This window comes from Candidatus Nitrospira neuquenensis (assembly GCF_979578155.1).
The window spans coordinates 111,926-222,249 of record NZ_CEFZDU010000033.1 but is presented as its reverse complement, the minus strand read 5'-3'; the positions used below and the strand labels follow the sequence as shown (position 1 = coordinate 222,249).

114 protein-coding genes, 2 tRNA genes and 2 pseudogenes (1 of these 118 cut by a window edge) are annotated in these 110,324 nt (G+C 69.6%); 46 read left to right on the top strand and 72 right to left on the bottom strand.

Annotated features, from left to right (window positions below; translation table 11 throughout):
* Nucleotides 1-113 carry the start of a vWA domain-containing protein gene (locus AC1U7O_RS11970; protein WP_479895007.1) on the bottom strand. The gene continues 502 nt to the left of window position 1, outside the view, so only the first 113 of its 615 coding nucleotides appear in the window; it begins with the start codon at nt 111-113; its stop codon lies beyond the left edge, outside the window.
* A 31-nt stretch (nt 114-144) separates the two neighbouring features.
* Entirely contained in the window at nt 145-1,476 is a 1,332-nt protein-coding gene (locus tag AC1U7O_RS11965) for a hypothetical protein (protein WP_479895006.1), read from the bottom strand.
* A 233-nt stretch (nt 1,477-1,709) separates the two neighbouring features.
* Between AC1U7O_RS11965 and AC1U7O_RS11960 the strand changes: the two genes are divergently transcribed.
* The 4 genes from AC1U7O_RS11960 to AC1U7O_RS11945 all read left to right on the top strand — a co-directional run bounded on the left by AC1U7O_RS11960 (nt 1,710) and on the right by AC1U7O_RS11945 (nt 4,769).
* Nucleotides 1,710-2,201, top strand: a complete 492-nt coding sequence (locus AC1U7O_RS11960; RefSeq protein WP_479895005.1) for a thermonuclease family protein — start codon at nt 1,710-1,712, stop codon at nt 2,199-2,201.
* Between the two features lie 5 nt (nt 2,202-2,206).
* Nucleotides 2,207-2,551 (top strand): hypothetical protein, encoded by a 345-nt coding sequence (locus tag AC1U7O_RS11955; RefSeq protein ID WP_479895004.1) that lies wholly within the window; start codon nt 2,207-2,209, stop codon nt 2,549-2,551.
* 81 nt (nt 2,552-2,632) lie between these two features.
* Nucleotides 2,633-3,790, top strand: a complete 1,158-nt coding sequence (locus AC1U7O_RS11950) for a S1C family serine protease (protein WP_479895003.1) — start codon at nt 2,633-2,635, stop codon at nt 3,788-3,790.
* A gap of 304 nt (nt 3,791-4,094) precedes the next feature.
* Nucleotides 4,095-4,769, top strand: coding sequence for a hypothetical protein (locus AC1U7O_RS11945; protein ID WP_479895002.1), 675 nt, complete (start codon nt 4,095-4,097; stop codon nt 4,767-4,769).
* A gap of 30 nt (nt 4,770-4,799) precedes the next feature.
* On the opposite strand, the gene AC1U7O_RS11940 is transcribed toward AC1U7O_RS11945, so the two are convergent.
* From AC1U7O_RS11940 to AC1U7O_RS11910, 7 genes are all read right to left on the bottom strand, one after another.
* Nucleotides 4,800-6,338, bottom strand: a complete 1,539-nt coding sequence (locus AC1U7O_RS11940; RefSeq protein WP_479895001.1) for a cyclic nucleotide-binding domain-containing protein — start codon at nt 6,336-6,338, stop codon at nt 4,800-4,802.
* Nucleotides 6,339-6,365: 27 nt separating this feature from the next.
* Nucleotides 6,366-6,442, bottom strand: a tRNA-Arg gene (locus AC1U7O_RS11935).
* A 62-nt stretch (nt 6,443-6,504) separates the two neighbouring features.
* Nucleotides 6,505-6,825: a hypothetical protein gene (locus tag AC1U7O_RS11930; RefSeq protein ID WP_479895000.1), complete on the bottom strand. Its 321-nt coding sequence runs from the start codon at nt 6,823-6,825 to the stop codon at nt 6,505-6,507.
* 217 nt (nt 6,826-7,042) lie between these two features.
* Nucleotides 7,043-7,119, bottom strand: a tRNA-Pro gene (locus tag AC1U7O_RS11925).
* A 104-nt stretch (nt 7,120-7,223) separates the two neighbouring features.
* Nucleotides 7,224-7,832, bottom strand: a complete 609-nt coding sequence (locus AC1U7O_RS11920) for an XTP/dITP diphosphatase (RefSeq protein ID WP_479894999.1) — start codon at nt 7,830-7,832, stop codon at nt 7,224-7,226.
* Nucleotides 7,829-8,572, bottom strand: coding sequence for a ribonuclease PH (gene rph, locus AC1U7O_RS11915; protein ID WP_479894998.1), 744 nt, complete (start codon nt 8,570-8,572; stop codon nt 7,829-7,831). Before rph ends, AC1U7O_RS11920 begins: the two co-directional genes overlap by 4 nt.
* Nucleotides 8,573-8,652: 80 nt before the next feature.
* On the bottom strand, nt 8,653-8,784 hold the full coding sequence (locus tag AC1U7O_RS11910; RefSeq protein WP_479894997.1) for a hypothetical protein: 132 nt from the start codon (nt 8,782-8,784) through the stop codon (nt 8,653-8,655).
* A 142-nt stretch (nt 8,785-8,926) separates the two neighbouring features.
* Between AC1U7O_RS11910 and AC1U7O_RS11905 the strand changes: the two genes are divergently transcribed.
* Together AC1U7O_RS11905 and AC1U7O_RS11900 are read left to right on the top strand one after the other, a co-directional pair.
* Entirely contained in the window at nt 8,927-10,012 is a 1,086-nt protein-coding gene (locus tag AC1U7O_RS11905) for a response regulator (RefSeq protein ID WP_479894996.1), read from the top strand.
* 178 nt (nt 10,013-10,190) lie between these two features.
* Nucleotides 10,191-10,682, top strand: a complete 492-nt coding sequence (locus AC1U7O_RS11900) for a hypothetical protein (RefSeq protein WP_479894995.1) — start codon at nt 10,191-10,193, stop codon at nt 10,680-10,682.
* Nucleotides 10,683-10,751: 69 nt separating this feature from the next.
* Here AC1U7O_RS11900 and metH read toward each other — a convergent pair whose 3' ends face one another.
* The gene (gene metH / locus AC1U7O_RS11895) at nt 10,752-14,444 is read right to left on the bottom strand and encodes a methionine synthase (RefSeq protein WP_479894994.1); all 3,693 of its coding nucleotides are present in this window, start codon (nt 14,442-14,444) and stop codon (nt 10,752-10,754) included.
* Between the two features lie 146 nt (nt 14,445-14,590).
* Here metH and AC1U7O_RS11890 point away from each other — a divergent pair, with 146 nt between their 5' ends.
* Nucleotides 14,591-15,391, top strand: a complete 801-nt coding sequence (locus AC1U7O_RS11890; protein WP_479894993.1) for a hypothetical protein — start codon at nt 14,591-14,593, stop codon at nt 15,389-15,391.
* Between the two features lie 6 nt (nt 15,392-15,397).
* Here the strand turns inward: AC1U7O_RS11890 and AC1U7O_RS11885 are convergent, their stop codons facing one another.
* Nucleotides 15,398-15,757, bottom strand: a complete 360-nt coding sequence (locus AC1U7O_RS11885; RefSeq protein WP_479894992.1) for a hypothetical protein — start codon at nt 15,755-15,757, stop codon at nt 15,398-15,400.
* 113 nt (nt 15,758-15,870) lie between these two features.
* Here AC1U7O_RS11885 and AC1U7O_RS11880 point away from each other — a divergent pair, with 113 nt between their 5' ends.
* Entirely contained in the window at nt 15,871-16,299 is a 429-nt protein-coding gene (locus tag AC1U7O_RS11880; RefSeq protein WP_479894991.1) for a hypothetical protein, read from the top strand.
* Nucleotides 16,300-16,304: 5 nt separating this feature from the next.
* Here the strand turns inward: AC1U7O_RS11880 and AC1U7O_RS11875 are convergent, their stop codons facing one another.
* Nucleotides 16,305-16,538, bottom strand: coding sequence for a putative signal transducing protein (locus AC1U7O_RS11875; RefSeq protein ID WP_479894990.1), 234 nt, complete (start codon nt 16,536-16,538; stop codon nt 16,305-16,307).
* Nucleotides 16,539-16,709: 171 nt separating this feature from the next.
* On the bottom strand, nt 16,710-16,994 hold the full coding sequence (locus tag AC1U7O_RS11870; protein WP_479894989.1) for a hypothetical protein: 285 nt from the start codon (nt 16,992-16,994) through the stop codon (nt 16,710-16,712).
* A gap of 96 nt (nt 16,995-17,090) precedes the next feature.
* On the opposite strand from AC1U7O_RS11870, the gene AC1U7O_RS11865 reads away from it, so the two are divergent.
* The gene (locus AC1U7O_RS11865) at nt 17,091-17,837 is read left to right on the top strand and encodes an iron-containing redox enzyme family protein (RefSeq protein WP_479894988.1); all 747 of its coding nucleotides are present in this window, start codon (nt 17,091-17,093) and stop codon (nt 17,835-17,837) included.
* A complete protein-coding gene (locus tag AC1U7O_RS11860; protein WP_479894987.1) occupies nt 17,834-18,730 on the top strand; it encodes a formylglycine-generating enzyme family protein in 897 nt (298 codons plus the stop codon). The genes AC1U7O_RS11865 and AC1U7O_RS11860 overlap by 4 nt, the downstream gene beginning before the upstream one ends.
* Here AC1U7O_RS11860 and AC1U7O_RS11855 read toward each other — a convergent pair.
* The 3 genes from AC1U7O_RS11855 to AC1U7O_RS11845 all read right to left on the bottom strand — a co-directional run bounded on the left by AC1U7O_RS11855 (nt 18,724) and on the right by AC1U7O_RS11845 (nt 20,072).
* Complete coding sequence (locus AC1U7O_RS11855; protein WP_479894986.1) at nt 18,724-19,383, bottom strand: hypothetical protein; 660 nt, start codon at nt 19,381-19,383, stop codon at nt 18,724-18,726. The two genes, AC1U7O_RS11860 and AC1U7O_RS11855, sit on opposite strands and share 7 nt — an antisense overlap.
* Entirely contained in the window at nt 19,380-19,718 is a 339-nt protein-coding gene (locus AC1U7O_RS11850) for a hypothetical protein (RefSeq protein WP_479894985.1), read from the bottom strand. The genes AC1U7O_RS11855 and AC1U7O_RS11850 overlap by 4 nt, the downstream gene beginning before the upstream one ends.
* Nucleotides 19,719-19,847: 129 nt before the next feature.
* Nucleotides 19,848-20,072, bottom strand: coding sequence for an FmdB family zinc ribbon protein (locus tag AC1U7O_RS11845; RefSeq protein ID WP_479894984.1), 225 nt, complete (start codon nt 20,070-20,072; stop codon nt 19,848-19,850).
* An 87-nt stretch (nt 20,073-20,159) separates the two neighbouring features.
* Between AC1U7O_RS11845 and AC1U7O_RS11840 the strand changes: the two genes are divergently transcribed.
* Both AC1U7O_RS11840 and hemW read left to right on the top strand, forming a co-directional pair.
* Nucleotides 20,160-20,426 carry a hypothetical protein gene (locus AC1U7O_RS11840; RefSeq protein WP_479894983.1) on the top strand — a complete coding sequence of 89 codons (267 nt, stop codon included), beginning with the start codon at nt 20,160-20,162 and terminating at the stop codon, nt 20,424-20,426.
* Between the two features lie 33 nt (nt 20,427-20,459).
* Entirely contained in the window at nt 20,460-21,572 is a 1,113-nt protein-coding gene (gene hemW, locus AC1U7O_RS11835; RefSeq protein ID WP_479894982.1) for a radical SAM family heme chaperone HemW, read from the top strand.
* A gap of 13 nt (nt 21,573-21,585) precedes the next feature.
* Here the strand turns inward: hemW and AC1U7O_RS11830 are convergent, their stop codons facing one another.
* Nucleotides 21,586-21,942: a hypothetical protein gene (locus AC1U7O_RS11830; protein WP_479894981.1), complete on the bottom strand. Its 357-nt coding sequence runs from the start codon at nt 21,940-21,942 to the stop codon at nt 21,586-21,588.
* Between the two features lie 172 nt (nt 21,943-22,114).
* Between AC1U7O_RS11830 and AC1U7O_RS11825 the strand changes: the two genes are divergently transcribed.
* Nucleotides 22,115-22,324, top strand: coding sequence for a hypothetical protein (locus AC1U7O_RS11825; RefSeq protein ID WP_479894980.1), 210 nt, complete (start codon nt 22,115-22,117; stop codon nt 22,322-22,324).
* Between the two features lie 25 nt (nt 22,325-22,349).
* On the opposite strand, the gene cax is transcribed toward AC1U7O_RS11825, so the two are convergent.
* A complete protein-coding gene (cax, locus tag AC1U7O_RS11820) occupies nt 22,350-23,441 on the bottom strand; it encodes a calcium/proton exchanger (RefSeq protein WP_479894979.1) in 1,092 nt (363 codons plus the stop codon).
* Nucleotides 23,442-23,497: 56 nt separating this feature from the next.
* On the opposite strand from cax, the gene AC1U7O_RS11815 reads away from it, so the two are divergent.
* Both AC1U7O_RS11815 and AC1U7O_RS11810 read left to right on the top strand, forming a co-directional pair.
* Entirely contained in the window at nt 23,498-24,181 is a 684-nt protein-coding gene (locus AC1U7O_RS11815; RefSeq protein ID WP_479894978.1) for a hypothetical protein, read from the top strand.
* 76 nt (nt 24,182-24,257) lie between these two features.
* A complete protein-coding gene (locus AC1U7O_RS11810; protein ID WP_479894977.1) occupies nt 24,258-24,554 on the top strand; it encodes an ATP-dependent Clp protease adaptor ClpS in 297 nt (98 codons plus the stop codon).
* A gap of 11 nt (nt 24,555-24,565) precedes the next feature.
* Here the strand turns inward: AC1U7O_RS11810 and AC1U7O_RS11805 are convergent, their stop codons facing one another.
* A complete protein-coding gene (locus tag AC1U7O_RS11805; RefSeq protein WP_479894976.1) occupies nt 24,566-24,874 on the bottom strand; it encodes a hypothetical protein in 309 nt (102 codons plus the stop codon).
* A gap of 265 nt (nt 24,875-25,139) precedes the next feature.
* Between AC1U7O_RS11805 and amrS the strand changes: the two genes are divergently transcribed.
* From amrS to AC1U7O_RS11785, 4 genes are all read left to right on the top strand, one after another.
* Entirely contained in the window at nt 25,140-26,216 is a 1,077-nt protein-coding gene (amrS, locus tag AC1U7O_RS11800) for an AmmeMemoRadiSam system radical SAM enzyme (RefSeq protein ID WP_479894975.1), read from the top strand.
* 53 nt (nt 26,217-26,269) lie between these two features.
* Nucleotides 26,270-26,950, top strand: coding sequence for a DUF3386 family protein (locus AC1U7O_RS11795; RefSeq protein ID WP_479894974.1), 681 nt, complete (start codon nt 26,270-26,272; stop codon nt 26,948-26,950).
* 38 nt (nt 26,951-26,988) lie between these two features.
* Entirely contained in the window at nt 26,989-27,516 is a 528-nt protein-coding gene (locus AC1U7O_RS11790; protein ID WP_479894973.1) for a GlcG/HbpS family heme-binding protein, read from the top strand.
* Nucleotides 27,517-27,639: 123 nt separating this feature from the next.
* Nucleotides 27,640-27,858 carry a DNA-binding protein gene (locus tag AC1U7O_RS11785; protein WP_479894972.1) on the top strand — a complete coding sequence of 73 codons (219 nt, stop codon included), beginning with the start codon at nt 27,640-27,642 and terminating at the stop codon, nt 27,856-27,858.
* 166 nt (nt 27,859-28,024) lie between these two features.
* On the opposite strand, the gene AC1U7O_RS11780 is transcribed toward AC1U7O_RS11785, so the two are convergent.
* The 9 genes and pseudogenes from AC1U7O_RS11780 to AC1U7O_RS11740 all read right to left on the bottom strand — a co-directional run bounded on the left by AC1U7O_RS11780 (nt 28,025) and on the right by AC1U7O_RS11740 (nt 41,614).
* Entirely contained in the window at nt 28,025-28,516 is a 492-nt protein-coding gene (locus AC1U7O_RS11780) for a VOC family protein (RefSeq protein WP_479894971.1), read from the bottom strand.
* An 84-nt stretch (nt 28,517-28,600) separates the two neighbouring features.
* A complete protein-coding gene (locus AC1U7O_RS11775; RefSeq protein WP_479894970.1) occupies nt 28,601-31,756 on the bottom strand; it encodes a type I restriction endonuclease subunit R in 3,156 nt (1,051 codons plus the stop codon).
* Nucleotides 31,741-32,988, bottom strand: coding sequence for an ATP-binding protein (locus AC1U7O_RS11770; RefSeq protein WP_479894969.1), 1,248 nt, complete (start codon nt 32,986-32,988; stop codon nt 31,741-31,743). Before AC1U7O_RS11770 ends, AC1U7O_RS11775 begins: the two co-directional genes overlap by 16 nt.
* 159 nt (nt 32,989-33,147) lie before the next feature.
* Nucleotides 33,148-35,370 carry an ATP-binding protein gene (locus AC1U7O_RS11765; protein ID WP_479894968.1) on the bottom strand — a complete coding sequence of 741 codons (2,223 nt, stop codon included), beginning with the start codon at nt 35,368-35,370 and terminating at the stop codon, nt 33,148-33,150.
* Nucleotides 35,360-36,763 (bottom strand): SIR2 family protein, encoded by a 1,404-nt coding sequence (locus AC1U7O_RS11760; RefSeq protein ID WP_479894967.1) that lies wholly within the window; start codon nt 36,761-36,763, stop codon nt 35,360-35,362. The genes AC1U7O_RS11765 and AC1U7O_RS11760 overlap by 11 nt, the downstream gene beginning before the upstream one ends.
* Nucleotides 36,760-37,743: a GIY-YIG nuclease family protein gene (locus AC1U7O_RS11755; protein WP_479895040.1), complete on the bottom strand. Its 984-nt coding sequence runs from the start codon at nt 37,741-37,743 to the stop codon at nt 36,760-36,762. The genes AC1U7O_RS11760 and AC1U7O_RS11755 overlap by 4 nt, the downstream gene beginning before the upstream one ends.
* 84 nt (nt 37,744-37,827) lie before the next feature.
* A pseudogene (locus tag AC1U7O_RS11750) lies at nt 37,828-38,610 on the bottom strand (GIY-YIG nuclease family protein); the annotation flags it as partial.
* A gap of 149 nt (nt 38,611-38,759) precedes the next feature.
* Nucleotides 38,760-39,914, bottom strand: a complete 1,155-nt coding sequence (locus AC1U7O_RS11745; protein ID WP_479894966.1) for a Fic family protein — start codon at nt 39,912-39,914, stop codon at nt 38,760-38,762.
* Between the two features lie 101 nt (nt 39,915-40,015).
* Entirely contained in the window at nt 40,016-41,614 is a 1,599-nt protein-coding gene (locus AC1U7O_RS11740) for a class I SAM-dependent DNA methyltransferase (RefSeq protein ID WP_479894965.1), read from the bottom strand.
* Nucleotides 41,615-42,075: 461 nt separating this feature from the next.
* On the opposite strand from AC1U7O_RS11740, the gene AC1U7O_RS11735 reads away from it, so the two are divergent.
* Both AC1U7O_RS11735 and AC1U7O_RS11730 read left to right on the top strand, forming a co-directional pair.
* The gene (locus AC1U7O_RS11735) at nt 42,076-42,267 is read left to right on the top strand and encodes a toxin-antitoxin system, antitoxin component, Xre family protein (RefSeq protein WP_479894964.1); all 192 of its coding nucleotides are present in this window, start codon (nt 42,076-42,078) and stop codon (nt 42,265-42,267) included.
* Nucleotides 42,268-42,561, top strand: a pseudogene (locus AC1U7O_RS11730) (type II toxin-antitoxin system PemK/MazF family toxin); the annotation flags it as partial.
* A gap of 24 nt (nt 42,562-42,585) precedes the next feature.
* Here the strand turns inward: AC1U7O_RS11730 and AC1U7O_RS11725 are convergent.
* Genes AC1U7O_RS11725 through AC1U7O_RS11705 form a run of 5 tightly spaced genes read right to left on the bottom strand, consistent with a single transcriptional unit; the run spans nt 42,586 to nt 46,423 of the window.
* On the bottom strand, nt 42,586-43,314 hold the full coding sequence (locus AC1U7O_RS11725) for a TPM domain-containing protein (protein WP_479894963.1): 729 nt from the start codon (nt 43,312-43,314) through the stop codon (nt 42,586-42,588).
* A complete protein-coding gene (locus tag AC1U7O_RS11720; protein WP_479894962.1) occupies nt 43,314-44,117 on the bottom strand; it encodes a nucleotidyltransferase domain-containing protein in 804 nt (267 codons plus the stop codon). The genes AC1U7O_RS11725 and AC1U7O_RS11720 overlap by 1 nt, the downstream gene beginning before the upstream one ends.
* 17 nt (nt 44,118-44,134) lie before the next feature.
* The gene (locus AC1U7O_RS11715) at nt 44,135-45,409 is read right to left on the bottom strand and encodes an FAD-dependent monooxygenase (RefSeq protein ID WP_479894961.1); all 1,275 of its coding nucleotides are present in this window, start codon (nt 45,407-45,409) and stop codon (nt 44,135-44,137) included.
* A 29-nt stretch (nt 45,410-45,438) separates the two neighbouring features.
* The gene (locus tag AC1U7O_RS11710; RefSeq protein ID WP_479894960.1) at nt 45,439-46,020 is read right to left on the bottom strand and encodes a phospholipase D-like domain-containing protein; all 582 of its coding nucleotides are present in this window, start codon (nt 46,018-46,020) and stop codon (nt 45,439-45,441) included.
* Between the two features lie 25 nt (nt 46,021-46,045).
* On the bottom strand, nt 46,046-46,423 hold the full coding sequence (locus AC1U7O_RS11705) for a hypothetical protein (protein ID WP_479894959.1): 378 nt from the start codon (nt 46,421-46,423) through the stop codon (nt 46,046-46,048).
* A gap of 211 nt (nt 46,424-46,634) precedes the next feature.
* Between AC1U7O_RS11705 and thiS the strand changes: the two genes are divergently transcribed.
* From thiS to AC1U7O_RS11660, 9 genes are all read left to right on the top strand, one after another.
* The gene (gene thiS / locus AC1U7O_RS11700; RefSeq protein ID WP_479894958.1) at nt 46,635-46,835 is read left to right on the top strand and encodes a sulfur carrier protein ThiS; all 201 of its coding nucleotides are present in this window, start codon (nt 46,635-46,637) and stop codon (nt 46,833-46,835) included.
* Nucleotides 46,832-47,761, top strand: a complete 930-nt coding sequence (gene cysK / locus AC1U7O_RS11695) for a cysteine synthase A (RefSeq protein ID WP_479894957.1) — start codon at nt 46,832-46,834, stop codon at nt 47,759-47,761. Before thiS ends, cysK begins: the two co-directional genes overlap by 4 nt.
* A gap of 74 nt (nt 47,762-47,835) precedes the next feature.
* A complete protein-coding gene (locus AC1U7O_RS11690; protein ID WP_479894956.1) occupies nt 47,836-48,699 on the top strand; it encodes a HesA/MoeB/ThiF family protein in 864 nt (287 codons plus the stop codon).
* 29 nt (nt 48,700-48,728) lie between these two features.
* Entirely contained in the window at nt 48,729-49,979 is a 1,251-nt protein-coding gene (gene thrC, locus AC1U7O_RS11685; protein WP_479894955.1) for a threonine synthase, read from the top strand.
* Nucleotides 49,976-50,254 carry a MoaD/ThiS family protein gene (locus tag AC1U7O_RS11680; protein ID WP_479894954.1) on the top strand — a complete coding sequence of 93 codons (279 nt, stop codon included), beginning with the start codon at nt 49,976-49,978 and terminating at the stop codon, nt 50,252-50,254. Before thrC ends, AC1U7O_RS11680 begins: the two co-directional genes overlap by 4 nt.
* Nucleotides 50,251-50,490, top strand: coding sequence for an NIL domain-containing protein (locus AC1U7O_RS11675; protein WP_479894953.1), 240 nt, complete (start codon nt 50,251-50,253; stop codon nt 50,488-50,490). Before AC1U7O_RS11680 ends, AC1U7O_RS11675 begins: the two co-directional genes overlap by 4 nt.
* A gap of 103 nt (nt 50,491-50,593) precedes the next feature.
* Nucleotides 50,594-51,397, top strand: coding sequence for a molybdopterin-synthase adenylyltransferase MoeB (moeB, locus tag AC1U7O_RS11670; RefSeq protein ID WP_479895039.1), 804 nt, complete (start codon nt 50,594-50,596; stop codon nt 51,395-51,397).
* Between the two features lie 7 nt (nt 51,398-51,404).
* Nucleotides 51,405-51,902, top strand: a complete 498-nt coding sequence (locus AC1U7O_RS11665) for a M67 family metallopeptidase (RefSeq protein ID WP_479894952.1) — start codon at nt 51,405-51,407, stop codon at nt 51,900-51,902.
* Between the two features lie 61 nt (nt 51,903-51,963).
* Nucleotides 51,964-52,305 carry a hypothetical protein gene (locus tag AC1U7O_RS11660; RefSeq protein WP_479894951.1) on the top strand — a complete coding sequence of 114 codons (342 nt, stop codon included), beginning with the start codon at nt 51,964-51,966 and terminating at the stop codon, nt 52,303-52,305.
* A 19-nt stretch (nt 52,306-52,324) separates the two neighbouring features.
* On the opposite strand, the gene AC1U7O_RS11655 is transcribed toward AC1U7O_RS11660, so the two are convergent.
* The 13 genes from AC1U7O_RS11655 to AC1U7O_RS11595 all read right to left on the bottom strand — a co-directional run bounded on the left by AC1U7O_RS11655 (nt 52,325) and on the right by AC1U7O_RS11595 (nt 65,954).
* Nucleotides 52,325-52,534 (bottom strand): hypothetical protein, encoded by a 210-nt coding sequence (locus AC1U7O_RS11655; RefSeq protein ID WP_479894950.1) that lies wholly within the window; start codon nt 52,532-52,534, stop codon nt 52,325-52,327.
* Nucleotides 52,535-52,542: 8 nt separating this feature from the next.
* Entirely contained in the window at nt 52,543-52,737 is a 195-nt protein-coding gene (locus tag AC1U7O_RS11650) for a hypothetical protein (protein ID WP_479894949.1), read from the bottom strand.
* A 14-nt stretch (nt 52,738-52,751) separates the two neighbouring features.
* Complete coding sequence (locus AC1U7O_RS11645; RefSeq protein ID WP_479894948.1) at nt 52,752-54,476, bottom strand: ABC transporter ATP-binding protein; 1,725 nt, start codon at nt 54,474-54,476, stop codon at nt 52,752-52,754.
* 7 nt (nt 54,477-54,483) lie between these two features.
* On the bottom strand, nt 54,484-55,014 hold the full coding sequence (gene def, locus AC1U7O_RS11640) for a peptide deformylase (protein ID WP_479894947.1): 531 nt from the start codon (nt 55,012-55,014) through the stop codon (nt 54,484-54,486).
* 94 nt (nt 55,015-55,108) lie between these two features.
* Nucleotides 55,109-55,903, bottom strand: a complete 795-nt coding sequence (locus AC1U7O_RS11635; RefSeq protein ID WP_479894946.1) for a HEAT repeat domain-containing protein — start codon at nt 55,901-55,903, stop codon at nt 55,109-55,111.
* Between the two features lie 100 nt (nt 55,904-56,003).
* The gene (locus tag AC1U7O_RS11630) at nt 56,004-59,102 is read right to left on the bottom strand and encodes an efflux RND transporter permease subunit (RefSeq protein WP_479894945.1); all 3,099 of its coding nucleotides are present in this window, start codon (nt 59,100-59,102) and stop codon (nt 56,004-56,006) included.
* Nucleotides 59,103-59,118: 16 nt separating this feature from the next.
* The gene (locus AC1U7O_RS11625; protein WP_479894944.1) at nt 59,119-60,267 is read right to left on the bottom strand and encodes an efflux RND transporter periplasmic adaptor subunit; all 1,149 of its coding nucleotides are present in this window, start codon (nt 60,265-60,267) and stop codon (nt 59,119-59,121) included.
* Entirely contained in the window at nt 60,264-61,691 is a 1,428-nt protein-coding gene (locus AC1U7O_RS11620; RefSeq protein WP_479894943.1) for a TolC family protein, read from the bottom strand. Before AC1U7O_RS11620 ends, AC1U7O_RS11625 begins: the two co-directional genes overlap by 4 nt.
* 99 nt (nt 61,692-61,790) lie before the next feature.
* Complete coding sequence (locus AC1U7O_RS11615) at nt 61,791-62,846, bottom strand: polyamine ABC transporter substrate-binding protein (protein WP_479894942.1); 1,056 nt, start codon at nt 62,844-62,846, stop codon at nt 61,791-61,793.
* Entirely contained in the window at nt 62,843-63,610 is a 768-nt protein-coding gene (locus AC1U7O_RS11610; RefSeq protein ID WP_479894941.1) for an ABC transporter permease, read from the bottom strand. The genes AC1U7O_RS11615 and AC1U7O_RS11610 overlap by 4 nt, the downstream gene beginning before the upstream one ends.
* A gap of 22 nt (nt 63,611-63,632) precedes the next feature.
* Nucleotides 63,633-64,493, bottom strand: coding sequence for an ABC transporter permease (locus AC1U7O_RS11605; protein ID WP_479894940.1), 861 nt, complete (start codon nt 64,491-64,493; stop codon nt 63,633-63,635).
* Between the two features lie 23 nt (nt 64,494-64,516).
* Nucleotides 64,517-65,614 (bottom strand): ABC transporter ATP-binding protein, encoded by a 1,098-nt coding sequence (locus AC1U7O_RS11600; protein WP_479894939.1) that lies wholly within the window; start codon nt 65,612-65,614, stop codon nt 64,517-64,519.
* A gap of 55 nt (nt 65,615-65,669) precedes the next feature.
* Nucleotides 65,670-65,954 (bottom strand): hypothetical protein, encoded by a 285-nt coding sequence (locus tag AC1U7O_RS11595; protein ID WP_479894938.1) that lies wholly within the window; start codon nt 65,952-65,954, stop codon nt 65,670-65,672.
* 125 nt (nt 65,955-66,079) lie between these two features.
* Between AC1U7O_RS11595 and glgC the strand changes: the two genes are divergently transcribed.
* From glgC to AC1U7O_RS11575, 4 genes are all read left to right on the top strand, one after another.
* Nucleotides 66,080-67,318 (top strand): glucose-1-phosphate adenylyltransferase, encoded by a 1,239-nt coding sequence (gene glgC, locus AC1U7O_RS11590; RefSeq protein WP_479894937.1) that lies wholly within the window; start codon nt 66,080-66,082, stop codon nt 67,316-67,318.
* Complete coding sequence (locus AC1U7O_RS11585; RefSeq protein WP_479894936.1) at nt 67,293-69,146, top strand: helicase-related protein; 1,854 nt, start codon at nt 67,293-67,295, stop codon at nt 69,144-69,146. The genes glgC and AC1U7O_RS11585 overlap by 26 nt, the downstream gene beginning before the upstream one ends.
* Nucleotides 69,143-70,204 carry a DEAD/DEAH box helicase gene (locus tag AC1U7O_RS11580; RefSeq protein ID WP_479894935.1) on the top strand — a complete coding sequence of 354 codons (1,062 nt, stop codon included), beginning with the start codon at nt 69,143-69,145 and terminating at the stop codon, nt 70,202-70,204. Before AC1U7O_RS11585 ends, AC1U7O_RS11580 begins: the two co-directional genes overlap by 4 nt.
* A gap of 170 nt (nt 70,205-70,374) precedes the next feature.
* A complete protein-coding gene (locus AC1U7O_RS11575; RefSeq protein ID WP_479894934.1) occupies nt 70,375-70,872 on the top strand; it encodes a hypothetical protein in 498 nt (165 codons plus the stop codon).
* Nucleotides 70,873-70,911: 39 nt separating this feature from the next.
* Here AC1U7O_RS11575 and glgA read toward each other — a convergent pair whose 3' ends face one another.
* The 17 genes from glgA to AC1U7O_RS11490 all read right to left on the bottom strand — a co-directional run bounded on the left by glgA (nt 70,912) and on the right by AC1U7O_RS11490 (nt 86,940).
* Nucleotides 70,912-72,381, bottom strand: coding sequence for a glycogen synthase GlgA (gene glgA, locus AC1U7O_RS11570; protein WP_479894933.1), 1,470 nt, complete (start codon nt 72,379-72,381; stop codon nt 70,912-70,914).
* Nucleotides 72,382-72,430: 49 nt separating this feature from the next.
* The gene (locus AC1U7O_RS11565; RefSeq protein ID WP_479894932.1) at nt 72,431-72,901 is read right to left on the bottom strand and encodes a hypothetical protein; all 471 of its coding nucleotides are present in this window, start codon (nt 72,899-72,901) and stop codon (nt 72,431-72,433) included.
* An 8-nt stretch (nt 72,902-72,909) separates the two neighbouring features.
* Entirely contained in the window at nt 72,910-73,236 is a 327-nt protein-coding gene (locus AC1U7O_RS11560; protein ID WP_479894931.1) for a gamma-butyrobetaine hydroxylase-like domain-containing protein, read from the bottom strand.
* A gap of 86 nt (nt 73,237-73,322) precedes the next feature.
* Entirely contained in the window at nt 73,323-74,117 is a 795-nt protein-coding gene (recO, locus tag AC1U7O_RS11555; RefSeq protein WP_479894930.1) for a DNA repair protein RecO, read from the bottom strand.
* Between the two features lie 13 nt (nt 74,118-74,130).
* The gene (gene mgtE, locus AC1U7O_RS11550) at nt 74,131-75,558 is read right to left on the bottom strand and encodes a magnesium transporter (protein WP_479894929.1); all 1,428 of its coding nucleotides are present in this window, start codon (nt 75,556-75,558) and stop codon (nt 74,131-74,133) included.
* Nucleotides 75,559-75,566: 8 nt separating this feature from the next.
* On the bottom strand, nt 75,567-76,451 hold the full coding sequence (gene era / locus AC1U7O_RS11545) for a GTPase Era (RefSeq protein ID WP_479894928.1): 885 nt from the start codon (nt 76,449-76,451) through the stop codon (nt 75,567-75,569).
* A 6-nt stretch (nt 76,452-76,457) separates the two neighbouring features.
* Nucleotides 76,458-76,793, bottom strand: a complete 336-nt coding sequence (locus AC1U7O_RS11540) for an FtsB family cell division protein (RefSeq protein ID WP_479894927.1) — start codon at nt 76,791-76,793, stop codon at nt 76,458-76,460.
* Between the two features lie 12 nt (nt 76,794-76,805).
* The gene (eno, locus tag AC1U7O_RS11535) at nt 76,806-78,092 is read right to left on the bottom strand and encodes a phosphopyruvate hydratase (RefSeq protein WP_479894926.1); all 1,287 of its coding nucleotides are present in this window, start codon (nt 78,090-78,092) and stop codon (nt 76,806-76,808) included.
* Nucleotides 78,093-78,124: 32 nt separating this feature from the next.
* A complete protein-coding gene (gene gatB / locus AC1U7O_RS11530; protein WP_479895038.1) occupies nt 78,125-79,555 on the bottom strand; it encodes an Asp-tRNA(Asn)/Glu-tRNA(Gln) amidotransferase subunit GatB in 1,431 nt (476 codons plus the stop codon).
* Nucleotides 79,556-79,557: 2 nt separating this feature from the next.
* Nucleotides 79,558-79,881 carry a YtxH domain-containing protein gene (locus AC1U7O_RS11525; RefSeq protein ID WP_479894925.1) on the bottom strand — a complete coding sequence of 108 codons (324 nt, stop codon included), beginning with the start codon at nt 79,879-79,881 and terminating at the stop codon, nt 79,558-79,560.
* Complete coding sequence (locus AC1U7O_RS11520; protein WP_479894924.1) at nt 79,868-80,272, bottom strand: DUF948 domain-containing protein; 405 nt, start codon at nt 80,270-80,272, stop codon at nt 79,868-79,870. Before AC1U7O_RS11520 ends, AC1U7O_RS11525 begins: the two co-directional genes overlap by 14 nt.
* Nucleotides 80,273-80,355: 83 nt before the next feature.
* A complete protein-coding gene (gene gatA, locus AC1U7O_RS11515; protein WP_479894923.1) occupies nt 80,356-81,822 on the bottom strand; it encodes an Asp-tRNA(Asn)/Glu-tRNA(Gln) amidotransferase subunit GatA in 1,467 nt (488 codons plus the stop codon).
* Between the two features lie 100 nt (nt 81,823-81,922).
* Nucleotides 81,923-82,279 carry an aspartate 1-decarboxylase gene (gene panD, locus AC1U7O_RS11510; RefSeq protein WP_479894922.1) on the bottom strand — a complete coding sequence of 119 codons (357 nt, stop codon included), beginning with the start codon at nt 82,277-82,279 and terminating at the stop codon, nt 81,923-81,925.
* A gap of 70 nt (nt 82,280-82,349) precedes the next feature.
* Complete coding sequence (gatC, locus tag AC1U7O_RS11505) at nt 82,350-82,643, bottom strand: Asp-tRNA(Asn)/Glu-tRNA(Gln) amidotransferase subunit GatC (protein WP_479894921.1); 294 nt, start codon at nt 82,641-82,643, stop codon at nt 82,350-82,352.
* A gap of 113 nt (nt 82,644-82,756) precedes the next feature.
* Entirely contained in the window at nt 82,757-84,586 is a 1,830-nt protein-coding gene (gene glmS / locus AC1U7O_RS11500) for a glutamine--fructose-6-phosphate transaminase (isomerizing) (RefSeq protein ID WP_479894920.1), read from the bottom strand.
* A 6-nt stretch (nt 84,587-84,592) separates the two neighbouring features.
* Entirely contained in the window at nt 84,593-86,206 is a 1,614-nt protein-coding gene (gene glmU, locus AC1U7O_RS11495) for a bifunctional UDP-N-acetylglucosamine diphosphorylase/glucosamine-1-phosphate N-acetyltransferase GlmU (RefSeq protein WP_479895037.1), read from the bottom strand.
* Nucleotides 86,207-86,289: 83 nt separating this feature from the next.
* A complete protein-coding gene (locus AC1U7O_RS11490) occupies nt 86,290-86,940 on the bottom strand; it encodes a DUF502 domain-containing protein (RefSeq protein ID WP_479894919.1) in 651 nt (216 codons plus the stop codon).
* A gap of 163 nt (nt 86,941-87,103) precedes the next feature.
* Between AC1U7O_RS11490 and AC1U7O_RS11485 the strand changes: the two genes are divergently transcribed.
* On the top strand, nt 87,104-87,754 hold the full coding sequence (locus AC1U7O_RS11485; protein ID WP_479894918.1) for an AAA family ATPase: 651 nt from the start codon (nt 87,104-87,106) through the stop codon (nt 87,752-87,754).
* Here the strand turns inward: AC1U7O_RS11485 and AC1U7O_RS11480 are convergent.
* The 3 genes from AC1U7O_RS11480 to AC1U7O_RS11470 are packed head-to-tail and all read right to left on the bottom strand — an operon-like array spanning nt 87,736 to nt 93,099.
* Complete coding sequence (locus AC1U7O_RS11480) at nt 87,736-88,071, bottom strand: P-II family nitrogen regulator (RefSeq protein WP_479894917.1); 336 nt, start codon at nt 88,069-88,071, stop codon at nt 87,736-87,738. The two genes, AC1U7O_RS11485 and AC1U7O_RS11480, sit on opposite strands and share 19 nt — an antisense overlap.
* The gene (locus AC1U7O_RS11475; RefSeq protein ID WP_479894916.1) at nt 88,068-91,388 is read right to left on the bottom strand and encodes a DUF2309 domain-containing protein; all 3,321 of its coding nucleotides are present in this window, start codon (nt 91,386-91,388) and stop codon (nt 88,068-88,070) included. The genes AC1U7O_RS11480 and AC1U7O_RS11475 overlap by 4 nt, the downstream gene beginning before the upstream one ends.
* Before the next feature lie 10 nt (nt 91,389-91,398).
* Entirely contained in the window at nt 91,399-93,099 is a 1,701-nt protein-coding gene (locus AC1U7O_RS11470; protein ID WP_479895036.1) for an NADH-quinone oxidoreductase subunit 5 family protein, read from the bottom strand.
* Nucleotides 93,100-93,310: 211 nt separating this feature from the next.
* Here AC1U7O_RS11470 and holB point away from each other — a divergent pair, with 211 nt between their 5' ends.
* The 7 genes from holB to AC1U7O_RS11435 are packed head-to-tail and all read left to right on the top strand — an operon-like array spanning nt 93,311 to nt 101,579.
* Nucleotides 93,311-94,351 (top strand): DNA polymerase III subunit delta', encoded by a 1,041-nt coding sequence (gene holB, locus AC1U7O_RS11465; RefSeq protein ID WP_479894915.1) that lies wholly within the window; start codon nt 93,311-93,313, stop codon nt 94,349-94,351.
* Between the two features lie 34 nt (nt 94,352-94,385).
* On the top strand, nt 94,386-96,353 hold the full coding sequence (gene metG / locus AC1U7O_RS11460; protein ID WP_479894914.1) for a methionine--tRNA ligase: 1,968 nt from the start codon (nt 94,386-94,388) through the stop codon (nt 96,351-96,353).
* Between the two features lie 7 nt (nt 96,354-96,360).
* Nucleotides 96,361-97,263 (top strand): hypothetical protein, encoded by a 903-nt coding sequence (locus AC1U7O_RS11455; protein ID WP_479894913.1) that lies wholly within the window; start codon nt 96,361-96,363, stop codon nt 97,261-97,263.
* A 52-nt stretch (nt 97,264-97,315) separates the two neighbouring features.
* The gene (gene ftsH, locus AC1U7O_RS11450; protein WP_479894912.1) at nt 97,316-99,142 is read left to right on the top strand and encodes an ATP-dependent zinc metalloprotease FtsH; all 1,827 of its coding nucleotides are present in this window, start codon (nt 97,316-97,318) and stop codon (nt 99,140-99,142) included.
* Nucleotides 99,139-99,852, top strand: coding sequence for an HAD family hydrolase (locus AC1U7O_RS11445; RefSeq protein ID WP_479894911.1), 714 nt, complete (start codon nt 99,139-99,141; stop codon nt 99,850-99,852). Before ftsH ends, AC1U7O_RS11445 begins: the two co-directional genes overlap by 4 nt.
* Nucleotides 99,849-100,586 (top strand): class I SAM-dependent methyltransferase, encoded by a 738-nt coding sequence (locus AC1U7O_RS11440; RefSeq protein ID WP_479894910.1) that lies wholly within the window; start codon nt 99,849-99,851, stop codon nt 100,584-100,586. The genes AC1U7O_RS11445 and AC1U7O_RS11440 overlap by 4 nt, the downstream gene beginning before the upstream one ends.
* A gap of 54 nt (nt 100,587-100,640) precedes the next feature.
* Entirely contained in the window at nt 100,641-101,579 is a 939-nt protein-coding gene (locus tag AC1U7O_RS11435; protein ID WP_479894909.1) for a cation diffusion facilitator family transporter, read from the top strand.
* Between the two features lie 73 nt (nt 101,580-101,652).
* On the opposite strand, the gene AC1U7O_RS11430 is transcribed toward AC1U7O_RS11435, so the two are convergent.
* From AC1U7O_RS11430 to AC1U7O_RS11410, 5 genes are all read right to left on the bottom strand, one after another.
* Complete coding sequence (locus AC1U7O_RS11430; RefSeq protein WP_479894908.1) at nt 101,653-102,225, bottom strand: phosphatase PAP2 family protein; 573 nt, start codon at nt 102,223-102,225, stop codon at nt 101,653-101,655.
* Between the two features lie 27 nt (nt 102,226-102,252).
* Entirely contained in the window at nt 102,253-102,738 is a 486-nt protein-coding gene (locus AC1U7O_RS11425) for an energy transducer TonB (protein ID WP_479894907.1), read from the bottom strand.
* Between the two features lie 16 nt (nt 102,739-102,754).
* Nucleotides 102,755-105,190, bottom strand: a complete 2,436-nt coding sequence (locus tag AC1U7O_RS11420; RefSeq protein ID WP_479894906.1) for a TonB-dependent receptor — start codon at nt 105,188-105,190, stop codon at nt 102,755-102,757.
* A 141-nt stretch (nt 105,191-105,331) separates the two neighbouring features.
* Nucleotides 105,332-105,646 (bottom strand): hypothetical protein, encoded by a 315-nt coding sequence (locus AC1U7O_RS11415; protein ID WP_479894905.1) that lies wholly within the window; start codon nt 105,644-105,646, stop codon nt 105,332-105,334.
* Nucleotides 105,643-106,059, bottom strand: a complete 417-nt coding sequence (locus tag AC1U7O_RS11410; RefSeq protein ID WP_479894904.1) for a Fur family transcriptional regulator — start codon at nt 106,057-106,059, stop codon at nt 105,643-105,645. The genes AC1U7O_RS11415 and AC1U7O_RS11410 overlap by 4 nt, the downstream gene beginning before the upstream one ends.
* Nucleotides 106,060-106,230: 171 nt before the next feature.
* Here AC1U7O_RS11410 and AC1U7O_RS11405 point away from each other — a divergent pair, with 171 nt between their 5' ends.
* Both AC1U7O_RS11405 and AC1U7O_RS11400 read left to right on the top strand, forming a co-directional pair.
* A complete protein-coding gene (locus AC1U7O_RS11405; RefSeq protein WP_479894903.1) occupies nt 106,231-107,037 on the top strand; it encodes a TatD family hydrolase in 807 nt (268 codons plus the stop codon).
* Nucleotides 107,038-107,057: 20 nt separating this feature from the next.
* Entirely contained in the window at nt 107,058-107,279 is a 222-nt protein-coding gene (locus AC1U7O_RS11400; protein ID WP_479894902.1) for a hypothetical protein, read from the top strand.
* Between the two features lie 9 nt (nt 107,280-107,288).
* Here AC1U7O_RS11400 and AC1U7O_RS11395 read toward each other — a convergent pair whose 3' ends face one another.
* Nucleotides 107,289-107,819, bottom strand: coding sequence for an NYN domain-containing protein (locus AC1U7O_RS11395; RefSeq protein ID WP_479894901.1), 531 nt, complete (start codon nt 107,817-107,819; stop codon nt 107,289-107,291).
* 156 nt (nt 107,820-107,975) lie between these two features.
* Here AC1U7O_RS11395 and AC1U7O_RS11390 point away from each other — a divergent pair, with 156 nt between their 5' ends.
* Complete coding sequence (locus tag AC1U7O_RS11390; protein WP_479894900.1) at nt 107,976-109,382, top strand: N-acetylmuramoyl-L-alanine amidase; 1,407 nt, start codon at nt 107,976-107,978, stop codon at nt 109,380-109,382.
* Nucleotides 109,383-109,410: 28 nt separating this feature from the next.
* Complete coding sequence (gene truA, locus AC1U7O_RS11385) at nt 109,411-110,181, top strand: tRNA pseudouridine(38-40) synthase TruA (RefSeq protein ID WP_479894899.1); 771 nt, start codon at nt 109,411-109,413, stop codon at nt 110,179-110,181.
* Nucleotides 110,182-110,324: the final 143 nt, after the last annotated feature.

Here is a 110,324-nt window from a genome sequence, read left to right as displayed (position 1 = left end):
CGCTGCTGATCGCGCAGGAACCGGTTGAACCCGCCGATCACGTCGCCCTGCTTCACCCCCATGGACCCGCTCTCGTCCAGCACCACCAGGATCAGGGTCTGCTTGTCGGCCATCGAACACCTCCCATGGCTACAGGCCGGCTCGTCATGACGGCGCGAAGCGCGCCGGACAGGGCACGGCGGGGTTCCCCGTACACGGACTCTTCCCATCCACATCCAACAGCTCGATCCCGCTCCGGTCGGCGGTCCAGCGCATCGGCTGGCCGTCGAGCACGCTGACGGGCCAGGCCTTGAGGTAGGCCGGCACCAGGTCGGTCTCCTGTCCCGGCCAGCTCCCCCGGTCCCGGTGGTACCGCCGGGCGGCGAGCGCCACGCGGGTCGCCGCCACGGCATCCACGGTGGCGCCGTACAGGGCCGTGAACCTGGCCCAGTCGGCCCCGCAGAAGGCGTTCCGGCCCAGGCGGTTCGGCAGCGTCCGCAGCTTCGCGGCCAGGTCCTCCGGCTCGGGGGCGCAGGCCCGCGGGTCGGCGGGGACGTAAAAGGCGGTCCCCAAAGCCTTGCCCTCCAGATGCGCGACCAGGGCGCGGTGCTCGGCCCGGAAGCGCCGCCAGGTCACCTCGCCGCTGTAGACGCCCAGGCCCTTCGCCAGCCAGACCTGATAGCCTTCCGCCAGTCCGGTCACCGCGGCGTCGTCGAAGCTGTTGGAGGCCACGACCTGCTCGACCTGATAGCTCCGGCGCAGCGCCGCCACGCCGCCCGTCGGGTCCGGCAGCGCCGCGTCGAGGTCTTCCAGGGGGGCGCGGGGACCGGCCGCGCGCAGGATCGCCCCCAGCCCGATCCGCTCTACCGCATAGCCCACCATCTGGGAGATCAGGATCGGGTTCTGCGTCAGGAAGTCGGCCAGGGCGAAGAGGGTGCGCAGGGCCTTGAGCGCCGTCGCGCCATCGCCGGCGTCCATGGCCGTCATGGCGCGCACCGCGAGCAGCCTTGCCAGCGTCTGAAAGGCGATGAAGTTCGGGACCGGGGCGTCCGCCGTGAAGCGCTCGACCAGCAAGCGCCCTCGCGGACCGAGGTCGGCGGGCCGCGCGAGCTTGTAGGGCGAGGGGCCGGCCAGCCACTCGTCCAGCGCCTTCAACGTCCCGGCCTGTGACGCGAGCCAGTCCACGCAGGGGGGCGGGATCGGATGCGCCGCGTAGCAGCCCGATTTCAGGATGCCTTGCTCGCCGGCGGCCTTGTGCAGCGGCTCGGCGATGGCCAGGAGCGTTGGGAAGGCCTCATCCCCCGGCAGCGGCGGCTGGGGGAGCACCTCGGCCGACGGCGCGGCCGGGGCCTCCAGGCTCAGGCGATCGGCCAGGTTGCTCCCGTGGGTCCACAGCAGCAGGAGCAGGAGGCCGACCAGTGCCAGCCCCACCGGCACCCCCACCAGGACCGTCACCAGGAGGATCAGGACGCGCCGCGCGCTGACGTTGGGCTCCATCGCGGACCTCCCGGGGCTCGGGTTGTGGGACGCGGGCGGCACGAGGTCGCCCGCCGCCCCGAAGGAGCCTACGCCCGGTGTCGGAGGAAGGCAAGGGCCTCTCCGGGATGCGGCCTACGCCGAATGGCGTACGTACGGCCACCGATCTCCAGCGGGTCGCCGCGCCCCCGAAGAACGGCTTGGCCCGCACGGTCCCTTCCTGGTAAGCTGGCCCGTCGGACGGGAGGTCGGCGATGGAGCGGATCGGACTGTGCCTCGGACTGGCCTGCGTGACCGCCTGGCTCGTCTCGACGGCGCCCGCCGGCGCGGAGGAATTCGCCGGCCGGGTCGTCGCCGTGGCGAAAGGCGACAGCCTGACGGTGCTCCGGGACGGGCAGGAGACGCCGGTCCGCCTGAACGGGGTCGACTGCCCGGAGCTGGACCAGCCCTTCGGCCGGGAGGCGCGGGAGTTCACGAGCGCCCAGGCCCTGGGCAAGGACGTGACGGTCAAGACGGTGAAGCGCGACTTCTCCGGCCGCCGGCTCGTCGAGGTGAAGCTCCCGGACGGACAGAACCTCAATTACGCGCTCCTGCGCGCGGGGCTGGCCTGGTGGTACCGGAAACAGTCCGCGGACCCGATCCTCTCGGGCCTGGAAGCGGAGGCCAGGGCCGCCAAGCGCGGCCTCTGGACCGGCGATCCCATTCCGCCGGACCAGTGGCGCCGCGGCCTGCGGGAGCTACGGTAGCCGCCGTGCCGGTCGCCACGGTCACGTTCACGCGCTGCGTCCTCAACGCCCCGGAGTGCGCCGCCGGCGAGGGCCTGATCGGCTCGCGGCTCTACTTCGACCTGGATCTTGAGGGAGCCGGCCGGCCCGGCCTCTTCGTGGACCTCATCCATCAGGCCGAATGGGAGGGGGCCGACCCGCCGATCGAGGTCAGGGGGCCGGAGGAGGGCGCCCGCCTCGTCGCCGCGCCGGTCTTCCGCTCCTGCCTGCTGTTCTACTACCGCCAGGCGGCCGCCGCCTGGGGAAGCGGCCTGTCGTTCCTGCGGGGCTGCACGGTGACCGCCGAGATGCGGGTCCAGCTCGAGCTGTGACCGCGCCCGACATCCCCCTGCCCCGAACCCGCCCGTTGTGGTAGAAGAGTCCACCCGATTCCAAGCAAGGAGGCTGCATCCATGTCCCTGTCCCGAACGCTCCGAGGCCTGCTGCTCCTGCTTCCGTTGTTCGCCGCCGCCTGTCCGGACCTCGAGCTGCAGGCCGCGCCGCCTCCTCCGAAGAAGGAGGTCAAGATCCAGGAGTCCGTCGCCCAGACCTACAAGAAGGTGGCGGGGGCGACCGTGTTCATCACGTCGGCCTACGTCACCAAGCCGCACCATCCGGCCGGGGTGTACGGCGGCATCGGCTCCGGCGTGATCCTGGACCAGGAGGGCACCATCCTCACCAACGCCCACGTCGTGGCCGGGGCGGCCAAGGTCACCGTCATGCTCCACGACAACACGCGCCTGCCGGCCGCCTTGATCGGCATGGACGCCGAGACCGACCTGGCCCTGCTCCGCGTCGTCCTGCCGAAGGGCTTCCACGCGACCGTCTCGCTGGGCGACTCGGACCGGGTGGACATCGGCCAGGAGGTCATGGCCATCGGCCATCCCTTCGGGCTCGGCTATGCGCTGACGACGGGCGTGATCAGCGGCTTCGGCCGGATGCCGGAGGCGGGCCGCGCGTTCCAGGAGCGGATCATCCAGACCAGCGCACCGATCAACCCCGGCAACAGCGGCGGCCCGCTCGTGGACCTGGACGGGCGGGTGATCGGGATCAACACCGCCATGCTGATGGGGGCCCAGAACATCGGCTTCGCCATCCCCATCAACGTCGCCAAGGAGGTGGCCGGGGAGCTGCGCGCCAACGGGCGCGTCATCCGCCCCTGGCTGGGCTTCCGCGGCAAGCTCTTGTCCGACGAGATCGTCACGCTCTTCGCCCTGCCCCTGACGAAGGGGCTGATCGTCGAGGAGGTGGAGGCCGGGAGCCCGGCCGACAAGGCCGGGCTGCGCGGCGGCGACTTGAACGTCACCGTGGAGGGCGAGCCCTGGGTGCTCGGCGGCGACATCGTCCGCTCCGTCAACGGGGTGGAGATGCAGACGCCGGAACAGTACCTGACCGCATTCAAAAGCCTGAAGGTCGGCCAGGCCGTGGAGCTGGTCATCATCCGGAACGGCTCCCGCCAGACCCTGCGCGCCACGCCCGAGGAACGTCCCCAGCCCGCTCTCCTGCCCGAGACTCCTTCGGCCGAACCGAAAGAAGATAAGTCGGGCCACTCCGGACTGCGGCCGCTGTGACGGGACGGCCGTGCCGGCGGCGGGCGGCTCTGCGCCGGCCGGCTCGGTCGGACCGACGCCCTGATGGAGCGCAGGTCCTTGGTCTTGCCTGGTCCCGGTTCCCGAGAAAAGGTGGCCCACACACTAGGGGAAGACCCGTGTCTCCCCCTTCAACACGAGCAACGCCCGTGCTATAGTGCGCCCCCGTAACGGTCTCGCTCCGGGGCAAAGCAGCGGGCAAGCCATGCCGTCGTCAAGTCGGACACCTTGGTATCTTCCCGATACTCCTCTCGGACGCGGCGCCGCCGCCGGCGCGGCCATCGGCTTGGCCATCGGCCTCGCGCTCCTGCTCCACGCCGCACCGCCCGGCCAAGCCGCCCGGTGGATGGGCGACCCGGTAGCCCGCGCGGTCGTGCGCCGGGCGGCGGTCCTCGTGTTGGCCCTCACCGCCCTGGGCGCCGCGGTGACGGCCGCGCTGTTCCTTTTGGTCGAGCAGGTCCGCGACCAGCTGGCGCCGCACCGCCCGTCGGCCGCGTCGAAGGCGTCGCCCAAGGTGTCCCCTCGCCGCCCCCAGGGGGTAGGCCCGACCGCCCTCCGTCACGCCCCGTCTCCCTCCCCGCCTCCCTCCTCTCTTCCCCCGTCCCCTCCACCGCCCTCCGCACAGCCACCGACCGCGCCCCCGCCTCCCGCGCCGCTTGAGCCGGCCGCCCAGCCGGCACCGCCCGCCGCGCACCCGCCCGTCCAGCGCTCCGGCCAGCGCAGTCTCCGGTCCCTCATCCGCACCACCGAGGACGTCCTTGCCGAGGTGGACCAGCAGGCCGGCCCGCCGACGAGCCGTCCCGATCGGGCGCAGGCCGAGGGCACGGGGCCCCCCGGCGGAGGCGGAAGCCCGGCCCGCTTCTTGCGGCTGGCCGCCGCGTCGGCGGATCTGGAGCGGCTCGCGGACACCATCGCCGCGGAGCAGGCAGAAGGCGGGATGCAGTCGGACTCGACGGGGTAACCGAACCGCCCAAAGACGACGGTCGGCGGGTTAGGGGTCGCCCGGCCGGGCGGGGGCAGGCTTGCCGCGGAAAAACCGCTGGATGCGAGCGACGAGGGAGCGGGTTTCCTTCTCCATCGTCTGCTTCGCATGTTCCTGGGTCATCTGCTGACGCAGCGCCGCACTCTGCACCCGACGGGCCGCCACCAACTCGCCGATCTTCTCGATCAGGTCCGGCTGATCGAGGATGATCTCGCTCAGTGTCTGCTTTCCCAGCACCATCACCCGCAGGGGCGTCTTGGCGACCACGGTGGCCGAGCGCGGCTCGCCCGTCAGGAGCGAAATCTCCCCGAAGAACTGCCCGTCCTGCAGGGTGGTCAGGACCTTCTCCTCGCCCTCGTGTTCCAGCACGACATCCGCGCTGCCCTCCAGGATGACGAACAGTTCCTCGCCGGGGTCTCCCTGGCGGACGATCTTCTCGCCCGGCAAATACTCCTGCGCCCGGGCTCCGCGCGCCAGTATCTGGACCTGCTCGGGCGAGAGGGCACGGACGAAGTCGAGGCCGACGAGGAAGGACGCGAACCGATCGGCCTCGTCCACCTTCCCGGCGACCTTGGCCGGCTCCTCCATCAGCACCGCCATGCGGGGCGAAACGAGCCGTAGGCCCAGACGGCGGAGCGCGTGCCAGACGTAGGTCCGCACCTCGCCCTCGATGTGGGGCGCGCGCCCGTAGTCCCGGACCGCGAACCTCAGCCGGTACTCCACGCCCAACGCGGTGAAGGCGTTGAGGATCGCTTCCGGCTTGGGCTCCCTGCGCACCCCCTCCACGGCCGCGGCCGCCTCCGTGAGCAGGCCACAGACCACCGCGGGCGGAGCGCCGTCCGCGACCTCGACCGAGATCTCGCTGAGATGGGCGGGCGCGCGGCTGTAGTTGATGACCGAGGAGCGGACGACGGTGTCGTTCGGCATGATGACCAGATCCTGCTGCCGCGTCATGATCGTGACGTGGCTGAAGCTGATCTCGGTCACGACCCCCTCGCGGTCCAGGACGGACACCCAGTCGCCCACGCGGATCATCTTCCCCAGGGAAATGCCGGAGAAGAATCGGACCAGCGTGTCGCGCAGCGCCACGCCCACCACGGCGGTCGCGACCGTGGGCACGGCCACCAGCGCGACCGGGTTGATGTGCAGCACGACCTCCAGGATCACGAGGCCGGCCGCCACCAGGCCGGCCCCCAGGATCAGGGTCCGGACCACCTGCGGCACGTGCGCGCCCCGCCGCTCGACGAGGTATTCGCCGATCAGGACGAGGTCGAGGACTTTGAGGAGGAAGAACGAAGCGGACAGCCAGGCGGCCACCCGCAGACCGTTCATCGCCTTCGCCGACGGAGCGGGCAGCACGTCCCCGTTGATCAGCATGAGGAGGGACGCCAGGCCGACGGTCACGACCGCGCTGACGGCGATCGAGGCAGGAAGCCGCTTCCCGCGCCGGCGGGCGAGGATCACGAGCCAGGCGACGACCGCCGCGAGCAGGAGGGCGAGGGCGACGAGCTTTCCGAGGAGCACGCCGAGGTCGCTGACCGGGTCCATGGGGACAGCCTCGCGAGGCCGGGGAAATGGCGCGCCCGGCTGGAATCGAACCAGCGACAACCAGCTTAGAAGGCTGGTGCTCTATCCAACTGAGCTACGGGCGCGTCCGCCGGACGGAGGGTCCGGGCCTGCGCCAGTGTAGACGAGCCGAGGCGACGAGGCAAGGTCACTCTTCCTCAAGGCGGACCTTGCAGGCGCCGCACCGCTTAGGGTTGAGGCTGACCCCGCCGCGGCCCCAGGGCAGCTTCTGGCAGTTGGGACAACGGAAGGTCGTGAAGGCGACGAAGGCCGCGGCCACCAAGAAGAAGATGACGATCTCGAAGTGGACCGAGGTCCACTTGGCCTCGGGGTCGTAGTGGGCCTCGGGTCGAATCAGCCAGGCGAGGAGCAGGCCGCCCACCAGCCCGACGACGACCGCGCCGATGGCCAGCAGCCGGCGGCGGCGGAACCGCCTGATGATGATCCGTCTGGTGAGGTCGGCCTTCACGGAAGAGGAACGTCCCCGCCGTGCTCACTCGACGGTACGGCGGCCCAGCCTGGTGAACTCAACGGCACGGCTGCGACGGCACAACCAAAGCTGCGCGCAAAGCTGCGCACAAAGCTGCGCGCCGCCGCATGGCAAGCATTGCTACAGACGCAATCGTCTCGCGAGTACTGATCCGGCCCGCTCGCTTAGAAGCGGGCCGGTCCAGGCTAGCGTGGAGTGGTCGGGGCGAGAGGATTTGAACCTCCGACACCCTGCTCCCAAAGCAGGTGCGCTACCGGGCTGCGCCACGCCCCGACGTCCCTCGCTCGTTCACGGGCAGTGATCACCTTGCGACAGACGCTCGCGAACCCATCGCACGGGCCGACGTCCATCCCGGGCGATAGAAGGTTGACGCCCACCTATTTCGAATTCAAGAGCTCCTTAAGCTTCGCGAAGGCCCTGGCCCTATGGCTGACCCGGTTCTTTTCCGTCGGATCCAGCTCGGCCAGGGTCCGGCCCAGCTCCGGGACCCAGAACACCGGATCGTACCCGAACCCGCCGGCGCCGGCCGGCGCCTCGGCGATCAGACCGGCCAGGACGCCCTCCATGACCTCGACGCGCTCGCCCGGCCGGGCCAGGGCGGCGATGGTGACGAACCGCGCGGTCCGTTTCTCCCTGGGCACGCCCTCCAGTTCCCGGAGCAGCTTCCGCCAGTTGTCCTCGTAGGTCGCGCCCGCGCCGGCATAGCGGGCGGCGTGGACGCCGGGGCGGCCGCCCAGGGCGTCCACCATCAGACCCGTGTCGTCGGCCACCGCGGGCAGGCCGGTGAACCGCAGGGCAGACAGCGCCTTCTTGATCGCGTTGGCCTCGCAGGTCTCCCCGTCCTCGACGACCTCCGGCGCGCCCGGAAATTCGTCCAGCGTGCGGATGCGGACGCCGGCGCCCGCGAGAATCGCGGCCAGCTCGCGCCCCTTGTCCCGATTCCGCGTGGCCAGCACCACCTCCGTGCCGACGGCTTCCGCCTTCACGCCAGGTCCCCGATGAGCTCCTTCTGGAGCGCGACGAGCCGCTGGATCGCCTGCCAGCCGGAGGCCAGGAAGGCGTCCAGGTCCGCCTTGGCGAAGGCCCGGCGCTCGGCCGTGCCCTGCACCTCGACGAACCGGCCCCCCCCGGTCATAACCAAGTTCATGTCCACCTCGGCCATGGAGTCCTCCTCGTAGGCCAGGTCCACGAGCACCTCGCCGCCGACCTTGCCGACGCTGACGGCGGCCAGGTAATCCGTGAGCGGGCGTTTCTTGATCAGGTCCCGCTTCTTGAGCGTCGCGAAGGCGTCGGCCAGGGCGATGAAGGCTCCGGTGATGGAGGCGGTCCGGGTGCCGCCGTCGGCCTGGATCACGTCGCAGTCGATCCAGATGGTGCGCTCGCCCATCTCCGCCTGGTCGGTCACCGCCCGGAGCGCGCGCCCGACCAGCCGCTGGATCTCCAGCGTCCGGCCGCCTTGCTTGCCCCGCACGGCCTCTCGCGGGGTCCGCTCGTGAGTGGCGCGGGGGATCATGGCGTATTCCGCCGTCACCCAGCCCAGCCGCTTCTCCTTGAGAAAGGGCGGCACCTTCTCCTCCACCGAGGCCGTGCAGATCACCCGGGTCCCGCCCATCTCGATCAGGACCGATCCCTCGGCATGTTTGATGAAGTTCCTCGTGATCGTGACGGGACGGACCTGGTCGTTTCGCCGCCCGTCCTTGCGCAGGAGGCTCGTGCCGCGTTCCATCGGTAGGACTCCTTCCCGGACTCGACGAGGGCCGAATTATAGGAAAGGGACGGACAAAGATCAAACCGCGCGGAGCCGCCTCACGGCTCCGTGCCGCCCGCCGGCGGCCGTCCGCGGCGCCGTGCGACGGCCGCGCGCACGGCCAGCAGCGCGACGATCAGCGCGGCGACCCCGGCGGCGAAAAGGTCCTCGTGGGGCAAGAGGTACGGCACGACGCCAGCCTACGCTCCCGCCGGGAAAGAAGCAACCGCGTCCCGCGCGCAACGGCCCCCGCACTTTCAATCCCCGGGGCTTTCTGCTACAACCGAGCGCGGCGTGCCCGGGCCCAGCCCGGCGGCGCCGCTGGCTGGGACGATGGAAGCACCGCGGATCCTCATCGTCGACGACGAGGCCCCGATCCGGACCATGCTGGGCCGGCTGTTGGAAGGCTACGGCTACGCCTGCACGCTGGCCGCCGACGCCGTCGAGGCGCGCACCCGCCTGCGGGAGCGCCCCTTCGCCCTCATCCTCTGCGACGTGAACATGCCGGGGGAGTCCGGCCTGGACCTCGTGACCCACGTCCTGGCCTCCTACCAGGACACCGCGGCGGTGATGGTGACCGGCCTGGACAACCCGCAGCTCGCCACCACCGCGCTGGAACTCGGCGCCTACGGCTACATCATCAAGCCCTTCGAGTCTAACGAGGTGCTCATCAACGTCGTCAACGCGCTGCGGCGGCGCCGGCTGGAAATCGAGACCCGCGCCCATCGGGCGCAGCTCGAACAGACCGTCTCCGCGCGCACGGCGGAGCTCCGCGCCGCCATCGCCCGGCTGGAGCGCGCCGAGCGGGATGTCCGGCAGTCGCGGGAGGAGACGGTCAAGCGGCTGGCCATCGCGGCCGAGTTCCGGGACAACCTGACCGCCAAGCACATCCAGCGCATGAGCCAGTACTGCGCCGTCCTGGCCCGCCGCTACGGGCTCGACGCCGACCGCTGCGAGCTGATCCGGATCGCGAGCCCCATGCACGACATCGGCAAGCTCGGCACGCCCGACCACATCCTGCTCAAGCCCGGCAAGATCACCGACGAGGAGTTCAAGATCATGGCCCAGCACTCCGAGATCGGCTACCGCATCCTGGCGGACTCCGAGGCCGACCTGCTGAAGCTGGCGGCCACGATCGCATGGACCCACCACGAGAAGTTCGACGGCACGGGCTATCCCCGCGGCCTGGAGGGCACGGCGATCCCGCTGGAGGGGCGCATCGCGGCCATCGCCGACGCATTCGACGCCCTCAGCAGCCGCCGCACCTACAAGCCCGCCTACCCCCTCGACCGGACCGTGGACCTGATGAAGGCGCGCCGCGGCAGCCACTTCGACCCGGAGCTGCTCGACCTCTTCCTGACGGACCTGGAGGAGATCGTCGCCATCCGGCAGCGGTACCCCGATGAGCCGCCCGCCTGAGCCACGCCGCCCCCGCCGGGCGGGCGTGGATTTCGATTGACAGCGCGCCCCCCTCCCTGGTACAGTCCCGCCGCGACTCACGCCGGTCGGTCCTCTGGGCTCTCCTGCCAGACCCTGAATCCGGTTCGACACCAGACGGTTTGACGGTCAACCCCTCGACATGGAGGAGGACTGCGCGATGAAGACGTGTGTGTCCCGCAACTGGCTCGGCTACCTCTGCGAGGCCCTGGTGGCGTCGGGCGCGATGCCGACCTGGGAAGCCGCCGACTATTTCACCGAGCACCTGTTCGGCGACTCCCCGAACCCGCGGCTGCATCAGGCCAAGGCCCCCTACGAGGCGATCTCCCGGTTCCTGCAGCGCGTGTACCACCCGATCGTGGAGGCCGCGACGCGGGCCGCGACCCTCCCGGCCGCGTCCATGATCCACATCTTCACGGACATCAGCCTGATCGGCAACTCGGCGGTGCTGGTGGTCTATTTTCCCGGCGGGAACCGCCCGCACCAGCTCCTGCTACTGGACGCGGTGCGGGCCTGGGAGCTGGTGTTTCCCGACGCCGAGGCCTTCAACGCCTGGGCCGAGGAACGGTACGGCTGGATCGAGGCGGCCCTTCAGACCGCGGTGGCCGGCGCGCCTGCCGAGGAGCCGGCGCTGGAAGCCGCCTGCCGGTAAGGCCAGCGTGGAGTCGAGCGTGTTGAGTTGCGCGTTCCGGACTCTGCCGGCTCGCCACTCAACACTCCCTCACGGCTCGTAGTTCAGGTTCGGCCCGAGCCACCGCTCGACGGCGGCCACGTCCATCCCCTTGCGCTTCGCGTAGTCCTCGACCTGGTCGCGGCCGATCTTGCCGACGGCGAAGTAGCGCGCCTCCGGATGGGCGAAGTACAGCCCGCTCACCGAGGAGGCCGGCCACATCGCGTAGCTCTCCGTCAGCCGGATGCCGACGCGCCGCTCCGCCTCCAGTAACTCGAAGAGCAGCCGCTTCTCCGTGTGGTCCGGACAGGCGGGGTAGCCGTGGGCGGGCCGGATACCGCGGTAGCGCTCGCGGATCAGGTCTTCCTGGGTCAAGTGCTCGCCGGCGCCGTAGCCCCAATCCAGCCGGGCCTGCCGGTGCAGGCATTCCGCAAACCCCTCTGCCAGCCGGTCCGCCAGCGCCTTGGCCATGATCGAGCCGTAGTCGTCGTGGTCCGCCTCGAACCGCGCGCAGAGGTCCTCCAGTCCGATCCCGCTCGTCACCGCGAAGGCCCCCAGGTAGTCCGCGAGCCCCGTCTCGCGGGGCGCCAGGTAGTCGGCCAGCGCCAAGTTCGGCTGCCCTTCCGGCTTCTCGCTCTGCTGTCGCAGCGTGTGGAGCGTCGTCAGCACCGCCATGCGCGACTCGTCCCGGTACAGCTCGATATCGTCCCCGACGCTGTTGGCGGGGAAGAAGCCGTACACGCCGCGCGCCGTCAGCCGACGCTCCTTGACGATCTCCGCCAGCAGCCGCTGCGCGTCGGCGAACAGCTCCTTCGCCCTCGCCCCGACCGTGGGGTCCTCCAGAATCTGCGGGTAGCGCCCCCGCAGCTCCCAGGCGTGGAAGAAGGGCGACCAGTCGATGAACGGGAGGATGTCCTCCAGCGGAAAGGGGTCCAGGACCCGTAGGCCGAGGAAGGCGGGCCTGGGCCGGTCCACCGCCCCCCAGTCGAAGACGGCCCGGCGCGCCCGGGCCTCCGCCAGCGTGAGCAGCCGCCGCGTCGTGCGCCCCGCCTCGTGGGCGCGCCGCATCTCCTCCTGCTCCCGCCGCGTGTCCGCGACGAAGCGCGCCCGCTCGTCGGCGCTCAGGAGCCGGCCGACGACCCCGACCGCCCGCGAGGCGTCGAGCACGTGGAGGACGCCCGGCTCGTAGGCCGGGGCGATCTTCACCGCCGTGTGGGCCTTGCTGGTCGTGGCGCCGCCGATGAGCAGCGGCACGTGGAACCCCTCGCGCGCCATCTCGCGCGCGACGTGCACCATCTCGTCGAGCGAGGGCGTGATGAGGCCGCTCAGGCCGATGATGTCCGCCTTGCGCTCCCGCGCGGTCTGGAGGATCTTCTCGCAGGGCACCATCACGCCGAGGTCGATCACCTCGTAGTTGTTGCAGCCCAGGACCACGCCGACGATGTTCTTGCCGATGTCGTGGACATCGCCCTTGACCGTGGCGAGCAGGACCCGGCCCTGCGCCTGCCCCCCGCCCGTGGCGAGCTTCTCCTCCTCCAGGAAGGGCAGGAGGTAGGCCACGGCCTTCTTCATCACGCGGGCGCTCTTGACCACCTGCGGGAGGAACATCTTGCCCGCGCCGAACAGGTCGCCCACGATGTTCATGCCCGCCATGAGCGGCCCCTCGATCACCGCGAGGGGCTTGCCGTACTTGCGCCGCGCCTCCTCCACGTCCGTCTCGATGTGGTCCACGATCCCCTTGACCAGCGCGTGCGAGAGCCGCTCCTCGACCGTCCCCAGCCGCCAGGCCTCGTCCTTGACCGCCGCCTTGTCCTGCTGCTTGACGGTCTCGGCGAAGGCGACGAGGCGCTCGGTGGCGTCCGGCCGGCGGTTGAGCAGGACGTCCTCGACCAGCGTCAGCAGGTCCTTCGGGATCTCCTCGTACACCGCGAGCTGGCCGGCGTTGACGATCCCCATGTCCAGCCCGGCCCGGATCGCATGGTACAGGAAGACCGAGTGCATCGCCTCGCGCACGACGTTGTTGCCGCGGAACGAGAAGGAGATGTTGCTGATGCCGCCGCTGACCTTGCAGAGCGGCAGGGTCGCCTTGATCCGGCGCGTCGCCCCGATGAAGGCGAGGGCGTAGTCGTTGTGCTCCTCGATCCCCGTCGCGACGGTCAGGACGTTCGGGTCGAAGATGATGTCCTGCGGCGGCACGCCCACGACCTCGGTGAGCAGCCGGTAGGCCCGCGTGCAGATCGCGACCTTGCGGTCCTCCCGATCCGCCTGGCCCTGCTCGTCGAAGGCCATCACGACGACCGCGGCCCCGTAGCGGCGCGCGAGCCGCGCGTGGCGCAGGAAGGTCGCCTCGCCCTCCTTCAGGCTGATCGAGTTGACGATCGGCTTGCCCTGGACGCACTGGAGCCCCGCCTCGATCACGTCCCAGTTCGAGCTGTCGATCATGACCGGGACGCGCGCGATGTCCGGCTCCGAGGCGATCAGGTGCAGGAACTGCTGCATCGCCGCCCGGGAGTCCAACAGGCCTTCGTCCATGTTCACGTCGATGATCTGGGCGCCGCCCTCGACCTGCTGGCGCGCGACCGCCAGGGCTTCCTCGTACTCGCCGTTGAGGATGAGCCTGGCGAACTTCGGGGAGCCCGTGACGTTCGTCCGCTCGCCGATGTTGACGAAGTTCATCCCCGGCCGGATCGTGAGCGGCTCCAGGCCGGAGAGGCGCAGCCAGGGCTCGGGCGTCGGGGGCGTGCGCGGCGGACAATCCCGCACCGCCTCGGCGATCGCGCGGATGTGCGCCGGGGTGGTCCCGCAGCAGCCGCCCGCGAGGTTGAGCCATCCGCTCTGCGCGAAGTCGCGGAGATCGGCGGCCATGATCTCCGGCGTCTCATCGAACCCGCCGAAGGCGTTGGGCAGGCCGGCGTTGGGATAGCAGCTCAGCAGGACCGGCGCGATTTCCGCCAGCTCCGCCACGTAGGGGCGCATCTGCTTGGCGCCGAGGGCGCAGTTGATGCCCACGCTGAGCAGCGGCATGTGGGCGATCGAGTTCCAGAAGGCCTCGACGGTCTGCCCGGAGAGCGTCCGGCCGCTGCGGTCCGTGATCGTCACCGACACCATCACGGGCACGCGCCGACCGGTCTCCTCGAAGTGCCGGTCGATCGCGAAGAGGCAGGCCTTGAGGTTCAGCGTGTCGAACACGGTCTCGCACAGCAGCACGTCGGCGCCGCCGTCGAGCAGACCGCGGACCTGTTCCGTGTAGGCCTCGACCAGCTCGGTGAACGTGACGGCGCGGAAGGCGGGGTTGTTCACGTCCGGCGACATGGAGGCCGTCCGGTTGGTCGGTCCGATCGCACCGGCGACGAAGCGCGGCCGCGAGGGATCCTGGGCCGTGACCGCGTCGGCCGCCCGGCGCGCGAGCCGCGCGCCGGCCGCGTTCAGCTCGTAGACCAGCGGCTCCAGGCCGTAGTCCGCCATCGAGATGCGGGTCGAGTTGAAGGTGTTCGTCTCGATGATGTCGGCGCCGGCGTCCAGATAGGCCCGATGCACCTCCTCGACGATCTGCGGCTGGGTGAGGCAGAGGAGGTCGTTACAGCCCTTCAGGTCGCGCGGGTGGTCGGCGAAGCGGTTCCCGCGGAACGCCGCCTCGTCGAGGCGATAGGTCTGGATCATCGTCCCCATCGCCCCGTCCAGCACGGCGATCCGCCGCCGCAGAACCTCCCGCAACTGCTCGGCTCTCGTCGCTTCACGTTTCATCGCTGCGCCCGTCACCTCCCCCGCGTCACGGCCCGAAGATCGGTCACTATACTGGATCGGTCCGCGTCGGGCAAGGCGACAGCCGCCGACTCCGTCGCCTTGACAACGTCCCGACCCGCCGTTACGATGGCCCTGGTCGGTTCAGGATGACACCCGCACCCGCCATGCCGTCGCCGGTCCCGCGCATCGTCCTCGCCCTGTGCCTGACGCTGGCCTGCGCGTCGGCGCTTCGCCCCGCGCCGGTCACGGCCTCCCCCTATTTCGAAGACGGGTACCTCGGTCTGACCCAGGCGGAGCTGCGGGAGAAGCTCGGCCCGCCCCACGCCGTGCGGGACCGCAAGGCGGCGCTGCGCGTGTTCAACTACTACAGCTTCGCCGACTGGGAGAAGTTCTACAAGAAGCTGATCTCCCCGCAGAACGGCGAAGACGTCTACAACTACAAGCGGGACGGCGTGGACATCCGCTATTCCTTCAGCTACGTGCGGGACCTGACCGACCATTCCGATTTCCCGACGCTCTCCGTGAGCCTGGTGGACATCGAGTTCTCGCCGCCGGTCCCGATCGAGCGCATCCCGAAGCTCGTGCCGGAGTTCCGGCCTTCCGAGGACCCTGCGGCGCCGGCCTTCCGCTCGAACCTCTGGGTGCTGCTCTTCAAGGGCCCCCCGTCGCCGGAGGCCCGGGCCCTGGTCCGCGAGCGCAACAAGGACCGGCTGGACTGGTCGTTGGCCTACCAGCTCTTCTCGCTGCAGGGGCTGCCGGACTTCCTGACGACCCAGGCCCTGATCGACCGGATGGAGATCAGCGTCCAGAGTCTGGAGATGGCCAAGCGGCGCGCGAAGCTGACCCACGAGCCGATCATGAACCCCTACTCCAAGGAGTTCGCCGACCGTCCCGCCCCGCCGCCGCCGCCCATGAAGAAGATTCCCGTCCCCAAGTACGCCGAGTAGCCGGACTCACTCCTCCGCAAACTTCAGGTCGGAGGCGTCCGCCAGCGAGAGGTAAGGCTCGCCCCACTGGTTTCGGCTGTCGAGGTCCCACGCCTCGTCCTGCGCGACGGGCTTGAGCCGGAGGCCCCAGTTCCCGCCGTACACCAGGTAGGCCAGGCCGGCGCCGGAATCCTCGACGACCCGCGCGTAGGCCGGGCAGGTCGGCTCGTCCGGGTCGTCGCGCCAGCCCGTGACCCAGCACCATTCGCCGCGGCTGTCCCGGTCGAAGCAGCGCACCTGCACGACCCGCCGCGCCGGGCCGATCGCCTTGAACCGCGCGAACACCGGCCGCTCGCAGTTGGGGTTGCCGTCCACCTCGACGAACATTCTTCCTCCCTTATCTCCCAACCCGCGGAGCGGGAGGCGCGGACGCGACGGACCGCCTCCCGCTCCGTCACACGCCTTGACGCTCCGAGTCGCCGTCCGATAGACTGCCGCCCATGTCGCTCCGCACCGAAACCCGCGACGCGCCGCTGGCCGCCGACCTCACACCGGCCGCGCCGGCTCCCGACGCCCAGCCGCAGGCCCCTTCGCCCCCCAAGCCGTTCCTCTGCCGTCCGCGCGTCCGCCTGACCCTCTACGCCATCTTCGCCCTGCTGTTCGCGGCGATGCTCGCCTGGCGGTACGCCCCGATCCTCCTGGACCCGACCTTCGAGAAGCATATCCGGGACAAGCGGGTCGTGGTCGGCATGACCAGGGAGCAGGTGCTCCAGGCCTGGGGGGGCCCCTATACGATCAACGTGAGCTACACCAAGGACGGGCTGAGACGCGAGGAGTGGATCTACGAGGATTGGCGGAGCCCCTCAGACGTCAGCCACCGCTATCTCTACTTCGAGGAGGGGGTCCTCATCGCCGGCTGGTACAAGTAGGGCCGTCAGCCGGCCTCGTCCGCCCGGTCGGAGGCCGCCAGCCCGGCCAGCAGAGTGCCCGCCCGGTCCAGGTCCCAGTCCTCGACCATGACCACGCAGGCCGCGAAGGGAACGCCGGGGAGCAGACTGCCGAGGTGCTCGTTCTGCACGAAGTAGCCGATGCCGTTCCCATCGAGCAGGCTTTTGATCAGCGCCAGCTCGCCCACGTCCTGCGGCTCGATGAGCTTGACCTTGGCCATGGACGCTCTCCCGGACGGTCGGCCCGGCCACACCCATTCTACGAGGGGCCGGCCCCCCTCGCAAGCGATGATCTTCGTTGATTTTTCCGGGGACGGCTCGTAGACTAGCGCCTTTGGGGGCGGGGCACCAGGCCCGTGCCGGGCGGCGCGGGGCGCGGACCGGGGGACCGGTCAGGGGGTTTCGGTGATCTGGACGCGACGCTCCTTGCCCGGCCCGCCCGAGACGGTCAACACCCGCTTCCACTCCCGCACCTGGTAGAGGGCCCAGGCGTTGGCCCGGCCCTTGTAGAAGGCGTCGGGGTCCTCGCCGCTGGCGTTGAGGTAGATGGGTTCGGTGAATCCCTCGTCCAGCGCATAGTCCAGCAGGCAGTCCGTGGTGAAACCCTTCCCCCGCAGCGACACATCCGCGAGGAAGTCGAGGATGGCCTCGGGGTTCTGAAGCGTGATCGGTTCCATGGGAGGATCGTCGCCGGGTCGCGCGCATTCTAGCGGCCGAGCGTGTACAATGCAAGCAGATGCGCCGCCGGCGCGCCCGTCACACGAGGTGGCCTGGTGAAAAAGCTCTCGCCCGAACAGTTCCGCGACCGCCTGCTCTCCGTCATGGACCGCAAGAACCACTGGGCGTGGCCCTACTTCAGCAGCAACAAGATCACGCGCGACCAGCTCAAGATCCACTTCCGCCAGGAGTACGCGGTGTACGTGCGGGACTTCCCCGTCCTCCTGGCGCGGACCTACGGCAAGAACCCGCCCCGCGAGGTCCGCAGCCTGCTGGCCAAGAACATCTACGAGGAGGACACGGGCGGACTGTCGCTCGGCCGGCCCCATCCCGAGCTGTTCCTGACCATGATGATGGGGCTGGGCTTCGCCCGGAGCGAGTTCCGGGACGTGGAGCTGCTCTCCGCGAGCCGTGTCTACCGCGAATGGCTGGACTGCGTCACCATGGAGCGCGACTGGGTGACGGGCGTCGCGGTCCTGACGATCTTCGTTGAGGGCAGCGTCAACGACCGTCAGGAGATCCTGCACGGCTCGAAGCCGAAGACGCCCGCCGAGATCGAAGACCTGGTGATGAAGCATCCCCTCGTTCAGTACCAGGGGCTCGCCCCGGAGTACATGGACCTCGTCCGTGCCCACCACATGGTCGAGCCGGGGCACCGGCAGGCCGCCTACCAGATCATCCTGGCCCACGCCGTCGAGGCCGAGCAGCAACAGGCGGTCCTCGACGCCCTCAACGAAGCCCTCACGCACTGGCTCTACTTCCGCGACGGCATCGCACGCTGCTGCGGACTCCGGGAAGCGTGACGCCGCGCCGCCTCCTGGCGGCCCTCGTCATGGCGGTCCAGCTCACGGCTGCCGCGGGCTCGACGCCGGCCTCGTCGTCCGCCACTTCCCCCGACATGGTCCTGATCCCCGCGGGCGACTTCCTCATGGGCAGCCCCGCGGGGGCCGGCGGGTTCGACGACGAGTCGCCGCAGCGGCTGGTCTACCTGAGCCCCTTCTGGATCGACCGCCGCGAGGTCACCAACGGGGCCTACGAGCGCTTCGTCCGCGCGACCGGCCACCGTCCCCCTGCCAACCCGAACCCCGCCGCCACGCTCTGGGAGCACGGCGCCCCGCTGGCGGGGATAGCCGACCATCCGGTCGTCAACGTGAGCTGGGACGACGCCCTGGCCTACTGCCGCTGGGCGGGCAAGCGCCTGCCGACGGAGGCGGAGTGGGAGAAGGCGGCGCGCGGCACGGACGGCCGCCGCTATCCCTGGGGCGACGCATGGGACCCGAGCCGCGCCAACAGCGCGAGCTACTGGGTCGGCCGGACCGTCGAGTTCAAGGACCGCGAGGACTGGCTGGACTTCTGGGTCAGGGGAGAGGGCGCGCGGATCGCCAAGGAGCGGGGCGTCAAGGGCGAGGTGCTGACCTTGCCCGTCGGGTCGCTGCCGGCCGGGGCGAGCCCCTACGGGCCGCTCGACATGGCGGGGAACGCCTCGGAGTGGGTAGCGGACTGGTACGAGCCCTACGCCTATCTCAAGGCCCCGCCCGCCGATCCCCAGGGCCCCGACGGCGTCCTGCTGAAGGTCGTCCGGGGCGGCTCCTGGCTCAAGCCGGCGAAGAGCATGCGGACGACGGACCGGGACTACGGCTTTCCCGCCGACCGGGCCAGCGGGACCGGGTTCCGCTGCGCCCGGGACGACTACTGATCCTGGAAATAGAGGTAATCCAGCCGCTCGACCAGCACCACCGGCATGATGAGCCCGCGGCCCGTCTCGCCGTGCGCCATGTCGTAGACGATGGACTCCTCCGGCACGAGCCGGCCCGTCATGGCGACCGCGATCGTGACCGTCCCGCCGGCCGCCTGCTTCGTTTTCAGGAATTCCTTCAGCGCCGGCGGCGGGCCCGCCACCAGGGTCGCGGGCAGCCCCTCGGGTTTGAAGCGGACCAGCCCCCAGGCGGTGGGGATCATCCGCGGGCCGATCGCCACCCGGTAGCCGCCGAGCGCGGCCTCGTAGCCCGACAGTTCGCCGTCCCAGAGGAAGGTCACGCGCCGGCCGAGGCCGGCCTTGCCCGCCCGCGCGGCGTCCCGCTCGCGGTTCAGGGCAAACAGCCGCGCGTCGTGGCTTCCCTCGTGGTGACCGAGCACAGTCCCCCAGTCCGGCGGCTGGCCGTCCAGCTCCGCCAGGAACCGCTCGATCGCCTGCGGCTCCTCCAACAGGGTCGTCTCCGGCGGGATGGCCCGCTCGGTCTCGTGCTTGGCGAGCCCGATCAGGGGGCGCGTACCGGACGGCTCCGCCCCGGAGAAGGCCGGGACGATCAGGAAGAGGACCGCGGCGAGCAGGGTGCGAGCGCCGGTCATGGAGTGGGAGCCTCCTTCAGAAGCGCGGCGAAGGTCTCCGCCAGGGCCGCAGCGGCCGGATGGTCCGAGCCGATCACCCCGGCCTCGACCAGGACCGCGACCCGCGGCGCCGGGTCCAGCCGCCGGAGCGAAGCCCGGTCCAGGGCCCGGCTCGATTCCAGCACTTGGCGGTAGGTCGCGAGCCAGGACTCGGTGACGGCCTGGAGCCCCCGATCGCTCGGCTGCATCTTTCCGAGCCGGACCTGGGGGACCAGTTTGACGAGGGGATCGGTCCGCGAGAGCGTCTGGATCGCCCGCTGCAGGATCTGGTCGGCAGTCTCCGTCATCTCGGTCATGGGGCCTCCGCCGCCTCGCGAGGGGGCATCCTCGCCGAGCCGATCCGCCGATCGCCAGGAGGCGCTGCGGAAGGCCTTCGCGCCCACCTGCCGGTCCGACGGCCGACCCGCCCCGCCGGCGCGGCGGCCTCAGTTCATCGAGCAGGCGCCGGGCCCGCGCGGGTCGCCGCAGCTTCCGCAGGCCCCGCCGCCCGACGCCAGGGGAGGCGCGCCCGTCGCGCCGACCGCGAAGGCGGAGATCTGCTTCTCCAGCCTGGTGGCGCGACAGGCCGGACAGGCGGGGACGGTCGCGCCGTTGACGATCAGCTCGAACCGGTGGTTGCATTCCCGACACAGGTATTCGAAGATGGGCATGGATTCCCTCTCAGTGATCGTGACGGGGCCATTATAGAGAGCGGCCCGCCCGGCTTCAACGGGCGGCCGGCTCGGCGCGGAGGGTGCATGTTTCAGGAAGAGCGGGAGTTCCGGCTGCGATTCAGCCTGGAGGCGGCGTTCCCGGAGGACTACGAGGGCGAGGAGGACAACTACGCCTGGCTCCGCGACTGGGATCAGCGGATCAAGCCCGAACTGCTGAAGCTCATCTTCGAGACCCTGCGACGCCACCCCTCCTGGACGGCGCGCGTCCGCAACCGCGGCGCCGCCCCGACGGACGAGGTCGAGATCGTGCTGACGAAGGACGTGGCGGGCCCCCTCCCGAAGCTGAACTGACCGGCGGCGGGCTCGCCCGGACCGGAACACCCCATGGCGCTCGGCCTCTACCTCCATGTCCCCTTCTGCGTCGCCCGGTGCCACTTCTGCGCCTTTTCCTTGGAGATCCACCGCGAGGACCGCGTCCTGGTCTACCTGGCGGCCCTGGATCGGGAGATCGCCCGGCACGCGGCGCATGGAACCCTCGCCGGGCGGGTCCTGGAGACGATCTACGTCGGCGGGGGCACGCCGACGACGCTCGCCCCCGACCAGCTCGCCGACATCCTGGACCGGCTCCACGAGCGGTTCGACGTCGCCCCCGATGCCGAGATCACCGTCGAGGCCCACCCCGACTCCGTCACGCCGGAGGGGCTCGGCCGGCTCGTCGCGGCCGGGTTCAACCGGATCAGCCTCGGCGTCCAATCCATGGACGCCGACGCCCTGGTCCGGGTCGGCCGCCGGACCGCGCCGGACCGGACGCGGGTCGCCGTCGCGGCGGCGCGGGCGGCCGGGTTCGCCAACCTCAACTTGGACCTGATCTACGGGCTGCCCGGGCAGGGCCCGGCGGACTGGCGCGCGACGCTGGAGGCGGCGCTGGCCCTTCAGCCAGACCATCTGGCCGCCTACGCGCTCACGATCGAGGAGCGGACGCGGCTCGCGGTGGACGCGCGGCGCGGTGAGGCCGTGGAGCCGGACCCGGAGGCGCAGCTCGCGATGGAGGAGGAGACCGCGTCGCGGCTGGCCCACGCCGGCTTCGAGCGGTACGAGATCTCGAACTGGTGCCGGCCCGGCTTCGCCTGCCGCCACAACCTGCTCTACTGGCGGGACGGCGAGTACCTGGGCCTGGGGCCGAGCGCCCAGTCCTATCTGGACGGCCGCCGGTTCGGAAACCAGGAGTCGCTCGCGGACTGGCGGCGGGCGCTGGACGCCGGGGCCTCGCCCGTCGCGGAGTCGGAACGGCTGGACGCCGCGCGGCGACGTCGCGAGGCGCTCGTCTTCGGCCTGCGCCTGACGGAGGGCCGGGCGGCGAGCGAGGTGCCGCCGGAGGCGGGCGAAGCGGTGGACCGGCTCGTCGCGGCCGGCCTCCTGGAGGAGCGGGCGGGCCGTATCCGGCTCACGGACCGTGGGCGGCGCTACGCCGACTCGGTGGCGGTGGAGCTGCTGTGACCGCGGGGCGGCGCTATCGGGCGAGCAGGTAGTGTAAGGCCGTGTCGGCCAGGATCGCCGCCCAGGCCGAGGCGTTCAGCGCGACGAGCGAGCGGTCCCGGCTCCAGACGTGGAAGAGGGCCAGGGCGAGGGCGAGCTGGGTGAGCAGCGAGAACGGCCGGTGAAGATGGGCGGACACGACGCCACGCTCGCTCGCGAGGGCCGCCACCGCCGCGAGCAGGTAACAGCCGAGCGCCGCGGCCTGGAGCCAGACGGTCTTCCGATCGTCCGCCCGGCGGACGACCCGGACCATGGCCCAGGTGAGGCAGACGACCACGACCAGCAGGAGCAGCGGGAAGAGCGGCCAGAGCACCTTGGCGCTGAGCACCATCCGGGCCTCCGCGGGATCGGGACGCGGCCGACTCTAGCAGCCGCCCCCGGCCGAGTCAACGCTGAACGACCACGGGGGCGCGCTCCCCGTCCCGCCGCCCGCCCCTTGACAGGGGCACGGGAAGGGCGGTAGGAAACCCTCTAGACACCAGGGCCCGTCCCACGAGGTCGCCATGCCGGTCAACATGGATCCATCCAAGAAGCGCGTCCGGCCGCCGTCCCCCGAGGCCGAGCCGGCCTCCCCTGCGGCCGCTCCGCCGTCCGAGGCCCAGGCGAAGCCCCGCCCCAAGAACCCCGACGAGCCGGATGAGGTAGACCTGGCCGAGAAGGAGTGGAAGCACCTCTGGGAGGCCACCGAGGTGATCGACATGGACAAGTGGTGAGCCGGCCCCCGCGCCCGAGGGCGCGTCAGGCCGGGAGGAAGTAGAACGCGATTGCGAGCATGAGATAGACCCCCACCAGCATCATCCCCTCCATCCAGTGGGACTCCCCGTCCATCGCCACGAACCCCACCACCAGCACGGAGATCGTCACCGCCGCCACCTCGAAGGGCGTGAAGATCAGGTCCAGCGGCATGCCGGTCAGGTAGCTCGCGAAGACCAGGACCGGCGCGACGAACAGCGCGATCTGCAGGCTGGAGCCCATGGCGATGCCCAGCGCCAAGTCCATCTTGTTCTTCATGGCGACCAGCACGGCCGTCGAATGCTCGGCCGCGTTACCGACGAGCGCCACCAGGATGACGCCGACAAAGACCTGGGTGAGCCCCAGCGCCTCGGCGGCCGGCTCGATGGCGCCGACGAGCAGCTCGCTCATCACGGCCACGGCCAGGGTCGTCCCGGCCAGGACCCAGAGGGCCTTGGCCTTGCTCCACGGGCGGTCGCCGGACTGCTCCGCCCCCTCGCCCTCCTCCCCCGCGAAGAGGTGCTGGTGGGTCCGGAGGGAGAAGACCAGGTTGAGCAGGTAGATCGCGAAGAGGACGAGGGCGATCTCCAGGCTCACCTCGCGCTCCACCTCGATTCCCTGCTGCGGGGCCGTCCAGTGGAAGAGGGCGGGAATCACCAGGCCGATGGCCGAGAGCAGGAGCAGGCTGGCGCCGGTGCCCGCCGCCGTCCGGTTGAACCGCTGGCGCTCGTACCGGACCCCGCCCACCGCCATGGACAGGCCGAGCACGAGCAGCGCGTTGCCGATGATGGAGCCGGTGAGGGAGGCCTTGACGACGTCGTGCAGGCCGTCCTTGAGCGCGACGAGCGCGATGATCAGCTCCGCCGCGTTGCCCAGCGAAGCGTTCAGCAGCCCGCCGAGCCCCGCTCCGACGTGGGTCGCCAGGTGCTCGGTCGCCCGGCCCATGAGGCCCGCCAGCGGCACGATCGCCAGGGCGGAGGTCAGGAAGACGGCGGTGGGATCGGCGTGGCCCAGCTCGAGCGCGACTGCGGCCGGGATGAAGAGGGAGAGGGCGCGCCAGACCCAGGCCGTCCAGGAGGGGGATCCGTGTTTCGTCATGGGTGGAGCCGCATGCGCCTCACGAGGGGCGTCACGGTACCACAGAGGCGGCCGCCTTGTCACTGAACCCGCCTGGCCGCCGGGCCCTCTACTATCCCTTCCACCTCTGCCACGAGCGGACGCTCGCGCGCCTGCTGGAAGACTACGCGTCGGTCCACTTTCGCGACTTCATGGCCCTCCAGGTCACGCCGTTGACCGGAACCACGGCCCATGCGGACCGGATGGGCGATGCCCACCCGGCGCTCGTCGCCGCCGGCCGTCTCGTCCAGGGCCACGCGGTCAGCGGTCCGCCGGACGCGGCCCTGATCGCCGCGATCGACCGCGACCTGGCCGACCCGACATGGCGGGGCCTGTTCCACCGGGCCTTGCTCGACGACCGCCGGTTCCAGCGGGGGCTCTTCGAGCTGACCCACAGCATGAGGATCGGCTCGACGCTCGTCCCGGGCCCTGCGGCGCTGTTGCGGCTCACCGAGTCGGCGCGGCGGGATGCGCCCTGCTCCTGGCGACGGCTGACGGAGCTGAGCGGCAGGCGCCTGGACCTCGAAGCCGGCTACGAGCATGAGTACGCGCTGGCCCTGGTGAAGACCTCCGCATCTCTGGCCTGGACCGTCCGGCTCTGCCTCGCACAGGAACTGGAGGCCGTGACCGATTCGCGGCCGCACTTCGACCTGTTGACGCGCAGTCTGGATCGAGACGGGACCGCCCTGGCCAATCGTTGGATCGCGCGCGAGGGCTATTGAGGCCGCTTGGCAGAGGATCGCGGCGCGGGACCGGCTCGCTTGGCAAGCCGGGAGCGGGGTTGATAGAATACGGCCCATGGCCGACGGCGGCATGACCGTTGTCCTTCCGGACACTCGCGAAGAGCAGGGCACGGGGGCGGGCGACAACCTCGAGGCGCGGGTCGTCGTCTACAACTGCAACTGCCACACCTATCAGCAGGTGATCCAGCTCTTCTGCGAGGCGATTCCGGGAATGAACCCGGCCCGCGCCTTCGAGCTGGCCTGGAAGATCGACCACGAAGGCAGCGCGACCGTCTACGAAGGACCCTGGGGCACGGCCGAGGGCATCGCACGGTACCTCGCGGGCGGCGGCCTGCGGGTGGCCGTCCAGTAGCCCTCGACCGGTCAGCGGTGGGAGCGCTTCCGCCCCGCCTTGCCGGAGGCGGGAAGGCGGCGGGACGGGCGGGCGGCGGACCTGGCACGCTTGCGGGCGATGCGCTTGAGCGCAACGGCGGCTTCCGGTTTCGGATGCGGCGAGGGCCAGGCGGGCAGACGCCCCCGCTTCTTCAGGGTCGCGCCGCTGTAGACCCGGACTTGATAGAGTTCGAAGAGGCGCTCGATGGCCTTCGGGTCGCCCTTTCGGGCCAGGTTCAGCAGCCGACGCCGCTGATTCATCTCTTCCTCTTCCGTATGGGAAGCCGCCCGTCGTTCCATCCCGCCCGTCCTTTCTCAGTCAGGTTGGCATCATCCCTCGGAAAGCGGGCTTCCGCTCCCAGGGAAACGGAGGCGTATTATACCCCTCAAATGGCCGATTGTCAGCAGGAAAACGCGGCAACCCCATGAAATAGTGAGGGTTTGCGGCGAGACCATGGCAACACATTGATAATGCTTGACTTTTGTGCCACAACCTGAAGGGGATGGACCGGCCGCCCCGCCCAGATTTGCGCGACCATCGGCCGCCGCCTATAATTTTGCCGCCATGCCCCTTCCGACGACAGCCGCCGCCACCTTCCTCAACCGGCTCAAGCCCTACACCAGGGACGCCGATCCCGAGCTCTATGAGTCTCGACCGGACAGGGGGGAAGTCGTTTGTCTGGCCTGCGGCCACCGGTGCGTGATCCGGGACGGCCGCGCCGGCATCTGCAAGGTGCGGGTCAACGAGGGGAACCGCCTGCTCGTCCCCTGGGGCTACGTCGGCGCGCTGCAGTGCGACCCGATTGAAAAGAAGCCGTTTTTCCACGTGCTCCCCGGCGCCGCCGCCCTCAGCTTCGGCATGCTGGGCTGCGATTATCACTGCGGGTACTGCCAGAACTGGCTCACCTCGCAGGCGGGCCGGGACCCGGACGCCATCGGGTCCATCACGCCCCTCGCTCCGGAGCGGCTGGTCGCCCTGGCAGTGGAGGCAGGCGCACCGGTCATCGCCAGCACTTACAACGAGCCCCTCATCACGACGGAGTGGGCGCTGGACATCTTTCGGCTCGCCAAGGCGCGTGGCCTCCGCACCGCCTACGTCTCCAACGGCAACGGGACACCCGAGGTCCTCGCCCACATCCGGCCCTGGGTGGACTGCTACAAGGTGGACCTCAAGGGCTTCTCCCAGGAGGAGTACCGCAAGCTCGGAGGGCAGCTCGCCGGCGTCCTGGACACGATCCGACGACTGGTCGCCCTGGGCTTCTGGGTGGAGGTCGTGACGTTGATCGTCCCCGGCTTCAACGACAGCGAGCAGGAACTCTCGGCCATGACGGAATTCCTCACCTCGGTCTCCCCGGACCTGCCCTGGCACGTCACGGCCTTCCACAAGGACTACAAGATGCTGGAGCCCGACAACACCAGCGCGCGGGCGCTCATCCGGGCGGCCGACATCGGCCGGCGGAGCGGGCTCCGGTTTGTCTATGCCGGCAACCTGCCGGGACGCGTCGGCCCCTACGAGCATACGTGGTGCCCGGGCTGCAGCATGGCCGTCATCGAGCGGTCCGGGTATCGGATCCTGCGCACCGCGCTCACGGACGGGGCCTGCTCCCGCTGCGGGACGACGATTCCCGGGTTGTGGAGCTAGGCGGCGCCACCCTATAATGCCCACTCACCGCCCCAACGGAAGGAGCACCGACCATGGCACATGACGCCCCCAAGACCGACGTGAAAGACGATCCGGCCGCCCGCGAACTGCTGCGCCGGGCCTTCGAGAACACCGCCCGCTGGCAGGCGGGCTTCAAGGGCTTCACGGCCGACCTGACGGTCAACGTCAACGGCAAGGAAGTGAAGGGCGGCGTGACGGTGAAGGGCCCGCGCGACCTGTCCGTGTCCCTGCCGGACGCGGATATTCAGAAATGGGCCGAGAACCAGATCGGGATGATCGCCGTCCATCGCGGGCCGCGGAGCTTCGAGGAGTCGGACGGCAAGTACGCGCTCACGCTGGGCGACGACGGCGGCCACCCCCTCGGCCGGCGCCTCGACATCCACGGCGACGGCATGCACTCCTTCTACCGGATCAAGGACGACCGCATCCTGCAGATCAACCGGAAGATGGGCCATGCCGGCATGCCGCCCTTCGCCTTCACCATCAACGTCGAGGACAGCATGGTGACGAAGGAGGGCAAGTTCCTGACGACGCGCTACACCGTCTATTACTATTCACCGCAGGACGGGAAGCTGACCAACGTCGAGAGCTTCACCGACACGCACGTCCGCGTGGACGCCTCCGACCTTCCCGCCACCAGGCGGATCATCGCCTTCGAGAACGGCGAGGTGACCGTCCGGAGCCTGACCTTCACGAATCACCGGATGCTGTGAGCAACCGGCGGCCCGTTCCACAACCCGATGGGAGGATGATGATGCGATCCATCCTGATCTCCGGCGCGCTCGCGGCCCTCCTCGTCCTGGGAGCCTTCCCTTCCGCCCCGCGGGCCGACGACCTGCCGCGCGAAGCGACGCTGCCGCTCGCGCTGGCCATCAAGGCCGCGACGGCGGCCGTCGAGAAGTGCATGCAGGACGGATACAGGGTGAGCGCCGCGGTCGTGGACCGGGGCGGCGTGGTGCGGGCGTTGCTGCGGGGCGACGGGGCCGGCCCCCACACCGTCGACAGCAGCAGGAAGAAGGCCTACACGGCGGCGAGCCTCGGCCGGCCGACCAGCGAGCTGGGCGAGCTGCTGGTGAAGATGCCCCACCTGCAGGCGCTGCGGGAGATGAACGATCAGGTCCTGATCCTGGGCGGCGGGCTGCCGATCCAGTTCGGCAACGAGACCGTCGGCGGGATCGGCGTCGGCGGGGCGCCCGGCACGCAGCTCGACGACGCCTGCGCCCAGGCCGGCCTCGACGCCATCGGCGCGGCGAAGAAGGCGCCGGCGCAGGCCAAGTAGCCGACGCGACGCCGGCTCCCTGCCCTCCACGATTCCCAGCTTCCCCTGCTGGAGAATTGCAAACCCACCCCTCTGGAGTTCGTGCACGACATCCACTGCACAAGGAGGAAATCGCCATGCGCGGTGGTCACCGCGCGCCTCGACGAGGAAGCGGATCGGAAGTCGGAGCGCCTGGCCAAGGAAACCGAGCGGCCGAAGAGCTACTTCATCACAAAGGCGCCGGACCTGTACCTGGAGGAATGTGAGGACTACCAGCCTGCGCTGGCTCGGCGGGCCGATCGCGACGACGAGGCCTTGCCCCCGGCGCAGATGAGGAAGGCGCTCCGCCAACACTCACCATGACGGCACCTGCTCCCTGACAGGGCTGAATGTGGTCGGTTCGAGCCGATCGACCATCAGGCCCCCTTTTTCGTCGCCAACAGCTTCAGCTTCGCCTGAAACGCAACGCCCCGGTTCAGCGGCGGGCCGCGCAGCGGACCGTCCGCTGCAACCGGTTGTTAGCTGGTGTTCACGAGTTGTAAGCGTTCTGAAGCGCGGCAATGTCTATCTTCACCATCTTCAACATTTCATCGGTGACCCGTTTCGAGCGGGCCGGATCTGTATCGCGCATCATCTCATCCAAGATGGCGGGCACGATTTGCCATCTGAGACCGAACCTATCGATGAGCCATCCGCATGCCTGTTCTTTACCGCCGCCCTCAAGGAGCGTGTTCCAGTAGTGGTCGATTTCTGCCTGATCCTCGCACAGCACGACCAATGAGATAGCATCGTTGAAGTCATGATGCGGCCCCGCACTGATGGCCTGAAAGCGCTGGCCAAGCAGGGTGGAATCAACCACCTTGACCGATCCCGGCGGGCCGCTCGGTGATTCGCTCAGAAGCGACGTCACGTGGTCCACCCGTGAGTCGGGAAAGATGGACACGTAGAATCTCGCGGCCTCTTCAGCTTCCTTTGAATACCAGAGATGTGGAAATATCTTCGAGCGCGCTTTTGATGCCATGAGGTTACCTCCTCCAGCTAACGCTCCGGTTCAGCGGCGGGCCGCGCAGCGCCGTCCGCGGCAACCGGTTGTTAGACGCCCCTCTCATGCGGCCGCCCATTCCGCAGACAGGAGCGCGGCCTGCTCCAGCACTGTCTGCGTCGCCTTTTCCTGCTTGTCCGGCGGGTACCCGTACTTGCGGAGGATGCGCTTGACGAGCACGCGGAGCTGCGCTCGCACATTCTCGCGCAGGGTCCAGTCTATGGTCACGTTGTTTCGCACGGTCGCGACCAGCTCGCGCGCGATGGTTCGGAGCGTCTCGTCGCCCAGTACCTTCACGGCGCTGTCGTTCGTCTCGAGCGCGTCGTAGAACGCCAACTCCTCCTCGCTCAGGTTCAGCTTCTCGCCGCGGGCGTTGGCCTCGCGCATGTCGCGAGCCAGGGCGATGAGTTCCTCGATCACCTGCGCCGCCTCGATCGCTCGATTCTGATAGCGGCGGATTGTCTGCTCCAGCATCTCGGCGAAGGAGCGGAACTGGACGAGGTTCTTGCGCCGCCTGGTGGCGAGCTCGCCCTTCAGCAGCTTCTGCAGAAGCTCGACGGCGAGGTTGCGCTGAGGCATGCCGCGCACCTCGGCCAGGAACTCGTCGGAGAGGATGGAGATGTCGGGCTTGTGGAGTCCCGCCGCGGCAAAGATGTCCACCACGCCTTCGGGAGCTACGGCGCGCGAGATGATCTGGCGGACGGCGTGGTCGAGCTCCTCCTCGGGGCGTACCTCACCCGGCGCGCGTTTGGCGAGCACCGCCTGCACGGCCTGGAAGAACGCCACGTCGTCGCGGATGGCGAGCGCCTGCTCGTGTGGCACCGCGAGCGCGAAGGCCTGGGAGACTTCCCGCACGGCCCGCAGGCAGCGGTCCTTGCCGTTCTCCAGCGCGAGGATGTGCTCCTGCGCGGCCGGCAGGAGGCTCAGGCGCTCCTGCGGTGTGCCCGTCGTCCAGCGCGACCGGTCGAAGCCGTGGAAGAGGCCGCAGCAGACCTCGTACTTCTCCAGCATGAGCGCGACCGCTTCCTCCTGATCCAGGGCCGTCCGCCCGGTGCCCCCGCTCTCGGTATAGGTCGCGAGCGCGGCCTTCAGCTCGTGGGCGAGCCCCAGATAGTCCACCACCAGCCCGCCGGGTTTGTCGCGAAACACGCGATTCACGCGCGCGATGGCCTGCATCAGCCCGTGGCCGCGCATCGGCTTGTCCACGTACATCGTGTGCAGGCTCGGCGCGTCGAAACCGGTGAGCCACATGTCGCGCACGAGCACCATGCGCAGCGGATCGGCGGGGTCGCGAAAGCGGTTGGCCAGCGCCTCGCGCCGCGGCTTGTTGCGGATGTGGGGCTGCCAGTCCGTGGGATCGGAGGCGGATCCGGTCATCACGACCTTGATCGCGCCCTTGTCATCGTCGTCGTGCGCCCAGTCGGGACGGAGCCGGACCAGCTCGCGGTAGAGCTCGACGCAGATGCGCCGGCTCATGCACACGATCATCGCCTTGCCGTCCATCGCCTCGAGCCGCTTCTCGAAGTGCTCGACGATGTCCCGCGCGACGATCTTCAGGCGCTTGTCCGCGCCGACGATGGCCTCGAGTTGTGCCCACTTGGTCTTGAGCTTCTCCTTGCGCTCGACCTCCTCGCCCTCGGTGGCCTCCTCGAAGTCCGGGTCGATCTTCGGGCGCTCCGCTTCGTCGAGCGCCAGCTTGGCGAGCCGGCTCTCGTAGTAGATGGGCACGGTCGCGCCATCCTGCACCGCGCGCTGGATGTCGTAGACGCTGATGTAGTCGCCGAACACCGCCCGCGTGTTCGCGTCGGCCAGTTCGATCGGCGTGCCGGTGAAGCCGATGAACGATGCGTGCGGCAGGGCGTCGCGCATGTGACGCGCAAAGCCGTCGATGAAGTCGTACTGGCTTCTGTGCGCTTCGTCGGCGATGACGACGATATTTCGCCGCTCGGAAAGGGTCGGGTGGCGGTCGCCCTTCTCCTCCGGAAAGAACTTGTGGATCGTCGTAAACACCACACCCCCGGCGGCCACGGCAAGCAACTCCCGCAGGTGGGCCCGGCTCGCGGCCTGCACCGGAGGTTGGCGCAGCAGGTCCCGGCAGCGCGAGAAGGTCCCGAAGAGCTGGTCGTCGAGGTCGTTGCGGTCGGTGAGCACGACGATGGTCGGGTTGCCCATCGCCGGTTCGCGGATGATGCGGCCGGCGTAGAAGGCCATGGTCAGGCTCTTGCCCGAGCCCTGCGTGTGCCAGACGACGCCGACGCGGCGGTCGCCTGGCTCGCCGCCAGGCCGCTTGCCAGCCTCGTAGCGGCCCGGCGCTTCGGCCACCCGGTCCGCGGCCCGCGACTGCGCCGCGCGCAGCGTCTCCGCCACGGCCACCTGGACCGCGTGGAACTGGTGGTAGCCCGCCATCTTCTTGACCAGGCGCCCGCTCCCGTCGTCCTCGAAGACGATGAAGTCGCGCACCAGGTCGAGGAAGCGTCGCGGCGCGAACACGCCCTCGCTCACAACTTGCAGCTCGGGAATGTGGGGATCGGCGAGCCGCTCGCCCGCGATCGTGCGCCACGGCTTGAACCACTCGCGCCCGGCGCCGAGCGCGCCGACGCGCGCCTCGACGCCATCGGAGACGACCAGCACGCCGTTAGGCGCGAAGAGCGAGGGGATCTCGGCCTGGTACGTCTGGAGCTGCTGGAATGCGGTCCAGATCGTCGCATCCTCGTCGGCGGCGTTCTTGAGCTCCAGCACCGCGAGCGGCAGGCCGTTCACGAACAGCACGACGTCCGGCCGGCGGCTGTGCTTGTTCTCCATGACGCTGAACTGATTCACGGCCAGCCAGTCGTTGCCCGCGGGATCGTCGAAGTCCAGCACCCGCGCCTGCGCGCCGCGAACCTCGCCCTCGCGCGTGCGGTACTCGACGGTCACGCCGTTCACCAGCAGGCGGTGCAGCGCGCGGTTGCGCTGCATCAGGTCCGCGCCCTCCGGCCGCGTGAGCTTGCGGAAGGCATCCTCCAGCGGCTCGGCGGGGAGATCGGGATTGATCCGCGCCAACGCGTCGCGCAGCCGCTGCGCGAGGACAACCTCGCCATAGTCGCGCCGCTCGGCTGCCGGCATGTCGGGGGCGATGTCGGGGCCGTGGGCGATGCGCCAGCCGATGCTCTCCAGCCAGGCGAGTGCGGCCTCTTCGACGACGGATTCGGTGAAGGCGGTCGTCACGGCGCCTCCCATAGCGCGCGGATCGGCAGGGCAAAGAAACCTTCTCCGAACCGCAGGCTCATCGCCCCATCGTAGAGCACCACGCCGCAGGCAAAGCGCCGGCCGGCGGCGTCCTTGAGTTTGCGCAGGCCGCGGAAATCGGCGGCCGTCACTGTGGCCGCCGCCTTGACCTCGATCCCCGCCACCGCGTGCGCGCCCTGTTCGAGCACGATGTCCACTTCATAGCCGTCGCGATCGCGAAAATGGTGAAACGCGAGCGCCCGTTCATGCCAGCTCGCCTGCCGCTTGAGCTCCTGGAACACGAAGGTCTCGAGCAGTTGTCCCAGCAGCGCGCGGTCCGCCTTCAGCGCCGCTGCGTCGGCACCGAGCAGCGCGCAGGCGAGCCCCGTATCGCCAAGATGCAGCTTCGGCGTCTTGACGAGCCGGCTCAGGCGGTTGGTGTGCCACGGTGGCAGTTCTTCCAGCAGAAACACGCGCGACAGCAGGGTCAGGTAATCGCGGATCGTCGGCCGGCTGAGCGCAAACGGCGCGGCCAGATCCGAGACGTTGACAAGCCGTGCCGTCTGCGCGGCCGCCGCAGCCAGCAGGCGCGGCACGATATCGAGCGATGCGATGCGGGCGAGTTCGCGTACGTCCCGTTGCACGATCGCTTCCAGATAGGCTTCGTACCAGCGTGCACGCCGTCGGCCGGCCGAAAGCTTGAGCGCGGCAGGGTACCCCCCGGCCACGATGCGCTCCGCCAAGGCCGCTCCGAGGCGCTCGAAGGGGCGCATCTTGAAGCCGGCGTCGAACAGCCGTTCGAGAAACGACGGCCGCGTGCGCTCGATTTCACACTGCGCAAGTGGATGCAGGCGCACGATCGCCATGCGGCCGGCCAGCGAATCGGAGAGCTTCGGCAGCAGGAGCACGTTGGTCGAGCCCGTCAGCACGAACCGCCCGGGGCGCCGGTCGCGGTCGATCGCCGCCTTCAGCGTGACGAACAACTGCGGGACGTGCTGCACCTCGTCCAGGATCACGCGCGGCGGCAGATCGGCGACGAAGCCCACCGGATCCGTCGTCGCGACGCTGCGGATCGCATCGTCGTCGAAGCTCAGGTACGCGTAACCCGCGCGCGCGCCGACACGCTGTGCGAGCGTGGTCTTGCCGCTCTGGCGCGGACCGTGGATCAGCACCGCCGGCGAATCGTGGAGCGCCTCGGTCAACCGATCGGCGGCGAAGCGGGGATAAAAGTCCGTCTCGGGCATCGGCTGATCGTAACCTCTTGGCCCGGCTGATTGCAAGGTTATGGTACGGCTGATTGAAAGAGTACAGTTCGGCTGATCGAAAGCCGTGGGGCCGCCAGCCTGCGCCTTCGAGCCAGGCGAGAGCGGCGGATTCGACGACGGATTCGGTGAAGGTTGTCATCAGGTTTCGACCTCATCGGTCGCGCCTGCCGATGAGGGCTCATCACCGTCATCGCGCTTTCCTTCCCACTGCGCGCAGATGCCCTCTACATCGACGGCCGGCGCAGCATCGCTCACCCAGTAACGGTAGAACTGAGGATCGCGGCTTCTGGGCACCGGCCGCGCCTCCCGAATCTTCACAAGCGCAGGCGCTGGAACGCACTCGCCGAGGACGAGCGCCGTTTGCGGGGCGAGCGCCGGGATCTGCTCCAGCATCGGCCCGTAGATGCCGGGAACGATCTCCTTGAAGTACCGCAGATCCTCGGGATTCTGCAGTCGGTGCACGATAAAGCTGCTGCACTGCGACAGCACCGTCTTCGAAAGCTCGCTCGGCCTCTGGGAAGCAACGACGAGGCTCAGGCCGTACTTCCGGCCCTCGCGTGCAATCCTTTCGAACACGACGCGGGCAATCGACTCTTCCTCTGCGAATCGTGGCTGTTGGATGTAGTTCTGGGCCTCCTCCAGAACAAGCACGACCGGGAGCGAGCCGCGCGCTCCTTCGCCGCCGTGCTCGCCGAGCCGCTGAAGGAACTCGAGGATGAGCCGACCGATCAGCGCAGTGACGTTTTCCAGCACCTCCGCGGCGAGCAGGCTCAAGTCCAGAATGACAACATCAACAGCACCGGCCTTCTCGCGCTGGCGGTCGTAGAAGGGGAGGCGCGACTTCGGAACCGCGGTTTCGTTCGACAACGAGACTTCCGAGGAGAAGCCGATGCCAAGCGTGTCGCGAAGGAACGCAGAGAGGATGTGTGACGCGTCTGGATATGCATCGAACAGGAACCGAAAGCGCGGGTCTTCGAAATACCTTCTGATGCGCAGAAACATTGGCCCACATGCATCCCGTACGCGCCCAGGGTTACCTGACTCCACCTGTTCGCGCATGGCGCTTTCAAGGGCTCTCTCTAGGAACTGGCCACGATCAAAGCGCCGCGGCTGATCGGCGCTCACGTCAGCGTTCCCCTCCGGTCGATTGCCAACGATCTGGTTGAGCATTTCCAGGACCGGGTCAATGGCATTACGAATCTGCTGCAGTCTTGTTCCACCCAGTCCACCTTGGTTGCCCTGCTGACCTGCCTGTTGTGCGATAGTTAGAACCGTGTTAAGTGCCGTCTCCCATTTCGTGAGTACCTCTTGACCAAACGCCTCGTCGAGAGCTTGGACATGGCCAGGGAATGTCGTTCGATACCGGAGGCCGTCGGTACATCGCTGTTGAACGTTGGTGGGAATTGCCCATTGCTGGTTTGGTGCGTCGTTTTCAATCAGCGCAAGAATCTGCCGACACGCAGTTCTCAGCACTTCGAGTGCCGCAGCCGGTGAACTAGAGTCCGTCGCGCCCGTGCGCGCCAGGCGCAACGCTCGAAGTAAAACAGGCGCCTGCAGTCCCTCGCGCGCCTGAAAGAGCCGCACGAAATCCTCGGCGTTCATGAACCAGTACGGAATGGCAAGACGCTCCGCCGCCAATCTGGGATCAGACGGGATGTAAAGAGCCTTGACGGAGCCGGCATTCTCCCAAACCCCACCGTCCTTCTGTTTCTGGAACGCAGTGCGGTATTCGCCGTTGGTGTCCAGGATCACGACGGTCGTCCGCTTCACGGCCGGCTGCTCGTGAATCGACTGAATCAGGCTGGCAATGGTGCAGGACTTGCCGGAGCCAGTGCTGCCCAGGATGGCGGCGTGCTTTCCGAAGAAGGCGTTCGGGTCGATCCGGATGGGCCTCCCTGTCACTACGGCTGACTCGCCAATGGGGATGCAGTAGCCGGGTTCACTCGGGTCGGGCGCTGCCGTGGCGCCCTGCTCGATCGGGCCGAAAATCGCATCGAGGTCAGCCCTTCCGGCCAGGTGGACCGGGTTGTCGAGCACCGGAAAGAGCGAAACTCCCTGCCGAAACTTCTCGCCGTCGATCGTACCGATGAGTGTCGCCTTCATCAGGCGCCGGGCGGCGGGAAGCGCCACCATCGTTCGGTCGGCCTTCATCTCAGCCTCTTCTACGAGCACTACGCGAGTCACCATCGCAACGAGACGCCGCGCGCCCACTGGGATGATCACGTAGGAGTTGATGCGTCCGACTTCCTGAGGGCCCTCATAGGTGCTACGGCTCATCCCCTTGAGGTCGCGGTTCAGCTCGATGCTGACCTGGGCTGTGTCCACGGCGACCACGCGCCCGATTTCTGAGTCAGTCGCCATTGGGAGTGTCCCCCTGCGTGGGGCTGTTCTTCGCGAGTGCGCGGTGGGTGGCGAGCACCTTCTTGCGGATTTCCTCGTCCCGCAGGTCGGGAAGGACATGCTCCACGAACCCCGCAAGGGTTCCCAGTCTCGGCCCCTCCGCGATCCATACGCGTCGATCCTTCTGCTTCCGTAGCGCCTTCACGAAGTCGCTCTTCGGCGCCGGATCCACGATGACGAGGGTGAAGCTCGGCACGGCGAGAGCCTGACGGATAACCGCGTTCACGTGCTCGTCGCCGAAGCCGTAGCCGATCACGAACAGTACCGACTGCGGCCGAGCGAGCGCGGCAGCGAAGCGGCGGAACAGCTCCGAGTAGGGCGAGCCCAGCGTCTCGCCGTATTTGGCTGGCGTCGGGTAGATCAGGAGAGGTTGCTTCCCGTCCTGGTCGAAAACACCGGCTTGGACGCCGTAGGGATCGTCAATCGAAGGTTCGTTCGCAGTCCACGTGATCGAGCCGTGCAGCTTGTAGAGGTGCAGCACCCGGTCGAAACGGTGGACGCGGCCTTCCGTCGTCTCCGCCGGGAAGTAGAGATCCTGCTCGTAGCTCTCGGGCCGGAAGATGCGGCGCTGGGTACCGACGAAGCCGTCCAACAGCACGACCCCCTCGGCGTCAGAAGCCTGCTCAACGAGCGTGTCGTAGTTGAGCGTGAAGACGTTCACGCGCTTGAGGTTGAGCGGACGCGTGAGGAGCTTGCGCACGAGGGCCTTGAAGATAGCGAGTCCGTCCTCTTTGCCGGACGTCGGAAGCTGACAAGCTCGCGCCAGCGCACGCGTCGCGTGATGCAGGCATTCGTCGAGGTCTTCCGACTTGGCATCGAGCCCAGGGGTGCCATCAAGACGCAGCCGCCCTCCGGCTTTTGGGAGAGCCGCACGCCAGCGATGCAGCGTCGCAAGCACTTGCTCAAAATTGGCCGAGAGTTTTTCAACCTGAGCGCCCCTCAGTGTTTCTCGACGTTCAATGATCTCGTCACGAGTAATCGGCGTGTCCGTGTTGCCCGCGCAATGTCGCACCGCGACGTAGAAAATCACGAGCCAGCGTCGAATGCGCGGCTTCTTGTCGCCCGTAATGCCTTCCTTAAGGATGGCCTGCTCGACCATCAGCGGGATCGTGCCGATCAGTGGTCCCCCGCAATCCACTGAAGCGCCCGCACCGAGCAGGAACGACACGGTTTCGGTCTTGAGGAGCGTTCCGACGCGGACGCGGATATCGTCGAGCGTCTCGCGTGGCAACGGCAGAGGCGGTGTATCTTCAGCCGCTGCACTCTCTTGAACGGATTCAGCCGGGGCTGGCGCGAGCAGGTCCTCACCGCCAATCTCGAAGCAGTCCTTGGGCTGTTGATTCGTTCCGGTCATAGAGCGCGCTCCTTTAAGAATCCCTCCGCATCCTTCACCCGCAACTCGCCGGAGATGAGCTTGGGCAGCAGGGCGTCGCGCAGGGCGGCGAGGGTTCGAGACTCCGCGCTAGCTTTGCTCGCGCGCGCGAACATGGACGCGACGATACTGCCGAATGCGTGAGCAATCGGCTCCGGGCAGGAAGTCAATAAGTAGTGGTCAAGCGATTCCGCGGGCACACGTTGCCGCCCACTGGACCCCGTCATGCTCTGAATCGCAAAGTCCCTGAACCCATCGCTGCGTGCGAGGCAGTATGCGAACTCTGCCGGCAATGGCGGCTTCGATCGCAAGACGATGTATTCAGTGGATCCCCAGCCGATCTGGCCAGGTGCGAGGAAGTCTACAAATGCGGTCTTGCCATTCTCAAGGCAGGGCGTGATACGGGCGACCAGCGTGTCGCCATTGACGAAACGCATCCCCGACCCGAAGGAACGCTCGATTACCGAGTCCGGCGAATGACCGCGCGTCGGCATGTTTGCCATATCGAGGTAAGGCGCAACCTCGCCCTTACGCAGCGCGCGGGGTGGATTCACTTCGATGAGCTCAGGCAGCCGCTTTACCTCCCACCCCCGCGGAATCTCCCCCAGCTCCGAGTCCTCGAAGGAATCCGGGAAGAGGTCGGCGAGGGGCTGGGGCAGGCCATCCGCAATATCCCGTCGGGCTATTTCCAGCTTCAACCACTCTCGGCCTGAGCCGGTCTTTAGCTTCTTCTCGCGCTCAACAGCAGCCGTCCGGGACTCACACCGCTCCCAAAAGGCTACGCGCTTCGGCGGATGCCGCTTGGTCCAATCCGCGCCCTTACCCTTCCGGTGCTCCTCAAAACGCCGCTCCAGGTTGTCTGTGTGCCCGATGTAGATGCTGCTGTCATCACACTCCAACGCATAGGCGCACCACGCGCCGGGCTTTGGCCACGCCGGGGTCGCCTGCCTGCCGGCAGGCAGGCGGCCTTCGGCCTTGGCGCGGACGGGGTCGCCTGTCTGCGTGCGGGCGGCGATTTCGTGCTTCAGCCACTTGCGCCCATATCCGGTCTTCAGCCAATTTTCGCGTTCGACCGCTGCTTCGCGCGATGGCTGCTTCTCCCAATACGGCACTTGCACGGGTGGGTGTTGCTTGGTCCAACTCGCACCTTTGCCGCCGACATGTTGCAGCCATCGCTGCCGCAGGTCTTCCGTCTGACCGATGTACAGGCTGCCATCGTTGCACTCGATCGCATAGACGTACCATGTATTGGGCTCAGCCTGCGGCAGAAGCAGCGAAGGATCTCTTTCCTTCGCCGCCATCTTCGCCCGCACAGGCAGGAAGTCCACGAACCACGACTTGAAGAGCGCCCGCGCCATCGCCTCCAGCGTCTCGCTCATCCGCCGGTTTAGCTCGATCTTGTCGTCCAGCGTGCCGAGGATGTGGGCGATGGCGCGTTGTTCGGGCAGGGGCGGAACACGAACAGACAAGCTGTAGAAGGATTCGCGGCTTGTTGAGGGGATAGCGGACCCGCTGTCCAGCGAGTTGATGTCTTGAGCCAGCAGTTCGTAGTAAGCCCAGCGGAGGTCGATCTGGGTTTTCGGACTCAGGTAGAAGGCCGTGTCGATCACGAAGAAGGGCGCGGGCGAATAGTGGACGCCCCGGTACGCGCCCTTGCGTCCGATGATCACGCCGGCGTGTGGACACAGCGCTTCGTCGTGCCAACCAATCGGCCCATTCGTCCCAAAGACGCGAAATCGACCGCCGTTCTGCCCGTGTCCGCGCAAAGCCCGCCCATACTCAAGGGTCGCGAGGTCACCCCATCTCTGCTCGCGCCACTCACCCGCCATACCCCAGCTCCTTCATTGAGCCTCGGTGAGGCTCAACCCTCACCCCAGCCCCTCTCCCAGTGGGAGAGGGGAAGTTTTGGCGATGGCGGCGTCGAGCTTGGCGGGCTCGGCCTGCTGTTCGCGCGTCATGGCGATACGTCCATTCGGTCTCATGCCCGCCCCTCTTCGGATTCCTCGAAGAGCCGCACATACGGCTCGAAGCGGAAGCGCCGGTTGCGCGCGTAGCCGGTGATCTCGCTCAGGACACCGACGTCCACGAGGCGGCTGACGAGCTGGTTCGCGCCGGCGGGCGTGATGTCGAGCCATTTGCGCACCGTGGCCACCGTCACGATGGGGTGATCGAAGAGTTTTTCCAGAATGCGGTGACCGTTGCCCGCAGCGCGGCCGAGTCTTTCCGTGATGCGGGCGCGATGGTCCTCGCGCATGCGAAGGATGGCCGCGACGGTCTGCGTCGCCTGGCCCGCGACCTCGGCCACGCCGCGCAGGAAGAAGGCAAGCCAGCCCTCCCAGTCGCCCGTGTCGCGCACGGCCTGGAGACGGTCGTAGTATTCGGCGCGATGGCGCTTGAAGTAGTGCGAGAGGTAGAGGACCGGACGGGCGAGTCGTTTGCGCTCGGTCAGCAGAAAGGTAATCAGCAAACGGCCGAGACGCCCATTGCCGTCGAGGAAGGGGTGGATGGTCTCGAACTGGGCGTGCGCCAGACCCACCTGCACGAGGACCGGCAGGGGGCTTTCTGAAGGCAAAAAGCGTTCGAGGTCGGAGAGTGCCTGCGGAACTTCATGCGGCGGCGGGGGCACGAAGGTCGCTTCCCGCAACGTGCAGCCGGCCGGGCCGATCCAGTTCTGCGAGGTGCGCAGTTCGCCCGGCGTGAGCCGGCCGCCGCGCACGCCGCGCATGAGCTCGGCATGAATCTCGCGGATCAGCCGCACCGAGACGGGCAATTCAGCCAGGCGGGCCAAGCCGTGGTTCATGGCCTTGACGTAGTTGACGACTTCCGAGACGTCGGCCGGCGCATCCGGATCGTGCAGCCGCGCTTCCGCCATCAGGAGGTTTTGCAAGGAGCTTTGGGTGCCTTCGATCTGGCTGGAAAGCACGGCTTCTTTCCGGACGTACATAAAAACGAAAAGGTCGGGATTGGGCAGGGTAAGGATGGACCCGTCCAGCCGGCCCAGCGCGTAGTCGGCCTCAGACAGCAGCGCCCGTAGCGGATCAGCCAAATCCACCGGCGGGTCGGGCGGCAACGGCGCCGGGATGAAGGCGCGGTAGCCGGCGGGCTGCTGAACGTAACGGCCGGCGCGGGTCATTTTGTTTTCTCCTGCGTTAATCATGGGTCGGTTTTCGCCTCATGTTAAACGCTGCGTTTACCAAGACGCCGAAGGCCGGTCCATATTCAACGCAGCGAAGATCACCCGCCATACCCAAGCTCCTTCAGGTTGGCGGCGATGGCGGCGTCGAGCTTCGCGGCTTCGGCCTGTTGCTCCCGGAGTTGCGCCACCAGCCGTTGCATCTTCTGGTCGAACGGTTCGTCGTCTTCTTCCTGTTCGGCGGCGCCGACATAGCGGCCCGGCGTCAGCACATGGCCGTGCTTGCGGACTTCCTCCAGCGTCGCGGATTTACAAAATCCGGGGACATCCACGTAGGGGCGGGGTGACCCCGCCCCTACGTTCTCGCCGCGCCAGGCGTGGTAGCTGTTGGCGATCTTCTTGATGTCCTCATCGGTCAGCTCGCGGTGGGTGCGGTCCACCATGCGGCCCATCTTGCGCGCATCAATGAAGAACACCTCGCCGCGGCGGTCGCGGAACTTGCCGTTCTTGCGGTCGCGTGCCAGAAACCACAAGCACGCCGGGATCTGCGTCGAGTAGAAGAGCTGGCCGGGCAGCGCGACCATGCAATCCACGAGGTCGGCCTCGATCAGGGCCTTGCGGATCTCGCCCTCGCCGGACTGGTTGGACGACATCGAACCGTTGGCGAGCACGAAGCCGGCCACGCCCGCTGGCGCGAGATGGTGGACGATGTGCTGCACCCAGGCGAAGTTGGCGTTGCCGACGGGCGGCACGCCATAGCGCCAGCGCTTGTCGTCGCGCAGCCGCTCGCCGCCCCAGTCGGAGACGTTGAAGGGCGGATTGGCGAGGATGAAGTCGGCCTTGAGGTCGGGGAAGCGGTCGTTGTGGAACGTGTCGCCGTGGGCGATCTGGCCGTCGATGCCGCGGATGGCGAGGTTCATCTTGGCGAGCCGCCAGGTGGTGTAGTTCGACTCCTGGCCGTAGATCGAGATGTCGGCCCTGGCCTTGCCCGCCGCCTGCCTGCCGGCAGGCAGGTTGCCGTTGCCGCTCGCGTGCGCGCGGATGAACTCCACCGACTGCACGAACATGCCCGAAGAGCCGCAGCAGGGGTCGTACACCCGTCCGCGATAGGGCTCGATCATCTCGACCAGCAGCTTCACCACGCAGCGCGGCGTGTAGAACTCGCCGCCCTTCTTGCCCTCGGCACTCGCGAACTGCGAGAGGAAGTACTCATAGACACGCCCCAACAGATCGTGGGCGTGTCTACCCTCACCCCCGTCCCCTCTCCTACTGGGAGAGGGGTGGCCGGCAGGCTGGGGTGAGGGTTGATCTGATCGAAAATCGATGTTTGAGATCAGATCAATGAGCTGGCCGAGGCGCTGCTTGTCGAGCGCGGGCCGGGCGTAGTCCTTGGGCAGCACGCCCTTGAGGGCCGGGTTGTCGCGCTCGATGCCGGCCATCGCGTCGTCCACGAGGCGGCCGATGGTGGGCTGCTTGGCCTGCGCCTTCAGGTGCGTCCAGCGCGCCTCGGGCGGCACCCAGAAGATGCTCTGCGCGCGGTACTCGTCGGGGTCTTCGGGGTCGGCGCCCTTCGCCTTCTCCGCGACGAGCTTCGCGTGGCGCTCCTCGAAAGCGTCGGAGATGTACTTGAGGAAGATGAGCCCGAGGACGACGTGCTTGTACTCGGCGGCGTCCATGCTGCCGCGCAGCGCGTCGGCCATCTGCCAGAGTTGGGCTTCGTAGCCGACGGTGGCGCCTGTGGTGTTCGCCTTGCTCGTGTTGTTCCTTAGCTTGGCCAATAGCTACCTCATTCGATCGATGCGCTGCGGCGGACCTCAGGGGCGTCTAACTATTAAGTCTGCTGCAGGCTACCTTGCAGCATAGCGCGGGAGCCTACGCAGCCTACTGGAAAGCAACTCTAGAATAAAATCAGACCCTTATCAAGAGGTCGCCCCGCCTGGCTGTCCGAGATAGACTGCGAATCCTGCAGTCTATCCGGCTATCAGCCCGCAGCACATCCTGGCCAACCATGAGGCTGTCCACCAGCAGGCTGGTCGCAATGACGACGAGCATCCCTGGGGAAGTCCTCGTAGCGGCCACTGCTCGCCGGTCAGATGGGGTGGCTGGCTTGCCCCTCCGGTCCTGACTGTTGCGATAACAGGCCCCCACGAGAGGGAGCACCGTGACCAAGCGCCTCGAACGGGCCTTCGCCAAAGCTTCCAAGCTGCCGCAGCAGGAACAGGACGCGCTCGCTGAGTGGCTCCTTGTGCGCCTGCAAGAGGAGCGTCTGACTCACGCTGCCGCGAAGCTTGCAGAACCCGCCTTCCAACAGGCCTGGGACAAGCCCGACGACGCCGATTATGACCGGCTATGAATTCGGGCAAGCCCATTTCCGTTCACTGACCAGACAACCACCAAGAAACGCCCAGCCGTGGTTGTGAGCAGCCGCGCCTACCACGCAGAGCGACCCGATTCGATGGTGATGGCGGTAACCAGCCAGGTGAAAAGCACTGTCGGTGTCGGAGAAGTGACGATCGCGGAGTGGAAACAGGCTGGGCCGCTCAAGCCATCGGTCATCAAGCCGATTCTCACAACCTTTGAGCCTCGACTCGTCATCGAAAGACTCGGACGACTACACGAAACGGACCGATCCGCTTTAAAGCAGGCGCTTCAACCGATCATGGGCCTATTGCTACGTCCACCCCTCCCCGCCCGCCCCGCCGCCGAAGCCGCCGTACTGGCCGCCGAAACCGCCCTGGCCGCTGCCCCAGAACTCGCCCCGCCTGATGCCCCCGTAGGGATGGCGCAGGTCGGGGCGACTGATCCACCAGAGGAAGAACAGCACGGCGACGCCGATGAGGCCCGTCATGAAGATGCCGAGCCCCCGCGAATGGGCCCGCGACAGGGTCCCGACCCGCAGGTGCTGCGCGGAGGTGGCCAGCACGACCGCCGCGCGGTAGAGGCCCTCTCCGTACTGCGCGTCCCGGACGGCGGGCTGGAGCGACTTGGCAGCGATGTCCTGCAGGACCGACGCGGGCACGATGAGGCTCAGGTTCCGTCCCAGCGTGAGCGCAACCTGGCCCTCCTTGACCGACAGCAGGATCAGCGCCCCGTACTCCTGCTGTGCCGTGCCCACGCCCCACTGTTTGTAGAGGGCCCCGGCGTAGGCCTGAGCCGTCGGGTAGCCCGCCAGGTCGCCCACGGTCACGACGACCATCTCCACGCCGGTCTTGCGCTCCAGGTCCTGGCAGACGGACCGGATGCGGGCCCTCCAGTCCGCGTCCAGCACGCCCGCATGGTCGCTCACGTAGCCGAGCGGACCGGGCAGCGGCGGCTTCTCTTGTTCCCCTTGAGCCAGGACCGGCCCCGGCGCCGCGAGCAGCGCGGCCAGGCAGAGCACGCCGAACCCGAGGCGTCCCACTAGGTCCCCGCCCCCGACCGGCCAAGCCGCCCTTCCGCGCGCAGGCGCGCGACGCGCTCGGCGAGCGCCTGCAGGGCGCCGCAGTAGCGATCGAAGAGCCGGGGCGCCTCGCACTGGCCCGGCGTCAACTGGCCGCGTTTCAGCCGGAGCGCATCCCGGATGGGCGCGAGGTCGAGCCCGACCGCATCCTGGAGCCCGTCCAGCAGGTCGTCGCTCGTCTTGGCCGGCGCGCGATCAAGCAGGCGCGCCAGCCCGCGCAGGCAGCAGAGCAGGCTCGTGACCGACAGGGGGATCAGGATCAAGGCGGCCTCGGCCGTGCCCCCGCCCTCCACGAACCGCTGGCGCGTCCTCAGCAGGTTGGCCCGGACCTCACGCTCGCACTGCTCGGGCAGCCGCCGAAGGTCCGGCGAGAGGGCCGTGAAGGGATCGTCGCCCGCCAGGAGCAGGTGGTGCTCCACGAGGTCCAGGCACTCGAGCGGAAACAGCGAGGGCAGGGCCTCCAGCTCCGTCCTCGTCAGGAGCAGGGGCACGACGATCCGTTCGCGGCTCCACCGCTTGTGGGCCTTGGCATACCGCTGAAGCCGCCCGACCTCGTGCGCCGCGACCAACAGCAGGAGGTTCAGGTTGGACCGCCCGGGCAGGTATTCGCCCCGCGCGGCGCTTCCATAGAGGATCACCGCCTCCAACGAGGGACCGAAGATTTCCGCCGCCTCGGCGAGGAAGGCGCGCAGGACCGGCCGCGTCTCCTCCGGCAGCAGCCGGCCCGCCGCCTCGTTCACCGCCGGGCCTGCACCGGCGCCCATCGGTGTTCCGCCCCCGCTCATTGCAGCACCGCCTCCGGCGGGAGCCGGTCGGCCGAGGGGTCGGGCAGGAAGCCCGCCGCCATCAGGCGGTCGAGCAGCCCGAAGGCGGGACGCTCCCGCAGGCCCGCCGTCGCCGTGAGCACCTGATAGCGCAGGCGCCGGTTGCGGTCCAGCGTGCGGAAGACGCGGTCGCGCAGGACGGCCAGGACCGGATTGCCCGTGTTCCAGAGGAGCACCTGCTCGTCGGCCATCCGCTGCAACATCTCCACCTGGGGCCGACGCCGGCGCTCGTACTCCGCCAGCGCCCCCGCGGACAGGTCGTCCCGCTCCAGGCAGCGGGGGATCAGGTCGGCCAGGGCCATCGCGTCGGCCATGGCCTGCATCCGCCCCTGCGAAGCATGGGGATTCATCGCGTGCGCCGCGTCCCCGATCAAGGCCGCGCCGTCGGCCGTCCAGCGCGCGGTCTTGACCCGGCCGGTCGGCATGTAGGCCGTCTGGGTCCAGTCGGACAGGGTGCGGAAGGTGCGCTCCAGCGAGGGATCGATCCGCGCCCAGCGGTCCTGCAGGGTCCGGAGCCCGGCCGCCTGGACCCGCTCCATCGAGCCGGCGGGGATCATGTAGAAGAGATAGACGCGGTCGCCCGCCGCGGGGAAGACACCGAGGATCTCCCGGCGGCCGACAACGTACCGGGACTCCTGTAAGTCGTCCGGGTTGTCCAGGAGCGCGATCAGATAACCCTCGCGATAGCGATGGACCCGGGCCGGGATGGCGAGGGCCTCGCGGACCTTGGACCAGGCGCCGTCGGCCCCGACGACGAGCCTGGCTTCGATCCGTAAGACCCGCCCGCCGCGCTCGACCTCCACGCCAGCCACACGGCCCCCCTCACGCAGGAGCCCCCTGAACGAGCAGCCGTAGCGGAGGCCGCCGGGCGCCGCCTCTTCCAGCGCGCCGAGGATCGCGTGGTGGGCGACGTTCGGCAGGGTGACGACGGCGCGGTTGTAGGGGGCCGGCAGCATCCCGTAGTCCACGGTGCAGAGCCGCTCCCCGCCCGCGCGCAGGAAATGAAAGTAGCGCACGGACCGCGTGGCGGCGGCGGGCAGGCTCTGGAGGACGCCCAGCCGGTCCAGGATCTGTTGGCCGTTCGGCTGCAGGATCTCCCCACGCAAGCCGGCCGGCGGCCCCGGCGCCTGCTCCAGCACGATGCTCGCGATCCCCCGCCGCGCCAGCGCCAGGCCGAGGACGGCCCCCCCGCCGCCCGCGCCGACTACGACCACATCCGTCCGCTCGTCCATCCCCCGCCCTTCGCCGGCCTCCGCGCGCCCTACCGCCACTCGTGGTAGCGGACCTGGTCCTTCCACATCGCCAGGAATTTGTCCTTCGCCTTCGCGGTGACCGCCCGGTCGGTGATGATGTCCAGCCGCTCGTCGTTCCAGCGGTTGGCGCTCCCGGTGTGGTTCGCGGAGCCGGTCACGTTCACCTCGTCGTCCACCACCACCTGCTTCATGTGCATGAGGCCGTCGTGCCGGTTGACCTTGATGGGGACGCCGGCGAGCCGCAGCGTATCCAGCGCCGCCCGCTGCTTGGGGTCGTCGAGCCGCTCGCGGTCGGTGATGAGACGGACGTCCACGCCGCGCTTCCTGGCCTCGACGAGGGCCTTCACGGCGGGGGGGAAGGTGAGGCCGTACACGGCCACGTAGATGTAGCGGCGAGCCTTCTCATAGAGCCCGACCAGCCGCTCGACGGGCAGGTCTTCCGGCGCGTAGTAGACCTCGACGGTGGCGGCGGGCGCCGGCGCGGGCCGAAACGGGGCGGTCGCCAGGGCCAGCGCCAGGATCGCCGCGCCGAGCCGCGGCGCGGGCCGGCCCGAGCGCCGCCCGCCGCCGTCGATCTGGTCGCTGATCACGTCCGCGCTCCGCCCGGCAGGCCGGTCAACTCGGCTCGAACACGAGGTGGAACTGATCGTCGGCGGATTCCCAGGCCGCGGGGGACGCCTTGATGAGCCAGTCCTTGAGGTAGGCCTTCTGGCCGGGGGTGAGCATCTGCCTGATCTGGTGGGTCCGGCCCTGGAGCGGCTGCAGGAACCCCGCGCGCTTCTGGAAATCCAGCGTGGCCGTCCTCACGTAGATGGTGGTGTAGGCGGTCGGCGCGTCCTCCTCGCCCTCTCCTTGAACCCAGACGGAGATGAACTTCTCCAGGTTCAAGCCCGCGCTGTCGAGGGCGGGATCGGTGTCGTGGAACAGCTCGTTCTCCGACTGCGACAACGGCACGGACTCCTGGTGCCGGAACATGAAATTGCGCTTCCACATCGTGGCGTTCCCGTCCTCCCTCGTCCCTCGTCCCGACACCGCGGCGCCGTCGGCGGCTCCTTCCGCCGGGCGCGGCGACCGCGCCATAGTGGCGGCGGAGGGAGCGGAAAGTCAACCCCGCCGGCGCGCCCGCCGCGTCCTTGACAAGCCCGCGCGCCATCTGGTAGCGTCTCAAAATTCCCGTGTTTCCTGGCCTACTTGGGAGCCCTCGATGCAGGTGACGATCAACGGCAAGCCGGAGGAGGTCCAAGCCGCGACGGTCCTGGACCTGCTCAAGGCCAAGAACATCGACCCGCACATGGTGGCGGTCGAGCTGAACCAGGGCATGGTCGAGCGCGACCGCCTCGGCACCACCCCCGTCAAGGCAGGCGACCAGATCGAGGTGCTCTTCTACATGGGCGGCGGCCGATGACGGCGCAGGCCTACCGCGAGATCACGGCGCTCATCGGCGGGACGCCCCTCGTCCGCTTGAACCAGCTCTCCCCGCCCGGCGGCGCGACGATCTACGCCAAGGTCGAATCCTTCAACCCCGGCGGCAGCGTTAAGGACCGCATCTGCCTCAACATGATCAACGAGGCGGAGCGGCAGGGCAAACTCAAGCCCGGGGCCACGATCGTCGAGCCGACGAGCGGCAACACCGGCATCGGCCTGGCCCTGGTGTCCGCCGTCCGCGGGTACAAGCTGATCCTGGTCATGCCGGAGAGCATGAGCATGGAGCGGGCCAGCCTGCTCTCCTCCTACGGCGCGCAACTCGTGCTCACGCCCGCCTGGGAGGGCATGAAGGGCTCGATCAAGGAGGCCGAGGGCATCGTCGCCCAGAACCCTTCCTATTTCATGCCGGACCAGTTTTCCAACCCGGCGAACCCGGCGATGCACCGCAAGACCACCGCCGTCGAGATCTGGGACGCGCTGGAAGGCAGACTGGACGCCTTCGTGGCCGCGGTCGGCACCGGCGGGACGATCACGGGCTGCGGCGAAGTGTTCAAGGAGCGCAACCCCCGGATTCAGGTGGTGGCGGTCGAGCCAGCCGGCTCTCCGGTACTGTCGGGCGGCGACCCCGGTCCCCACAAAATCCAGGGGATCGGCGCGGGCTTCGTTCCGAAGGTGCTCAACCGTGCTATCCTGGACCGCGTCATCACGGTCACGGACGACGAGGCCTACCAGACGGCCAAGCTGCTCGCCAAGAAGGAAGGGCTGCTGGTCGGCATCTCGGCCGGCGCCAACGTCGTGGCGGCGCAGCGGGTCGCGGAGCTGCTGGGACCGGACAAGACGGTCGTCACGGTGCTGCCCGACACCGGCGAGCGGTACATCAGCATCGAGAAATATTTCAACATCTAGCGCAGGAAGCGCGCCCGTGAAGCGTCGCCCGCCGGCGTGAGCCGGCCGGGGCTTCACGAACGACGAGCGACGCGATGAGCTTCACCGACGAGCAGATCACCCGCTACAGCCGCCACATCCTGCTGCCCGAGGTCGGGGGCAAGGGGCAGAAGAAGATCGCCCAGGCCCGCATCCTCGTCATCGGAGCGGGCGGCCTCGGCTCGCCGGCGGCTTTCTACCTGGCGGCGGCCGGCGTCGGCACGCTGGGCCTCATCGACAGCGACGTCGTGGACCTGTCCAACCTGCAACGCCAGGTGATCCACTTCACGCCCGACCTCGGCCGCCCCAAGGTCCTCTCCGCCAAGGAGAAGATCCTGGCCCTCAACCCCGACGTCGCGGTCGAGACCTACCAGGAGCGGCTCACCGCCGCCAACGCGCTGGGGATCGTCGGCAAGTACGACGTGGTCCTGGACGGTGTGGACAACTTTCCGGCCAAGTTCCTGATCAACGACGCCTGCGTGATGGCGGGCAAGCCCCTGGTGCACGCGGGCATCCTGCGGTTCGACGGCCGCGTCACGACCATCGTGCCCGGCAAGTCCGCTTGCTACCGCTGCGTGTTCAAGCACCCGCCCCCGCCGGGGCTCGTGGCCTCCTGCCAGGAGGCCGGCGTGATCGGGGTGCTCGCGGGGATCATCGGGACGATCCAGGCGACCGAGGCCCTCAAGCTCGTGCTGGGGATCGGCCGGCCCCTGACCGACCGGCTGCTGGACTTCGACGCGCGCCGGACCCTGTTCCGGGAGATCCGGGTCCGCCGCAACCCCGACTGCCCGGTCTGCGGGGAGCGGCCGACGATCACCGAGCTGATCGACCACGAGCAGGAGGTCTGCGTCGTGAAGGGAGCCGCCGGGAGCGACCGGCCCGCGGCGCTCGGTCGGGAGCAGGCTCCGCTCCGTCGCTGACGGCCTCGGCTTCCCATGTTGGTGACGCCATGCCCAAGATGAAAGCCCTTGTCTGCCGGGAATGCGGGAAGGACTATCCGACCGCGGCCATCCACGTCTGCGAGCTGTGCTTCGGCCCGCTGGAGGTCAAGTACGACTACGAGGCGATCAAACAGGTCGTCTCGCGCCAGAAGATCGAGGCCGGCCCCCACAGCATGTGGCGGTACGCGGACCTCCTGCCCATCGAGGGGGCGCCGACGGTCGGCCTGCACGCCGGCTTCACGCCGATGGTGCGGGCGCGCAACCTGGGCGCCTACCTGGGACTGGACGAGCTCTACATCAAGAACGACACGGTGAACCACCCGACGCTCTCCTTCAAGGACCGGGTCGTGGCGGTGGCCCTGAGCCGGGCCCGCGAGCTGGGGTACGACACCGTCGCCTGCGCGTCCACGGGCAACCTGGCCAATTCCGTCGCCGCGCACGCCGCGGCGGCGGGCCTGCGCTGCTACGTCTTCATCCCCGGCGACCTGGAGGCGGCGAAGGTGCTCGGCAACCTGATCTACCGGCCGAACGTCGTCGAGGTGGAGGGCACCTACGACGACGTGAACCGGCTCTGCAGCGAGATCGCGGCCGAGCACCGGTGGGCCTTCGTCAACATCAACATCCGGCCCTATTACGCCGAGGGGTCCAAGACGCTCGCCTTCGAGACCGTCGAGCAGCTCGGCTGGCGCGCCCCGGACCAGGTCGTGATCCCGATGGCCTCCGGCTCGCTGCTGACGAAAATCTGGAAGGGGCTGAACGAGCTGCGCGCGCTGGGCCTGATCGCCGCCGTGCCGACGAGGATCAACGGCGCACAGGCCGAGGGCTGCTCCCCCATCGCCACGGCCTTCAAGGAGGGCCGGGACTTCTTCAAGCCGGTCAAGCCGAAGACGATCGCCAAGTCGCTCGCCATCGGCAACCCGGCCGACGGCTACTACGCCCTGAAGACGACCGCGGAGAGCGGCGGCGCGATGGACGTGGTGACCGACGACGAGGTCGTCGAGGGCATCAAGCTGCTGGCCCAGACCGAGGGCATCTTCGCGGAGACGGCCGGCGGCGTGACGGTCGGGGTCCTCAAGAAGCTGGCGAAGCAGGGCGTCATCAAGAAGCAGGACGTCACCGTCGCCTACATCACCGGCAACGGGCTGAAGACCCAGGAGGCGGTCATCGACGCGGTCGGGCGGCCGGTCCGCATCCAGCCGAGCCTGGTGAGCTTCCAGCGGACCTTCAAGATGGGCAAACAGGGAGAGGGAGACGCATGATCAGGGTCCGCATTCCGACGCCGCTCCGGCCGCTCACCCGAGGTCAGGGGGAGGTCGAATCCACGGGGGGCAGCATCGCCGAGATGATCGAGGCCCTCGAGGCCTCGCATCCCGGCCTCAAGGACCGCCTCTGCGACGAGAAAGGCGAGCTGCGCCGGTTCGTGAACATCTACGTGAACGAGGAGGACATCCGCTTCCTGAAGGGCAAGGACACGGTCCTGAAGGACGGCGACGAGGTGTCCATCGTCCCGGCCATCGCGGGGGGACGGGCATGACCAGCCTGCGGTTTCACATCCGGTTCCCCGAGGACAAGATCAAGGAACCGATCATCTACCAGATCGGCCACGAGTACAGGGTCGTCACCAACGTCCGCCGCGCCGACGTCCGCGAGACCACGGGCTGGATGGACGTCGAGCTGACGGGCGAGGTGGCGGAGATCGAGCGGGCCGTGGCCGGCCTGCGCGCGAAGGGCGTCCTCGTGGACCCGATCGAGCTGAACGTGGTGGAGTAGCCGGTGTCCACGCGGCGAGTCAGGGCGAGCGTGCTCCGACACCACTGTGGGCCCACCTGCCGACTGGTCCACGCGTTCACTCGCTGACGTGCCACTGATCTCCATGGACTTCACCGACGAGCAAATCCAGCGGTACAGCCGGCACATCATCCTGCCGGAGGTCGGCGGCAAGGGACAGAAGAAGCTCGCCCGCGCCAGGGTCCTGGTCATCGGAGCCGGCGGGCTCGGCTCCCCCGCCGCGCTCTACCTGGCCGCGGCCGGCGTAGGCACGATCGGCCTCGTGGACGGCGACGTCGTGGACCTGTCCAACCTGCAGCGGCAGATCCTGCACACCACCGCCACGGTCGGCGTGCCGAAGGTCGAATCCGGCCGGCGGACCCTCGCCGCGCTGAACCCCGACATCACGGTCAAGACCCACCAGGAGAACGTCTCGGCCGACAACATCCTGGGCCTGCTCGCCGACTACGACCTCGTCCTCGACGGCTCCGACAACTTCTCCACCCGCTTCCTGGTCAACGACGCCTGCTTCTTCGCGAAGAAGACCCTGGTCTCCGGCAGCATTTTCCGCTTCGAGGGGCAGCTCACGACCATCAAGCCGCACGCGGGCTACCCCTGCTACCGCTGCCTCTACCCCGAGCCGCCGCCGGCGGGCCTGGTCCCGAACTGCCAGGAGGCCGGCGTGCTGGGCGTCCTGGCGGGGACGATCGGCGTGCTCCAGGCCGCCGAGGCGATCAAGGAGATCCTCGACATCGGCGAGACGCTCGCCGACCGCCTGCTCATCTACGACGCGCTGGAGATGAAGTTCCGCAAGCTCGCCCGCCCCAAGGACCCCGACTGCCGGCTCTGCGGCCCGCGGCCCGCCATCACCGACCTGAGCGGCGACTACACCGTCTCCTGCGCGCTCTGACCCCGCCGTGCCGACGCTCACGATCCCCCAGGCCGTCCTCGCGGAGATGATCGCCCACGCCCGCGAGATGGATCCCTTCGAGTGCTGCGGTCTCCTGGCGGGCACGGACGGCCGGGTCACGCGCCATTATCGCATCACGAACACGGTGGCCCGCGACGCGCGCGCCGTGGAGGTATTCGAGGAGGCGAGCGTCAAGAACCTGGCCTCCCTGTCCGAGACCGCCCGTGCGGAAGTCGCCTATTTCATGGACCCGACGGAGATGGTGGCGGCCTTCAAGGATATGCGGCGCCGCAAGCTCGACCTGACCGTCATCTACCATTCCCACACGCGCTCGTCCGCCTATCCCTCCACGACCGACATCGGGCTCGCCTACTACCCCGACGCCTGGTACGTCATCATCTCCCTGGCGGACAAGGACCGGCCGGACGTCAGGGCCTACCGGATCAAGGATCGCGTCGTGACCGAAACGCCCTTCGCCATCGCCTCACCCGCAGAATTTTTCTAGACCGGTCGCCATCGGCCCTGCCATAATGAGGGCCTTCATCCTCTCCTGGGAGGCCCGGACGATGCCTACGAGACCAACTTCCCGCCGGCCGGTCCTGCTGGTCGCCGCTCTCGCCTGCCTGTGCTGGAGCGGCCCCGCGGCCGCCGAAGACAAGAGCTATTACAGTCCCATCATTCAGGTGAACGCCAAGCAAGGGTACATCGTGATCGCCGCGGACGGGAAGGTCTTCGGCGTGGCGGCGAGCGAAGAGGCGAAGCCCCATCTCGAGAAGCTGCCGGTCGGCGGGATGCTGGACGTCGTGGTCGAGCTCAAGCCCGGGGACGAGCCGCCGGTGATCAAGCGCTGGCGGCTGATGAGCGGAGAGTCCGCCTGCAAGGTCTTCGACGGCAAGAGCTGCAAGTAGGGGGCCGCCGCCCGATCGGCTACTCCGAGCTGCCCAGCATGTCGTCGATCAGCGGGCGGTTGATGTCCAGGCAGCCCGGACAGACCGCGTCGAAGAGCGCGACGTAGTCGTTCGCGAAGTTGCGCTCGTCCACGAGGCCCTCGGCGACCACCTGCTCGTGGCAGGTATCGCAGAGCATCATCAGGCCCCGCATCACCGAGACGGTCTTGCGTCCGCCGCTGCCCGGCATCAGCCCCCTTATACCGATCCCTTCACCCGGGCCATCCAGAAGTCCTCGGTTTCCAGCTCCACGCCGCAGCGGGGGCATTCGTAGGGCCGATCCGGCGGCGGCGGCGCCATCTCCTCCGTCTGCACCCGGCCCAGACAGACGTGGTAGAACCGCCCGCGCGCGTGCTCGTTGTCCAGCGGATCGCTCTCGAAGATCAAGACCATCGTCCGTCGTCCCGTTACGTCTGGAACTGGGCCTCGTACAGCCCCGCGTAGGTCCCGCCCAGCAGCATCAGCTCGTCGTGGGCGCCCGCCTCGACGATCCGGCCGCGGTCCACGACCACGATCCGGTCCACGCTCTGCAGCGTGGACAGCCGATGCGCGATGATAAAAGTCGTGCGGCCCCTGGTCAAGTTGGCCAAGGCCTCGCGGATCCTCACCTCGGTCTCGGTGTCGATGTTGGACGTGGCCTCGTCGAAGACGACGATCGGTGGGTCCTTGAGCAGCACCCGGGCGATCGAGAGCCGCTGTTTCTGGCCGACCGACAGCTTGACGCCGCGCTCCCCGATCCAGGTGTCATACCCCTCCGGCAGCGCTGCGATGAAGTCGTGGGCCCGCGCCGCGCGGGCGGCGGCCTCCAGGCGGGCCTGGTCCGCGTCCGGGTCCCCGTAGAGCAGGTTCTCCCGCACGGTTCCGTTGAACAGGAAGGGCTCCTGCTGGACGAGGCCGATCTGGCTCCGCAGGAAGGCCAGGGGGAGGTCCCGCACGTCCACGCCGTCGATCGTCACGCGGCCGGCGCGCGCGTCGTAGAACCGCATCAGCAGCTTGAGCATCGTGCTCTTGCCCGCACCGCTCGGCCCGACGAGGGCGACGCGCTCCCCCGCCCGGACGTCCAACATGATGTTCTCCAGCACGGGAAGGTCCGGCCGGTACGCGAAGCTCACCCGCTCGAACCGCACGGCACCGGCGAGCCGCGTCGCGGGGGCTACGGCGCCCGGGCGGTCCTCGACCTCGGGCCGCTGGTCCAGGATCTCGAACACCCGCTCGCTCGCCGCCAGCGCATGCTGCAGCATGTGGTTGACCGAGTGGATCTGGTTGATCGGCACGTAGAAGAGGGCCAGGTACGAGAGGAACATGACCAGTTCGCCGATCGTGAGCGTCCCCGCCGCCACCGCGCCGGCGCCGTACCAGAGGATGAGCACGGCGCCCAGGCTCCCGGTGAAGACCATGCCGGGGGAATAGACCGACCAGAGGTACATGGCCTTCAGGTTGCTCTCCGCGTAGCGGCGGCTCAGTCGGTCGAACCGCGTCTGCTCGTAGGCCTGCCGGTTGAAACCCATCGTCTCCCGGATGCCCGAGAGCGCGTCCTGCAGGTAGGCGTTCAGCTCGGCCGCCTGCTTGCGGATCGCGTGGTAATAGCGATGGACGCGCCGGGTGAAGAGCGTCGCCGCCAGGACCAACACGGGGATCGGCAGGAAGGCCAGCAGCGCCAGCTTCCAGTCGAGCGCGAGCAGCACGCCGGCGATCCCGACGAGCGTCAGCGTCGCGATCAGCATCCCCTCCAGCCCGTCGACGAAGATCCGCTCCACGTGTTCGGTGTCGGCGTTCACCCGCGACATGATCTCGCCCGTCGAGCGGTTCTCGAAATAGCTCAACGACAGCCGCTGGAGCGCGGCGAACACCTCGGCCCGCAGGTCGCGCACGACCCGCTGCTCCAGCCAGTTGTTCAGACGGATGCGGAGGGAGGCGAAGAGGTTCCGAAGGGCGTGGGCGCCCACCAGACCCGCGATCACCCAGGGGAGCTGCGCGGTCCGGCCCGCCTGGATCACGTCGTCGATCGCGACCTTGACCAGCCAGGGCGGCACGAGCTCGAGCAGCGTGGTGACGGCGGCGCAAGCGAGGGTGGCCGCGGCGGCGAGGCGGTAGGGCCTGAGGTACCGGAGGACGCGAAGGAGGGAGCCCACGGCCGGGTCAGATCACGGTGGCGTGCTCTTGACGCCAGTAGCGGTCGAACTCGTCCAGTTGCACCAGTGTCGTGAGGTCGGTCATCCGGTCGATGAACACCTTCCCGATCAGATGGTCCAGCTCGTGCTGGATACAGACCGCGTAGAGCCCCGTCGCGTCCAGGTCGAGCCGGTTGCCCTCCCGATCCAAAGCCCGGACCCGCACCATCGAGGGGCGCGTGACCTTGCCGCGGAGGTTGTCCACGCTGAGGCAGCCCTCCCACATCTCGGCCTGCTGCGGCCCGTAGTAGACGATCGAGGGATTGATGAGCACCGTCCGCGGAAAGCCGCCCTCGCCCGGACACTCCATGATGACGACCTGCTCCGAGCGGGCCACCTGCGGGGCGGCGAGGCCGATCCCCTCGTACTCGACCATGGTCTCGAACATATCGTCGATGAACTGCTGGAAGGCCCGGCTGCCGATCTGGTCCGGGTCCACCGGCTCGGCGAGCTTCCGCAGCAACGGATTGCCCAGCTTGATGACTTTCAAGACGGCCATGGGAGTCTTCCTCGGAATTCGATCTTGCAACCCCGCGAATCCGCGACGGTTATAGCATAGCGACAGCGCGGCGGACAACCGCCGCGCCGTCGTGTCACAGCGGCGGCCGCTGGCGTCGCGGCTCGGGCAGCTCGAAGGTGGCTCCGCTCTCCTTCCACCAGTCCACCCACTCCTGGGCCCACTCCACCCGCTCCTCCTTCGAGGAGTTCTCCCAGTCGTGCATGTCGGTCGGATGGCGCGTCAGCAGCCAGAGCGACTGCACGGCGGAGATCGCCACGAAGCGCTCGTCGTCGGGAACGAGCTGGATCAGGACGGGAATGACCGCCTTGCTCCGGACGTGCCGCGCCTCGAAGGCGGCCGCCTTCCTGATCGTCGGGTTGGGGTCCTTGGCCATGACCTCGATGGCCGGGGGGGCCTGGGCCGCGTCCAGCCGGACCGCGACGCGCAGCGCGTGCTCCCGGACCCGCGGCATCTCCTCGGCGGTCTTCGCCGTCTCCAGGAGCGCCGGCACCGCGCCGGGGTCCTTGATCATCGAGAGCGTCTCGATCGCGTTGTACCGCAGCCGCGCGCCCGGCATCTTCAGGGCCCCCACCAGCACCGGCACGACCGGCGGCCCCAGGTGGACGAACTCCCCCATCGCCCAGAGCTCCTGCTTGCCCTCCAGCATCGGCAACAGCGCCTCGGCCCGCTTGACCTGCTCCGGGGTCATCGGCCCCGTCAGCGGCGGGACGGTCGTGTTGGGAATGTCCTCGGTCTTCGGCGGCCCCTCGTAGGGGACCTGGACCGGCACGATCCGGGCGAGGGCGCCCGCGTCGCCCGCAGAGGAGCCGACTGGCGCGAGAAGGCCGCCGGCCAGACAGCCGATCAGGAACAGTCGCTTCACGTCCATGTTCCAGCCCTTCTCCGATCTCGATCCCGTCCGACCCGACGCGCAACGGCCCCATCTTATCCGGCCGAAACGCGGGAATGCAATCGAGGGGCCGCCCGGGTCAGCCGGCTCGGCCGGGTGTCGTGCCTCCCTCGATCTCCGGCTCCCGCTCGCGGCGGTGGAGCAGCTCGTAGAGCACCGGCAGGACGACGAGGATCAGCACCGCGGAGGTCAGCATGCCGCCGACCACGACGCGGGCCAGCGGACGCTGGGCCTGGGAGCCGATGCCCGTGGCCACCGCCGCCGGCAGCAGCCCGATCGCCGCGGCCAGCGTCGCCATCAAGATGGGCCGGAGCTGCGCGTCCGCGCCCCGCAGGACCGCCTCGGTCACGGACAGCCCGGACAGCCGCAAGTCGCCGATCCGCGTGATCAGGAGCACGCCGCCCAGGATGGCCACCCCCAGCGTGGAGATCACCCCCACCGCCGCGGAGATGCTGAAGGGGGTCGCCGTGGCCACGAGCGAGAGCACGCCGCCGATCAGCGCGAAGGGCACCGTCACCAGGACCAGGAGCGCGTCGCTCAGCGAGCCGAAGGCCGTGTACAGGAGGAACAGGATCAGCACGAGGCTGATGGGCACGACCACGGCCAGGCGCCGACGCTCGGCTTGGAGCTGCTGGTACTGGCCGGCCCATTCGAGCCGGTAGCGCTCGGGCAGGCGCACCGATTCCGTGATGCGCGCCTGCGCCTCCTCGACCGTGCCGGCCAGGTCGCGGTTCCGGACGCTGAACTTGATCGGGATGTACCGCTCGTTGTTCTCGCGGTAGATGATGAAGGCCCCGGTCTGGGTGGAGATCGAGGCGATCTGCTTGAGCGGAATCTTGGCGCCGGTCGGGGTGCTCACCTGGATGTTCCCGATGGTCTCGATGTCCCGCCGGTACTCGGGGAGGAAGCGGACGACCAGGTCGAAAGACCGCTCCCCCTCGAACACCTTGGTCACGGCCTGGCCGCCGATCGCCGCCTGGATGACGGCGTTCACGTCCGACACCAGGAGGCCGTACCGCGCGCTCGCCACCCGGTCCACCTCGATCACCAGGTTGGGCTGGCCGAGGAGGCGGAAGAGCCCCAGGTCCTTCACGCCGGGCACCCGGCGCATCACCCGCTCGATCTCCACCGCCTTCTCCTCCATCGTCCGCAGGTCCGTCCCGAAGAGCTTGATCGAGTTCTCGCCCTTGACGCCGGACATGGCTTCCTCGACGTTGTCCTGGATGACCTGGGAGAAGTTCAGCGTGACGCCCGGGATCGCGGCCAGCGTGGCCTCGAATTCCTCGATCAGCGCCGGCTTGGTCAGACCGGGACGCCACCGCTTCTGCGGCTTGAGGTTCACCAGGAACTCGGCGTTGAAGAAGCTCGTCGGGTCCGTTCCGTCGTCCGGCCGGCCGAGCTGCGAGGCGACGGCGGTGACCTCGGGCCCCGCGCGGAAAACGTCCCGAATCTCGCTCGCCACACCCGCCGCCTGCTCGAAGGAGATGTCCACGGGCATCGTCGCGCGCACCCACAGGTTCCCCTCCTCCAGGGCCGGCATGAACTCCCCGCCGAGGACCTGCAGGGCCAGCAGCGCGACGGCGAGCAGCCCCAGCACGACCCCGAGGACGGCCCAGCGGCGCACGAGCGCCCGCCGCAGCACTGCCCGGTAGACGCGACGGACCACCCGGACGACCGCCGTGTCCTCCTCGCGGAGCGGTCCCGTCAGCAGCAACGAGCAGAGCACCGGGGCCAGCGACACGGCCATCAGCAGGGCGCCCAGCAGGGCGATCCCGTAGGTGATGGACATGGGGGCGAAGATCTTGCCGGGCACCCCGGACATGGTGAACAGCGGGATGAAGGCCACGACGATGATGGCCGTGGAGAAGAAGATGGGCCGGCCCACCTGCCGGGCGGCCCGCACGATCTGGTGATGCGGCGTCAGGCCGGGGCCGTGCGCGTGGGCCAGGTTGGCGAAGATGCTCTCGACCATGATCAGCGTCGCGTCGACGATGATCCCGAAATCGATGGCGCCCAGGGAGATCAGGTTGGCGGACTGGCCGATCGAGACCATCATCGCGAAGGTGAAGAGCAGCGAGAGCGGGATGGTCAGCGCCACGATCAGCGACGCCCGCAGGTTGCCGAGGAACACGAACAGGATCACGAAGACCAGCACGACGCCGCTGATGAGGATGTCGGTGACGGTCTGGATCGTCGTGTGGATCAACACCGTCCGGTCGTAGAAGGTCTCGATCCGGACGCCCTTGGGCAGCTTCCAGCCGTTCAGCTCCTCGACCTTGGCCTTCACCCGCGCCAGGACCTCCAGGGCCTTGGCCCCGCGCTGGAGCAGGACGACGCCCTCGACCACGTCCTCCCGGTCGTCGATCCCGACCTTCCCCAGGCGGACCCGGTGCCCCACGCTGACCCGTCCCAGGTTCTGGACGAAGATCGGGGTGCCCGCCTTCTCCGCCACGACCACGTGCTGGATGTCGTCGAGGTCCTTGATGAGCCCCACCCCCCGGACGTTGTAGTTCTGGGCGCCGATGGAAAGGTAGTTGCCGCCCACGTTCGCGTTGCTGTTGGACAGGGCGCCCATGACGTCCGAGAGGCTGACGCCGTAGCTCACCAGCGCCCCCGGGTCCACGTCCACGTGGTACTCCTTGGTCGTCCCGCCGAAGGTCGTCACGTCGATCACGCCGGGCACCCGCTTGAACTCGCGGCGCAGGTCCCAGTCCTGAATGGTCTTCAGGGCGGTCAGCGAATCGCCGTCGCCCCGCAGCTCGTAGCGGTAGATCTCGGCGATGGCCCACCAGGGCGACAGCGCCGGCTGGACGCCCGGCGGCAGCGACACCATCGCGATCCGATTCAGGACCTCCTGCCGGTCCACGTGGTAGCTGGTATTGAAGTCGAAGTATACCTTGATGTCGCTGAGGCCGAAGATGGACAGGGAGCGGATCGCGGTGAGGCCGGGCATGCCGTTGAGCGCCACCTCGAGCGGGATGGTGATCTGGCGCTCGATCTCCTCGGCGGACCACCCGGGGTTCTGGGTGATCAGCTCGACCATCGGGGGCGAGGGGTCGGGGTAGGCGACGATGTCGAGGACGCGGAAGGCGTAGAGGCCGCCGACGAGCAGCATCAGCCCGACGGCGCAAACCAAGGCACGTTGCTGCAGGGCGGCTTCGACGACCTTGGCGACCATCGCCGCTGCCCGGCCGTCAGCTCTTGAGGTCTTGGCCCTTGATCAGGACCGCGCCCTTCGTCACGATGCGGTCGCCGGAGGCCAGCCCCTCGAGCACCCGGACGCGGTCGCCGGACGCGGCCGCCACCTTCACCGGACGCCTGACGAACTTGCCGGGGGCCTCGACGACGTAGACGAACTGCTTGCCGTCCGCCTCCAGGACAGCTTCCTTGGGCACGGCTAGGAAGGGCGCGGCCTCGGCCACCTGGATGTGCAGACGGGCGAACATCTCGGGCTTGAGCTTGCCGTTCTCGTTGTCCACCCAGGCCCGCACCTTGATCGTGCGCGTCATCGGGTCCACCAAGTCGCCGATCGCCGCGATCACGGCGCTGAAGTTCGTGCCGGGGTAGGCCTCCACGGTGACGGTCGCCACCTGGCCCACCTTGACCAGGGCCAGGTCGCGCTCGTAGAGGTCCGCCACGACCTGCAGCCGGTCCAGGTCGGCCACGGTGAACAGGACCTGGGTCGGATCGCCGCCGACGGACTGGCCCGGCGTGACCAGCCGCTCCACCACCGTGCCGGTGAGCGGGCTCTTCATCTCGAACCGCGAGGTGATCTTCTGCTCGGCGAGGGGCTTCTCCAACTCCCCGGCCGGTACACGGAGGGACAACAACCGTTCCTTGGCCCGGCGGAACTCCGCCCGTGCCTTCACCAGGTCGTTCTCCGCCTGCTTGAGGTCCTTCTGCGGGAGAGCCTTCGTCTCGAAGAGGTCCTTGGCCAGCTCGTAGGCGCGGCTCGCGTACTCCAGCTCCGACGCCTCCTTGACGAAGTCGGAGTAGGCCGCCGTGATGTCCGGGCTGTCGATCACGACGAGGACGTCGCCCGCCTTGACCCGGTCGCCCAGCTTGGCCCGCACCTCCAGGACCCGGCCCTGGACCGGCGAGGAGATCTTCGAGTAGCGGTCCTCGCCGTAGGCGACCTTGCCGGCGAGCGTGACGACCGGCGTGACGGGGCTGTAGTCCACGACGGCCGTCTCGACCCGGCTCAGCAGGTCCGCCGACGGCGAGCCGTGCGGGGCCGCCGCGGGCGGCGCCGCACTCGTGGAGGCGGGCTCCTCCCCCCGGCCGCAGGCCCCGGCCAGGGCGGCGAGCCCCAGGAGACAGGCGACTGTGAGTCCGCGCGTCATGAGGTGATCTCTTTCCCCACGGCGTTCTCGAGCTGGAACAGGTTGTGCTGGTACTGGAACAGGGCCTCGATGTAGTTCTGTTGGATCGCCCGCGACGTCCGGGCCGCGTCCAGCAGGTCGAGGATGGTCGCGCCGCCGCGCTCGTAGGCCCGCTCCACGATCGTCAGGGTCGCCCGCGCGTCGTCGAGGATCCCGGCCAGGTAGGCCTCGACGAGCCGGCGGCTCTGGACGAGCGTGCGGTAGGCGATGTCCACCTGGTTCTCGACCTGGTTGAGCGTTTTCTGGAGGTCCGCGTCGGCCATCTGCAGCGCGACGTCCGCCTGGACGATCCCGCCCTGGTTCCGGTTGAAGATGGGGAGCGGGAGGCTGAAGCCCAGCCCCACCTGTTGCTGGTTGTCGGGACCGTGGGGGCCCTGTACCGCGTACCCCGCGTTGATCGTGACGTCGGGAATCCGGTGAGCCCGGGCGAGCTTGAGGTCGGCGATCCGCTGGGACTTGGTCAGGCGTTTCACGCGGATGTCGGGCCGGGCCTCGAGCGCCACGGTCCGGAGCGACGTGATGTCCGGCTCCACCCGGTGGTACTCCAGCTCGGTCGTCAGCTCCAGGGCCTGGTCGGGCGACAGCCGGAGCAGCATGCGCAGGTCCGAGCGGGCGGTGTCCGCGTCCTGCGTGGCCTGGATCACCTGGGACTGAAAGTCCACCACCTGCAGCCGGATCCGGATCAAGTCCACCTCGGCGATGAAGCCCTTCTTGAACCGGATCGTGTTCACTTCCAGGATCCGGGCGAAGCGATCGCGGTTCTCCTCGGCCAGGGCCAGGCGGCGCTGGGCGAGCTGCACGCGGTAGTAGGTGTCCTTGACCGTGAAGCCGAGCTGCCGGACCGCGTCCTCGAACTCGGCCTCGGCCGACCGGGTCCCGTAGTCGGCACTCTCGATCCGGTAACCGCGCTTGCCGGCCAGCTCGAAGAGCTGCTGGACCATGGGGAAGACCTGGCCGCTCCTGTCCAGCGTGTTGCCCTGCGTGTAGGAGCTCAGGGTCGAGACCTGCAGGTTGGGGTTGGGGAAGAGCGCCGCCGTGATCTGCTGCCCCTTGGCAAAGTCGATCCCGAACTTCGTCATGAGCAGGTCGAGGTTCTGCTTCAGGAACATCGCCAGCGCCTCGTTGAGGCTGAGGCGCAGGACCGACAGACCCGGCGCCGGGGGCGGCTCCGGGACCCTCATCCGCCCGCCCTCGGTCGCCGGCGCGCCCTGAGCCTGGGCCGGCGCCTTGGGCGGCGTACCCTGCCCGGCCGGCGCGGCCTGGACGGACGGCGCCGACAGCCCGGCCAGCCCCAGGACCAGCGCCAGGCAGGCCGCCATCCGGACGGGGGACGCGCGCCCGCCGCCGACACGTCCGCGCCCGTTCACGACCCGAGGTTCCTCCATGACCACGCTCCTCGCCTCCTCGGCCATCCGGCCAGCTTGCGCCCCGCTATTCTACAGAGTTCCCTCCGGGATTGGGACTAGGAAATTTGCTGGCCGATCTCAGTAGAGCTTGAGCGCCGTCCAGGCCCGGTCGTAGGCGCGGATGGCCCCCCCGACGTCGGTCATCCATTCCAGCCGGTCGAAGGCCGCATCGGGGGGGTACACGGCGGGGTTGTCCCGCACCTCCGGCCGGACCAACGGCAGGGCCTCCCGGCTCGCCGAGGCGAAGAGGAGCCGCTCCGTCGTGCGGGCCGCCACGCGGCGGTCCAGGAGGTGGTTGATGAAGGCCGTGGCCAGGTCCTTCCGCCGTGAGGACTTGAGCACGACCAGGCAGTCCACCCAGATCGTCGCCCCCTCCCGCGGCAGGGCATACTTGATGGACGGCCGCTCGGCCATGGCCCTCGCCACCGCGCCCCCCCACCCCTGGGCCAGGACCACCTCCCCGGAAGCCAGGAGCTGGTCGTAGGTGTCGCTCGTGTAGGTCTTCACGAGGGGCTTCTGCTCGAACAGCTTGCGCGCGGCCTGCTCGACGGCCGCCGGGTCCCGGCTGTTCTGCGAATGGCCCAGGAGGTGGAGCGCCGCCCCCAGGACCTCGCGCTGGTCGTTCAGCATGCTGATCCTCCCCGCATACCGACGGTCCCAGAGAGCCTCCCAGCTCTCCGGCGGCTCGGACACGACGGCCGAGTCGTAACCGATGCCGACCGTGCCCCACAGGTAGGGCACGGAGTAGCGCCGCTCCGGGTCGAAGGGCAGGGCCCGCAGCTGGTCGAGAAAGCGCTCGTCGCCGGGGATCTTCGACCGGTCCAGCTCGGCCAAGAGCCCCAGCTTCATCATGATCGCCGCCATGAAGTCCGAGGGCACCGCGACGTCGTAGCCGCCCGCCCCGCCCTGCAGCTTGGCCAGCAGCTCCTCGTTGCTGCTGAAGGTGTCCGCCACGACCCTGACGCCGGTCTTCTCCTCGAACTCCGCCAGCGCCGCCCGGTCCACGTAGTCCGACCAGGTGAAGTAGTAGAGCGTCCGCCCCGCGCCCGGCCCCTCCTCCGACGGGCCGCAGCCGGCGAGCAGCAGGATCAGCGCCGCGCCCGTGAGTCCGGCCGCTGTCGCCGCGCCCCTCATCGCCGCTGCAGGGCCAGGGACAGGCCGACCAGGGCCATCGAGGCGAGGACGAGCGCCGCCGAGAGCGCGTTGATGACCGGCGAGATCCCCGTCCTGACCATCGAATAGATTTTCAGCGGCAGCGTGGTCGCGCCGGGGCCGGCGGTGAAGAAGGCGACGACGAAATCGTCCAGCGACAGGGTGAAGGCCAGGAGCGCCGCCCCCGCCAGCGCCGGCGCGAGCAGCGGCAGCGTGATGCGCCGGAAGGCCTGCCAGGGCGTCGCGCCCAGGTCCAGCGCCGCCTCCACGAGGGCGGGGTCCAGCTTGCGCAGCCGCGCCCGGACGATCAGCGCGACGAGCGGGAGGTTGAGCGCCGTGTGGCCGATCGCGATCGTCGCCAGGCTCAAGGGCACCCGGACCAGGACAAAGAACAGCATCAACGACACCCCCATCATGACCTCGGGGATCACCAGCGGCAGGACCAGCAGGCCCTCCGCCAGCCGCCGGCCGCGCGGGCCCATGCCTTCCAGCGCGAGCGCGGCGGCCAGGCCGAGCGCGAGCGCGACCGCCGTGGAGGCCCAGCCCACGACCAGGCTGTTCCACAGGGCGGCCCGCAGGGAGTCGTCCTCGATCAGCAGCCGGTACCAGCGGAGGGTGAAGCCCCGCCAGTCGGCGGCCAGGCGCGAGTCGTTGAAGGAGAACAGCAGCAGGACGACGAGCGGCGCATAGAGAAAGGCCAGGTCCGCCAGGCTCGCGCCGACCAGCCAGCCGCGCCGTCCGTCCATCGGGTTCCCCCGCGCCCCGGCCTCACGGGGAGGCGGGGCCCTCCCCGTCGCCGCGGCCCTGGAGGCGCAGGTAGACGGCCAGGGGCAGGACGACCAGGCCCATCAGCAGGAAGGAGAAGGCCGAGCCCAGCGGCCAGTCGCGGATCACGAGGTACTCGTGCTGGATCAGCGTCCCCGCCATCATGGACCGTGCGCCGCCGAGCAGGTCCGGCGTGATGAAGGCGCCCAGCGAGGGGATGAAGACCAGCAGGCCGCCGGCGACGACGCCGGGACGGGCCAGGGGCAGGACGATCCGTCGGAAGACCGACCAGCCGGAGGCGTAGAGGTCCCAGGCCGCCTCGATCAGCGAGCCGTCGAGCCGCGCCAGCGCCGCGTAGAGCGGCAGCACCATGAACGGCAGGTAGCCGTAGACGAGGCCCAGCAGCACCGCGCCGTCGTGGTAGAGCAGGGCCAGCGGCCGGTCCACGAGCCCCAGGGCGAGCAGGACGCCGTTCAGCCAGCCCTCGGTCCGCAGGATGAACATCCAGGCGTAGGTCCGCACCAGAAAGCTCGTCCAGAACGGCAGCATGATCAGGAAGAGCCACAGCCCCTGGCTGCGGGGCGGCAGGCGCGCCATGTAATAGGCCAGGGGAAACCCCAGGACCAGGCAGAGGGCGGTCGTCGCGCCCGCCAGCCAGATCGAGCGCCAGTAGACCCGCAGGTAGAGAGGGTCGAACGCCAGCCCGTAGTTCTCGACCGTGAAGGTCCACTCCACGCCGCCGTACAGGCCGCGCGAGGCTAGGCTGATGGCGAAGACCAGCGCGAGCGGCGCGACGAAGAACAGGGCCAGCCAGGCGGCCGCCGGCGCCAGGAGCCAGGCCCGGCCGGCGGCTGCGGTCGGCACCGCCCCTGACGGCTCGGGGGAATTCACTCGGCGAGCACCGCTCCTTCCTCCGCGCCCCACCGGACGAGGACGGCCTCGCCGGCCTCGAAGGGCTTGGCGTCCGACCTGCCGTTGGGCGCCAGCGCCAGCCAGGTGGGGCCGCCGTCCAGGTCCACGAGATACTGGGTTTCGCTCCCGCCGTAAATGGCCTTGCGGACCCGGCCCGGCAGCAGGTTGTCGGCCGGCTCCCCGCCGCGCTCGCGCGCGAGGAGGAGCGCTTCCGGCCTCAGGACCAGCGTGGCCGCCTGGCCGGGGCCGGGCCCGCGCGGGCGCCGCGCGCGGAGCGGCGGCAGGCCGGGGCGGTCCGTCGCGACGAACAGGCAGCGCTCCCCCTCGACGGCGGCGACCCGTCCCGCCAGGCAGTTCGACCGACCGAGGAAGCGGGCCACCGCGGCGGTCGCCGGCGCGGCGTACAGCTCGCGGGGCGAGCCGACCTGGAGCACGCGCCCCCCGCTCATGACGGCCAACCGGTCCGAGAGCGTCAGGGCCTCGTCCTGGTCATGCGTGACGCAGACGAAGGTGATCCCCGCCTCCTCCTGGATGGTCTTGAGCTCGACCTGCATGTCCCGCCGGAGCTGTTGGTCCAGCGCTCCCAGCGGCTCGTCGAGCAGCACGAGGGCCGGCCGGTTCACGAGCGCCCGCGCGAGCGCGACCCGCTGCTGCTCGCCGCCGGAGAGCTGGGCCGGATACCGGTCGTGGTGCTCGTGCAGCCGCACCATCGCGAGCGCGGCCCGCACGCGGGCGTCGATCTCGGGCCGCGGCCGGCGCTGCATCTCCAGCCCGAAGGCGACGTTCCGGAAGGCGGTCAGGTGGGGAAAGAGAGCGTAGTGCTGGAAGACCAGGTTCACCGGCCGGCGGTTGGGCGGCACGTCCCGCATCGAGCGGCCCTCGATGAGGATCTCGCCGCGGTCCGGCCGCTCGAACCCGGCGAGGAGCCGCAGCAGGGTCGTCTTGCCGGAGCCGCTGGGACCGAGAATCGAGAAAAATTCGCCCCGCCGGATCTCCAGCGACACCCCGTCCACCGCGCGGACGCCGCCGTAGGCCTTCTCGACCTGGCGTATGGCCACACTCGTGTCGGCCAACCCTGCGGGTCCTCCGATGGGGGCGGGAACCAGCCGGTCCGGGCAGCGGGCGGGGTCAGTCGGCGAGCCCGGCCTTGCGGCCGCCGTTGCGGGCGCGCTCCCGCTTGCGGCGCCACTCCTGGTGTTCCTGGAGCAGCTCCTGCCGCAGCGCCTCGTGGTCCTCCGCCACGATGCGGACGAGCCGGTCCGCGTCCTCGGCATGGTCGCGGACCAGCTCCGAGAGGGTGCACACCTGTCGTTCCAGCCGTTCGAGGCGCCACAGCACCTCCGTCATCCGCGCCGCCGGGCTCGTGGGAGCCGGCCCCCGTCCACCCGTCGGCGCCGCCGCTTTCTTGGCCATTCCCCCTCCTCCGCTCGCGGTCTCGCCGCGATGGCCCGTAGTATCGTCGCGCGGCGCCGGCCTGTCAACCGCTTCGTGGGCGCCGTCCTTTCCATTTGTCCCCTGTCCTGTTACAATTCCGCCCCATGCGGACCACCCTCGCGATGGTGCTCGCGGGAGGCAAGGGCGAGCGCCTGCATCCGCTGACCCAGTACCGGGCCAAACCCGCCGTCCCCTTCGGGGGACAGTACCGGATCATCGACTGCACCCTCAGCAACTGCCTGAACTCGGCCGTCCGGAAGATCGCCGTCTTGATCCAATACAAATCACACTCCCTCGACCGCCACATCCGAAGCGGGTGGGACCTCCTGAGCCCCGAGCTGGGCGAGTTCATCATCTCGGTGCCCCCGCAGCAGCGCATCAGCGAGGACTGGTACCGCGGGACGGCGGACGCGGTGCATCAGAACCTGTTCCTCCTGGACGCGGAGCGGCCCGAGTACCTGCTGGTGCTGGCCGGCGACCACATCTACAAGATGAACTACGCGGACATGCAGCGGTTCCTCGTCGCGAAGGAGGCGGACGCGGTCGTGGGCGTGATCGAGTTTCCCCTGGAGGAGGCCGGCCGCTTCGGCGTGATCGGCGTGGACGAGGAGGACCGGATCGTGCGCTTCGAGGAGAAGCCGGCCCGCCCCTTCCCCGCGCCGCGCGACCCGTCCAAGGCCTACGTCTCCATGGGCATCTACCTGTTTCGGACCTCGGTCATCCGCGACTACCTGAGCGACGACGCGCGGCAGGACTCTTCCCACGACTTCGGCCGCGACATCATCCCCCGCATGATCCGCGAGGCCCGCGTCTTCGCCTTCCAGTTCCGCGACGAGAACCGCAAGGACGTCCAGTACTGGCGCGACATCGGGACCCTGGACGCCTACTGGGAGGCCAACATGGACCTGGTCGCGGTGGACCCGCTGTTCAACCTCTACGACCAGAACTGGCCCATCCGCACCTACCAGATGCAGGTGCCCCCCGCCAAGTTCGTCTTCGCCCAGGACTACCAGGGGGGGCGGATGGGGGTCGCGCTGGACTCGATCGTCTCGGGCGGCTGCATCATTTCCGGCAGCCGCGTGCAGAACAGCGTGCTGTCGCCCAACGTGATCGTGCACGACCATGCCGAGGTGCGGGAGTCCGTCCTGATGGAGAACGTCGTCATCGGCGAGCGCGCGCGCATCCGGCGCGCGATCATCGACAAGGACGTCGTCCTCCCGCCCAAGATCGAGATCGGCTACGACCCGGAGGCGGACCGCCGACGCTTCACGGTGACGGAGTCCGGCCTCGTGGTCATCTCCAAGGGAACCAAACTGCATGCCGCCTTCGATCCATCCGGTTGACCTGGTCAACGCGCTCCGCCACAAAAACCTCACGCCGGCGATCGTCTTCCTGACTTCGCGCCGGGCCTGCGACGACGCCATGCAGGCCTTCGAGCGGAGCCACGCGACGCTGCCGCCGGCCCGCCAGGAGGCCATCGCCCGGGTCCTGCAGGAGGTCGTCGCCCAGTACCCCAGCGTGGCGGACCATCCGCTCGCGGCGACCGTCCGGCGCGTGGGCGTCGCGGCGCACCACGCCGGCCACCTGCCCTCCTGGAAGATCGCGATCGAGGAATTGATGCGCCAGGGCTGCCTGGACGCGGTGTTCGCGACGACGACCCTGGCGGCGGGCGTGGACTTCCCCGCCCGCACGGTCGTGATCACGCAGTCGAGCGTGCGCAAGGCGCGCGACTTCACCGACCTCACGATCGGCGAGGTCCAGCAGCTCGCCGGACGCGCCGGGCGCCGCGGGAAGGACCTGGTGGGCTACGCCGTCGTCACGCCCTCGCCCTACATCGACCTGCAGGTGCTGATCAAGGGCTTCACCGGACACCCCGAGCCGATCGACAGCCAGTTCGTGATTTCCTACCCGATGGTGTTGAACCTCCTGAAGGCGCACCCGGTGGACCAAATTCAGTCCATCCTCGCCAGGAGCTTCGCGCAGTTCCAGCTCAACCGGCGGGCCGAGCAGCTCGAGGGGAAGCTGGACCAGATCCACGAGCAGATGGCGCCCTACGGCCCGCGCGTCTGTACGGACTGGATCACCCAGTGGCAGGTGTTCGAGCAGGCCCGCCGGCAGAAGGCCCACCGGGCCCACACGCGTCAGCGCGAGCCGGCGGAGCTGCGCGCGCGCCTGCACTTCCTGACGCCGGGACGGGTCGTCGGCCTCGTCAAGGGCCGCGGCCTCGTGCTCCGACAGTACCGGAGCCGCGGGCAGCGGAGCCCCATGCTGACGGTGCTGCGGCCGGGCGGCGGGATCGTCGAATACCCGGCGACCTTCGTCACCCAGGTCGTGGACCGCACGATCGAGATCGCGGAGGCGCCGGTCTACCCCTGGTGCACCCCGGCGAGCCTGGACCGGGCGGCGCGGGAGCTCGCGGACCTGCCGGGCCGGCTCCCGGAGCTGCCCATCCTGGTCCAGGAAGACGACGAGGGCGACTTGGTGCAGACGCTGACCGACGAGTTCCCCTGCCCCACCTGCCCCTCGCGCCCCGCCTGCCGGAAGGACCACCCGGCGGCGCTGCGCCTGCGCCAGGAGATGCAGCGGCACAGCAAGGCGATCCAGGCCCTCCGCAACAGCCTGTGGCATCGGTTTCAGGAGCGGGCCGAGGCGCTGCAGCGGTTCGGATACCTGACGCCGAGCTTCCACCTGACGGAGGACGGCGAGTGGGCCCGACTGATCCGGATCGACCACTCGCTCTTGATCACGGAATTGATCCGCGCGGACGCCTTCGGCGGGGCCGAGCCGCCGCTCCTCGCGGCGGTCATGGCGAGCATCGCCCACGACGACGACCGGCCCGGCGCCTTCCCGCGCATGAGCCCCGGCCTCGCCTCGCTGCTGGGGCAAGTCCGCCAGCTCGCGGAAACCCTGGCACCCCACGAGGACCCGCCGCTCCTGCGCGCCGACGTGGCGGCGCTGGTCGAGCGGTGGATCGGCGAGCCGGCGCTCACGTGGATCGGGCTGTGCCGCGTCACCACGATGGCCGAGGGAGACATCTATCGCCTCCTCGCCCGCACGATCGAGTACCTGTCGCAGATCCAGACGCTCCGCGCCACGCATCCGGGCCTGGCGGATGCGGCCGCCCGCGCGATCAAGGCGGCGCGGCGCGGCGTCCTGGAGGAGTTGCCATGACCACCGACGAACTGGAACAGTTGATGGCGGAGCAGCCCGTAGGCGTGCTGCACCAGTTGGCGCGGGGGCGCGTGCATCGGCACTTCCGCATGGGTAAGCGCCGGCTGATCGAAGCCCTCCTCCGCCACACGGCCGAGAACCGCGCCGGACTGGAGTCGGACCTCCAGACCCTGATCCGGGAGCGGAGCACGCGGCCCCCCACTCCCCCACAGCCCAGGCCGGAGCCGCGCCGTCCGCGGCCCGGCCGCGCGGCCACCCCGGCCCAGGCCCATCAGGCGGAGGTCGAGCCGGCGGAGCCGCCCGTGGACCTGGCGGCCTTCCTCGAGGGCATCGGCGTCCCCGAGCCGCGCCCCTTCGTTCCCGACGCCTGGCAGGAAGAGGCGCTGCGGCACCTTGCGACCACGGACGTGATCGTGAGCGTGCCGACCGGCAGCGGCAAGACCTACGTCGCGATCGAAGCCGCCCGCCGCGCGATGGCCTTGGAAGAAACGGTCATCTACACCTCTCCGCTCAAGGCCCTGTCCAACACGAAGTTCACGGAGTTCACGCGGCTGTTCGGCGCGGACCGGGTGGGCATCCTGACCGGCGACCGGCGCGACAACCCGCAGGCGCCGTTACTCATCATGACGACGGAGATCCTGCGCAACCTGCTCTACGACGCGGCCGGCGGCGAGATCGACGTGCGGCTCGACACGCTCGGGCTCGTCATCATGGACGAGTCCCAGTACCTGGCGGACCCGGAGCGCGGCGTGGTGTGGGAGGAAACGATCATCTTCTGCCCCTCTCAGGCCCGCCTGCTCCTCCTCTCGGCCTCGATCGGCAACCCCCAAGACGTGGCGGCCTGGCTCACGAGCATCCGCCAGACACCCTGCCACCTGATCCGCCATCACCGCCGTTCCGTCCCCCTGCGCGCCGGGTACCTCCATCCGAACGGCAAGTTGACCCCCCTCTTTCGCACGGCAGGAATTCCGCAGGGCCCCCATCCCCCGATCCACCCCGAAGCCCGAAGACTCTTTGCCCAATACGAGGACGAAACGCTCCGGCCGCATTCCCGTTAGCAGGCCGTCACATAAAACGGACAGCGTGTTGAAAACGCAACGGTTTATCCAGCCTTGACACTTGGTGTAGCAACCAGAAGGCCAAAGATTTCAATTGACTTTGAATGGCGCCTTATGGCACCAGTGTTGCTTGTCCTGTGGAGCGGGTTCTTGCGGTGGAGGGGTTTTCTATGATGAGACGAACGGTGATCCTCGGCTTGGCGGTGCTGTTGAGCGGTTGTCAGACCTCCCACCTCTTCGAGAAGGACGTGGTGGTGGACAATGCGACGTTCATGCAGCTCTGGGGCGTCTATAATCACTGCCGCACGGCCCAGGACCTCGACACGATGACCTCCGACGCCAACCGGCTGGAGCAGGCCGTCCAGAACACGCCTTCCGTGAAGGACCTGGCCCCTGTTCCCAGGCCGATCGAGCGCTTCGTCGCAGACCCGGTGAACCGCCTGTCCGTGGACCTCAAGGCCATGACCGCGTCCTGCCGGCTCTACGCCGGCCAGTCCGCGCTGGCGGCCGGCCGGAACGACATCGCCACGGACATGTTCCGCGCCGTCATCGCCGAGAACAGCGAGCCGACCTACGGCTACTACGTGGCCCAGGCCAAGGCCGGTATGCAGGAAGTGGAATTCCGCCTCCAGTTGGCCTCGGCCCGTCCCGCTCCCAAGAAGTCCTAGCCGCTGCCTCGCGTCATCCCCCGTGGATGATTCTCGACCTCAGCCGCCCTCGGCCAGGATCCGCCGGTAGAGCTCCACGTACGTGGCGGCCGACCGGCTCCAGGATACATCCGTCGCCATCGCTGCCCGCATGAGGCGGGCCCACTCTCCGGCATCCTTCTTCACCTTCAAGGCGAGCAGGATCGTCGAGAGCAGGTCCTCCGCCCTGGCCTCGCCGAAGAGAAAACCGGTCGCCCGCCCTTCCCGCACCGCGAGCGGCGAGTAGCCGACCACCGTGTCGGCCAGCCCGCCGGTCCGGCGCACGATCGGAATGGTCCCGTACCGCAGGCTGTAGAGCTGGCTCAGGCCGCAGGGCTCGTAGCGGGACGGCATCAGGAACAGGTCCGCCCCCGCCTGGATGCGATGGGCAAGCGGCTCGTCGAACCCGATGCGCACCGCCAGCTTGGCCGTATCCCGCCCCGCCAGGTCGCACAACAGCCGCTCGTACATCGGCTCACCCGTCCCCAGCACCACGACCTGCACGTCCAGCGCGAGCAGCTCGGGCAGGACCTCGGCGACCAAGTCCACGCCCTTCTGCGCCGTCAGCCGCGACACCATGGCCAGCAGGGGCACGTTGCGGACGGGCAGCGCGAGCTCCCGCTGCAGCGCCCGCTTGCAGGTCCGCTTGCCGGAGGGATCGGCGGCGGAATAGCCGCGAGGCAGGTGCGGGTCGGCCGCGGGATTCCAGTCGTCCGTATCGATCCCGTTCACGATGCCCACGAGCCGGCCGCTCCGCTCCCGCAGGACCCCGTCGAGGCCGAAGCCCAGCTCCGCGGTCTGGATCTCCCGCGCGTAGGTCGGACTGACCGTGTTGAGAAAGTCGGCGAAGAGCAGGCCGCCCTTCAGGAGGCTCACCCGGCCGTAGAACTCGAGCCCCTGCAGGCCGAAGAGGCGCTCGTCCAGCCCGGTCAGCGCATAGTCGGCCGCCGGAAAGATGCCCTGAAAGCCCAGGTTGTGGACGGTGAGCAGGCTCGCGGTTCGCGCATGGGCCGACCGTTCGGCGTAGAGGGTTTTCAGGTAAACGGGGCAGAGCGCCGTCTGCCAGTCATGGACGTGGAGGACGTCCGGCGTCCACCCCTCCTCCGCGCCGAGGGCCGCGATGAGCTCCATCACCGCGCGGGAGAAGAACGCAAACCGCGCCAGGTTGTCCGGGTAGTCGCCGCCGCCTTCCTGATAGAGCCCGGGCCGGTCGAAGAAGGGATCGTACCGGATCGCGTAGACGCGCGCGCGGGTGTCCCGGCGGGAAGGATAGGGCCCCCGTTCGACCAGGGCGGCCACGGCGCCGGCGGCGACGGGCACGGCGAGCGTCGTCCAGGGATCGAGCCGCGGCGCGGCGCCCCCGGCCCACCGGTACCGCGGCAGCGCCAGCCGGACATCGTGGCCCTGGCGCGCCAGCTCCAGGGTGAGGGCGCCGGCCACGTCGGCGAGCCCCCCGGTCTTCGCCAGGGGCGCGGCTTCCGACGCCGCCATGAGGATCTTCAGCGGGTGATCGCCCATGCCGCGACGGCGCGGAGCGGCCTTACCGGACCGCCCGCTCCAGGTCCGTCTTGAATCGGTCGTCCCGTTTCCACAGCTCGCCCACGGCGTGGACGGCCGCCGGCGTCATCCGCTCCCGGTAGACGAGCACGTCGTCGAGGAAGCCGAGCAGCTCGCCGCGCTCGGCGTAGGCCAGGTACCGGGCCTCCCCGACCGCGGTCATGCTGACCCAGCCGCGCGGCTGCTCGCCCAGCGGCACGCGGAAGCGGGGCACGTAGCTGCCGTCCTCGACGACGAAGAACTGGGTACGCTCGGCCCGCTCGTAGGTGGGACGGCCCCACACGTCCAGGAACGCCTGCACCCCCACCCGGTGCAGGATGACCTGCCCCTTCAGGATCTGCTGGCGCTGCTCCTCCAGCGACGGCATGGCGCAGGCCGCCAAGCCGACCACCAGGACGACCGACAGGCGGACACAGAGAGCGCGGCAAAGGACGCGTGGATGGCGGATGGGCATCTGAGGGGTCAGAGCAGGCGACGGCTCTTCGGCTCCGGGAGCTTCACCGGCTGACAGACGTCGCATCGGCAATGCCGGCGCAAGAAGGCGAAGGTATAGATGCCCGTGTCGTGCCCGTCGCTCCAGACGAATCGGAGCGCATACCGCCCCACGGGTTGGACGTCCTGGACCGCGATGAACATGGGGATGTCGTCCGGCTTGATCCGCAGCTCCCCGGTCCACTCGTCGGTGCAGGCAGCGCAGGGGCAATGTTGCCGCAGGTACCGGACCGGATAGACGCCCTTGTGTCCGTCGGACCACTCGATCCCCAGAACGCCCTTGTCCAGCCATTCCATGTCCCTGGGCTCCAGGGGCTGTTCGGCTCCGGATTCCATGCGAATTCACGACCTCTCACGCCGGGCCGGCACTCTATCAGAACGCCTTAGTCGCCACAAGGCGCCACGGCCAGGAAGTCCGCCGGCGGCAGGCGCCGGCCGGCGACGACCGTGACGTAGGCGTCCACGGCGGCCTCCAGCTCCTGACGCACCAGCCCGGCGGCCTTGAGGCGAGTCATCATGGCCGGCGACCATCGAAGCGCCTGCCGCAGGAAGGCCAGGCCGCCCGGCGAGAGGGGCAGGCAGCGGTCCGGTTGTCGGCCGGCGCAGGGACCGCAGACCAGCCCGCCAGACTGGGGGGCGAAGGCGCCGCGGCCCGGCGGCGCGGCGGCCGACGGCGGCGTGAGGGGGGCCGAGACCTCCCGGCCGCAGGCGGCGCACTGGTCGGTCTGCGGCCGGAAGCCGGTGAGGCCGAGGAGCTTGACTTGAAACAGCAGGGTGACGAGGCCCGGTTCCTGCGCATCGCTCAAGGCCCTGAGTCCCGCCAGCAACGTCTCGAAGATCCGCGGGCCCGGATCATGGTCGGCGGTGACGGCCGCGACCAGATTGGCCAGCCGCGCGGCCGCGGACATGCGCGCGAGGTCCTCCCGCAGCGGGCCGAAGGGCTCCCGGATGTCCGCCTGCGTGACGCGGTACAGCGAGTCGCCCGCCTTCTCGAACAGGTTCAGCTCGCTGTGCACGAAGGGTTCGAGCGCGCTGCCGAAACGACTCTTGATGCGCCGCGCGCCCCTCGCCACGCCCCGCACCTTGCCGAACCGCAGCGTGTAGAAGGTGACGATGCGGTCGGCCTCGCCCCACCTGCGGCTCTTGAGGGCGATCGCCGGGGTCTTCAGCAGGGCCATCGGAGCCGGCTCGTCATTTGAGGTAGTCAAGCAGCCAGGTCGCCAGCGCCAGGTAGATGGTGATACCCGTGATGTCGTTGGCCGTGGTCACGAAGGGGCCGGCGGCGACGGCCGGGTCCACGCCCCAGCGCTTCAGGAGGATCGGCAGGATGGTAGCCATGCTCGTCGAGACGATGAAGGCGATCATCATCGAGGCGCCCACCACCGTCCCCAGGACGCCGTGGCCGTGCCACAACCAGCCGACGAGCGACAGGAGCCCGCCGCAGGCCAGGCCCAGCAGGAGGCCGATCCGGACCTCGCGGAAGAAGACGGTCCACATGTCGGCCAGCTCCACCCCCCCCGTCGCCAGCCCGCGGATGATGACGGTGGAGGACTGCAGCCCCACGTTGCCGCCCATCGCCGCGATCACGGGGATGAAGGTCACGATCGCGACCATCTCCTGGATGGTCAGGCGGAAGTACCAGAGGATCGCGCCGGAGAGCAGCCCGCCGGCCAGGTTCGTGAAGAGCCAAGGGAACCGCAGCTTGGCCGCGTGAACGCTGGAGGACTTGAGCAGGACGTCCTCGGCCGCGCCGGCCATCTTCAGCATGTCCTCGGTCGCTTCCTCGCGGATGACGTCCACCACGTCGTCCACGGTCACGATCCCGACCAGCCGGTTGTCCTTCTCGACGACGGGGATGGCCAGCAGGTTATACCGGGCCACCTGGCGGGCGACCTCCTCCTGGTCCGTGTCCACCGTGACGTAGAGCACGTCGCGGGTCATGATGTTCTTGAGCGGGGTGGCGGGCGGGACGGTCAGGAGCTGGCGCAGCGAGAGGACGCCGACCAGGTGCTCGTCCTTGTCCGTCACGTAGATGTAGAAGACCATCTCCGCGTCCGTCGCCTGCTGGAGGCGGCGGATGGCGTCCTGGGCCGTGGTCTCCTCCGTGAGCGCGAAGAACTCCGTGGTCATGATCGCCCCGGCCGTGGCCTCGGGGTACTGGAGCAATCCCGCGACCTCGGTCGAGACGTCGGTCTTCATCAGGGCCAGGATCTCCTGCGCCCGCTCGTCCGGCAGCACGCCCAGGATGTCCGCCACGTCGTCCGGCCCCAGGTCCTTGAGCAGCCAGGCCACGTCCGCGGGCGGCAGGTCGGCCAGCAAGAGCTGGATGTTGTCCTCGTCCAGCTCGCTCAGCACCTGGCCGCGCTTGGCCTCCCCGCGCACCAGCTCGAAGACGGTGCGCTTCTCCTTGGGCGAGGCGAGGTGGGCGAGGATCTTGGCCACGTCGGCCGGATGGGTGCGGGCGAGCATCTTGGCCAGGTTGGTGATCGCCCCGCGGCGGAGCAGCCGCTGGACGGAGGCCAGCACGAGATCGAACTTGCCCTGGCCCTTCTCCGCCGGCTCGCGGTTCTGGGCCGCCGCCGGCTCCCGCTCCGCTTTCGTGCGCTCGATCGGCTGCATGGCCTCGCTCAATACCCCAGGTCCCTCAAGGCCTGCTCATCCTCCCGCCACGCGGGCCGGACCTTCACCCAGAGCTCAAGGAACACCTTGAGCCCGAACAGCCGCTCCATGTCGCGACGGGCCTCCGTGCCGACCGCCTTGAGCCGCTCCCCCTGCCGGCCGATGACGATGGCCTTCTGGGTCTCCCGCTCCACCCAGACCGTGGCGGCGATCTTCGCCAGCTTGGGCGTCTCGACGAACCGGTCGATGTCCACGGCCACGGCGTAGGGCACCTCTTCTCTGGTCGCCTGGAGGATCTTCTCGCGGATCAGCTCGGCCGCGAGCGTTCGCATGGACTGGTCGGTGAGGATCTCCTCGCCGTAGAGGGCCTCGCCCTCCGGCAGCAGCTTCACCGTCACCTCCAGCAGCCGGTCCACGTTGTCGCCGGCCTGCGCGGAGAGCGGCACGATCTCGGCCCATTCGTGCAGCCCGGCATACGCCTCGATCAGCGGCAGCACGCGCGATTTGCGCACCAGGTCCACCTTGTTGATCAGCAGCAACGTCGGCCGCCGGCCGGCCGGTCGCGCCTCCCGCACCTGCGCCACGATCTCGCGGTCCTCGCGGCCCGGCGGCGCGGTCGCCTCGACCATGAAATAGACGAGGTCCGCCTCGCGCATCGTCTCCAGGGCCGTCCGGACCATCCGCCTGTTGAGCTGGTGGCGCGGTTTGTGGAGGCCCGGCGTGTCCAGCAACGCCGCCTGCGCGTCCGGCCGGTGCACGACCCCCAGGATGCGGGTGCGCGTCGTCTGGGGCTTGTCCGAGACGATGGCGATTTTCTCCCCGAGCAGGGCGTTCAGCAGCGTGGACTTGCCGACGTTCGGCCGGCCCACGATGGCGACGGTGCCCGACCTCATGGGCGCTCACCGCGTCGGCTCATCCTCCACCTGAAACACCCGCTCGCCCTTGCGGACGAAGCCCAGCCGCTCGCGCGCCAGCTCCTCCAGTCGCGCCGGGTCGTGCTCGATCCGGTGGATATCGTTGCGCAGGTCCGCGTTCGTGCGCTCCAGCTCACGGATCTCGGCCTGCAGTTGCTCCGCTTGCTGCCGCATGGCGACGTACTTCCGGAGCCCCATGTCGTCGAACACGAAGGACGCGGCCAGCGCGCCGCCGAAGACGACCGCCGCCGCCAGCGTGACCCGCCGCGCCCGCTGGCGCCAGCGCTGCAGCGTCTTCTTGCTGCGGTTCCGCCTCGCCATCGCGTTCCCGATTCAGGCTCCGGCCCGCACCGCCGCCCGCCCCGGATACACCGCGCCCGCCCCCAACTCCTCCTCGATGCGCAGGAGCTGGTTGTACTTGGCCACGCGGTCGGTCCGCGACAGGGACCCGGTCTTGATCAGCCCCGTGTTCAACGCCACCGCCACGTCCGCGATCGTCGTGTCCTCCGTCTCGCCCGACCGGTGCGACACGACCGCGGTGTAGCCCGCCCGCTTGGCCAGCTCGATCGCCTCCAGGGTCTCGGTCAGCGTCCCGATCTGGTTCAGCTTGATCAGAATCGAGTTGCCGATCCCGTCCTGGATGCCCTTGGAGAAGATCTCCACGTTGGTCACGAAGATGTCGTCGCCGACGAGCTGGACCCGGCGGCCCAGCCGCTCGGTCAGCATCCGCCAGCCCTTCCAGTCCAGCTCGCTCAGGCCGTCCTCGATCGAGAGGATGGGATGCCGGTCCAGGAGCCGCGCGTAGTACGCGATCATCTCCTCGGCGGAGCGCTCCGGTTGCTTTTCCGCCTCCAGCCGGTACCGTCCCTTTTCGTAGAATTCGCTCGCCGCCGCGTCGAGGGCCAGCGCGATGTCCCGCCCCGGGCGATAGCCGGCCGCCTCGATGGCCTGCTCGATGAGGCTCAGCGCCTCCTCGTTGGACTCCAGGTCCGGCGCGAAGCCGCCCTCGTCGCCGACCGCCGTGCTCAGGCCGCGCGTCTTGAGCAGCGCCTTGAGCGCGTGGAAGACCTCCGTGGCCATGCGCAGGGCGTCGCCGAACCGCTCGGCGCCGACCGGCATGATCATGAACTCCTGCAGGTCCAGGCGGTTGTCCGCGTGGGCGCCGCCGTTGATGATGTTCATCATCGGCACCGGCAAGGTCCGGCCGTTCGCCCCGCCCAGATAGCGGTAGAGCGGCTGGCCCGTCTCCGCTGCCGCCGCGCGGGCCACGGCCAGCGACACGCCGAGGATCGCGTTGGCGCCGAGCCGGCTCTTGGCCTTGGTGCCGTCCAACGCGATCATCGCCCGGTCCACGCCCGCCTGGTCCAGCGCCTCCATCCCGAGCAGGCGCGGCGCGATCGCCTTGCTCACGTTGGCGACGGCCTTCGAGACGCCCTTGCCCATCCAACGCCGCTTGTCGCCGTCCCGGAGCTCGATCGCCTCCTTCTCCCCGGTGGAGGCGCCCGACGGCACCGCCGCCCGCCCGCGGGCCCCGCTCTCCAACAGGACCTCCACCTCGACCGTCGGATTCCCCCGCGAGTCCAGAATCTGCCGTCCCTTGACCTCCCGAATCGCGCTCATGCCTCACTCCGATCCATTGCGATCCATGGCGTTCACCCGCCCGCCAGCTTCCGTTTCAGCAGCTCGTTCACCTTCCCGGGGTTCGCCTTGCCGCCGGAGGCCTTCATCACCTGCCCGACGAAGAAGCCGAACACCGCCTCCTTGCCGCTCCGGTATTGGGCCACCTGGTCGGGGTTCTTTTCGATGGCCTCCTGCACCAGTTTTTCCAGCGCCCCCTCGTCGGAGACCTGCGCGAGCCCCCGCTCCGTGACGATCGCCTCCGGCTCCCTGCCGCTCGCGTAGACCTCCGGAAAGATCTCGCGGGCCACCTTCAGGCTGATCGCCCCCCGCTCCACGAGCGCCAGCAGGCTCACCAGCCGCTCCGGGCTCACGGGCGAGCGCTCTACCGGCGTCCCGCCCTGGTTCAGCTCCCGCAGCAGCTCCCCCATCACCCAGTTGCTGACGGTCTTGGGGCGGGGGAACAGCGTGACGCAGGCCTCGAAGTAGTCCGCCAGCGGCTTGGACGCCGTCAGGACGCCGGCGTCGTACTCCGGCAGGCCGTAGTCGGCGACGAAGCGCCGCTGGCGCGCCGCCGGCAGCTCGGGGACGGTCTTCCGCAGCTCCTCGATCCAGTCCTCCGCGAGCGTCACCGGCACCAGATCCGGGTCGGGGAAGTAGCGATAGTCGTGCGCCTCCTCCTTGCTGCGCATGACGACGGTCTCGCCCCGGTCGGCGTCCCACAGGCGCGTCTCTTGGGCGATCCGCCCGCCCTCGTTCAGCACCTTCGTCTGTCGCTTGATCTCGTACTCGATCGCCTCCTTCACGAACCGGAACGAGTTGATGTTCTTGAGCTCGACCTTCGTCCCCAGGGTCGTCGAGCCGGCCGGCCGCAGCGAGAGGTTCGGCTCGCAGCGGAGGCTCCCCTGCTCCATGTTGCCGTCGCAGACCTCCAGGTACATGAGGATGTCGCGGAGCAGCTTCAGGTAGGCCACGACCTCGTCGGCGGAGCGCAGGTCCGGCTCGGTGACGATCTCCAAGAGCGGCGTGCCGGCCCGATTCAGGTCCACCCGGCTCCCCCCGCCGCCCTCGTGCAGGTTCTTGCCCGCGTCCTCCTCCAGGTGCGCCCGCCGGATCCGGACGGTCCGCGCGCCCTCGGCCGCGGGCACCTCCACCCGCCCCCCCTCGCAGATCGGCGCCTCGTACTGGGAGATCTGGTAGCCCTTCGGCAGGTCCGGGTAGAAGTAGTTCTTGCGGGCGAAACGGTTGCGCGGCCGGATCGCGCAGTTCAAGGCCAGGCCGGTGCGGACCGCCATCTCCACGGCCTTCCGGTTGACCACCGGGAGCGCGCCGGGCAGGCCCAGGCAGACGGGACAGGTCTGCGTGTTGGGCGGCTCCCCGAACCGCGTCCCGCAGCCGCAGAACATCTTGGAGTCGGTCTGGAGCTGGGCATGGACCTCCAGTCCGATCACGACCTCGTAGGCCACGGTCAGCTCGGCCAATCCCCGGACAGGCGCTCCCGTTCCCGGCGCATCGCCTCCCGCCCGGCCTCGATGGCCTCGGTCAGCACGGACTTTTTCTCCTGGACGAACTCGCGGCCCTTCTCGACGACGCGGTCGATGGCCTCGCCCGCCTGGCCGGCGGCCTCGCGCAGTTTCTCCTCGGTCCGCCTGGCGTAGCGCCCGAGCTGTTCGCGCGACTCGCGGCCCGTCTGCGGCGCGGTCAGCAGCGCCACGACGGCGCCCGCCGCCGCTCCGGCCAGAAAGGACAGAATCACCGCGCCCGCGGAAAACCCCCGTTCATTCCCCACCATTGTCGTGCCTCCCTTCCCTGTGAAAGCGCTCCCGCAACACGGACGAAGCGGCCCGCACGCCGGCCAGCATGCTGGCCACGTTCACCAGGATGTTCCCGCTCGACCCGCGCACGAGCCCGTGAACCTGCTGCACCGTCTCGCCGACCTCGCCCACCGCGCGAAGCAGCACCGAGGCATGCTCGACGCCCTCCCGCGTCTGGTCCGCCAGGTCGTTGACGTTCTCGGTCATGGTCCGGAGCTCCGTCAGCAGTCCCGGCAGGTCGTTGTTGAGCTTGGCCAGCAGCTTGGCCGACTCCGCGGCGGAGTTGCGGAGCTCCATCAGCGTCGGCACCAGCAACGCGACCAGCACGACGAACGCGATCGCGGCCAACAGCGCGGCTATCTCGATCATCGCCCCTCCTCCATTCTCCGTGTGCCCGGTCCGCCCGCCGTGCCTGCGTGGCGGGCGGGGACGTCCCGTCGGCGAACCTTCGGCTACCGCAGCGGGGACCGCTTCGCCCGCCAGGCCGTCTCCTGCTCGTAGGCGTGGCCCGCCCGCAGCAGCACGCTCTCCTCGAAGGGCCGGCCGATCATCTGCAGGCCGATCGGCAGGCCCGCCTTGCTGAAGCCGCAGGGGAGAGCCAGCGCCGGGTTGCCCGCCAAGTTGACGGAGATCGTGTAGATGTCCGACAGGTACATCTGCAGGGGGTCGGCGACTTTCTCCCCCAGCTTGAAGGCGGGCGTCGGCATCACCGGCGTCGCGATCAGGTCCACCTCCCGGAACGCCGCCTCGAAGTCCCGCCGGATCAGGGTGCGGACGGCCTGGGCCTTCCCGTAGTAGGCGTCGTAGTAGCCGGCGCTCAGCGCGTACGTGCCCAGCATGATGCGGCGCTTCACCTCCGGGCCGAACCCCTCCTGCCGGGTCTTCATGTACATCTCCGCCAGGTCCCTCGCCTGCTTCGACCGCAGGCCGTACTTGACCCCGTCGTAGCGAGCGAGGTTCGAGCTGGCCTCGGCCGTCGCGATCAGGTAGTAGGTCGCCACCGCCGCGTCGGTGCGCGGCAGGGAGACGTCCTTGATCTCCGCCCCCAGCCCCTTGAGCGCTTCGATCGCCGCCCGGACCGCCTTCTCCACCTCCGGGTCCAGCCCCTCCGTGAAGTACTCCTGCGGCACGCCCACCTTGAGCTTCTTGAGGTCCTTCCGCTTGAAGGACTTGGTGTAGTCCGGCGCGGGGACGTCGGCGGAGGTCGAATCCAGGGGATCGTGTCCGGCGACGGCGTTCAGGAGCAGGGCCGCGTCCGCGACCGTCTTGGTGATCGGGCCGATCTGGTCCAGGGACGAGGCGAAGGCCACGAGGCCGTACCGCGACACCAGCCCGTAGGTGGGCTTGAGCCCGACCACCCCGCAGCAGGCCGCGGGCTGCCGGATGGACCCGCCCGTGTCGGACCCCAGCGCGGCCGCGCATTCGTCCGCCGCCACTGCCGCCGCGGACCCGCCGCTGGACCCGCCGGGAACGTGGGCGAGGTTCCAGGGGTTCCGCGTCGGACCGAAGACCGAGTTCTCGGTGGACGAGCCCATCGCGAACTCGTCCAGGTTCGTCTTGCCCAGCAGGAGAGCCCCGCGCTCCCGCAGGCGCGCGACCACCGTCGCATCGTAGGGCGGCACGAAGCCCGCGAGCATGGCCGAGGCGCAGGTCGTCCGCACGCCCCGCGTGCAGATGTTGTCCTTGACGGCGAGCGGCATGCCCATGAGGGGGACCGTCTTCCGCCAGCCCTTCAGCCGGTCGTCCAGCGCCTCGGCCTCGGCCATGGCCGCCTCCAGACCCAGGGTGACGTAGGCCTTGACCTTCGGCTCGACCTGCTTGATGCGCAACTGATAAGCCGCGACGATGTCCCGGGCGCAGACCTCGCCCTTCGTGAACTTGTCCTGCAGCTCGGACAGCGTCAGCTTGTGAAGAGCCATGCCTTCAGCCCCGTGACGCGCGAAGCGCGGCGCAGAACGGGCGCAGCCCTTGCCCCATGGCGGCCGAGTCTTCGATCCCCTTACGCCTCACGCCTCCCCCCTACGTCTTGCTGGTGATCCGGTTCCTGTCGTCCACCTGGATGATCTTCGGCTTGTGGCGCTTGGCCTCCTCCTCGGAGTAGTACTCGTAGCAGAAGATGATGATCTTGTCCCCGACGACGGCCTTGCGGGCGGTCGGGCCGTTCAGCACGATCTCCCCGCCGCCGCGCTTCCCCGCCATCGCGTAGGTGGTGAAGCGCTCCCCGTTGTTCAGGTTCGAGATCATCACCAGCTCGTAGGGCAGGATGCCGGCCGCGTCGAGGAGGTCCTCGTCCACGGTCAGGCTACCCTCGTACTCCAGGCAGGCGTCGGTCACGGTCGCCCGGTGAATCTTGGCTCGCAACATTTGGCGAAACATGGCTGCCTCGTCGGGCGTGAGGCGCGCGGCGGGGGGGGTGACGGCCTCTCGCCCCCTCACGCCCCGCACGTCACGGTTGGTGGATGATCCTCGGCACGATGAAGAACCCCTCCGCCGCCTCCGGGGCGTTGGCCAACGCCCCCTCCTGCGGCAGGCTCGGCCGGACCCGGTCCTCGCGGAAGACCCCGGCCGAGTCCACCACGGTCGCCGTCGGCTCCACCCCCTCCGTGTCGATCGCCTTGAGCTGCTCGACGTAGGTGAGGATGTCGCTGAGCTGGCGGCTGAACGCCTCCCGCTCCGCCTCGGAGATCTCCAGCCGCGCCAGCTTCGCCACGTGCTCGACTTGTTCCTTGCTGATCCGCATCGATCCGCTCCTCCGCGTTCCGGTCCGTCATTCCGGCGAAAGCCGGAATCCCGCTCGACCCCGGATTGAAGCTCTCCGGGGTGACGGAGGAAAGCCGACGGCTTGCTCGCGCCTCACTCGACCGTCACGCTCTTCGCCAGGTTCCGCGGCTGGTCCACGTCGGTCCCGCGCAGGACCGCGACGTGGTAGGCGAGCAGTTGCAGCGCCACCGCGAACAGGATCGGGCTCAGCAGCGGCGGCACGTCGGGGATCGTGAAGACCGCGTCCGCCACTTTCCCCAGCTCCCGTTCCCCCTCGCTGACGAGGGCGATGACCGGCGCCTTGCGCGCCTTGACCTCCATCAGGTTGCTCACGGTCTTCTCGTAGAGCTTGTCGCGCGGCGCGATGACCACCACGGGCATGTCCTCGTCGATGAGCGCGATCGGCCCGTGCTTCATCTCGCCGGCCGCGTAGCCCTCCGCGTGGATGTAAGAGATTTCCTTGAGCTTGAGCGCCCCCTCCAGCGCGATGGGGTAGTTGATCCCCCGCCCCAGGTACAGGAAGTTCCGCTTCGTGTAGTAGCGGTCCGCGATGGCGGCCATCTCGGCGTCCTGCGCGAGGACCCGCTCGACCAGGCTCGGCAGCGCCACGTAGCGTTCGAGCCAGACGCGCCCGTCGTTCGCGTTGAGCGTCCCGCGCAGCCGCGCCAGGTACAGGCCGAGCAGGTACAGGGCCGTCAACTGGGCCGTGAAGGCCTTGGTGGACGCCACCCCGATCTCCGGGCCGCAGTAGGTGTAGAGCACGCCGTCCGACTCCCGCGCCAGCGTGCTCCCGACCACGTTGACGATGGACAGGACCCGCGCGCCCTTCGCCTTGGCCTCGCGCGCCGCCGCGAGCGTGTCGGCGGTCTCGCCGGACTGCGAGATCGTCAGGAACAGGTCGTCCTTGCGGACGAGCGGGTCGCGGTAGCGGAACTCCGAGCCGATGTCCACGTTGACCGGGATGCGGAGCAGCTCCTCGAACAGGTACTTGCCCACGAGCGCCGCGTGCCAGGAGGTGCCGCAGGCCACGATCCAGATCGAGCGCGCCGCCTCGAACTGGGCCGGTTCCAGGCCGATGCCCGCGAGGTCCGCGTCGCCCGTCTCGAAGCGGTACCGCCCCCGCATCGTGTCCCGGATCGCCTGGGGCTGCTCGTGGATCTCCTTGAGCATGAAGTGGCGGAAGCCGCCCTTCTCCGCCGCCTGGGCGTCCCAGGTGATCCGAGCCGTCGGACGGGCCGCCGGCCGTCCCTCGCGGTCGAGGATGCGCGTGCCCTCGCGCGTCACGACCGCCAGGTCGCCGTCCTCCAGGTAAACCACGTCCCGCGTGTGCGCCAGCATGGCGGTCACGTCGGAGGCGACCCAGGCCGAGTCGCCTTCGCGGCCCAGCACGAGCGGACAGCCGGACCGGGCGGCGACCAGGGTCCCGGGCTCGCTCTCGGCGAGCACGACGATCGCGTAGCTCCCGCGGAGCAGCCGCGTCGCCGCCAGCACGGCGTCGGCGAGGCCGCCGCCCGCGCGCAGCGCGCGGTGCACGAGGTGCGCGACCACCTCCGTGTCGGTCTCCGACTGGAAGCGGTAGCCCTGGGCTTCCAGCTCCTGCTTGAGCGGCAGGTAGTTCTCGATGATCCCGTTGTGGACGAGGACGCAGCCGCCGGAGCGGTGCGGGTGGGCGTTCTCCTCCGACGGCTTCCCGTGGGTCGCCCAGCGCGTGTGTCCGATGCCGATCGTCGCGTCGAGCCCCTCCCCCTGAACGAGCCGCTCCAGGTTCACGAGCTTGCCCGGACTCCGCCGCACCTCCACGCGCCCGTCGTGCAGGACCGCGATGCCGGCCGAGTCGTAGCCGCGGTACTCCAGCCGCCGCAGCCCCTCCAGCAGAAGCGGCACGGCGGGCCGGCCGCCGATGTACCCGACGATCCCGCACATGGTCCGTTAACCCCTCCCCCGCTTGCGCGCCGGGCCGACCTTCGCCGACGACCGCTTTGCCTTCGCGACCGGAGCCCCACCCTTGGCGGCCTGGACGGCTCGCCGCCGCCCCGACGCCGAATTCGTCTCCTGCTTCGCGCTCGGCGCGGCGCGATCCGGGGTGGCCAGCAGCGCCCGGTGCCGGGCGGCCCACCCCTCCCGGTTGACCTGCGGCGTCCGCGCGATCGCCAGGGCGTCGGCCGGCACGTCCGCCGTGATCGTCGCGCCGGCGGCCACCACCGCGTTCCGGCCGACCGTCAGCGGTGCGACGAGCTGCGTGTCGCTGCCGACGAAGACCCCGTCCTCGATCACGGTCACGTGCTTGCGCACCCCGTCGTAGTTGCAGGTGATGGTCCCCGCGCCGATGTTCACGTCCCGACCGATCCGCGCGTCGCCCAGGTAGCTGAGATGGTTCGCTTTCGAGCCCTCGCCCAGGTCCACCTGCTTCAACTCGACGAAGTTGCCGACCTTGGCCCTGCGTCGCAGCACCGTCCCCGGCCGCAGATGGGCGAAGGGGCCGACCGTCGTCCGATCCTCCAGCACCGCCTCCCGAATCACGCAGCCGTCCAGCACGGCCACGCCGTTCCCCAGCCGGCTGTCCGCGATCCGCACGTGAGACCTTAGCTCGCAGTCCTCGCCCACGACCGTGCCGCCCTCGAGCGTCACGCCGGGATGGATGACCGTGTCCGGCCCGATCGCCACATCCGCGCCGATCCAGGTCGTGGCCGGGTCGAGGATCGTCACGCCGGCGTCCATCCACCGCGCGCAGACCTGCTCACGGAGGACGCGCTCGGCCCGCGCGAGCTGTCGGCGCGTGTTGATCCCCAGCCCTTCCTCCGGCTCCCGCGTCGCCAGGGCCTCGACGCGCAGCCCGCGCGCGACCGCCTGCGCGACGACGTCGGTCAGGTAGTACTCGCCCTGGGCGTTCGCCGCCTCCAGCCGGTCCAGGGCTTCGAAGAGAAAAGCGCCCTCCACGACATAGGTCCCGACGTTCACCTCGCGGATCCGCGCCTCCGCCTCGGAAGCATCCCGGTCCTCGACGATCCGTAGCACCCGGCCGGCCCCGTCCCGCACGATCCGCCCGTAGCCCGAGGGATCGTCCAGCACCGCCGTCAAGACCGTCACCGCCGCCCCGCTCCGCTCGTGGCGCGCGAGCAGCTCGCGGACCGTAGTCTCGGCCAGCAGCGGCGTGTCGCCGTTCAGGATCAGGTAGCGGGGCGCGCCCGCGCCCCTCGCCCGCAGGATCGTCTCGCGGGCCTGTCGGACCGCGTGGCCCGTGCCGAGCGGCGCCTCCTGGCGCGCGATCAGGATCGGCGGGCCGCCCGCCGGGGGCCGGACGCAGGCCGTCACCCCCTGTTCGCGGACCGGGGCGCCGCGCATCCCGCCGGAGCCGGCCGCCGCATACCGCGCTTCGACGACCGCCGTCACCTCGTCGCCCTGCCGGCCGACGACGACCGTCACGCCCTCCCCCGCGAGCCCCATCGCGAGGTCGAGGGGGTAGAGGAGCATCGGCCGTCCCGCGACCCGGTGGAGGACCTTGACCAGCTTGGATTTCATCCTCACGCCGACGCCCGCGGCCATCACGACGGCGGCCAGGCCCCTGACGGCTCCCTCGGACGGCGCGGCCGCGGCGGACGACGCATGGCTGTCGGCGAGGCCGGATTTCATGCGATCGGCACCTCGACGTCCCGGCGGACCTGACGCGACGACGGCCCGGCGGGCGGCGCGTAGAGGCCGCCGGAGACGATCAGCTTCATCGCCTCCTCGACGCTCATGTCCACCGGCACGATTTCCTTCTCCGGGACGAGCAGGAAATAGCCGGATGTCGGGTTGGGCGACGTGGGCACGTACACGTTCACCAGCGGGTCGAGCGACACCTCCTGCACGCGGCCCTGGGTCGTCCCCGTCACGAACGCGAAGCAATAGTGGCCGTTCTTCGGGAACTGGATGAGGACGACCCGGTTGTACTTCTCCCGGTCCTTGAACGAGAGGATGTCCATCATGGACTTGAGCGTCGCGTAGATGCTCCGCACGACCGGCACCCGGTGCAGCCAGTCCTCCCAGAGCCGGACGATCTGGCCGCCGATGATGTTCGTGGCGAGCAGCCCGGTCGAGAGGATCAGCAGGAGGAGCGCGAGAATGCCCAGCCCTGGTACGTAGGAATTCGGGGTCAAAAACCGGGCGAGCACGTTCCCCAGGATCCCGTCCACCGCGACGAAGAGGGTCTTGAGGATGAGCACCGTCCCCCAGATCGGGGTGATGACCAACAACCCCGTCAGAAAGTAGCGTTTGAGAAGGGCGATCAGGGTTTTCACCGGTGGCGCGCCTCGATCGCTCATCATACAAGCTTTGCCGGGGTGTCGCAAGCCTATTCATTGCGAATTTCAAAGACTTGGACTAGGATGGCGCGGGGGCGATCGGCCCCGCGGAGGGGGCACATCCGGTGGGGAAACGGGGCCGCCGAAGGGGGGGCACGCGGTGACCAGACAGCCGGCGCAGGAAGGCTCACGGCCCGCCGGGGGCATCGGCCTGTGCGGGGCGCACCGTGTCGGCAAGACGACGCTGGCGGAGGCCTTCGCCGCGGCGGCCGGCATCCCCTGCGTCCGGACCGCCACCAGCGCGGTCTTCGCGCGGCACGGGCTCGATCCGTCCAAACCGATGTCTTTCGCCGCCCGCCTCGCGATCCAGCGCGAGATCCTCGCGGCGGCCGAGGACGCCTGGCGCGCGGCGGAGGGCCGGTTCATCACGGACCGCACTCCCGTGGACATGATGGCCTACACGCTCGCCGACATCAGGGGGGATACGGAGGTGGGGTTTCAGGACTTGGCGGCCTACCTGGAACGCTGCTTCCGGGTCACGAACGAGGTTTTTTCCACCCTGGTCGTCGTCCAGCCCGGCATTCCGCTGGTCCGCGAGGGCGGGAAAGCGGCCTTGAACGAGGCCTACATCGAACACGTGAACGCCGTGGTCCTCGGCCTCTGCCATGACGACCGGTTGCGGTGCCGCACCTTCCTGCTGAATCGCGAGGCAATCGCCCTCCAGACACGACTCTCCTTCCTCCACAAGCTGCGCCTCTTCGAGTCGGACCGGCAGCCACCGCCGGGCGGGCGTCAGGATTCCGAACCATAGAACCGGGCGCGGCGGCTCACCGCCACATCCGAGACGAACATCACGCCGGAGTGCCGGTCGAAGAGGGGGCCCAGGCCGGAGAGGATCGGTTCGACCTTCTCCTCGGGCACGACCGTCATCACCATCTGCAGGCTGCTCGTCTCGTTGAACATGAGGTGGCCTTCGTGGAAGCCGTGACTCCCCTTGCCGGAGATGTTGCTCACGATCGTGTAGCCGGTGGCCTTGACCTTGTCGAGCAGCTCCGTCACGAACCCCAGGTGCTCGCCCTGGACGATGATCTTGATCTCCTTCATGGGGTAGAGGCTGAGGCCGCTCATCGCTGTCGCTCCTTCTGCAGGGCCCATTCCCCCGCCTCCGTCCGGTCCGGGGCCCGCCCGACCGATTCCGCCTCGCGGAGGGGAATCCACTGCTGTTTGGGGTGGTACCGATAGAAGCGTCCCTCGTCCGGCTCCAGGGCCGCCAGGTGGACCCAACGCCCGTCGAAGAAGTGCTGGAGAATCTCGTTGCGCCCGATGATCCGGCCGATCCGCTCCCGCGGCGCTTCGATCACCGCGAGCAGGCGCAGGGGCTCGTGAAACGGTCGGTCCCCGTCGAGGACGGTCTGCCGCGCCAGCCCGATGCGCAGGTCGCTCTGCGTGCCGAACATGACCCCGATCCGGCCCACGACGTTGTGATAGACCTTGCTGCCGCTGCCGTACACGTCGTTGTCCACCGTGGAGAAGTAATGCTCCATGTTAATCCATTCCGTCACCACCAGGGGAGCCGTCATGATGGTTTCGAGCGCCCTGCCCGTCTCGTCCTGCCGGGGGTCGTAGGAATGGAGAAAGACACGGCCCCCGAGGTCGAGGCCCCGGGTCAGCTCCCGACGTCCGATGACGAAGGCCGCGTTGCCGGCCAGCCCCCACTCCGGGCGCACCTGGGACCAGTCGGCGCTCCGCCGCTGCACGTGCCGGGCCGCCTCGCGCGGCGAGAGTGGGCGTCGGACATCCGGGAACTGCCTGACCCGCTCCCGGGCCGTGCGGAGGCCGGCCTCCTTCAGGTCCCCCATCAGCCGGAGCAGGTCCTTGCGGTGGGTGGGCGGCACGTCCTCCAGGTCCAGCAGCTCGACCTCGTCGGTGGTCGTGTCGTGCCGGCCGGCGAGGAAGTGGGTGTCCGGCGGGATCTCGATGCCGTTGGCGGCCAGCCGGGCCCGGACGGCGGCGCGGTTCGCCATGGCCGCGAACACCCGCGCGTTCGGCTGGCCCTCGTTGCCCCCGCAGGCCCCGCAGTCCAGCGCGGACTCGAAGGGGTTGTTGTCCGACGTGCTCCCGTGTCCGCAGACGAGGACGAGGCGTGCCAGGTTCCGGGTCAGGCCCATCATCCGCAACGCGTTCTCCACGTAGAAGGCCTGCTCGGCCAGGGTGAAGCCCGTCCTGGTGATCCGATCCAGACGGGAGGCCGCCCAGCGCGCGTCGATCCGGTGCCGGCCGCGCAGGTCCGCCACCCAGTCCGTGAGCGCGGAGGCGGGCAGCCCCGCCTCCGCCAGCCGACGTGCAAGCCCGGCCGGCGCCGGCCCCTCCTCCAGCGCCGCCCGGCGGACCTGCTCGATCAGGTCCGCCGTCAGAAGGACCTCTGCGACCCCCTGCTCCTCGCGCAGGACCCGGCGGACCACGGCCCGCTGCTCCGCCGCCAACATCTCCCCGGCCTCGTCCTTGGACAGCTTGTCCACGGTCAGGGTCGTGGCGATGGGCGGGGCGATCCGCCGCCGCGCCCACCGGCCGAGCCGGCGCAGCCAGAGGGGCAGGAGGGTCTTGCCGACGAAGGGCAGCAGGAAGAACCAGCCGATGGCCTCCACCATGACGTAGGGCGTAATGACGTTGAGCTTCAGGTCGTGGAGCAGCTCCCGGCCGGCCTGGATCAACTGCGCCCCCGCGCGATGCCGGCCGGCCTCCTCCCCATGGTAGGAGCGGGGCACCTCGCGGACGAGGTGCTTGGGCTTCAGCAGCACGGGGCACTGGTCCGTCTCCTGCTCGCCGGCGAAACCCCGGTAGCAGAGCGGCACGGCGAAGAACCCGGCGAACCCGAAGGTCTCGCAGTCGCCGACCACCTCCAGATGGCGCCGCAGCCGTTCGGAGCGGACGTCGATGCAAAAGACCGCCTGCACCCCCGGCCGCACGGAGCCGGACCGCGCCGGCTGCGCCCCGTCGGACCCCGGCTCCGCCCGTCGAGCGGCGCCGCCCAGGTCCGCGAGCAGCCGTTCCCGATAGCCCGCCTCGAAGGCCTCCTGCCAGACGGCGCCGTGCGCGGACTCGGGAACGGCGTCGAGCCACTCCAGCAGGGTCCGAAGGCTCGCCGCGTCGCCGTCCGCGAGGACGGCGGGGTCCACGCCCAGGGCCTTGGCCAGGGCGACCAGCCGCAGGGCGTCGCCGCGGAGGGCGCGGGCGACCCGCCGAGGCTCGCTCTCCTCGCAATACCGGCGGGCGAGCCGCTCCCATTCCTCGCGACCGGGCGTGCGCCACCGGAACCGCAGCCGGGCTACCCGGCGGGCCCAGCGCGGCGGCAGACGGCCGGCCGCCCGCTCGCGCAGCAGCGCATAGGCATGGGGCTCCCGCTCCATGTACCGGCCGATCGCCGGGTAGTCGCCCGCGATCCCCAACTCCCTCGCGCAGACGGCGGCCACGAGCTCGCGCTCGTAGAAGAGACGGATCGCCAGGTACTTCACCGGGTCCGCCGGATAGGCCTGCTGCCAGGGATGCTGGCTCTGGCCGGCGCGCCACTTGATGAACCCCACCCAGCCGGGCAGGGCCCCCAGGTGCAGGGAGAGGTAGTCCACCCACAGCGGCTTGGGAATGCCCATCTGCTCCAGGCCGGACAGGACGGCGTCCTCGGGGCGGGCTGGCAGCTCCGCGACCTTGCGCCGCCCATCGGCGATGCCGAGCAGGGCCAGGCTGGCGTCCCGCGCGGCCAGGTGCTTCCAGGCCCCATACAGCGTCTTGTCCCGATCGGGCATGGCCCAGGCGGCCTGGCCCTCGTCCAGGAAGGCCGAGCACCACTTGACCATCTCCTCGTCGATCGCCGCCGTCACCCCGCTCCCCAGCGTCCGGTCGCACCAGGCGGCGAGCGTGACGCCGGTCGCGAGCGCCGCGCGGTCCTCCCGGCCGAGTTCCTCCAGCCACTCCTCCGTGCGACGGGGCCTGGGCCCGGGCTGCAGCCGCTCGCAGAGCCGCTCCAGCAGCGGCCGGTCCGGCGCAGACTCGAACGCGCGGTCCAGCGCCTCGCCCGCGGGCGCGCCGATCCCATGGACCAGGTGCGCCTTGAGCACCGCCGCCTGCGTGACCCGCCCCCCGCCGATCTCCACCCACCCGTCCCGGACCAGCGGCGCCAGGGCCTCATCGAGGTGCTCGGGACGGATCCGCCCCCGCCGCAGCTCGGCGCGGAACCAGGCCGGCGGCAGCCGCCCCCGCCCGCCCACCAACCGTTCGCCCCGCCGGACGGCCTCGTCGAACCCCAGGTACTCCAGCTCGTGCAGGGGGTTGTGGTGAATGAAGGTGCGCATCGGCCAGTAGGGCGCGACGACCTCGCCGGCCAGCTTGACCAGCGAGCGCAACTCCATCCGCATCGTGTCAGGATAGGTCGTCCGGCGGATCGGCTCCATGGTCGTTCCCCTACAGGCCGGCGGCGACGCGTTGCAGGAACCGCGTCACGCCCTTCCCGACCCTGCGGTACCAGGCGTCGAGGTAGAGACGGTTCAGGAAGAGCACGTACAGCCGGGCCTCCAGGAGCGGCAGCCACGAGGGCCGCCACAGCCGCTGCCCGTGCGCGTGGGCGTATATCAGGCCCCAGCCCGCGACGATCAGCAGGGCGGTCGCGCCGACCAGCAGGTCGAAGAGCCATCCCGGCAGCGCCGCGGCCCCGTAGTAGGAGGTGACAAGGGCCGGATCGGGGTACAAAAAGTAGGTGAAGGCCTCGCCCGCCCAGAGGTAGGTGACCACGATGAGCCCCAGGGCCAGCAGCATCGTGCCGGCGATCTTCCAGGACTCAACCGCCCGGAGGCGCGACAGGCTGATGACCGCCTGGGAGGCCGTCACCCAGCCGAAGAACAGGAAGATCACCGCCCCCTGGGCGTCGCGGAGCGGGACCCGGAGCACCCCGTGGGCCGCCAGGACGATGACCAGGGGCAGCAACAGGGTCACGGCGACGCCGGTGCCCCAGGCCAGCGGCGAGAACGCCGCCGGCGTCGTCACGGTCGCGGAGGGCGGCAGCTTGGGCTCCCGGCGCGCCGCATGGATCGCCTGCCCGGCGTTCAAGAACAGGGTGGCCTTGAACAGGCCGTGGGCGACCAGGTGGAATACGGCCAGGGCGAAGGCGCCCAGCCCGCATTCCATCACCATGTAGCCCATCTGGCCCATGGTCGAGAACCCCAGGGTCTTCTTGACGTCGGACTGAGTGAGCATGATGGCGGCGCCGACGATCGCCGTCGCCCCGCCGATCAGGAAGACCAGGTGCAGGGTGCCCGGCGACTCCACGTAGAGGGGGGCGAGCCGGTTCAGCAGGAAGCCGCCGGCGTTGACGATCCCCGCGTGCATGAGGGCGGAGACCGGCGTGGGCGTGTCCATCGTGTCCGGCAGCCAGACGTGGAGCGGCACCTGGGCGGACTTCGCCACGGCCGCGACGAAGATGAGCCCCGTGACGAGGGCGGCCGTCGGGACCTCCGCCCAGCCTCCGGGCGGGAGCACGACCGTCCCCGCCTGCGCGGCCCGGGCGAACAGCTCGTCGAAGTCGAGGGTCCCGTACCGGCCGTAGGCCACGAGCAGCCCGGCCAGGAAGGCCAGGTCGCCCACGACATGCACCGCCAGGGCCTTGCGGGCGGTGTGCTGCGCCGGTGCGGACCGCCGGTTGAAGGCCAAGAGCAGGTACAGAAGCCAGCTCAGCCCGTGCCAGCAGAGGAAGAGCATCAACAGATTCGGGCTCGTCACGAGCCACAGGAGCAGGCTCGTGGTCAACCCGAGGAGGCAGAAGAACCGCGCGTAGCCCTCCTCCCCCTGCAAGTACCGCAGGGAGTAGAGGTGGACGATCGCGCTCACGCCCGTGATGAGCACCATCATGACGGCGCTGAGCCGGTCGAGGTGCAGGGCGATCCGCAGGGGGCCGCCCTCCGCGCCGCCGGGAAGCAGGAAGACGGTGCTCGGGCCACGCTCGACCACGGCAGCCAGCAGCCAGACCGCCCCGAGCAACGCCAGGGCCACGGCGAGCACCCCGCCCCGCGCGCCGTCCTCGCCCAGTCGCCGCCCGAACAGGCCGACGGCGAGCCCGCCGACCAGCGGCAGCAGAGGGACGAGGCACGCAAGCTCCACGGGCATGACCATGACCACGATTCCCGGCTCCGCCGGCCGTCGGACTGGCCGCATCCTACGAGGGTTCCGACCGTCAGTGCAATCTCCTGTTCGGCAGGGGGGATGGCTGGGGCGAACGGACCGTCTTGCTAAGCCGATCGTCCGGGGGGAAGGGCCGGCTCGACCCGACCCCGCTTTCCCTTTTCGGCCCCCTTCGGCTAAGATGCCGCGGCGAGGTGCGCCCATGCCCTTCCGCGACGTGATCGGACACGACCGCCCCAAGGCGATGCTGCTCGCCGCGCTCCGCCGCGATCGCCTCGCCCACGCCTACCTGTTCCACGGCGAGGCGGACATCGGCAAACGCCTGCTGGCCCTGCGCTTCGCCCAGGCCGTCAACTGCGACGCCGAGCCTGGCCCCGACGGCCCGGACGCCTGCGGCGCCTGTCGCTCCTGCCGCCAGATCGAGGCGCAGACCCACCCGGACGTGAGGGTGATCGAGCCGGACCGGGAGGCGGCCACCCCCCAGATCAAGATCGAGCAGGTCCGCGAGATCGAATCCCAGGTCGTCTACCGGCCGCTGGTCGGCCGCTACAAGATCTGCCTGATCGACCAGGCCGACCGGATGACGATCGGCGCCGCGAACGCGCTGCTGAAGACGCTGGAGGAGCCCCCGCCGCACTGCCTGTTCCTGCTGGTGTGCGACCGCCCGCTCGCGCTGCCGGCGACCGTCCGCTCGCGCTGCCAGCCGCTGCGCCTCGCCGCCCCCGCCCCGACCCTGGTCGAGGCCGAGCTGATGGCGCGGCGCGGCCTGCCGCCGGATGCCGCGCGACTCCTCGCGGCGGCGACCGAGGGCCGGATCGGCCTCGCGCTCACGGCGGACATCGAGGCCCTCCAGCGGCGGGAGGAGCGCCTCGGCCGGGCGACCGCCCCCGGCACCCTCCGCTCCGTCGCCGCCCTGCTGGCGGAGGCGGAGGCGCTGGCCAAGGGCGAGGACGGCGCCGAGGCGCTGGACCGGCTCGCCGGCTGGGTCCGCGACGCGCTCCTGCTGCGCGTCGGCGTGCCCGAGACGCAGATCCTCCACCGGAACCGGCTGCCCCAGGTGCGCGAGCTGGCCGCGGCGGCCGACGCCGACGCGCTCCTCGACCTGCTCGACCACCTCGACACCCTCCAACGCGCCGCCGCCCGCCACCTCAACCTGCAGCTCGCCCTCGAGTCCGCGCTGCTGCGGCTGCGCGACGCGACGATGCCCGCCGCCCCCGCGTCGCCGCCCGCCCGCTCCGTCTAGCAATCGGCCAGAGCAACCTGGTATCTTCCCCGCCATGGGCCGCTTCTACGTCACGACGCCGATCTACTACGTCAACGACGTGCCCCACATCGGCCACGCCTACACGACGATCGCGGCCGACGTGCTCGCGCGGCACCACCGGCTGCGGGGCGACGACACCTTTTTCCTGACGGGGCTCGACGAGCACGGCCAGAAAGTGCAGCGGGCGGCGGCCTTGGCCGGTATCCCGCCGCAGGAGCATTGCGACCGGCTCGCGCCCAAGTTCCGCGACCTCTGGGCGAGGCTCGCGATCTCCCACGACGCCTTCATCCGGACGACCGACGCCCCGCACAAGGCCGAGGTGCAGCGGTTGCTCCAGACCCTCTTCGAGAAGGACCTGCTCTACCGCGCGGACTACACGGGCTGGTACTGCACGTTCGACGAGCGCTTCTGGACCGAGAAGGACGTGGCGAACGGGCAATGCCCCGAGTGCCACCGGCCGGTCGAGCGGCTGAGCGAGCGCAATTACTTCTTCCGGATGGGCCGGTACCGCGAGCGGCTCATCCGGCACATCGAGGCCGCGCCGGACTTCATCCAGCCGGTCGCGCGGCGCAACGAGGTCCTGGGCTTTCTGCAACGGCCGCTGGAAGACCTCTCGATCTCGCGGCCCAAGGCGCGGCTCTCCTGGGGCATCGAGCTGCCCTTCGACCGGGACTACGTGACCTACGTCTGGTTCGATGCGCTGGTGAACTACGTCTCGGCGCTCGCCTACCTCGCGCCCGCCGGCGCGGTCGCACGCTATTGGCCGGCCGACCTGCACCTGGTCGGCAAAGACATCCTGACGACCCACGCGGTCTACTGGTCCACGATGCTGATGGCGCTCGACCTGCCGCTGCCCCGCGCGATCTTCGCCCACGGCTGGTGGACGGTGAACGGGGAGAAGATGTCCAAGAGCCGCGGCAACGTGGTGGACCCCCAGGCCATCGTGGCCGAGTTCGGCGCGGACGCGTTCCGCTATTTCCTGCTGCGCGAGGTCCCCTTCGGCCACGACGGCGACTTCTCGCGCGAGGCGCTGGTCGGCCGGATCAACAGCGACCTGGCGAACGGCATCGGCAACCTGCTCAGCCGGACCCTGACCATGGTCGAGCGCTTCGCGCAGGGCCGCATCCCCGAGCCGGGCGAAGGACCGGAGACGGACGTGGACCGCGAGCTTAGGGAATCGGCGGTCGAGGCGATGATCCGCGTCGACCAGCACCTGGCGAAGCTGGAATTCAACCGGGCGCTGGAGGCCCTCTGGACCCTGGTCCAGCAGGCGGACCAGTACCTCGACAAATGCGCCCCCTGGACCCTCGCCCGCAAGCCCGACCAGGCGCCGCGGCTGCGGACCGTGCTCTACCATTCTGCCGAGACGCTCCGTCTGCTCGGCCTGGCCCTCGCCCCCTTCATGCCGGGCAAGGCGGAGGCCCTGCTGCGGCAGCTCGGTCCGACGGTCGACCTGTCCAAGCCGCTGCCCGCCGCCGCGTCGGCCTGGGGCGGCCTGAAGCCGGGCACGGCGACCGCCAAGGGCCCACCGCTGTTTCCCAGGATCGAATCGCCGACCGTCAGCACAGGAGGCCGACCCGTGACGTTGAACGAGCCGACACCCCAACCCGCGCCGCCCGCCGCGGCGGCCGACCCGGCGCAACCCGCGGCCGCCGTCCCCCAGATCACGATCGAGGACTTCCAGAAGGTCCAGCTCAAGGTCGCCCTGGTGCTGACCGCGGAGCGGGTGCCCAAGTCCGAGAAGCTGCTCAAGCTCCGGGTGGACCTCGGGGACGAGCAGCGGCAGATCGTCGCCGGCATCGGCAAGACCTACGAGCCGGACACGCTCGTCGGCCGCCGCATCGTCATCGTCGCCAACCTCAAGCCCGCCAAGCTGATGGGCGTCGAGTCCCAGGGGATGGTGCTCGCCGCGGGCGACCAGGAGGTCGGCGGGCTCGTGACGATCCTGGAGCCGGTGGCGCCCGGCACGAAGGTGAAGTAGAGAAGGCATGAACCGCCCGGCCCCGATCGGTCCATGGCTCGCGGCGATGGCGTTGGCGCTCGGCCTCGCGGCCCCCGGCGCGGCGGCCGACCCGTCGCCGGGCGCGCCCGGCCGTCCCGCCCCCGAGGAGGCGGAGCCGACGGACGCGCTGCCGATCCCCCAGGGCCCGCTCCCCACCGAGATCATGGTGCGGGTCGTCGCCCACGGCGCGATGGTCCTCGGCGACGAGGTCGGCGGGGCCCGCGTCACGATCACCGACGCGGCGACGGGGCAGATCCTCGCGTCGGGACTCCAGACGGGCGAGGCCGGCGACCAGAACCAGATCATGCGGACACCGCGGTTCATGGGCGAGCCGCGGTACACGTCGCGCCCCTCCGGCTCCTTCCACGCGACCCTCCTGCTCGACAAGCCGACCCTGGTCGAAATCGCCGCCCAGGGCCCGCTGGCCCATCCGGCCGCGATGCAGCGCGCGAGCAAGACGGCGTTGCTCATCCCCGGACAGGACCTGACGCAGGACGGGCTCGTGCTGGAGCTGAACGGCTTCATCGTCGAGATCCTCCGGCCGCCGCCCGGCCAGCCTCTGCGCGCGACCGAGGACGTGACGCTGACCGCCTCGATCCGCCTGTTGTCCGGCGCGCCGCTCCGTCCGCACGGGGACTGGGATTCGCGCAGGGTGAAGATCTATGGGGAGGTGCTGATCGGCGACCGCGTGGTCGAGCGGCTCCAGCTCTTCTACAGCGGCGCCAAGAGCCACTTCGAGGCGCCCTTCTTCGTCCCCTCCCCGACCGACGCCCCCGACGGCGTCCGGCTGCGCGTCGTCGCGGCGGACGGCGCGGGAGCCAACTTCGGCGTGGGCGAGGCCCGCTACCCGGTGCTCCCGGCCCAGTTCACGCCCTCGAAAAAGCGGTAGCCCCGCGGCGGGACGGCATCTCGACCCCGGACGCGAGGGCCCGGAGGCGACCATGGACCCCAAGCAGCGCCAGTTCTCGATCTGGTACATCTTCATCGCCCTCTGGACGTTGATGCTGATCCAGATCTTCGTCACCCCCCTCTTCAACCAGGGGGAGATCCCCTACAGCGAGTTCAAGGCGGCGGTGGAGGCCGGCCGGGTCCAGGCCGTGTCCATCACGCCGACGATGATCCACGGCCGGATGAAGGACGAGGGCGCGGACGGCCAGCCGGCCGAAGCCCGCATCTTCCACACGGTCCGGGTGGAGGACCCCGACCTCGTCCGCGACCTCCGGCATCGCGGCGTCACGATCACCGGCGTCGTCGAGAACACCTTCTGGCGCGACCTGCTCTCCTGGGTCATTCCGATCAGTCTCTTCGCCGTGGTCTGGCTGTTCCTGCTCCGCCGCATGGGCCAGGGCCAGAGCGGGTTCATGACGATCGGCCGCAGCAAGGCGAAGATCTACATGGAGAAGGAGGTCAAGGTGACCTTCGCCGACGCCGCGGGGGTGGACGAAGCGAAGGAGGAGCTGCGGGAGGTCATCGAGTTCCTCCGGACGCCCGAGAAGTTCGGCCGGCTGGGCGGGAAGATCCCCAAGGGTATCCTGCTCGTGGGCCCGCCGGGGACCGGCAAGACGCTCCTGGCCAAGGCGGTCGCCGGCGAGGCGGGCGTACCCTTCTTCTCGATCAGCGGCTCGGAGTTCGTCGAGATGTTCGTCGGCGTGGGAGCCGCCCGCGTGCGCGACCTCTTCGAGCAGGCCAAGCAGAAGGCCCCCTGCATCATCTTCATCGACGAGCTGGACGCGCTCGGCAAGGCCCGCGGCGTCGGGCCGATGGCACACGAGGAGCGCGAGCAGACCCTGAACCAACTCCTGGTCGAGATGGACGGCTTCGACCCCCGCGCCGGGGTCATCATCATGGCCGCGACCAACCGGCCGGAGATCCTCGACCCCGCGCTGCTGCGCGCCGGCCGCTTCGACCGCAACGTGCTCGTCGACCGGCCGGACAAGGCCGGGCGCCTCGCGATCCTCCGGCTGCACGCGCAGAAGGTGCCGCTCGCGCCGGACGCCGACCTGGAGGTCGTCGCCTCGATGACAGCCGGCTTCGTCGGCGCCGACCTCGCCAACATCATCAACGAGGCGGCGCTGCTCGCGGTCAGGCGCGAGAAAGACCGCGTCGGCCTGGCGGAGCTGCAGGAGGCGGTCGAGCGGGTCGTCGCCGGGCTGGAGAAGAAGAACCGCGTGCTGAGTCCCAAGGAGAAGGAGCGGGTCGCCCACCACGAGGTCGGCCACGCGCTGGTCGCGCTCTCGATCCCCGGCTCGGACGCGGTGCAGAAGATCTCCATCATTCCGCGGGGCGTCGCGGCGCTCGGCTACACGCTCCAGCTCCCCACGCAGGACCGCTTCCTGATGACCAAGTCGGAGCTGGAGAACCGCATCGCCGTCCTGCTGGGCGGCCGGGTGGCCGAGGAGCTCGTCTACGGCGAAGTCTCGACCGGCGCGCAGGACGACCTGCTCAAGGCCACGAACATCGCCAAGAGCATGGTCAAGGCCTACGGCATGAGCGACCACCTGGGCCGGGTCAGCCTGGAGCGGGACCGCCAGCCCCTCTTCCTCCAGACCGGCGAGCCCGCCGGCCCCGGCGACTACAGCGAGGAGACGGCCCGCGAGATCGACTGCGAGATCCGGCGGATCATCGACGAACAGCATGCGCGCGTGAAGGCCCTCCTGTCCGCCCAGGAGAAGGCCCTGCGGGAGGCGGCGGGCGCCTTGCTCGTCCGGGAGACGCTCAGCGGCGACGAGCTCACGGCCATCCGGGACCGGGCGAGGCAGCCGGCATGACCCCTCTCCCCGGCCGGCCCCGCGCGCTGCTCTTCGACCTGGACGGCACGCTCATCGACACCTGGCGGCTGTATCTCGACGCGTTCCGGTACGCGCTGTCACCGCCGCTCGGCCGTCCCCTGTCGGAGGAGGACATCGTCGCCCTGTCGCCCTCGGCCGAGCGGCGGCTGATCGAGCGGGTCGCCGGCGGGCCGGCCTTCGAGGCGACCTTTACGCGGTTCCTCGACCGTTACGCCGCTTCGCACGCCGGCCTGTTCGACGGCCCCTACCGCGGCGTGCCGCGGATGCTCGCCGAGGCGCGGGAAGCGGGCGTCCGGCTGGCCCTGGTCACCGGCAAGAGCCGGGCGGCCTGGCGGATCACGGAGCGCGAGGCGGGGCTCCCGCCCTTCGACGTCGTCGTGACCGACGACGACGTGACGGACCCCAAGCCCAGTCCCGACGGCCTCCGGCTCGCGCTGAACGCATTGCGCCTCAACCCGGCGGAGGTCCTGTTCATCGGCGACTCGCTGCTGGACGGCGAGGCGGCCCGGGCGGCGGGCGTGCCCTTCGGCGCGGCGCGCTGGGCCGACCCGCCGCGCGACCAGGAGTCCTTCGGCTCCGTCGGCCGCTACGGCGGGCCGATGCTGACCTTCACGACGCCGGAGTCCGTCCTCGCCCTGCTGCGGGAGGGTACCGGCACGGCGTCGCTCGCCGGAGAGGATCGCCGATGACCGACCGCCGGCTCAGCCGTCGCACCCTGCTCCTTGCCGCCGCGCTGGCGCTCTCGGCGGGCCCGCTCGGGACCGTGCCGGCTCCCGCCCAGGAGGCGCAGCCCCACGGGGGAGCCCACCAGGGGGCGGATCGCCACCGCCGGCCGGAGGACCTGCAGCGGTACCTGCGCGACCTCGACAGCCCCTCGCGCGACGAATACCAGAAGCCGGCCGAGGTGATCGCGGCGCTGCGCCTCGCGCCCGGCATGGCCGTGGCGGATCTCGGGTCCGGCTCCGGCTACTTCACGCGCCGCTTCGCCCAGGCCGTCGGGAGCCGCGGCCTCGTCTACGCGGTGGACGTCGAGCCCGAGATGCTGGCCTATGTCGAGAGGAGCCTCCCGCCACCGGCCGGCCGGGCCAAGGTCGAGATCGTGCTGGCGGACCCCGCCTCCCCGCGCCTGCCGCCGGCCTCGGTCGATCTGGTCTTCGTGTGCAACGTCTACCACCACCTGGAAGACCGGGCGGCCTACTTCGCGCGGCTCGCCGCGGCGCTGAAGCCCGGCGGCCGGGTGGCCATCGTGGACTTCCACCAGGACGAGCGGTCCGGCAACGTCGGCTTCCCGCGCCGCCACCTCGTGGCCCGCGAGACGGTGCTCGCGGAGATGGCCCGGGCCGGCTACCGCCCGGTGCGCGAGCACGGGTTCCTGCCCCGGCAGTATTTCCTGGAGTTCGAGCCGGTCCCGAACGCGCCGTAGGCCTCCGTTGCGGCCGCCTTGCTCCGCGGCCGCAACCGTGCCAGACTACGCCCGATGCCTCGAAGCGAGTATGACCTGCTGCGGTTCCGCCTGCGGCTCGCGCTCGGCCTGAACGCGCTCGTGATCCTGGCCGAGTTCGTCGGCGGCTTCCTGATCAACAGCACCGGCGTCATGAGCGACGCCGGGCACAACCTGATCGACCAGGGCTCGCTCTTCCTCGCCCTCTACGCCCACATCCTGGCCGCCCGACCGGCCACGGAGGAGCGCACCTTCGGCTACCACCGGGCGGGCATCGTCACGGCCTTCGCCAACGCCTTCGTCCTGCTCCTGACCGCGGCGGCGATCGGCCTCCTGGCCGTCCGCCGCTTGGTCGAGCCCGTGCCCGTGGACGGCGGCTGGGTGAGCGCGATCGCGTTCCTCGCCTTTCTCGCCAACCTCGGCATCGCGCTGCTCCTCCAACGGGGCGCCCAGGACGACCTCAACATCCGCGGTGCCTTCCTGCACATGCTCGCCGACGCCTGGGTGTCGCTGGGGGTCATGGCCACGGGGCTCCTGATCTGGTGGACGGGCTGGACCATGTTCGACCCGGCGATCTCGCTCGCGATCGTGGCGGTGATCGTCAAGGGCGCCTGGCCGATGTTCCGGGAGTCGCTGGAGGTGCTGCTGGAATCCACGCCGCCCGGCATCCGGACGGCGCACGTGGTCGAGGCGATCGAAAAGGTCCCCGGCGTGAAGAACGTGCACGACCTGCATATCTGGGCGGTGGAGCCGCGGCTGGTCATGCTGACCTGCCACGTGATGGTGGAGGGGGACGACAGCCGGCTCACCGACGAGCTGCTGCGGACGATCCGCTCGCGCGTCGCGGCGGAGTTCGGCATCCGGCACCTGACGATCCAGATGGAGACGCGCTGCTGCCACCCGGAGGCCGTCCACTGCAACCTGAACGACCTCACGGGCCACAAAAAAGCGACAACTGGGCAAGCGGACAGGTAACACGTGGGCAAGGACACCACGTGCCCATGGGGGAAGGACGAAGGCGGCGGCGCTCGCCCTCCCCGTCGACTTGTTACTCGTTGACTGGCCCGCTTGCCGCCGTGCCGCTCGTCACCTTCCTTCCAAATTCCGGCCGGCGGAGCAGCCAGAGCGCGACGCCCGCGCCGACCAGCCCGCCGAGCAGCCACCCGCCGAGCACGTCGCTCAGGAAGTGCGCCCCGACGTAGATCCGGGCGAATCCGATCATCGCCACGAGGGGCCAGCTCACCCAGCCCGTCGCCGGGTAGAGCACCTGGAGGAAGGCGGCCGCGGCCGCGCTGTTCACCGCGTGGTTGGAGGGAAAGCCGAAGGTGGCGCCGCAGCCGGCCAGCTCCCGGACGTCCGGCAGGACCCGGCAGGGTCGGCCTCGGGCGACGGCCTGCTTGAGCTGCGCGCCGAGGAAGTCCGCGACGACGATCAGGGCGACGAGCGCCGGGCCGGCGATCAGCGCCTCGCGCCGCCTCGTCCAGAACCAGTAGGCCGCGGCGAGGGCGCCGGGCCACAGGACGGTGCCGGCGCGGGAGAGGGCGAGGGCGGCCTGGTCCAGGAGCGGCGACCGCCCCGCCAGCCCGTTGATCGCGTAGAAGACCGCCTCGTCCAGGCCCACAACGCCTCCCGCCGCGCCGACCCCGCGCTATCGGGTCCGGAAATGGATGCGGACGGTCAGCTCGCCGTCCACCGGCTCGTCACCCTGCAACTGGGGGTTGAACTTCCAGCGCTCGAGGGCGTGGATGCCGGCGATCGTCAGCTCCCGATGCTGGGCCGGCTGGAGGACGACGACGGTCACGACGGCGTCCTTGGAGACGAGCATCCGCGCCTTCATCCAGTCGTCGAGGGGCTGCCCCTCCAGCGACGGCGGAATCGCCGGCCACGGGGTGTAGGTCGGCACGGGTCCCGCCTGCCGGTCCTTGTTGAGCGGCAGCCCGTGGACATGGACCTCGGGCAGGACCACCATGTCCTCCAGATGGTCGGACTCGTGCGTCGCCCCGTCGCCCTCCGCGGCCCCCGCCGGCCCCGCGAATAGCAGCCCCAGCAGCGCCAGCCACGCCGCCCGGCTTCCGCCCCTGCGGCGTCCGCGCCGCGCGCTCCCCTCAGGCCTCTTCCCCCCCTTCCCCCTCACGCCCCCCTCACGGCATTTAGAAAAACCACTGGCCCCGGAGATAGAAGGTCCTCGGCATGCCGGCATGGGCGATGCCCAGGCCGATGCTGCCCTCCGAGTTGTTGTAGAAGTAGCCCTGATCCAGGATGTTGATGACGTCGAACCCCAGCAGGAACTTCTGCGTGCTCGTGATCGGGATCTCGTGCGTGAGCGAGGCGTTGTAGATCGTGTAGGAGGGCATGTGGGTCGAGTTGACCTGCGCCCCCGGGTCCGCGGTGCGGATGCCGGAGCCGAAGAGCATTTGGCCGGACACCGTGCTGCGCTCCAGGAACCGGTACGTCACGATCGCCGAGCTGGTGATGATCTGCATGTGGTCGGTGAACACGCCGCCGGGCCGGTTGATGTCGTTGATCTCGCTCTGATCGAGCAGAAACTGGCCGGATTGCAGCCCGTAGCCCTTGGACTGGCCCCAGGCCAGGTTGGCCCGCCCGGTCAGGTTCTCGGTCATGTTGACCTTCAGGATCGTATCCACGCCCCGCTGCCAGCCGTAGCTGTAGGCGAAGTAGTTGAGCAACGGGGTCGAGCCGAACTGGCCCGCGTCGCCCATGTTCCGGTTGAGCTTGTAGTACCCCACGACCTCCAGGGTGGCCTTGTGTCCGAACGCGTGGTACCAGCCGACCTCGAAATAGTTCGCCCGCTCCGGTTTCGGCGGGGTCGTCGTCAGGTTCTCCGGCTGGGCGGTGGTCCCGACGGTCTGGGGGACCAGAAACGCGACGGATTCCAGGTTGGGCGGCGTGAACATCCGGCCGTAGTAGGCGTGCACGACGTTGGCCTGGTCCAGCTTGTAGGTGACGCCGACGCGGGGGCTGAGCTGCATGGCGTCGGTGAGCGCCTGGATGTAGTCATACCGTAGGCCGATGTTGAAGGTCAATTTCTCCGTGGGCGTGTACTGGTCCTGGATCCAGAGCTCCTCGCGCCAGCCGATCACCCGGCGGCTCCCGTCGATGTTGATGACGGGCCCGGTGGGATCCCCAGCCCCGTCGCGCTGGAAGGCGAAGATGGACGTCTTGTTCACCGCCAGCGTCCGGTCCACCTGGAAGCCGTACTTGAGGAGGTGCCGGCCGGAGAGCTTGTTGGTGTAGTCGAGCCGGACGCCGACCGAGTAGGCCATCCGGTCCTGGTTCGCGGCCGAGAAGGGCTCCGCCGTGTCCTGCGGGTAGCTCAGGACGTTGAAGGGGTCGGTCTTGAACGTCGCGCGCGTCTGCCGGCCGTAGAGGGCCAGGCTGAAGAACTGGGTCGCGCTCACGTCGTGCCGCCAGACCATGTGGCCGTACTGGTTGTTCTCGTACTGGTTCTGATCCACCGCCTGGGAGGCGACCGGCGTGAAGCCGGGGTTCTGCGCCTGGATCAAGGCGACGGTGGCCGCGCTGGGCGTCAGGCCGGGCAGGTTCGGCACCTGGTACTTGGCGACCGCGCCCATGAAGAGGAAGGAGAAGTTGTTGCGATTGTTGAGCTGGTAGTCGCCCCGGAGATAGGTCTGGTTGCGCTCGCTCTGGTCGTGGAAGGGCGGCCGGCCGAGCGTCGGCGGGTCGATGCCGCGGTTGGTCGAGAGGAAGCTGTTCAGCGCGTAGAAGCGGAACTTCTCGCCGAGCATCCCGCCGTACTCGAAGGAGGGGTTCAGCATCCGGTTCTGCCCGCCGAACATCTGGATCGAGCCGAAGCCCGGCCTCGTCCCGCTCTTGCTGGTGATGTCGATGAGCGCGGCGGTGCGGTTCCCGTACTGGGCCTCCATGCCGCCCAGGATGATGTCGGCCCGCTCCCAGGCCCGCGGCGTGATCACGTCGGCGAAGGTCGTCGAGACCGTGTCCGGGATCGGCACGCCGTCGATGCGGAACTGGAGATTCGCGTGGTCCTGCCGGACGTACACCTGCTTGAGCGCGCTGACCGCCGCGCCGGGGATCGTGGCCAGGACCTGGTCCACGTCGTTGTTGTTCCCGCGCGGAAGCTGCTCGACCTCCTTGCGGCTCAGGGAGTAGGTCTCGCTGGAGGCCTTGTACTGGATCGGCGGCAGCGGCGAGACGATGTCGAGCGCGATCTCCTGCGTGAGGGCCAGGGTCAGCTTCACCGGGGCCGGCCGCTCGGTCCCGACCTTCAACACCAGGTACTCGCTCCGGTAGGTGTCTTGGACGGCGCTGACCGAGTAGGTCCCCTCGGCCGGCGCGACGAGCGCGAACTCGCCCGCGTCGTTCGTGACCGTGTCGGCCACGACCATCCCTTCCTGATCCCGCAGTTCGACGATGGCCTGCGCCACCCGTCGCAGGTCCTGGTTCTGGACGTAGCCCGTGATCGTCCGCGGATCGTCCGCGGGCGGCTGCGCGGACGCTTCAACGAGCCACGCGCCCCAGAGACACACCGAGAGCCCCGCCGCGCCGAGGCAGCATCGAGCCGATCTGCTCACCCTTCGATCGGACATGCACGGCCTCCCTTTCCCATCCAAAGTCCAATGGCCGGCCGCGCGGCGACGGCGCGGAACAGGCCGCGCCGGGGCCGCCAACGGACCGGGCAAGCGACCGACCGAGCCGGCCGCCGTCCCGCGACAATTCGAACGCCGGGATCAGGTCGAGGGAGGAGCGCGCGAAGGCCGGTACGACAGGAGCTGGGCCGAGAACCGCACGGCGGGCAAGGACGGATCGTGCCGCTCAGGGGAGAAGAACCGACCCGGGTCCACGATGGGCGCGAGGAGGGAGGCGAAACTGTGGGCCTGCACCCACTGGCAGAGGTCGGTGTCGGAATGCTCGTGGCCGTCGTGGTCGGCGGCCGCGAGCGCGTGGTGGACGCCGAGCGCGACCGCGAAGGGCCCCATGGCCAGCAACAGGCCGGCGAGGACCAGCGCCAGCCCGGTCCGGGCCGCTGCGGCTCTTCGTCTCACCGGCACTTGGGGCACCATCCGAAGAACTCCAGCGCGTGGCCGTCCACCCGGAACCGGGTCTCTCGCTCGACCAGCGCGGCCAGCTTTTTGAGGGGACAGAGCATCAGGTCCACGATGCGTCCGCAGCCCTGGCAGCGAATATGGTGGTGGTGGTCCCGGCCATGTCGGACCTCGTAGCGAAACTGGCCCTCCTGCAGCTCGATCGGAGAAACGAGCCCGAGGTCCTTGAGCACGGTCAACGTCCGGTAGACCGTCGCCGGGTCGGCGGATACGCCCGTCGCCCTCAGGTGCTGGTGAATGTCGGCCGCGCTCAGGGGATAGCGCGCCCGCTCCAGCACCTCCAGGATGGCCTTGCGGGTCCTCGTGAGCCGCCGCCCCGTCGCCCGCAGACCCGCCGTTAATGTGGCCGGCATGGTGCCCCCCTCAAACTCACACATGCAAGTGAGTTGCATTTAGCATATCGCCGCGCACGTGTCAACACCCACCCCCCTCTAGAGGCCTCGCCCTTTCGAGCGAAATGCGGCCGTGTTAGGATACGGCGCCTTCACGGGATGGAGCCGTTTCGTCAAGACCGGAGGCGCCGTGTGCTGATCGACACCCACGTCCACCTCGACGATCCCCGGTTCGCCGCGGACCGGGACGAGGTCCTCGCGCGGGCCCGGGAGGCCGGCGTCGAGCTGTTCGTGACGATCGGCTGCGACCTCGCCACGAGCCGCGCGGCCGTCGAGCTGGCCGACCGCCTGCCCCCGGTCTTCGCCTCGGTCGGCGTGCACCCGCACGAGGTCCGGCACATCGGCGACGACTGGTACGACCAGCTCCGGCGCCTGGCCGCCCACCCCAAGGTGGTCGCGTACGGAGAGATCGGCCTCGACTACCATTACAACCATTCCTCCCCGCGGGAGCAGCGCGAGCGGTTCCGCGAGCAGGTCGGCCTGGCGAAGGACCTCGGCCTCCCCATCGTCGTCCATACGCGCGAGGCCCCGGAGGACACGGTGGCGATCCTGACGGAAGAGAAGGCCGGGGACGTCGGGGGCGTGTTCCACTGCTTCTCGGGGAACGCGGACCTGGCGAGGCGGGCGCTGGACCTGGGCTTCCACCTCTCCTTCTCCGGCGTCGTGACCTTCAAGAACGCCGAGACGCTCCGCGAGATCGCCCGGACCGTGCCGGCGGACCGGCTGCTCGTGGAAACCGACTGTCCCTACCTCGCGCCGGTCCCGCACCGCGGCAAGCGGAACGAGCCGGCCTATGTCCGGCACGTCGCCGAGCTGCTGGCCGGCTTGAGAGCGGGGACCGCCCCCGCCGCCATCGAGGAGATCGGGCGTCAGACCAGCCTCAACGCACGGCGCCTCTTCCGATTCGACGAGCGGCGGGGGCCGGCCTCGGCCTCCTGACCTCCACCGGGAGCCACACCATGGACGAGAAAGACATGACGCTGGCGATCGAGCTGCTGGTCAACCACCTCGTTCACTTGAGGACCCAGGTGGATATCCTGCAGGAGCAACTGGAGCGGCAGGGAGCCCTGCCGACGGAGGTGGTCGGCCGCGAGCTCGACCGGACCTGGACGACCCAGGGGAATGAGGCGGTGGAGGCCTTCTGGAGCGAGTTCGAGCGGATCAGGCGGGAGGCGGAATGAGCGGCCGGCTCAGAAGCGATCAAGTTGCCGGAGCCGCTTGCGGACGGCTTTGGGGAGCTTGCGGGGGTTGCCGCGCTTGCCCTGGGTCTTCCGGGGCGTCACGTCCTCCTCGTCGCGCCCGGGCCCGGGACGGGCGGCCGGGACGGCCGGCGCCGCCTGGAGTCTGGCCGCGAACTCCCGGGCCGCGATGATGAAGGCCCCGCGCGCCCTCGCGTAGTCGGCGACCTCGCGATCCGAGGACACCACCGCGCAGTCGCTCCCGAACTCCTCCGCCAGCCGCTGGATCACCCGGTCGGCCCGCTCGCCCCGCCTCGTATAGACCACCTCGACGCCGGCCCGGTGCTCGCGCCGCTCGGCGCCGGGCCCCTGCTGCCAGGCGTCGAAGACCACCGTCACCGCATGGCCCCTGCGCTGCCGGTAGAGGGCCAGCTCGCGCAGGAGCGCCTCGCGCGCGGCCTCGCCGCGCTCCGGGTCGGGACGGCCCGCCTGGCCGCGGACGCCGAGGAGATTGTACCCGTCGATGATCACGTGCCGGGGCATGGACGCAGCCTATGCCGCGGGGGCCGGGGCTGTCAACGCGCGCAGGGCGGGCCATGACCGTCACCCGGTCGAGCCCTGCCGTCCGGCCGATGCCGCTTCCATCCGGCTTGACAATCCCCCCCGCATCTGAGACAACCGTGACCGGAGGCGTCACGGATGCTCCGGTTGTTCCACAGGATGCTCGCCCTGAGCCTCGCGGCCCTGCTCCTGAGCTGGGCCGCACCGCCGCAGCCGGCCGACGCCGCCGTCGCCTCCCTCGGCCGCTCCGAGCCCCACACCGCCGGTCAGCCGGTGCAGACCAATGGCAAGAAGGCCGCGAAGCCGGCCTCCCGGGCCGCCGCCGGCCCGACGCTCGTCAAGGACCTCCGGTACCGGGCCCATCCGGACTACACGCGCCTCGTCTTCGACCTTCAGCGGAGCGTCACCTTCACCCAGAGCCGGGAGAAGGCCCCGGACCGGGTCATCATCGAAATCCAGAACGCCGTCCTCAGCAAGGTCGCCAAGGGCCGCCTGAGCGACGGCGGCTTCCCCCCCGCCATCGCCGTCGCTCAGCCGAATCCCCGGTCTGTGACGATCGTTCTGGACCTCGGCTCGGTGAGCGATTACAAGCTGCTGCCGCTCCGCGACCCCGACCGGCTCGTGCTCGACGTGTACCGCCGGGGTACCCAGGCGCCGTCCCGCACGGCGGCCGCGCCCACGACGCCGCCGGTCATCAAGGCGGCTCCGAAACCGCCGCCCGCCGAACCCGCCGAGCCGACCGAGCCCGCCCAGCCGGCCGACGCGCCCCACGCCGTCCCCGCCTCCTCGCCGCCGCCGGCCGCTCCCAAGGAGCGCGAGGCGGTGAAGGTGTTGACGCCCGAGCAGCGCGAGGCGAGCGAGATCCGGACCATCGTGATCGACCCGGGCCACGGCGGCAAGGACCCCGGCGCGATCGGCCGCACCGGGGCGGAGGAAAAGGAGATCACGCTCCGCGTCGCGCTCAAGCTCCGGGACCTGATCGTCAAGCGGCTGGGCAAGAAGGTCCTGATGACGCGGGACCGCGACGTCTTCATCGAGCTGGAAGATCGCGCCAAGTTCGCCAACCGGAACAACGCCGACCTCTTCGTGTCCATCCACGTCAACTCGCATCCGCAGCGCGCGGTCAAGGGCCTGGAGGTCTACCACTTCGGCAAGGCCAGCGACCGCCGGGCGCTGGAGGTGGCCGCGCGGGAAAACGGCATCCCCATCGACCAGGTGGACAACAACCCGGTCAACGCCATCGTGCTGGACGTCGTCGCGACCAAGAAGGTCAACGAGTCTCAGACGCTCGCCTGGGCGACCAAGGAGGCGATGGTCACGCGGCTGGACGACCACTACGACGTCGTGGACCACGGCGTGAAGACCGCGCCGTTCTACGTGCTCCGCTTCACGACGATGCCCAGCATCCTGGCGGAGATCGCGTTCATCTCGAACCCGACCGAGGAGCGCCTGATGCGCAGCGAGGCCTTCGTCTCGCGCATGGCCGAGGCGATCTTCGAGGGCGTCCGCGCCTACGTGACGCCCGTCCAGACCGTCAAGCAGTAGCCGTCCGCCGAGCCGGCGGCCCCGCCGCATGCAGACCATCAAGCTCATCCTGGAGTACGACGGCTCCGCCTACGCCGGATGGCAGCTGCAGCCGAACCGCCCCACGGTCCAGGCCGCGCTGGAGGAGGCGATCGCGCGCATCTGCGGGGTGCGGCTGCGGGTCGTCGGCGCCGGCCGGACCGACGCGGGCGTCCATGCCCTGGGCCAAGTGGCCGGCTTTCGCGTGGAAAGCCGGCTGACGCCCGAGCAGTGGCGGCGCGCGCTCAACGCCCTGCTCCCCCCGGACATCTGCGTGAGGGCCGCCGAGGTCGCGCCGGACGACTTCCACGCCCGCTACGACGCGCGCGGGAAGCTCTACGAGTACCGCCTCCTGCAGCAGCCTTGGCGCCCGGCGCTGGAGCGCGCTCGCGCCTGGCACGTCTGCGGCCCGCTCGACTTGGCGGCCATGCACGAGGCAGCGGCCGTCCTCGTCGGCCGCCACGACTTTTCTTCCTTCCAAGGCCACCCGACCGATACGGAAAACCCCGTCTGCCACCTCCGGCGGCTGGAGGTGGCCGGCGAGGGACCTCTTGCCTCTTCCCATCTCATCCGCATCGAGGCCGAGGCCGACCGCTTTCTCAAACAGATGGTGCGCGCGATCGTCGGGACCCTGGTGGAGATCGGCCGGGGCAAGCGGCCGGCCAAGGCCATGCAGGAGATCCTCGCCGCCAAGGACCGCCGTTCCGCCGGCCTCACCGCCCCACCACAGGGGCTGTACCTGGTGAGGGTGGACTACGCGCCGGCGGCCGGCGGCCGTTGAGCTGCGCCGCCAGGTTGTCACAGCCGCCGGCGAAGAATCCCCAAGGGGGACCGGGCGCACGGCGCGACGAAGAAGGAACGCGGCGTTTACGCGCGCCGTCGAGATGGTGCGGCGGGCGGGGCGTGCGAGGCCCACGGGGGGCG

Coding starts and splice junctions, on each gene's coding strand:
- AC1U7O_RS11830 (WP_479894981.1), bottom strand. CDS start 21,942: ATGGTGCTCAGCGCCAAGGTGCTCTGGCCGCTCTTCCCGCTGCTCCTG.
- AC1U7O_RS11420 (WP_479894906.1), bottom strand. CDS start 105,190: ATGTCCGATCGAAGGGTGAGCAGATCGGCTCGATGCTGCCTCGGCGCG.
- AC1U7O_RS11475 (WP_479894916.1), bottom strand. CDS start 91,388: ATGGAGCCGATCCGCCGGACGACCTATCCTGACACGATGCGGATGGAG.
- AC1U7O_RS11780 (WP_479894971.1), bottom strand. CDS start 28,516: ATGGCATCAAAAGCGCGCTCGAAGATATTTCCACATCTCTGGTATTCA.
- AC1U7O_RS11940 (WP_479895001.1), bottom strand. CDS start 6,338: ATGGACCCGGTCAGCGACCTCGGCGTGCTCCTCGGAAAGCTCGTCGCC.
- era (WP_479894928.1), bottom strand. CDS start 76,451: ATGAGGTCGGGCACCGTCGCCATCGTGGGCCGGCCGAACGTCGGCAAG.
- hemW (WP_479894982.1), top strand. CDS start 20,460: ATGGCGCTCGGCCTCTACCTCCATGTCCCCTTCTGCGTCGCCCGGTGC.
- panD (WP_479894922.1), bottom strand. CDS start 82,279: ATGTTTCGCCAAATGTTGCGAGCCAAGATTCACCGGGCGACCGTGACC.
- AC1U7O_RS11615 (WP_479894942.1), bottom strand. CDS start 62,846: ATGAGGGGCGCGGCGACAGCGGCCGGACTCACGGGCGCGGCGCTGATC.
- AC1U7O_RS11740 (WP_479894965.1), bottom strand. CDS start 41,614: ATGGCCGACGCGCTGCGCGGCAGCATGGACGCCGCCGAGTACAAGCAC.
- AC1U7O_RS11435 (WP_479894909.1), top strand. CDS start 100,641: ATGCCTCGAAGCGAGTATGACCTGCTGCGGTTCCGCCTGCGGCTCGCG.
- AC1U7O_RS11845 (WP_479894984.1), bottom strand. CDS start 20,072: ATGCCCATCTTCGAATACCTGTGTCGGGAATGCAACCACCGGTTCGAG.
- moeB (WP_479895039.1), top strand. CDS start 50,594: ATGGACTTCACCGACGAGCAAATCCAGCGGTACAGCCGGCACATCATC.
- AC1U7O_RS11440 (WP_479894910.1), top strand. CDS start 99,849: ATGACCGACCGCCGGCTCAGCCGTCGCACCCTGCTCCTTGCCGCCGCG.
- AC1U7O_RS11540 (WP_479894927.1), bottom strand. CDS start 76,793: ATGGCGAGGCGGAACCGCAGCAAGAAGACGCTGCAGCGCTGGCGCCAG.
- AC1U7O_RS11765 (WP_479894968.1), bottom strand. CDS start 35,370: ATGGCGACTGACTCAGAAATCGGGCGCGTGGTCGCCGTGGACACAGCC.
- gatC (WP_479894921.1), bottom strand. CDS start 82,643: ATGCGGATCAGCAAGGAACAAGTCGAGCACGTGGCGAAGCTGGCGCGG.
- AC1U7O_RS11635 (WP_479894946.1), bottom strand. CDS start 55,903: ATGGACGTGAAGCGACTGTTCCTGATCGGCTGTCTGGCCGGCGGCCTT.
- metH (WP_479894994.1), bottom strand. CDS start 14,444: ATGAAACGTGAAGCGACGAGAGCCGAGCAGTTGCGGGAGGTTCTGCGG.
- glmU (WP_479895037.1), bottom strand. CDS start 86,206: ATGGCCGCGGGCGTCGGCGTGAGGATGAAATCCAAGCTGGTCAAGGTC.
- eno (WP_479894926.1), bottom strand. CDS start 78,092: ATGAGCGCGATTCGGGAGGTCAAGGGACGGCAGATTCTGGACTCGCGG.
- AC1U7O_RS11875 (WP_479894990.1), bottom strand. CDS start 16,538: ATGGCCAAGGTCAAGCTCATCGAGCCGCAGGACGTGGGCGAGCTGGCG.
- AC1U7O_RS11690 (WP_479894956.1), top strand. CDS start 47,836: ATGAGCTTCACCGACGAGCAGATCACCCGCTACAGCCGCCACATCCTG.
- AC1U7O_RS11900 (WP_479894995.1), top strand. CDS start 10,191: ATGAAGACGTGTGTGTCCCGCAACTGGCTCGGCTACCTCTGCGAGGCC.
- glmS (WP_479894920.1), bottom strand. CDS start 84,586: ATGTGCGGGATCGTCGGGTACATCGGCGGCCGGCCCGCCGTGCCGCTT.
- AC1U7O_RS11715 (WP_479894961.1), bottom strand. CDS start 45,409: ATGGACGAGCGGACGGATGTGGTCGTAGTCGGCGCGGGCGGCGGGGGG.
- AC1U7O_RS11720 (WP_479894962.1), bottom strand. CDS start 44,117: ATGGGCGCCGGTGCAGGCCCGGCGGTGAACGAGGCGGCGGGCCGGCTG.
- AC1U7O_RS11580 (WP_479894935.1), top strand. CDS start 69,143: ATGACCACCGACGAACTGGAACAGTTGATGGCGGAGCAGCCCGTAGGC.
- AC1U7O_RS11565 (WP_479894932.1), bottom strand. CDS start 72,901: ATGCCCATCCGCCATCCACGCGTCCTTTGCCGCGCTCTCTGTGTCCGC.
- AC1U7O_RS11610 (WP_479894941.1), bottom strand. CDS start 63,610: ATGGACGGACGGCGCGGCTGGCTGGTCGGCGCGAGCCTGGCGGACCTG.
- AC1U7O_RS11825 (WP_479894980.1), top strand. CDS start 22,115: ATGCCGGTCAACATGGATCCATCCAAGAAGCGCGTCCGGCCGCCGTCC.
- AC1U7O_RS11965 (WP_479895006.1), bottom strand. CDS start 1,476: ATGGAGCCCAACGTCAGCGCGCGGCGCGTCCTGATCCTCCTGGTGACG.
- AC1U7O_RS11705 (WP_479894959.1), bottom strand. CDS start 46,423: ATGTGGAAGCGCAATTTCATGTTCCGGCACCAGGAGTCCGTGCCGTTG.
- AC1U7O_RS11525 (WP_479894925.1), bottom strand. CDS start 79,881: ATGGTGGGGAATGAACGGGGGTTTTCCGCGGGCGCGGTGATTCTGTCC.
- rph (WP_479894998.1), bottom strand. CDS start 8,572: ATGGAACGCGGCACGAGCCTCCTGCGCAAGGACGGGCGGCGAAACGAC.
- AC1U7O_RS11620 (WP_479894943.1), bottom strand. CDS start 61,691: ATGGAGGAACCTCGGGTCGTGAACGGGCGCGGACGTGTCGGCGGCGGG.
- AC1U7O_RS11660 (WP_479894951.1), top strand. CDS start 51,964: ATGCCTACGAGACCAACTTCCCGCCGGCCGGTCCTGCTGGTCGCCGCT.
- AC1U7O_RS11455 (WP_479894913.1), top strand. CDS start 96,361: ATGAACCGCCCGGCCCCGATCGGTCCATGGCTCGCGGCGATGGCGTTG.
- AC1U7O_RS11675 (WP_479894953.1), top strand. CDS start 50,251: ATGACCAGCCTGCGGTTTCACATCCGGTTCCCCGAGGACAAGATCAAG.
- AC1U7O_RS11790 (WP_479894973.1), top strand. CDS start 26,989: ATGATGCGATCCATCCTGATCTCCGGCGCGCTCGCGGCCCTCCTCGTC.
- AC1U7O_RS11650 (WP_479894949.1), bottom strand. CDS start 52,737: ATGGTCTTGATCTTCGAGAGCGATCCGCTGGACAACGAGCACGCGCGC.
- AC1U7O_RS11770 (WP_479894969.1), bottom strand. CDS start 32,988: ATGCCCGAGACGGACTTTTATCCCCGCTTCGCCGCCGATCGGTTGACC.
- AC1U7O_RS11805 (WP_479894976.1), bottom strand. CDS start 24,874: ATGGAACGACGGGCGGCTTCCCATACGGAAGAGGAAGAGATGAATCAG.
- cax (WP_479894979.1), bottom strand. CDS start 23,441: ATGACGAAACACGGATCCCCCTCCTGGACGGCCTGGGTCTGGCGCGCC.
- AC1U7O_RS11890 (WP_479894993.1), top strand. CDS start 14,591: ATGACACCCGCACCCGCCATGCCGTCGCCGGTCCCGCGCATCGTCCTC.
- mgtE (WP_479894929.1), bottom strand. CDS start 75,558: ATGCAGCCGATCGAGCGCACGAAAGCGGAGCGGGAGCCGGCGGCGGCC.
- ftsH (WP_479894912.1), top strand. CDS start 97,316: ATGGACCCCAAGCAGCGCCAGTTCTCGATCTGGTACATCTTCATCGCC.
- AC1U7O_RS11855 (WP_479894986.1), bottom strand. CDS start 19,383: ATGACCGGCGCTCGCACCCTGCTCGCCGCGGTCCTCTTCCTGATCGTC.
- def (WP_479894947.1), bottom strand. CDS start 55,014: ATGGCCGTCTTGAAAGTCATCAAGCTGGGCAATCCGTTGCTGCGGAAG.
- recO (WP_479894930.1), bottom strand. CDS start 74,117: ATGGCCCTGCTGAAGACCCCGGCGATCGCCCTCAAGAGCCGCAGGTGG.
- AC1U7O_RS11585 (WP_479894936.1), top strand. CDS start 67,293: ATGCCGCCTTCGATCCATCCGGTTGACCTGGTCAACGCGCTCCGCCAC.
- AC1U7O_RS11390 (WP_479894900.1), top strand. CDS start 107,976: ATGCTCCGGTTGTTCCACAGGATGCTCGCCCTGAGCCTCGCGGCCCTG.
- cysK (WP_479894957.1), top strand. CDS start 46,832: ATGACGGCGCAGGCCTACCGCGAGATCACGGCGCTCATCGGCGGGACG.
- AC1U7O_RS11410 (WP_479894904.1), bottom strand. CDS start 106,059: ATGCCGGCCACATTAACGGCGGGTCTGCGGGCGACGGGGCGGCGGCTC.
- thiS (WP_479894958.1), top strand. CDS start 46,635: ATGCAGGTGACGATCAACGGCAAGCCGGAGGAGGTCCAAGCCGCGACG.
- AC1U7O_RS11950 (WP_479895003.1), top strand. CDS start 2,633: ATGTCCCTGTCCCGAACGCTCCGAGGCCTGCTGCTCCTGCTTCCGTTG.
- AC1U7O_RS11775 (WP_479894970.1), bottom strand. CDS start 31,756: ATGGGAGGCGCCGTGACGACCGCCTTCACCGAATCCGTCGTCGAAGAG.
- AC1U7O_RS11850 (WP_479894985.1), bottom strand. CDS start 19,718: ATGACCGAGATGACGGAGACTGCCGACCAGATCCTGCAGCGGGCGATC.
- gatA (WP_479894923.1), bottom strand. CDS start 81,822: ATGGCTCTTCACAAGCTGACGCTGTCCGAGCTGCAGGACAAGTTCACG.
- AC1U7O_RS11470 (WP_479895036.1), bottom strand. CDS start 93,099: ATGGTCATGCCCGTGGAGCTTGCGTGCCTCGTCCCTCTGCTGCCGCTG.
- AC1U7O_RS11810 (WP_479894977.1), top strand. CDS start 24,258: ATGGCCGACGGCGGCATGACCGTTGTCCTTCCGGACACTCGCGAAGAG.
- AC1U7O_RS11445 (WP_479894911.1), top strand. CDS start 99,139: ATGACCCCTCTCCCCGGCCGGCCCCGCGCGCTGCTCTTCGACCTGGAC.
- amrS (WP_479894975.1), top strand. CDS start 25,140: ATGCCCCTTCCGACGACAGCCGCCGCCACCTTCCTCAACCGGCTCAAG.
- AC1U7O_RS11575 (WP_479894934.1), top strand. CDS start 70,375: ATGATGAGACGAACGGTGATCCTCGGCTTGGCGGTGCTGTTGAGCGGT.
- metG (WP_479894914.1), top strand. CDS start 94,386: ATGGGCCGCTTCTACGTCACGACGCCGATCTACTACGTCAACGACGTG.
- AC1U7O_RS11745 (WP_479894966.1), bottom strand. CDS start 39,914: ATGACCCGCGCCGGCCGTTACGTTCAGCAGCCCGCCGGCTACCGCGCC.
- AC1U7O_RS11760 (WP_479894967.1), bottom strand. CDS start 36,763: ATGACCGGAACGAATCAACAGCCCAAGGACTGCTTCGAGATTGGCGGT.
- truA (WP_479894899.1), top strand. CDS start 109,411: ATGCAGACCATCAAGCTCATCCTGGAGTACGACGGCTCCGCCTACGCC.
- AC1U7O_RS11400 (WP_479894902.1), top strand. CDS start 107,058: ATGGACGAGAAAGACATGACGCTGGCGATCGAGCTGCTGGTCAACCAC.
- AC1U7O_RS11655 (WP_479894950.1), bottom strand. CDS start 52,534: ATGCCGGGCAGCGGCGGACGCAAGACCGTCTCGGTGATGCGGGGCCTG.
- thrC (WP_479894955.1), top strand. CDS start 48,729: ATGCCCAAGATGAAAGCCCTTGTCTGCCGGGAATGCGGGAAGGACTAT.
- AC1U7O_RS11520 (WP_479894924.1), bottom strand. CDS start 80,272: ATGATCGAGATAGCCGCGCTGTTGGCCGCGATCGCGTTCGTCGTGCTG.
- holB (WP_479894915.1), top strand. CDS start 93,311: ATGCCCTTCCGCGACGTGATCGGACACGACCGCCCCAAGGCGATGCTG.
- AC1U7O_RS11595 (WP_479894938.1), bottom strand. CDS start 65,954: ATGGCCAAGAAAGCGGCGGCGCCGACGGGTGGACGGGGGCCGGCTCCC.
- AC1U7O_RS11625 (WP_479894944.1), bottom strand. CDS start 60,267: ATGACGCGCGGACTCACAGTCGCCTGTCTCCTGGGGCTCGCCGCCCTG.
- AC1U7O_RS11960 (WP_479895005.1), top strand. CDS start 1,710: ATGGAGCGGATCGGACTGTGCCTCGGACTGGCCTGCGTGACCGCCTGG.
- AC1U7O_RS11870 (WP_479894989.1), bottom strand. CDS start 16,994: ATGGAACCGATCACGCTTCAGAACCCCGAGGCCATCCTCGACTTCCTC.
- AC1U7O_RS11905 (WP_479894996.1), top strand. CDS start 8,927: ATGGAAGCACCGCGGATCCTCATCGTCGACGACGAGGCCCCGATCCGG.
- AC1U7O_RS11630 (WP_479894945.1), bottom strand. CDS start 59,102: ATGGTCGCCAAGGTCGTCGAAGCCGCCCTGCAGCAACGTGCCTTGGTT.
- AC1U7O_RS11795 (WP_479894974.1), top strand. CDS start 26,270: ATGGCACATGACGCCCCCAAGACCGACGTGAAAGACGATCCGGCCGCC.
- AC1U7O_RS11880 (WP_479894991.1), top strand. CDS start 15,871: ATGTCGCTCCGCACCGAAACCCGCGACGCGCCGCTGGCCGCCGACCTC.
- AC1U7O_RS11680 (WP_479894954.1), top strand. CDS start 49,976: ATGATCAGGGTCCGCATTCCGACGCCGCTCCGGCCGCTCACCCGAGGT.
- AC1U7O_RS11840 (WP_479894983.1), top strand. CDS start 20,160: ATGTTTCAGGAAGAGCGGGAGTTCCGGCTGCGATTCAGCCTGGAGGCG.
- AC1U7O_RS11480 (WP_479894917.1), bottom strand. CDS start 88,071: ATGAGCGGCCTCAGCCTCTACCCCATGAAGGAGATCAAGATCATCGTC.
- glgA (WP_479894933.1), bottom strand. CDS start 72,381: ATGGCGGCGTCGGAAGCCGCGCCCCTGGCGAAGACCGGGGGGCTCGCC.
- AC1U7O_RS11560 (WP_479894931.1), bottom strand. CDS start 73,236: ATGGAATGGCTGGACAAGGGCGTTCTGGGGATCGAGTGGTCCGACGGA.
- AC1U7O_RS11395 (WP_479894901.1), bottom strand. CDS start 107,819: ATGCCCCGGCACGTGATCATCGACGGGTACAATCTCCTCGGCGTCCGC.
- AC1U7O_RS11885 (WP_479894992.1), bottom strand. CDS start 15,757: ATGTTCGTCGAGGTGGACGGCAACCCCAACTGCGAGCGGCCGGTGTTC.
- glgC (WP_479894937.1), top strand. CDS start 66,080: ATGCGGACCACCCTCGCGATGGTGCTCGCGGGAGGCAAGGGCGAGCGC.